Raw genomic sequence first — 110357 nt, forward strand, 5'->3', positions numbered from 1 at the left:
CCAAGAGCCGGTCTGTCGCGCAGAAAATGGCGGAGGACGGCCATATCCGCGTCAATGGGCGCCGGATCGAGCGGTCCCATGCGCCAGTGCGGGCAGGCGACCTGGTCACCTTTCCCCACCCCGCCGGGGTGCGCGTGGTGCGCGTGGTGCAGCTTCCCGGACGGCGCGGCCCCGCGCCCGAGGCGCAGTCCTGCTATGAGGAACTGAAGCTGGGGCATTGAAGGGACAATAATATCCTCATTGACCTTCGCCAGCGCCGCGCATAGCAGGGGCGCGATTTCCGCCACTCAAGAGTGCCTGACAATGACCTATGTCGTGACCGACAACTGCATCCGCTGCAAATATATGGATTGCGTCGAGGTCTGTCCCGTGGACTGTTTCTACGAGGGCGAGAACATGCTGGTCATCAATCCCAGCGAATGCATCGACTGCGGCGTGTGCGAACCGGAATGCCCGGCCGAAGCGATCCTGCCCGATACCGAAAGCGGCCTTGAAAGCTGGCTGGAGCTGAACGCCAAATATTCCGCCGAATGGCCGAACATCACGGTGAAGGGCGACGCGCCCGCCGATGCCGACGAAATGAGCGGGGTCGAGAACAAGCTGGAGAAGTTCTTCTCCCCCAATCCCGGCGCCGGCGACTGACGCCCCGCCGTTTTTCAGGACATGGCCACCGGATATTGTGTCCGGGGGTGGCAATTTTGTTACGAATCTGCTAAATAGGCTCGTGACGGCGGGCTTGGTCGCGCCCGCTCAGGAGAAATAGTCTCATGTCCTAATGGCGGCGCCGCGGTCTTCCCGGCATGTTTTGACTCGCATGTGCTTCGCGGTGACCCGTCTCCCCCGTTGATTGGAAAGGTTTCAAATGGCTGCCAAGGCGCTGTCCTTTGACGTCGGTGATTATGTCGTCTACCCCAAGCATGGCGTGGGCCGTGTGGTCGAACTGCAAAAAGAGCAGATCGCCGGCATGGACCTGGAGTTGTACGTGCTTCGTTTCGAAAAGGAGCGCATGACGCTCCGCGTGCCCACCAACAAGGCCGAAGGCGTGGGAATGCGCAAGCTGTCCTCCAACAAGACGCTGGAGGAAGCGATGGAAACCCTGAAGGGCAAGCCCAAGGTGAAGCGCACCATGTGGTCGCGCCGCGCGCAGGAATATGAAGCGAAGATCAATTCGGGCGACCTGGTGTCGATTGCCGAAGTGACCCGCGACCTGTTCCGCGCCGACGACCAGCCCGAGCAGAGCTATTCGGAGCGCCAGATCTTCGAAGCGGCCTCCAGCCGCCTCGCCCGCGAACTGGCCGCGATGGAAGAGACGGACGAGCCGAGCGCGCTGACCAAGATCCTGCGCATCCTCAACGAAGCCGCGCCCAAGCACGTCAAGGTCGAAGGCTGAAGAATTTCACGGCCGAGCCGTCAACGGCAGGCCGGACAGGGAAAAGGGCGTCCTTCGGGGCGCCCTTTTTTGTGCGGCATGGTCGGATAGGGATCGGATGAGCGGCGCTTTCCGCCGACTTCACTGCTCCTTCGGGCGCGCGGCATCGGTGGCGGCGCTGCCGACGTCGCTTGCCGCCTGCCCCACCTGCCGGGCGGCGTCCTCGACGGCGTTGTTCTTTCGGGATTCGCTCCCGATCAGGAACATGGCGGCGATCGCGATCACGACGACCAGCAGCAACAGGGCGAGCAGCGTCGGGCCGCCGCCCCGCTTTTCCACGACGGTCACCCGCGCCGGTTCTTCCTGTCTATCCGCCATCGCGCACCCTCCTTGCCTGTTCGGGCAGATCAATGCGCGGGGGAGCGGTGAGGTTCCCCGTCAGAAGTCGAGTTCGGCGCGCCAGCCCAATATGTTGACGCCATAGTTCGACCGGCTCCCCGCCAGGATCGCGGCGTCGGTATAGTCGATATGCGCATAGTTGATGTTGAAGCGCAGATATTCGATCGGGGTCCAGACCAGCGCCGCGATATAGGCCTTTTGCGTGCCGCCCACGATGTCGCGGTCGTTCATGTCCAGATGATCGTAGCGCAGCGCGACCTGCCACGCGCCCAGCCCGCCACTGCCGTTGCCGACCGGATTGGCGGGCTTCACGCCGCCGAAAATGCCGTTCTTGTAGCCGCGCGTTTCGCCGGTCAGGACATAGCCCACCTCGCCATAGCCGCCGAAGAAGGTCGGATCGGCCAGCCCCGGCCGCCGGACGCGCAGCCAGTGCCCCTCGCCCGCCCACCAGAGCGGCCCGCGGCTTCCCGCCAGTTCGAGGCCGTAATGATTCTCGCCGGTGGCGGCGATGTCGCCGCTGTTCAGGAAATAGCTGTTGACCGTATGGAGGAACGGGCGCTGGCGGTATTTGACCGGATTTTCGGACAGCCGCTGAAGATCGCGCCAATGGCCAGACACGCCGAAATGCAACTGGGTCTTGCCGAATTTGGGGGCAAGCACGATGCGTCCGTCGAAACCGTAGCTGTTGTTTTCGTCCCCGCCATTGGGGCCGTCATTGGCGTTGACCAGAGAATCGATGCTGTCGGAGAAGATCCCCGCCTGCGCCAGAACGATGCCGGACTTATATTGCACCGCAAGGCCCAGGCGCCGTTCGAAGCCGAAGGCGTCGGTGAAGGCGGCACGCTCCATCACCGATCCGCTGGTGTCGCCGATCAGTTCGTCGAGCGACTGGAACTGGTTCTGATTGCCCAGCGTGACCAGCCATTTGCCGCGCTCATAGCTGATATAGGTATCGACGGCATCGATCTTGTTGTCGGAAAGCTCGACCTCCAGCTTGTAGCCGAAACCGCCGCCAAGCTGCCCTTCCCCGCCCAGGCGCAGGCGGCGCAGTTCGTTGGAATAGCCCTTCGCCCGGTCATCGACGCTGCCCGGCGCCTTGAGCAGGCCGGCGTCATACTGGATGCGGCCCTTCGCCTTGAAGCTGGCGCCGCCCTTGCTGAAGACGGGGCTGCCTTTCCAGCTGATGGCCGTGCCGGAATCGGACTGGGAAGGCGCAGCCTGCGCCATTTGCGCGGGAGACTGGCTTGCGGAGGCGGGGGCGGCCTGCCCCTGCCCCTGCCCCTGCGCCGCCGTGGCCGCTACGCCGTCGAGACGCGATTCCAGTTGCTGCACCTGCGCCTTGAGAGCGGCGATCTGCGCCCGCAGTTCGGCGGCTTCCGACGTGCTGATGGCCTGCGCCGCCGCCGGCCATGGCGCGGCGGCCAGCGCCAGAGCCGTGCCGATCCGAAGTGAAATCTTGCCGTTCATCTCAGTCCCTCTGTAGAGTGTCGATGCGGATATGAAGTTTCTGTTTCATTTCCATGCACAATATGTGTCACTTCCATGACAGTCGCGGCAGCCGGGCTTTTGCGTCTCTCCGCACCATCATGGTTGCGCGGGCGCGCGTGGCGGCTAGAGTTTCGTCTGCCCATGTCGTTCATGCCCCGCCTCTTCCCACCCGCCGCCCGGATCGCGCCTCTGGCCGGCATCCTGTCCGCCGCCGCCCTCCTCGCCGGTTGTTCTGACCAGAGCAGCGGGCCGGTGACGGTCAGCGTAGTCGGCGTTCGAGACGATTTGGCGAAACCGCTGGAACAATTGCCCGGTCCGGCCGCGAAGCTGATGCTGGAGGCGACCGCGCAGGGGCTGGTGGCGTTCGACGCGGGAGGAGAGATTCTGCCCGCCCTGGCCCAGCGGTGGATCGTGCAGGACGACGGAAAAAGCTATATCTTCCGCCTGCGCCGCGCCTTCTGGCCCGATGGCGAGCGGGTGATGGCGAAGGAGGTCGCGCGGCTTCTGTCGGCCCGCATCGACAGCTTGCGGCGGATGGACAGGAACGGCCCGCTGGACGCGGTGGAGGCCGTCGTGCCGATGACCGGCGAGGTCGTGGAGATCCGCCTGGCCGCGCCCCGGCCCTTCGTCCTGCAAATGCTGGCCCAGCCGCAAATGGCGATCCTGTCGAGCGCGGGCGGCACCGGCCCCTATCGCAGCGGGAAATGGGGCAAGGCGTTGCTGCTGAAGCCGGTGGACAAGACGGAGGATGCCGACGAAGCCGAAGTCGCCGTCCCCCCATGGCAGAACCGGATCTTGCGGGCCGAACGGGCGGCGCTCGCCATCGTGCGTTTCCGCGCGGGGCTGGCGGATCTGATGCTGGGCGGGCGCTATGCCGACCTGCCGCTGCTGGTGCCTTCGGGGGTGGATCGGGATGCGGTGCGGGTCGATCCGGTGCAGGGGCTGCTGGGCCTGGCCATCACCGGCGATGGCGCCCTGCTGGACGACGGCGGCGTTCGGCGCGCCATCAACATGAGCATAGACCGCAGCCAGCTGCCGACGATGTTCCCCCTGGCCGGATGGTCGACGAGCGAGCAATTGCTGCCCGGCCAGTTCGAATTGCCCGCCCCGGCCGCGCCGCCCGAATGGTCCGCGCTGACGATCGGGGAACGGCGGACGCAGGGGCGCGCGGCGGTGGACCGCTGGCGCGCGGCGCATGGCGACCCTCCCATGCTCCGCGTCGCGCTGCCCGATGGCTCGGGATCGACGATGCTGTTCGCTCTGGTGGCGCAGGGATTGCGCGCCATCGGGCTTTCGGCGGAAAGAGTTTCGGTGCAGCAGGATGCGGACCTGCGCCTGATCGACGAGGTGGCGGCCTATGACAGCGCGCTCTGGTATCTGGGGCGCGTCGGCTGTGCGCGGGGCGTGCATTGCAACAGGGAGGCCGAGGCCATGCTGCAATCGGCCAGCCTCGCTACCACGGCGGAGGAGCGCGCCGACCGGATCGCGCAGGCCGTGGCGCTGACGCAGGCGCATGACGGCTATGTCCCGCTGGGCGCGCCCTTGCGCTGGTCGCTGGTGGGGCGGCGGATGACGGGTTTCATGCCCTCGCCCCGCGCACGGCACCCGTTGAATCATCTGTTCCGCGCCACCAACTAGGGCGGACGAGGAGAATGGCTTGATGGCGATACCGCAGGATCAATTCGACCGCATCGTGCGCGACCTGCCCGGAATGGGCCGCGATCCTGCTTCGATCCGCCGCCGGATCGAAGCGATGGAGGCGCTGCTGGAGGGGCTGTTCGTCATCCCCGGCACGAAGCGGCGGGTGGGACTGGACAGCCTTGTCGGCCTGGTTCCCGTCGTGGGCGACCTCGCCACCGCCGCCATGGGCGCATGGATCGTCTGGGAAGCGCGCAATCTGGGCATGTCGAAATGGCAGCTGACGCGCATGGCCGCCAATATCGGTTTCGATACGCTGATCGGCGCGATTCCCTTCGCAGGGGACGTGTTCGATTTCTTCTACAAGTCGAATACGAAGAATCTGCGGATCATCCGGCGGCATCTGGACCGGCATCACCCTTCGACGGCGATCATCGACGGATAGGATCAATCGCCCTTGCCGGGCACCTGCGCATGGGGGTCGAGGTCGAGGATCAGGCCGGGCTTGCGCGCAGGCACGAGCGGCGAGGCGGAAGGCCGGGGCATGGCCGGGCCGGGTTCGATGCGGAGAAGCGCACCGCTTTTCGCGCCGGTCTTGCCAACGGGGCAGCGCGCATAGTCCAGCGCCTTGTCCATGCAGACCCAGACCTCCGACAGCCAGTTGCCGCGCGTCGTCCTGACCCGGATCATCTCGGGCCGCAACCGGGGATTGGCGCGGACGAAAGCGTCCGTGAACTGCCCCACGGTCAGGGTATCGCGTCGCGCCAGCGCCGTCATGTCGGGAAAGCGCATCGACTGGTAGAAGGCGCGGGCGAGATCGAAATAAAGCTCCGGCCTGCTCGCCATGCAGCTGCCGTGCTTGGCCCATTCATGCTGGAGAAGCTGGACCGAGGGCGTCATGCAGAGATTCTGGCGGATGACCTCTCGCGGCAGCAGGTCGGCCTTGCGGCAGAAACGGGGCCATGCGGCGCCCGGTCCGTCCGGCCACAGGCCATGGAGGATGAAGCCGAATCGGCCATGGCGGCCCTTGCACTGGAAGGCGCTGTCGCCGCCCCGCGCGGTCGAGCAATATTGCGGCGACCATGACAAGGCGAGCGTATAGCCGCCGATCGGCATGATCCGGCCCGTCTCGCCCCTGTCCGGCAGCACCATGCGCGGGCGCGGCAGTTGCGCGGGCAGGCTGCACTGGACCGCCTGCGCCAGCGCGGCGGCGGGCGCCGTCAGCGCGAGCAGCGCCAGCGCCGCCCTAAGCATAGGCGAAGTCGAGGCCGATGTCGGCGGCCGGAGCGGACTGGGTGAGGCGACCGACGCTGATATAGGTGACGCCGGTTTCCGCCTTCGCCCGGATGGTGTCGAGCGTGACCCCCCCCGACGCTTCGGTAGGCACGCGGCCGCCCACCAGCGTGACGGCTCCGCGCAGGGTGGGCGGGTCCATATTGTCGAGCAGCAGATGCGTGGCTCCGGCGGCGAGCGCGGGTTCGATCTGGTCCACGCGGTCGACCTCCACGATGATGCGCTCGATCCCGGCGGAAGCGGCACGGCGGACGGCTTCCTCCACCGATCCGGCGACGGCGACGTGATTGTCCTTGATCATCGCCGCGTCCCACAGGCCCATGCGATGATTGGTCGCGCCGCCCATGCGGGTCGCGTATTTTTCAAGGACGCGCAGGCCCGGAATGGTCTTGCGCGTGTCGAGCAGCGTCGCGCCGGTGCCCATGATCCGGTCCACATAGGCGCGGGTCATGGTGGCGATGCCGGTGAGGTGCTGGACCGTGTTGAGCGCGGACCGCTCCGCCGTCAGCATGGCGCGGGCCTTGCCCTTCATCCGCAGGATGTCGGTTCCGGCCGGAACGCGGTCGCCGTCCTGGGCCAGGAACATGATCTCCACATCGGGGTCGAGATGGCGGAAGAAGGCGGCGGCGATGGGCAGGCCCGCCAGCGTCACCGGATCGCGGCTGTCCATCACGCCCTCGAACAGCGCGTCGGCGGGGATGACGGCCTCGCTGGTGACATCGCGGGAGTCGGGGCCGAGATCCTCGGCAAGGGTCGAGCGGACGAAGGCGTCGAGGTCGAAGCCGGGCAGGGTGAAGTCGCTCGTCATTTTGTCTCTCCCCCGATTTCGCGCCTCAGGAAAGCGTGGAGCAAGGCCGCGCGCACGGCGTCCTCCGCATGGTCCGCGCCGACCGAATGGCCGCCTTCGCGATATTCGTGATAATAGACAGGATTGCCATAATCCTTGAGCTTCGCGGCCATCTTGCGGGCGTGACCGGGGTGGACGCGGTCGTCCTTGGTCGACAGGTAGAAGAAGGCGGGCGGATATTTCACGCCCTTGCGGACATTCTGATAAGGCGACCATCCAGCCATGAAGGCCCAGTCCTGCGGCTTGTCGGGATCGCCATATTCATCGATCCACGACGCGCCCGCCGACAGGTGGGAATAGCGCTTCATATCCTCCAGCGGGGAACCTGCGATCACCGCGCCATAAAGGTCGGGGCGCTGCGTCATCGCCGCGCCGACCAGCACGCCGCCATTGGAACGGCCGGAAATGGCGATGCGGCCCTTTTCGCTGACGCCGGTCTTCATCAGGTCTTCGGCCACGGCGGTGAGGTCGTCGAAAGCGTTCTGCCGCTTTTCGCGCAGAGCCGCCGCATGCCATGCGGGGCCATATTCGCCGCCACCCCGGATATTGGCGAGGACATAGGCGTTGCCATCCTCCACCCAGAAGAGGCCGAGCGGCCCGGCCCGATAAGGCTCGGTGGTGAGATAGGTCGGCGTCTGCGCGGCGCGGAAACCGCCATAGGCGTGGATCAGCGCCGGGACCGGACCCGCCACGCCCTTCTTCCGGGCGAGGAAATAGGGGATGCGGGTGCCGTCCTTCGATATGGCGAAACGCTGTTCGACGGTGAACCGGCTGGCGTCGAAGCGCGGGGCGAGCTGCTGGACGGTGCGCGCGGGGCCTTCGGGACCGGCCGCCATCAGGCTGGGCGGGGTGAGCATCCCTTCGACCGACGCGAAGATCATGTCGCGCTTGTCCGCCGCGCCGACGAGATGGACGGTCGCCTTGTCGGCGAGCGGGACGGCACGGCGGGTCCACGCGCCGGTCGCCGGATCGCGGGTGAGCGCGAGCAGCGCGCCGGACACATCGTCCAGTTGCTTGACCCAGAGGATATGGTCGGTGGCGCGGACATCCTCGATGACGGCGCGGGCGGTCGGTTCCAGCACGGTTTCGGGCGCGCCCGCCTTCCCCGCCGCCACGTCCGCCAGCGGCCATGCGACCAGGGAACCGGCGGGAATGTCGCCCAGCGGATCGTTCAGGAAAACGATCATCCGCCCACCGATCACCGCGCGCAGTTCGGCACTTTCGGGCACGGGCGTCCTGACGAGGCGGCCGCCCTCCCCCTCCAGCCACAGTTCGGCAGTGTAGAAGCTGAGCGCGCGGTTGAGGAAGGTCCAGCGCCTGTCGCCATCCTGTTCGACGCGGGGAGCGAGCGTCATGTCGCCGACCGCCCCTTCCTTGACGATCGTCGCAGAGGCGAGCGGCGTACCGCGCTGCCAGCGCTTGACGATGCGCGGATAACCCGATGCGGTGAGGCTGCCCGCGCCATAATCGGTGGCCACCAGCAGCGTATCCTTGTCCACCCAGGCGACGTCGCTCTTGGCTTCGGGGACGGTGAAGCCGCCGCTCACGAACCGGCCGGTGGCAAGGTCGAACTCGCGCACCACGTCCGCGTCGGTGCCGCCGGGGCTGAGCGATATGAGGCAGCGGGTGTAATCGGGGGCAAGGCAGTCGGCTTCGTGCCAGACCCAGCTCTTGCCCTCCGCCTTGCCGAGCGCGTCCACGTCGATCACGGTCTTCCAGACCGGCTTGCCCGCGAGGTAGGAGGCAAGATCGGTCGAGCGCCAGAGGCCGCGCGGGTTCTTCGCATCGCGCCAGAGGTTCATGACGCGATCGCCCAGCACCTGATCGGGCAGCGCGATCTGGCTTTCGTCGTCGAGGATCGCGCGGGCGCGGGCGCGGTCCCGTTCGAAGGCAGGATCGGCGCGCAGCAGGCGGTCGGTGTCCGCATTCCACCTTTCGACCTGCGCTATGGCCCTGGGGCCTTCGATGTCCTCCAGCCAGAGATAGGGGTCGGCGGGCGCGGCGGCGATCAGGGCGGGCGAAAGAAGCGCGGCGAGCGTCAGGGCGCTCGAACGAAGCATGACAGGCAGCTTTTTCATGGACCGAGGCGATAAGCGATCCCGCCGCGTCGCGCCAGTATGCAGCATCGCTAAAGCAGCGATCCGACCATCCGGGCGATATTCTCCGCGATCTTGCGCGGGAAGGGACGGGCGCGCCATGCGACGCGCTCGATCTCGTCGCTATGGGTCAGCCATTCGCGCTGCACGGCTTCCACCGCCGCGACCGATGGCGGGTCGAACAGGAGGAGGCTGGCTTCCTCGTTCAACTGGAAGGAGCGCAGGTCCACATTGCTGGAGCCGATGAGCGCAAGGCGGCCGTCGATGCTGACCGTCTTGGCGTGGAGCAGATAGCGGCGATAGGCGTGGATATGGATGCCCGCCGCCAGCAGCTCCGAATAATAGGAGCTTTGCGCGAGCCGCACGAGCCACTGGTCCACCGCCGCCGACACGATGACGTCGATGCGCACGCCGCGCAGCACCGCCGTCCGCATCGCGTCGACCAGATCGTCGTCGGGAATGAAATAGGGCGTGACGAGGATCACATGGCTGCGCGCCTGGTGCAATTGCCAGACCAGCAGCGTCTTGAACCCTTCCAGCGGATATTCCGCCCCGCTGGGAAGAAGCTGCGCCACGGCCTGTCCGGCGGGCAGCGGCACGGCGACGGGCGCGGACGGCAGGGCATGGGTTTCCAGATACCAGTCGGCGCGGACGATCGCCTCCATTTCCGCCACCACCGGGCCGGTCACGCGGGCGACCAGTTCGCGGTTGACGATACCGGGCTTGAAATTCTTCGCGACAAGATTCTGCGACCCGACATAGCCGATCATGCCGTCGATCACGAAAAGCTTGCGATGGTTGCGCATGTCGCGCCGGGTGCGCCCACGCAGCCAGCGGAAGGGCAGCGCCTCGCGATATTCGACGCCCGCCGCCTCCAGCATCGCCAGCGTGCCGCGCCGCCATGGGCGCGAACCCACGGGATCGAACATCACCTGCACCGCGACGCCCCGCGCGACGGCCCGGCCCATCGCATCGGCGAGGCGCTGGCCCACGGCATCGTTGGCGAGGATGTAGACGAGGATGCGCACATGGCTGCGCGCGCCGTCTATGTCGGCGATCAGCCGGTCGATAGCGGCGTCATAATCGGAGATCAGGTCGACCGCATTGCCGGTGGCCGCGGGCATCCTGCCCAGCGATGCGGTCAGGGCGACGATGGCGTCCTGCCGCGGATCGGGCGGCGGGGCGTGGGCGGCAAGGCGGGAGCCGAGGATATGGAACCAGCCGTCCAGTTCCGCGAACCGCTCCCGCCGCCATTCGGGGAAACGCGGGGAGCCGATGGCGAGGAACAGCAGCAGGCCCGGCACCGGCAGGAAGAAGATCAGCAGCAGCCATGCCCGCGTCGCGGCGGGCGAGCGGCGGAAGGGGATGGCCACCAGCGCGCCGATGCGGATCGCCCATTCCAGGACATAGAAGGCGATCCCCCATTCATTGTCGGGAACGCCGAACATGATCTCCCCTCCCCGGCCAGCCTAGCGCGCGCCGAGGTCGCCCTGCCCCACCGTGCCGCTCGCCATTTCGAGCATCCGGTCGAGGCTCCTCTTCGCGGCGAGCCGCAGGTCCTCGTCCATTTCGATGCGCGGCTGAAGGTCGCGCAGGGCGAGATAGAGCTTTTCCAGCGTGTTGAGCGCCATATAGGGACAGATGTTGCAGTTGCAGTTGCCGTCGGCGCCGGGCGCGCCGATGAAATTCTTGTGCGGCATCGCCTTCTGCATCTGGTAGATGATGTGCGGCTCGGTGGCGACGATCAGCGTGTCGCCTTCCATATGCTTTGCATAATCGAGGATTCCGCTGGTCGAGCCGATATAGTCGGCCAGATCGACGATATGCCCCGGACATTCCGGATGGGCCACGACCGGCGCGCCGGGATGTTGCAGTTTCAGCTTCGCCAGCTCGGTCTCGCTGAACGCCTCATGCACGATGCACACGCCCGGCCACAACAGCATGTCGCGCCCCAGCTTGCGCTTGAGATAGCCGCCCAGATGCTTGTCGGGGCCAAAGATGATCTTCTGATCCTTGGGCAACTGCGCGACGATCTTCTCCGCCGAGGAGGAGGTGACGATGATGTCGCTGAGCGCCTTCACCTCCGTCGAGCAATTGATGTAGCTGAGCGCGATATGGTCGGGATGCGCCTCGCGAAACGCCTTGTACTGGGCGGGAGGGCAGCTGTCCTCCAGCGAGCAGCCCGCATCCATGTCCGGCAGGACCACGATCTTTTCCGGCGACAGGATCTTCGCGGTTTCCGCCATGAAGCGCACGCCGCAAAAGGCGATGACGTCCGCGTCCGTCTCCGCGGCGCGGCGCGACAGTTCCAGGGAGTCGCCGACGAAATCGGACAGTTCCTGGATTTCGGGCTTCTGATAATAATGGCCGAGGATGACGGCGTTCCGCTCCTTGCGCAGCCGGTCGATTTCCGCACGCAGATCCACGCCCTGCGGGATTCCGGTGATCGCGTTCATTGCTCCAAACTCCTCAACTACCCTTGCGACCGCCCCCTAGCGGGCCTGCCCTTTGTTGGCCAGCACCTCATTGATCGGGGTGGTCACGTCCCATTGCTCCTTGCTCGTGCCTGCCCTTTCCGGCGGGAAAGTCACGATCACCCGGGCATCACCATAGCCCATCACGCCCAGCGGCGCACCCAGCAGCTTGCCCAGCGCGGCGCGGCCATAATCGCGGGCCTGCGCCATGCGTTCGGGCGAACGCGCTTCCTTTTCCGCCCGGCCCTGCGCATGGGCGGAGGTGCGGCGGCTGAGTTCCTCCGCCGCCTGCCGCGTGACGAACATGCCCGACGTGCGGACCAGCGTGCGGGCGGCTTCGTCGACATTGGGCCGCGCGGGCTTCACGTCCGGCGCGTTGACGATCAGGGTGCGGGTCTTTTCGTTCCACTCCAGGTCGCCGGGGCCGATCCGGCTCACGTCGACGAAATAATCGACGGAGAAGGGCATCTTCACCACCTGATCCGACTTCAGCCAGCCGAAGCCGCGCACGTCCTGCGCCGTGCTCTGGACCGTACCGGACAGTTCGGACACCTTGAGGCTGCTCGCGCCGGCGAACCGCTCCGCGATGAGCTTCGTGACGGCGGACCCGTCCTCCTCCACCGTCACCACATAGTCGCGATTGTAACGCTGCCAACCGGTGAGCATGGCGCCGGCAGCGATCAGCACCAGCAGCGCGACGGCCGCGGGCGCGCCATAGCGTTTCAGCAAAGCCGCCATCGCCCGTCATCCAGCGGAGCGGCGATGCCGCGCTGGTCCAGATCGATGAGATGGGCCAGGACCGACCGCCCCGCCGCGCCGTGCAGGCGGGAATCGACACCCTTGTACATTTCCGCGACCATGGCGGGGATCGGGGAGACGCCGTTGCGTTCGAGGAAGCGGAGAATCTGCCCCTCCCGCTGCTTGCGATGCCCCATCATGCCGCGCACGAGGCGCTGGGGATTTTCCACCGGATCGCCATGCGCCGGATAATAAACGGCGTCATCCCGGTCGAGCAGGCGCTGCATGGAGCGCATATAATCCGTCATGTCGCCATCGGGCGGCGAGATGACGCTGGTCGACCAGCCCATGACATGATCGCCGGTGAACAGCGCCTTTTCCTCCAGCAGCGCAAAGCAGAGATGGTTGGAGGTGTGGCCGGGCGTGGCGACGGCTTCGAGCGTCCAGCCTTCTCCCGCCACCCGATCGCCATCGGACAATATGCGGTCGGGGCGGTAGGAGGCGTCGAAGGCGGCGTCTGCGCGCGGGCCATCATCCTCCATGGCGAGCGGCGCGCAACCGACGATCGGCGCGCCGACGATCTGCGAGAGCGGAGCCGCCGCCGGGCTGTGATCGCGATGGGTGTGGGTGCACAGGATCGCGCGGACGGGGCGCCCCTCCAGCGCCGCGACCACCGCCGCGACATGCGCTGGCTCGTCCGGGCCGGGATCTATCACCGCCACGTCGCTCTGGCCCACGACATAGGTCTGCGTGCCCGTATAGGTGAAAGGCGACGGGTTGGGCGCCAATATGCGCCCCACCCGCGCAGACAGCGTCATGCGGATGCCGGTCGGCATATCGGCCGGATCGATCGGGGCGTTCATGCTTCCCATGTGCCCATTTCGCGGACTTTTTCAAGGGCGCGGGGAAGGGATTCCGTTTCGGCGATGCGTAGCCTAGAATGGCGGCATGACCGCATCCTCCGCCCCGATCGAAGACTGGCGTCGTCATCTGGCGCTCGACCGGCGACGGTCGGCGCATACGGTGCGCGCCTATATGGCGACGGCGGAGCGGCTGGTCGCCTTTCTGGAGGAGCATCGCGGCGAAGCGGTGACGCGGGCGATGCTGGCGCGGCTGGATCAGGCGGACGTGCGGGCCTTCCTGACGATGCGGCGGATGGACGGCATAGGCAACCTGTCCGCCGCGCGGGAATTGTCGGCGGTGCGGGGCTTCCTCCAATTCGCGGGGGGCGAGGAAGGGCGCGTGCCCGCCCTGAAGGGGCCGCGGGTGAAGCGCGGGCTGCCGCGGCCGATTTCCCCGGACGAAGCGGTGGCTCTGGCCGAAGACATCGCGGAAACGGCGCGGGACGGGTGGATCGGCGCGCGCGACTGGGCGGTGCTGATGCTGCTTTACGGCGCGGGGCTGCGCATCGGCGAGGCGACGGGACTGACCGGCGACGTGCTGCCGCTCGGCGACACGCTGCGCGTCACGGGCAAGCGGAACAAGACGCGCATAGTGCCGCTGCTGCCGCAGGTAAGACAGGCCATCGAGCAATATGTCACCCTTTGCCCCTATGCCCCGGCGCGGGGCGAGCCGCTGTTCCGGGGCGCGCGGGGCGGGCCGCTTTCCCCCGCTCTCATCCGGCGGGCGGTGCAGGGCGCGCGCGGGAGGCTGGGCCTGCCGGAGCGCACGACACCCCATGCGCTACGGCACAGCTTCGCCACGCATCTGCTGGGCCGGGGCGCAGACCTGCGCTCGTTACAGGAATTGCTGGGCCATGCCAGCCTGTCCTCGACGCAGGTCTATACGCAGGTCGATGCGGCGCATCTGCTGGACGTTTATCGGAATGCCCATCCGCGCGCTTAATTTGACATGGATCAATGACAAGGGCCGCAGGCACGGCAAGCTGAATCCTTTTTCAGCGGAAGGAACGAGCCGATGACCAGCGCCCCGCCGCCAACCCCCTATGAGCATATCGGCAGCGAACCCGTCGTGCGCGCGATTGTCGACCATTTCTACGACCTGCTGGAAACCGATCCCAACTTTGCCGGTCTGCGGGCGCTTCATGCGGCGGACCTTGGTCCTGTCCGTCACGGACTGACGCGTTTCCTGGTGGGTTGGCTGGGCGGGCCGCGCGACTGGTTCGAGCGCGGCACATGCGTGATGTCGCTGCATCGCGCCTTTCCGATCACGCCGGCCCTCGCGGATCAATGGTCGCTCGCCATGGCCTGCGCCATCGCGGCGCAGGAGAAGATGGATCGGGCCATGGGCGACGCGATGGCGGAGGCGCTCGGCCATATGGCGGGCGGCATGGTCAATGCCGCCCTTGAGGATAGCGAGGCCAGCTGACCGGCGAGAACATGCAAGACATCAAAAGGCCATAATTTGTCTTCAGCCTCGGCGCCGATCCATGGGTGATCGGAGAAAAACGCGATGGTTTTTCATCTCATTCTCGCGCTGCAAGGCACCGGTTCGGTCGATGCGCCGGCCATTCCGCCTGATTTCGACCTTCAGCATGTCAAAGCATCGGAAGACAGCGCCATCATCGTGACCGGCCGCCGGACCAGCCAGAGGATAGAGCGCGCGCCCGTTAGCGAAGAGCCGCCGCTGGGCCGCGCGGAGGTCGGCCTGTTCGGCAAGGCGCGCGCCGATGTGCATGTGGAAAGTCACAGCCTGGCGGGCGGCGCGATTTCCAACCGCGTGATGGTGGGCATCAAGATGCCCTTCTGACCGCCGTCAGCCGCGCGGCTTCCAGGTGGCGAGACGCCAGAGATAGAGGATGATCGCGCCGATCACGCAGGCAGTGGCCGCCGGTCCCACATATTTGTCGATGTCGCGGAAATTCTGGCCCAGCACATATCCGGCATAGGCCAGGACGATGTTCCAGATCAGCGCGCCGCCGGTGGTCCAGAGCAGGAATTTCACATGCCCCATGCGAAACAGCCCCGCAGGCAGGGAGATCATCGTGCGGAAGGCGGGCATGAAGCGGAAGATGAAGACGACGATCTGGCCGTATTTGCCGAACAGGCGGTCGAGCGCCTCCACATCCTTCCATTCCAGCGTCGCCCAGCGGCCATAGCGGTCCACCAGCGGCTTCAATCGCCCGAATCCGAGAATATGGCCGACCAGATACCAGAAATAATTGCCGACCGTGGTGCCGATGGTGCCCGCGAGCAGCAGCCACTCCATCTCCATCCGCCCCTGCCCGACACGGATGCCGCCGATCCCCATGATGAGTTCGGACGGCACGGGCGGAAAGACATTCTCCAGCACCATCAGCAGAAAAATGCCCCAATAACCGCCCGCATCGATCAGGCGCAGGACGAAATCGGTCATGCCTTGAAACGCCGTTCCGTCATGCCGCCGCCCGCGCGGCAAGGCGCGCGTCGATCGCGTCCCAGATCATGCCGCCCGTGTCGGTGCCGTTGAAGGCGTCGATGGAGACGATGCCCGTGGGCGATGTCACGTTGATCTCCGTCAGCCATTCCCCGCCGATCACGTCGATGCCTACGAACAGCAGCCCCCGGCGCTTCAGTTCCGGGCCGAGCGCGGCGCAGATTTCCTCTTCCTTCCCGGTAAGCTGCGTCTTCGCCGCCGATCCGCCGACCGCGAGATTGGATCGGATCTCGCCCGCGCCGGGAATGCGGTTGACCGCGCCCGCCACTTCGCCATCGACCAGGACGATGCGCTTGTCGCCCTTCGCGACGCCGGGGATGAAAGCCTGGACCATGAAGGGTTCGACCCATGAGGATTTGAACAGTTCCACCAGCGCCGACAGATTCGCGCCCGACTGCCCGACATGAAAGACGGCGTTGCCCGCATTGCCGTAGAGCGGCTTCACCACGATCTCGCCATGCCGGGCGAGGAAGCTCCTCACCTCCTCCAGGTCGCGGGTAATCATGGTGGGCGGCATGAAGCGCGCATAGTCGAGCACGAACAGCTTTTCCGGCGCATCGCGAACGGCGGCGGGATCGTTCACCACCAGCGTTTCGGCCTGCACCCGTTCCAGCAGATGCGTGGCGGTGATGTAGGAAAGGTCGAAGGGCGGGTCCTGCCGCATCAGCACCACGTCCACGTCGCGGCCAAGGTCCAGCATTTCCGGTTCGCCGAAGATGAAGTGATCGCCCGCGACCTTCTGCACGCGCACGGGACGCGCCTTCGCCAGCACGCGGCCTTCGCGATAGGTGAGGTCGGGCGCGAGATAATGGTAGAGCCTGTGTCCCCGCTCCCGCGCGGCGAGCATGATGTGGAAGGTCGAGTCCCCTTCGATATTGATCCCTTCCATCGGGTCCATCTGCACGGCGACGGTGAGCGGGTTCAACTGGGTCATGTTCGTCCTTCTCGTTGCGTGCGGCGGGGAGCGCGGTCAGCCCCCATGCCAGACATTCGCCAGATGGCGCGGCGGACGCCCCGGCGCAAGGAGCATCACGTCGATTCGCATGTCGTCTCCGGGTTTCGCATGGTCGTGGAACAGGATTTCCGCCGCCGCCGCGACGCGGGACAGGCGGCGCTCGTCGATGGCGAGGTCGAGATCGGCGTCGGTGGCACGGGCCTTCACCTCGACGAAGGCGATCATGGTCCCGCGTCTGGCGACAAGGTCCACCTCGCCCGCGGGCGTCCGCGCTCGGCGGGCCAGGATTTGCCAGCCCTTGAGGCGCAGCCACCATGCGGCGATGCGCTCCGCCTGCCGTCCGCGCTTTTCGGCCGCCTGTTTCCTCACCCCTTGAGTTCCATCGCGCGGGCGTAGAGGGCGCGGCGGTCGAGGCCGAGCTTCTTCGCCACCTCCCCCGCCGCCTTGGAAACGGGAAGGCGCGCCATGGCGTCGAGCAGGGCGGCGTCGGCATCTTCCCCGCTGGCGGGCGGCGCTTCGCCGGGCGGACCGACGATGACGACGATCTCGCCCCTGGGCGGCGCGTCGGCATAGCGGGCGGAGAGTTGCGTGAGGGTGCCGGTCGCGGTTTCCTCGAAAGCCTTGCTGATCTCGCGGCTGACGGCGGCTTCCCGGTCGCCCAGCCCCTCCGCCATGGCGGCAAGGCTGTCGGACAGGCGCGGGCCGCTTTCGTAGAAGATGAGCGTGGCGCGCAGGGCGACGACTTCGGCCAGCGCATCGGCACGCGCCTTCGCCTTGGCGGGGAGGAAGCCCATGAAGAGGAAGCGGTCAGTCGGCAGGCCCGACAGCGTGAGCGCCGCTATCGCCGCACTGGGTCCGGGCAGCGTCGTGATCCGCCGTCCCGCCGCGCGCGCATCGCGCACCAGCTTGTAGCCGGGGTCGGAGATGAGCGGCGTCCCCGCGTCCGACAGCAGCGCGACCGATTCGCCCGCCATACGCTCGATCAGGCGGGCGCGGACGCCCTCCGCGCTATGGTCGTGATAGGGGATCATCGGCCGTTCCGACCCCGCATGGCGCAGCAGGCGCGCGCTGACCCGTGTATCCTCCACGGCGATCACATCGGCGCGGCGCAATATCTCCGCCGCGCGCGGCGTCAGGTCTCCAAGGTTGCCGATGGGACCGGCCACGATATAAAGACCGGGTTCAAGCCCCGAATGTTGAGTTTCCATAAGGACATCAAATGACAGAGACGGATGCCCCCCGGCAAGCGGACATATGGACCGCCACGAAGCGCGGCGCGCGCATTCTCTTCGCGGCCGGCACGCTGTTGCTCGCCGCCTGTCAGTCCATCGTGCCCAAGGGGCAGCAGCCCGCCCCTCCGCCGCCGCCGACCGGGCCGGACGTGACGCAGGGCCTGCCCACCGATACGGAGCGGCATCGCGTCGCCCTGCTGGTGCCGATGAGCGGCACCAATGCCGGGGTCGGCCAGTCCATCGCCAATGCGACCACGCTGGCGCTGCTGGATACGAAGGCCGACAAGCTGCGCATCACCACCTATGACACCAATCTCGGCGCGGCGGCGGCGGTCAACAAGGCGCTGGCCGATGGCAACCGCCTGATCCTGGGGCCGCTGCTGGCGGACGATGCGCGGGTGATCGGTCCCATCGCCGCGCGGGCCAACGTACCCGTCATCAGCTTTTCCAACGATGTGAGCGTCGCGGGCAAGGGCACCTATATTCTGGGCTACAACCCCAACCAGTCGATCGAGCGGGTGATCGGCTTCGCGCGGGAAAAGGGCCTGTCGCGCTTTGCCGGGCTGGTGCCCAAGGGCGTCTATGGCGAGCGCGCGGGGACGGCGATGCTGCGGGCGGTCGAACAGGCGGGCGGCAATGTCGTGGCGCTGGAAACCTTCGACCGTTCGGCCGGGTCGATCACGGCGGCGGTCAAGAAATTGCAGGCATCGTCCAGCTATGACGCGCTGCTGATCGCCGACAGCGGGCGCGTGGCGCTCCAGATCGCGCCGGTGGTGCGGAAGAATGGCGGGGCCAATGCGCGGCTGCTGGGGACGGAACTGTGGAACACCGACAATGCGCTGGCGTCCAGCCCGGTGCTGCGCGGGGCATGGTTCGCCAGCGTGTCGGACGGCCTCTATCGCCAGCTCGCCACCAAATATCGGGCGCGCTACGGCAATGCGCCATTCCGACTGTCGGCGCTGGGCTATGACGCGGTGCTGCTGACGGTGCGGATCGCGCGCGACTGGAAGGTCGGGACGCCGTTCCCCGCGGGACGGCTGCGCGATTCGGGCGGTTTCGCCGGGATCGACGGCGCATTCCGCTTCAACCGCGACGGCGTGGCGGAAAGGGCGCTGCAGGTATCCGAGGTGGGCGCGGGCGCCTTCACCGTCGTCGATGCCGCGCCGCGCAGCTTCGCCGACTGAAGCGGTCAGACGCGGTTGAGCGGCAGGATCACCGGCCGCCCGGCTTCCTCCCCGATCCAGGCGTCGATGCCATAGACGCGGGCGAGATGAGCCCGCGTCAGCACCTGCATCGGCGGGCCGTCCGCCACGACTTCGCCCCGGTTCATCAGGACCAGCCGGTCGCAATAGCGCGCCGCCATGCCAAGGTCGTGCAGGACGGTCACGATCAGCGCGCCCGATCGGGCCTCCGCGCTCAGCAGCGCCATGACGTCGATCTGATGCCCCGGGTCGAGGGCGGCAAGCGGCTCGTCCGCGACCAGCGCGGGAGCGCCCACCGCCAACGCGCGGGCCAACAGGACGCGGGCCCGCTCCCCGCCCGACAGTTCCGTCGCGATGCGGCCCTTCAGATGCAGCACATCCGCTCGGGTCAAAGCCGCGTCGACCATTTCCTCGTCGGCGGGCGTGAGCCGTGACAGGGGCCCCAGATGCGGCAGGCGGCCCAGCGCAACCAGCCGCTCGACCGCCAGAGGCCAGTGCAGCGTCTGGCCCTGCGGCAGATAGGCGAGATGCTTTGCGATGTCGCGCCGGGACAGGGCGGCGACATCCCGGCCGTCGATCGAGACCCGCCCGGCGCTCAGCGGCACAAGCCCCAGCATCGCGCGGATCATGGATGATTTTCCCGCGCCATTGGGACCGATGATGCCGACCAGCTGGCCGGGGTCGAAGCCTAGCGTGACGCCCTGCACCGCGGCATGGCGGCCGAGGCGCACACCCATTTCCTCGATCCGGATCGTCACCATAGCCGCCGCTCCCGCATCAGGTGGACAAGGAAGACCGGCACGCCCAGCATGGCGGTGAGTACGCCCAGCTTCAGTTCATTGGTCGTGGGGATCAGCCGCACGCCGATGTCGGCGAAGGTCAGCAGCGCCGCACCGCCCAGCATGGACGGAAGCAGGATGGCGGAGGGCGAACGGTCCGTCAGCGGGCGGACCAGATGCGGCACGATCAGGCCGATGAAGCCGATCGAGCCCGACACCGCCACCGCGCCGCCGACCCCGATCGCGACGCCCAGCATCAACCGCAGCCGCGCCCATTTGAGGTCGACGCCCAGCGCCTGCGCGCCATCCTCGCCCAAGGTGAGCGCGTCGAGCGTCCGTCCGTCGGCGATCAGCAGCGCCGCGCCGGCGAGCACGCAGGGCAGCGCCGTCAACACATGGGCATAGCTGCGATTCTCAAGGCTCCCCATCAGCCAGCTCATGATCTCCATCGCCGCGAAGGGGTTGGGCGACAGGTTGAGCGACAGGCTGATCCCCGCCCCCGCCAGCGTGGCGATGGCGATGCCCGCGAGGATCAGCGTCAGCGGGCTTTCCGATGGCCCGGCCAGCAGGAAAAGCCCGCCGATGGCGATCATCCCGGTCAGGATGGCGAGCAGCGGCAGGGCGAGCACATGCATCTGCGCCAACCCGAAATAGAGCGCGTAGACCGCCCCCAGCGCCGCCGCGTTGGACGCGCCCAGCACGGACGGTTCGGCCAGCGGATTGCGGAGATAGCCTTGCAGCGCCGCCCCCGCGAGGCCGAGCATCCCGCCGACCAGCAGGCCCAGAATCATGCGCGGCACGCGCAGGTCGATCAGGATCGCGCGGGCGACTTCGTCTCCGCCGCCCGTCATCACCGCCCACAGGCGCGGCAGCGAAATCGGCACGGCCCCCAACATGACCGAGCCGCCGGCCGCCAGCACGATCAGCAGGACGAGCGTGGGGAGCAACAAGGGATGACGACGGCGCGCATGCATCATGACTTGCGCCTCCGCCGCGCTTTGCTAGTGCCATGGACATGCATGGGATGAAATTGCTGGCAGCGGCCGCCGCGCTGGGCCTGATCGGCGCGGCCCCGCCCGCCGAAAAACCGCGCAGGATCGTGTCGCTGAACGTCTGCGCCGATCAATATCTGCTGGCGCTGGCCGATCCGGGCCAGATCGTCGCGCTCAGCAGGAACGCCCGCAATGCGGAACTTTCGGCGGCTGCGGCCAAGGCCCGCTCCTTCCGCAGCCTGCGCCGGCCGTCCGAAGAGGTGATGGCGCTCCGGCCCGACCTGCTGCTGGGCTTTCCGCTGGGCGATAGCGTCGCGGGCGCGCCGCCGGGGCGCTGGAACGTGCTGGGCCTGGAAACGGCGGACAGTTACGGGTCGGTGATCGACCAGATCCGGCGGACAGCCAGGGCCGTGGGCCATCCCGAACGCGGCGAGGCGCTCATTGCGCGCATGAACCGCGACCTTGCCGCCCTGCCCCGGCCCAGGCGCGGCGGCGTTGCCGCCTATTATCAAAGGCGCGGCTATATGACGGGCACCGGCACGCTGGTCGACGACCTGATGCGGCGCGCGGGCCTCACCAACCTCGCCGCGAAGCTGGGGAAGCCCGCTCTGGCGCAGATTCCGCTGGAACAGATGATCGCCGCCCGTCCCGACTGGCTGATCGTCGAAAGCGGCAGCGAACGCGTGGTCGATCAGGGGACGGAGATGCTGAATCATCCGGTCCTGAAGGACATTCCCCGCATTCGGGTGCCGCAGGCGTGGACGGTCTGCGGCGGCCCGGCCTATGTGCTGGCCGCGCGCAGCATCGTGGCGCAGGTCAACGCCGCGCCGGACCGCCCATAGGGGACGGGCGCTCACGCCCGCCCCTTTGCCGCGCGATCAGAAGCGGACACGCACGCCGCCATAGGCCGACCGGCCATAGACCCCATAGCCATAGGCCGTCGCATATTCCTCATTCGACAGATTGTCGATGCGGCCGTAGATTTCCAGATTCTCCGTGACCGGCAGGGACGCGCGCAGGCCGACAACGGCATAGCCGTCCAGACGGCGCGTGTTGGCGGCATCGTCGAAAATGTCGCCCATCATCGTCACCGTCGCGCCGGTGCTGAGGCCGAAAGGCCAGACATAATCCGCCGACACGCTGACCGCATTGGCGGCACGGCGCGGCAGGCGATTGCCTTCATTGGCCGTCCCCTCCGAACGATTGCGTGCGTCGATATAGCTATAGGCGGCCGTGAACGTCAGCGCCTCCACGGGCCGCAGCGTCAGGCTGGCTTCCACCCCCTTCGCGCGGGCGCGGGCGATGTTGTAATAGACATAGGTCGGCGGGAAGCCGTCGATCTGGTTACGCGTATCGCGGCGGAAAGCCGTGACCGACAGCATCGCCCGCCCGTTATCCAGGCTCTGGTCGAAACCGATGTCATAGCTTTTCGAGCGTTCGGGACGCAGGTCGGCATTGCCCACCCACCTATCGTAAAGCTGATAGAGCGAGGGCGCCTTGAACCCTTCGCCATAGCTGACGCGGAAATTGGTCGCGCCATGGTTGGGCGTGTAATTGGCGTTCGCGCCAAAGGTCGTCGCGCCGCCGAACTGGTTGTGGTCGCCATGGCGCAGGCCGCCGGTGACGGAAAGCCCCTCGGCCGGCTGCACGATGGCGAGGGCATAGACGCTGTCGATGTTCGCCTTGGCGCTGGCCGTGCTGCCAAAGCCGTAAAAGTCATAGTCGGGCCGCTCATGCTCATAGCCGAAGACCAGCTTCGCCCGATCGACGGGCGCATAGACGCCCTGATATTCGAAGCGCAGGTTGGTGCCCGAATAGCCGTAGGAGGCGTCCGCGCCCCGCGCGGGATAATAGTCCCGGTCATGGCGGAACCAGGTGACCGCCGCCCGGTTGGTCAGCTTGCCGTCCAGCAGCGACAGGTTGAGCCCGGCATAGCCGACATATTGGTCCGACTTGGTGATGTCGGGGCTATCGGCCGGTGTTCCGAAGAAGCTGTCATAATCGAGGTCGGCGTGGATATAATAGCCGCGCAGGTCGAGGCTGAGCGCGTCGGAAAAGCTGAGCTTCAGCTTCGCATTGGCGGTGATGTTCTTGTAGCCGTCCTTCTCCGTCGCGCCGAAGGAACGCGCGGCGGCCGAGATGCCGTCGGTGCGGAAATAGGCGACGCCCACGCCGCCCGACGCGATCCCGCTGGTGCCGGACACATCCGCTTTCGCGTTCAGCGTGTCGCTATAGCCGTAATCGACCGACGCATTGGCGGCATAGCCTTCGGCGGGCGTCCCTGTCATCACATTGACCACGCCGCCGATCGCCTGGCTGCCATGGACGACCGAGTTGGAGCCGCGCAGCACTTCGATCCGGCGGATATTGCCGACCAGCAGGTTGCCGAAGTTGAAACTGTCGGCATCGCCGCTGGGGTCGTTCACCTTGACGCCGTCGATCAGCACCAGCGTCTGCGACGATTCCGCGCCGCGCAGCGACACGCCCGTGACCGTGCCGATCGTGCCGTTGCGGTTGAAGCGGACGCCGGGCGTCGTCGCCAGCAGGTCGGTCACTTCGACCGCCTGCCGGGTGCGGATGGTGTCGGCGTCGATCACCGTGATCGCCTGACCCACCTGATCGCGCGGCTGTTCGATGCCCGATGCGGTGACGACGATGTCGTCATCCTGCGCCAGCGCCGGCGTGGCCGCCAGCAGCGCCACGAGCGACAATCCCGATTTCATCATTGTGTCTCTTCCCTGAGCGTTTGTGAACTTCAGGACCGGGGACTCCGCCTGCGCGGCCGATGCGCGCGGCAGGTCAACGCCCGTCCCCGCCACGCGCACCGATGCGGCCCCGGCCGCCTGGCAGCGTCGCTCACGGAAGAAACCGTGCCATGGCCGATCCCTGGGCCAGGGCAAGAGCGACCAGACGCTGGCAGGTCTCCTGGCTCGCGGGTCGTCACTGCGATGCGCCAGCCTTCCCGGACGGATGTCCAGTGGCCGGTCCCCTTCCCGCCCCTTTCGCAGGAAGGAGGGACCCATACGCATCGCGCTCACCGCTTACAGTTGCAGGGACAGCAGCGGAATAGGAGGAGAAAACCTCCGCACCGCATTCCCTTTTCAGCCCCGTGGGGCACCAGCGCGATCATGCCGGCGCGCTGGAAGCGCCCCGGACGCCGCTGCCCATAGGACAAGCGGAAGGCCATGCCAAGCGGATCGATTTCAAGGGGAAGGAAATGGCGGATTGGGGAGCGAGAGCAGGCTGTCCGCTCCCGACATGCATCATGCGCCTGCATAAGCGGGAGCATGTCAGCCGGCCACCCTTCATTGTAACAAATTATTGCTATGCGCCCGATCCCTTGCGCCGCAGCCTTCCTCTCCCGATATGGTTCCTGCGGGCCGGGCCCCTCTGGCGGCTGGACATGTCCAGCCGTGATGTCGGACCGCATCGAGTGTGCTCGGTGCAGGTTCGGGGGATTGCAGCCCCCCCTCCAATCCCACCGAAACCACGCCGGGCCGCTCGATCCTTAACTATTCTGGTCTGACCATTTTTGAAGGATGGAGTTTTAACGCCGTGAATAATCCCGTTCGCATGCCGGGCTATGGTGCCAGCCAGACGGCGCAGGTCGATGCCGGCCTGCGCGCGCATATGCTGGGCGTTTTCCGCAATATGGGCATCGGCCTGGTCATCACCGGGCTGGTCGCCGCCTTCATCGGCAATACGCCTGCCCTGGCCGCCGCGATCTTCGGCACGCCGCTCAAATGGGTGGCGATCTTCGCGCCGCTGGCTTTCGTCTTCTTCTTCAGCTTCCGCATCGAAAAGATGACGACCGCGGGCGCGCGCATGGCCTTCTGGGCCTTTTCCGCCGTCATGGGCGTGTCCCTGGCCAGCGTGTTCCTGATCTTCACCGGCGGCAGCATCGCGCAGGCCTTCTTCTCCGCCGCGGTGATGTTCCTCGCCATGGCGCTGTGGGGCTATACGACGCAGCGCGACCTCACGAAGATGGGCTCGTTCCTCATCATGGGCCTGATCGGCATCATCGTCGCCAGCCTCATCAACCTGTTCATCGGGTCTTCGGCGATGGCGATGGTGGTTTCGATCCTGGGCGTAGTGATCTTCACCGGCCTCACCGCCTGGGACACGCAGCGCATCAAGTCGGAATATTTCCACTATGCGGGCCATGAAGTCGCGGAAAAGATGCAGGTCATGGGCGCGCTGTCGCTCTATCTGAACTTCGTCAACCTGTTCCAGATGCTGCTGCACCTGACCGGCGAGCGGGAATAGGCGGATGCGCGACGCGCAGGCCGTTTCGGCCATGCTCTGCCCGGTCTGTCATGTCGGATTGGCGATGACGGACCGGCAGGGGGTGGAGATCGACTATTGCCCGCAATGCCGCGGCGTGTGGCTGGACCGGGGCGAACTGGACAAGATCATCGAACGATCCGCGCGGGAGACCGCGCCCGCCGCGCCGGTGAGCCAGCCCAGCTACCGGCCGGACCGGGACTATCGCGGCGACGGGCGGCCTTATCAGAAGAAGCGGCGGAAGAGCTTTCTGGAAGAGTTGTTCGATTGACAAAAAGGCCGGTCGCGATGACCGGCCTTTTTCCTGTTCCACGGCCCTGCGCTTCTCCGGCCGCAAGGCGGGTCAAGGCGTTTCGGTCGGCACCGCCTTGGGCGGGATCACTTCTTCCTTGGCGCTCAGCACGGTGGCGGGCGGGCCTTTCTCGATAGCGGCGGCAAGCTGGCCCACGCCCGCGCAATCGGCGCGGCAGAGCTTTTGCGCCTGCGTCAGATTTTCCTTCGCCTTGGCGATCGCGCCCTTTTCCACCATCGCTTCGCCCTGACCGACCAGCGCGCCGATATCGGCGGGGTCCAGCAACAACGCTTCGTTATAAAGGCGGATGGCCTTGCCCTGAAGTCCTTGCGCGCGCGCCACCTGCGCCAGTTCGATATAGGCGCCGCGGTTGCGTGGATCGACCGCCAGCGCGCTTTCCAGCGCGTCGTTCGCGCCTTCCAGATTGCCGGCCTTGCGCGCCGCTTCGCCCGCATGCTGCCATTCGATCGAGCGCGGGTCGATCTGCGCGTCCGGACGCTGGGTCAGTCCCGCGCTGGATACGGTGGTCAGCATAACGGCAAGGGCAATCGAGGCAGGGGTGAAACGCATCAATGTCTCCAGCCATGTTTCAGGCGTTGATTCCGGCCAAGTGTCGCCATTTTGCGGGCGCTTGTCCATTGTCTCTTTCACGGGCGGCGGCGCAGCCGGGCGAAAGTGAAACCGTCCGTCCCGTCATGCCCCGGCGTCAGCAGCCAGCCCGGACCATGGGCGCGGCCAAGCGGCAGGGCGAAGGTGTCCGCGATCCAGCCGTCATGCCTTTGCAGGAACGATTCCACCTGATCCCGCCCCTCTCTGTCCGTCAGTGCACAGGTGGCATAGACCAGCGCGCCGCCCGACGCCAGCAGCGGCGCGGCGAAATCGAGGATGCGGGCTTGTTCCTGTACCAGCCGGTCGAGCCGCGCCTGCGTCAGCCGCCAGCGCGCTTCGGGATTGCGCCGCCACGTGCCGGTGCCGGAACAGGGCGCGTCGACCAGCACGACGTCGGCCCGGCCATGCAGGCTTTCCAGCGCGCGCGCCTCATGCCCCTGATCCAGCAAGAGCGTCTGGATGAACGTCGCCCCGGCCCGTTCGGCGCGGGGGGACAGGCGGCCCAGGCGGGAACGGATGGTATCGGCGGCGATCAGCACACCCTCTCCCTGCATCGCGGCGGCGAGCGCCAGCGTCTTGCCGCCTGCTCCGGCGCACAGGTCCATGACGGTCTGGCCCGGCTTCGCCTCGCAAACGGCGGCGATCAACTGGCTGCCGGCATCCTGCACTTCGACGAGGCCCTGCTGCCACAGCCCACTCTTTTCGACGGGCGCGCCTTCGGGCAGGCGCAGCGCGTCGGGCACGCCAGGGATCGGCGCGGCATCGGGCAGGAGCGGGACGACCTGCTCTACCGCCGCTTTGAGACGGTTGACCCGCAGATCGACCGGGGCGCGGCCCAGCAAGGCGTCTTGCTCGACCGGCCCGGCCAGCAAGGGGACTATCCAGCCGGGGATGATGCCCGGCGCAGCAGCAGCTTCGCCCGGTTGGACAGGCGCGGGGCCATGGGCCGATCCGTCGAACAGGTGGGCGATCTCCGGATGCTCACAGGCAAGGCCGAGCATGGCGGCGCGGCCGCTTTCCGGGCGGTCGGCGGCGCGGCGGATCGCGTCGTAAACATGGTCGCGCACCGCCCGGCGGTCGCGCGACCCGGCATAGCGCCGTTCCTTGAAATAACGGGCGATCAGCGTGTCCGCCGCCGGGCCGCCATCGCGCGCGGAAGCGATGACGGCGTCGAGCAGTTCGATCGCGGCCTGTACACGGGCGGAGGGCGTCACCGTTCGCCTCCGTTCGGATCGGGACCATGACCGTCGCTCATCATGACAAGCCCTTCCCCCGCTCCCTTTCGCAAGCGGCGATCAACGCGTGGGATAATTGGGCGCTTCCCGCGTGATGGTGACGTCATGGACATGGCTTTCCGACAGGCCCGCATTGGTGATCTGCACGAAGCGGGCGCGCTCCTGCAAATCCTTGATCGTGCGGCTGCCGGTATAGCCCATCGCCGCCTTCACGCCGCCGACAAGCTGGTGGATCACATCCTTGGCCGGGCCCTTGAACGGCACCTGGCCCTCAATGCCTTCGGGGACCAGCTTCATCTGGTCCTTGATGTCCGCCTGGAAATAGCGGTCGGCGCTCCCGCGCGCCATCGCGCCGACGCTGCCCATGCCGCGATAGCTCTTATAGGCTCGGCCCTGATAGAGGAAGGTTTCGCCCGGCGCTTCCGCCGTGCCCGCCAGCAGCGATCCCACCATGACGCAGCCCGCGCCCGCCGCCAGCGCCTTGGCCACGTCGCCGGAGGTACGCAGGCCGCCATCGGCGATGACCGGCACGCCATGCTGGGCGGCGGCTTCGGCGGAATCCATGATCGCGGTCAACTGCGGTACGCCGACGCCCGCGACGACCCGGGTGGTGCAAATGGAGCCGGGACCGATGCCGACCTTGACGCAATCCGCGCCCGCGCCGATCAGCGCGCGGGTCGCTTCGGCGGTGGCGACATTGCCCGCGACGACCTGGACATGGTTGGACATTTTCTTGACCGCCTCGACCGCGACCGCGACCTGCTTGCTGTGGCCATGGGCGGTGTCGATGACGATGAGGTCGCATTCCGCGTCAATCAGCGCCTCGGTGCGCTCCAGCCCCTTGTCGCCCACCGTGGTCGCGGCGGCTACACGCAGGCGGCCGGATGCATCCTTGGTCGCCTGCGGATAAGTAACGGCCTTTTCGATATCCTTGACGGTGATGAGGCCCACGCAGCGATAGGCGTCGTCCACCACCAGCAGCTTTTCGATCCGGCGCTGGTGGAGCAGGCGCATCGCTTCATCCTGACCGACGCCCGCCTTTACCGTGGCGAGATTGTCCCTGGTCATCAGTTCGCTGACGGGCTGGGACGGGTTCTCCGCGAAACGGGTATCGCGGTGTGTGAGGATGCCGACCAGCTTGCCGGAGGCCTCGACCACAGGGATGCCGCTGATCCTGTTGCGCTCCATCAGCGTCTGTGCGTCGGCCAGCGTGGCATCGGGGGTAATGGTGATCGGATTCACCACCATGCCGCTTTCGAAGCGCTTGACCGCGCGGACGGCGGCGGCCTGTTCCTCGATCGACAGGTTGCGGTGCAGCACGCCGATGCCGCCCAGCTGCGCCATGACGATCGCCATGTCCGCCTCCGTCACCGTATCCATGGCCGACGACAGGATCGGGATGTTCAGCCTTATCTCGCGCGTGACCTGCGTGCTGGTATCGGCCTGGCTGGGCAACACGTCGGATTCGGCGGGCTGGAGAAGCACGTCGTCGAAGGTGAGGCCGAGGCGGATGTCCATGTGAAGTGCCACTTTCTGCTGCGGGACCGGCGGCTGGTCCCTCTGGGGAATCGTGGCGGCCCATGTAACCATTTCCCCCCGAAACGGCCAGACCCTCCCGCATATTTTATTGCGCGGCGCGGCAATGGCGGCTTTGAGTGGATTGGCGACAGTCCGCTTTCCTCATTCCGTTCGCCCTGAGCGAAGTCGAAGGGCACGGCCGACCGTGGGGAGGCCCCTTCGCCCGCTCAGTGGAGAGCTCAGCCCGAACGGAGATTGGATGTCCGCTCTTGCCCGGGAAACCGCCATCGCAGGACTGTGGGTTTACAATCTACATAATAGCCAAAAAGAAAGGCGCGGAAAACTCCCGCGCCTCCTTTCCATTCATCCTTTGGCGATCAAGCCCCCGCGGGCGAAGGATCGCCGAACGGCCCCTTGCGCTTGCGCGTCTTGGGGATGGAGGAACCCGCCGCCGGAATCACCGAAGGCTTGATCGTCGTGCCGTCGTCGCGGGTGATCTCTCCCTTGTCGAGCAGCGTCTTGATCTCCTCGCCGGACAGCGTCTCATATTCCAGCATCGCGTTGGCGAGCAGGTGCAACTGGTCTTCATGACCTTTCAGCACGTCCTGCGCCCTTGCATAGCCCTGCTCCACAAGGCCGCGGATTTCCTTGTCGATCAGCTTTGCCGTCTCGTCCGACATGTGGACGCGCTGGCTCTGCGAATAGCCGAGGAAGGTTTCGCCCTGCTGCTCTTCATATTGCAGCGGCCCCAGCTTGTCGGACATGCCCCATTGGGTGACCATGTCGCGGGCGAGCTTGGTCGCATACTGGATGTCGCCCGAAGCGCCCGACGATACCTTGTCGTAGCCGAAGATGATCTCCTCGGCGACGCGGCCGCCCATGGCGACGGCCATGTTCGCATGCATCTTGTCGCGGTGATAGCTGTAGCTGTCCCGTTCCGGCAGGCGCATCACCATGCCCAGCGCACGGCCGCGCGGAATGATCGTCGCCTTGTGGATCGGGTCGGACGCCGGCTCATGGACCGCGACGATGGCATGGCCCGCCTCATGATAGGCGGTCATCTTCTTCTCGTCCTCGGTCATGACCATGGAGCGGCGCTCGCTGCCCATCATGACCTTGTCCTTGGCAGCCTCGAACTCGTCCATGGCGACCAGGCGCTTGCCCCGGCGCGCAGCCATCAAAGCGGCTTCGTTGACGAGGTTGGCGAGGTCCGCGCCGGAAAAGCCCGGCGTGCCGCGCGCGATGACGCGCGGATTGACGTCAGGCGCCAGCGGCACCTTCTTCATATGGACGGCCAGGATCTTCTCGCGTCCCTCAATGTCGGGACGCGGCACCACGACCTGCCGGTCGAAGCGGCCCGGCCGCAGCAGCGCGGGATCGAGCACATCAGGGCGGTTGGTGGCCGCGACGATGATGATGCCCTCGTTCGATTCGAAGCCGTCCATCTCGACCAGAAGCTGGTTCAGCGTCTGCTCGCGCTCGTCATTGCCGTTGCCAAGGCCCGCGCCGCGATGGCGGCCGACCGCGTCGATCTCGTCGATGAAGACGATGCAAGGCGCGTTCTTCTTCGCCTGCTCGAACATGTCGCGCACGCGGGATGCGCCGACGCCGACGAACATCTCGACGAAATCGGAACCCGAGATGGTGAAGAAGGGCACACCCGCCTCCCCCGCGATCGCGCGGGCGAGCAGCGTCTTGCCGGTGCCGGGCGAACCGACCAGCAGGGCGCCCTTGGGAATCTTGCCGCCCAGACGCGCGAACTTGCTGGGGTCTTTCAGGAATTCGACGATTTCCTGCAATTCCTCGCGCGCTTCGTCGATGCCCGCGACGTCATCGAAGGTCACCTTGCCATGCTTTTCGGTGAGCAGCTTGGCCTTGGACTTGCCGAAACCCATCGCGCCGCCCGCGCCGCCGCCTTTCTGCATCTGGCGCAGCACGAAGAAAGCGATGCCCAGGATCAGCAGGAACGGCAGCGACTGGTAGATCAGGATCATCCAGAAGCTGGGTGTTTCCTCCGGCTGGCCGGAATATTTGACGTTATAGTCGTCCAGCAGACCGGTAAGGCCCGGATCGTTGACCGGAACGGTGCTGAATTTCTGGCCGCTCGACAAAGTGCCGGAAATGCGGTCGGGCGCGATGGCGACATCCTTCACCTGTCCTTCCTGCACCTTGGAACGGAATTCGGAATAGGCGATGCCCGTGCCCGCGCTCGTCGCCGTGCGGCTGTCGAACATGGAGACGAAAAGCAGCAGGGCGATGATCACCCCCGCCCAAATCATGGCGCTCTTGATCCAGGGATTGCCCTGCGGGTCTTTATCGTCGTTCATCGCTACTCACTTTCCCCTCGCAAGATAGGGCGCGCGGGCAGAATCGCAAGCGTGTCAGCTTCCCGCGATCAGCGTCAGCGCAATATAGGACAGCACCAGCGCGACACCCGCCGATACGCCGCACAGCAGATAGCCGACATAAAGCAGCAAGGGCGGATGCGGGCGCGCCAGCTTGCGGTTGCGCTGCGCCGCCGAAAGGATGACGCTGGCCAGCAGGCCATAGGTCAGCGCCGCAAATTCCATCATATTTCCGATATCCTTGCCATGAATGGGGCCGGATTAACCATGATGGCCGTTAAGAAAAGGTCATTGCGCCGCAACAAAGCGACGAAATGTGGAAGGGATGGGCCGATCCGTGGAACCTTTCCTGTTTATCGGCGTGGAGGAGCGGGGATCAGCCTCCATTCCCGCCCGCCGACCAGCAGCCAATCGCCCAGACTGGCCTTCCGGCCCATGGCGGCGGCGGCGATGGCCCGGTCAAGCGAATCGCCGCGCGGCGGAAGCGCATCCGGCGCGGCCTGCGCCAGCATCCGAAGCACGAGGCGCCGCAGCAGCTCACGCGGCAGGTCTGTTTCCTCCAGCCGCCAGCCGTCCTCTGCCTCCCGCCGGACATGGCGGTCCGCCAGCGCGTCGACGGTCCAGTTCAGGGCCTGCTCCGCCTCTCCCAAAGCCGCCGCGCTGCGCGCCGCCGCCTGCGGATCGAGCCAGTCCGCCTTCGCCAGGGCCGCGCGCATCCGGGACCGGTCGAAGCGCGGATCGGCATTGGACGGGTCCACCACATGCGGCAATCCCTCCGCGTCGGCCAGTGCCTGAAGCACGCTTTTCCGCACGCCCAGCAGCGGGCGCAGCACATGAGCCATGCGCGGCCTGACGCCCGTCAGCCCGCCAAGGCCCGCGCCCCGGTTGAGCCGCATCAGCATGGTTTCAAGCTGATCGTCGGCGTGATGCGCGGTGAAGAGCCAGTCCAGCCCTCTTTCGATGCGCCATGCCTCCAGCAGCGCATAACGCTGGGCGCGGCCCCAATCGTGCAGATTGCCGGCCCTGGGCGTGTCGGGATGCAGGATGGCATGGGGAATCCCCCGCGCCGCGCACCATTCCCCCACCATCGCCGCTTCCCCGGCCGATTCCGGGCGCAAGCCGTGATCGACCGTGGCCGCTTCCACGCGCCCCGGAAAAGCGCGGGCCGACAGATGCAGCAAGGCCATGCTGTCCGGCCCGCCCGATACGGCGACCCCGAAGCGGGCCCGGTCGATATCCACGCCCTGTCCCCTGACGGCCTCGCGCAGATGCGCCTCCAGCGCGGTTGCGTCCATCGCGGGGCCTGTCATGCCGCTCAGCTACATTTGGCTTTGGTCCGGCCTTTTTCCATCATGGCGCGCTGGCCGGACGACAAGCTCGCGCCATAGACCTGCTCCAGTTCGGCGTAGACCTTGCAGGCGTCGGCCGGCTTCTTGAGCTGGATCAGCGCCTCGCCCAGATAGGCCAGGCTGTCGGCGGCGCGATCCCCGCGCGGACGCTTCTGGTAATTCTCGTAGAGAGCGACCGAGGCCAGAGCGGGCTTGCCATCGTCCAGATAGGCGCGGCCCAGCAGGTTCTGCGCGCGGCTGGCGACGGAACTGTCGCCATATTTGTCCACGGTGGCTTTCAGTTGCGCCTGCGCCTCCGGATAGAATTTCGCGTCCCACAGGCGGAAGCCATAGGTATAGGCGTCGTTCGCGGCGTCCCCCGTATCGGGCCGTTCGATGGCGGCGACGGCGGTCTTGCGCGCCTCGCTCGCCCCGGCGGCGGCAGGTGCGGCAGGCTTGGGAGCCGATGCCGTTCCGGCGGTTAAGGGCGCGGCGGTCGTGGGCCGCACCGCGGGAGCGGACACAGGGGAGCCGCTCGCCTGTTCGGCCTTATATTTGTTGAAGGCGTCCTCAAGCTGCCGGAGCTTGTAATTATTCTCCTCCACCTGCCCGGTGATGGAGGCGAGTTGCGATTCCAGCGCCCCGACGCGCGCGGTCAGGTCCGCGATCGGCGCGGAAGACGGGCTGCCGGGCGGCGGCGTGGTGGTGGCGGGACGGCTGATCTCCGGCTCGACCGGCGTTCCGGCGGGGAACACCTTCCGCTGGACGGCGCGCAGTTCCTTTTCGATGCGGTCGACCCGCGTGTCGAGCGATAGGGTCTGGGCGGCCGCCGGCACGGCCAGAAGCATGGATGCCGACGCCCCCAAAGCCAGTGCGGAGGTCGCAAAAAAGGCGTTACGCATGATTATCCCCGACTAAATCCTTCGCCTTAACCATAAGGCGATATTCCGCGCCGTAAAGCGGACTTTCATCGACCGGACCGCTCGTCCCGCAAGGTCACTCGACATTCAGGAGATGACGGAGCCGAAACGGGTGATTTTCGGGCATCGGAGCGCGACAGGCCCATGGTCCATGAACGCCGAAGCCCGGATAGTCCCGCTTTGCAGGCACGCCAGAACCGAGTGTCGATCGGTGCTAGGGGGCAGCGGGCGTTTCCCCGGACGCGGGCGCGGCGGGGGCTGGCGTTGCGGCCGGGGCATCGCCATTCCCTTGCACGGACGGCCCCACGCCAAGGGGACGTTGCCGCGGCGCGGCCGTCGCGCCCCGCGTGGGAACGGCGGGCGGCACGGCGCGCGCGAGCAGCGCTTCCGCATTGACGGGCACGTCGGAGATCGTGCGGTCTGCCGCGCCCAGGGGCGGGACCGCCTTGCCCCCCACCGTCACGTCCAGCGCCTGCGGTCGGCCGGTCAGGATCATCGGATTGCGGGCTTCGGTTGGCAGGGTGAAGCTCTCACCCTTCTTCATCAGCCCGTCCTTCAGACGCTCGCCCGTCTCGTCATAGATGCGCAGCCATACATCGTCATTGGCGGTGAAGACCACGGTTTGATTGACCGGCGCGGCGGGGGCGCCTTGGGCCGGGCCCTGCTGCGCGACGGGCGCGGCTTCCTCCTGCTGGGCGATTTCCTCGGTCGTGGGCGGCGTCAGCAATTGCGAGCGCCACAGCGCGAACCCCGCCACCAGCACGATGGCGATGACCGCCGCCGTCCAGGCCAGCGTGCGCGACGGCACGCGCGCGGGATCGGCCGGCTCGAACATTTCATAGCGGTTCGCGCCCAGGTCGGAATTATGAACGCCCTCGCGCACCTGGGCGGCGATCGCCACTTCGTCCACATTCACCGCCCGGGCATAGGCGCGGGCGAAACCCACGGCATAGGGGATGCCGGGCAACGCGGTATAATCGTCCTTTTCCACAGCTTCCAGCTGTCGTTGCGCGATGCGCGTGCGGGCCGCCACATCCTGTATCGTCAGGCCCAGCGCCTCCCGCGCGGCCCGCAGCTTAGCGCCGGGCGTTGCGGGTGGGCTTTCCTGCGCGTCGACCGCGCCGGTTTCGATTTCCGGTTCTTCTGCCATGCTGCTCCGCGACCCCTTGATGGTCGGTCTTGTCTCATTGCGGGACAGGGATTGTCAACGCCGTGACGAACGCTTCAACTCAGTTCGACGCCCTCGTCCGCCGCCCATCGGGAAAGGCTGCTGCGAATATCGACCACGCCGCTATCCAGCAGGTCACGCATGAAGGACTGCAACGCCGTCACGTCGACGGAGCGGATCATCGCCTTCACCGGCCCGACTGACGCCGGAGTGATCGAGAGGCGCCGCACGCCCAGCCCGATCAGCGCCATCGCCTCCAGCGTGCGCCCGCCCATTTCGCCGCAGACCCCGACCGGCACCTTGTGGACCTCGCAGGCCCGCACCACGCGGTCGAGGAAACGGACGATGGCGATGCTCAGCCAGTCATAGCGTTCCGCCAGCCGGGGATGCGCCCGGTCCGCCGCGAACAGGAACTGCGTCAGGTCATTGGTGCCGATGGACAGGAAATCGAGGCGCGGCAAAAGGATGTCGAGCACCTCGGCCAGGGCGGGCACCTCCAGCATCGCGCCATATTTGACGGCGATCGGCACTTTCTTGCGCTGCTTCACCAGCCATTCGCGCTGATGTTCGACCAGGGTGCGGGCCTGTTCATATTCCCACGGTTCCGACACCATCGGGAACATGATGTGCAGCACCTTGCCCGCCGCCGCCTCCAGCAAGGCGCGGGCCTGCGCCTTCATCAGCCCGTCGCGGTCCAGCGCCAGCCGCAGCGCGCGCCAGCCCATCGCCGGATTGTCCTCCAGCTCCTCGCCGTCCCGCTGCATATAGGGCAGCGCCTTGTCCCCGCCGATGTCGACGGTGCGGAAGATGACGGGCCGGTCGCCCGCCGCGTCCAGCACGTCCTTGTAGAGCCGCTGCTGCTTTTCCCGCTGCGGCAGGGTCGCGGAGACGAGGAACTGGAACTCCGTGCGAAACAGGCCGATGCCGTCCGCGCCCACCATGTCGAGCGCCTGCGCGTCGTCGCGCAGCCCCGCATTGACCATCAGCTCGACCCGCGCGCCGTCCTTCGTGACGGAGGGCAGGTCGCGCATGGCGGCGAATTCGGCGCGGCGCTTCTGCGTGACGTGCAGCTTGTTCTCGAACGCCTCGTCCATGTCGGCGGTCGGGCGGATCAGCAGCGAATTGGCCGCCACGTCCATCAGCAGCAGGTCGCCTTCGTTCACCTGGTGCCGGATGTTGCGCACCCGGCCCAGCACCGGCACGCCCATGGCGCGGGCGACGATGGTGACATGGGCGGTCAGCGATCCTTCCTCCAGGATCACGCCCTTCAAGCGCCGCCGGTCATATTCCAGAAGCTCGGCCGGACCCAGATTGCGCGCGATCAGGATCGCGTCCTGCCGCAGCCCCAGTTGCGCCGCGGTTCCCAACTGCCCCGACACGATCCGGAGCAGCCGGTTGGACAGATCCTCCAGGTCGTGCATCCGGTCCTGCAACAGCGGATCGTCGATCTGGCGCATCCGCATCCGGGTGCGCTGCTGCACCCTTTCGATGGCGGCTTCGGCGGTGAGGCCGCTGTCGATGGCCTCGTTGATCCGCCTGATCCAGCCTTCGTCATAAGCGAACATCTTGTAGGTTTCGAGAACCTCCTGATGCTCGCCTTCCATGCCGAAATCGATCGCGCCGGTCATGCGGTCGACCTGCTCGCGCATTTTCGTGAAGGCGGAGATGAGCCGCTGCCGCTCGGCCTCCACATCCTCCGCCATGGTATGTTCGATATGGACGCGCGGCTGGTGGAACACCGCATGGCCGCGCGCCATCCCCAAAACGAGTTGCAGGCCGTGGAGGACGACGGTGCCCGTCTCCTGCTCGCGCTGGTCGACCGGGCCGTCATCGGCGAGTTCCGCATTGGCGATCAGTTCGGACAGCACCATGGCGACGGTCTGGAGCGCCTCTATCTCCACCTCTTCATAGCGGCGCGGTTCGACATGCTGGACGCAGAGCACGCCGATGGCCCGCTCGCGCCGGACGATGGGCACGCCCGCGAAGCTGTGGAACAACTCCTCGCCGGTTTCGGGGCGATAGGCATAGTCGGGATGCGACGCCGCCTCGTCCAGGTTCAGCGTCTCGACATTGGTGGCGATGAGGCCGACCAGCCCCTCTCCCATCGCCATGCGGGTGACATGGACCGCGTCCTGTTTCAGCCCCCGCGTGGCGAACAGTTCCAGCACCCCCTCACGCACCAGATAGATGGAGCAGACCTCGCTCGACAGCGACTGGCCGATGATGTCGACCACCTTGTTGAGCTTCGCCTGCGCGCTCGACCGCGCCGCCATGACCTCCTGCAAGCTGGTGAGGATCAGGCGGGCGGCGGCGGCGGGCGTGCTGGGCATGTCTCCTGCGCTATCAGATCAGCAGCCCGCCTCCAATGCGATTTCGCATCGAAACCGATAAAGCCGGGACAGCTGCATCAGGCGCTGGCGGCGGAGGTTTCGCACAGCGCCTTGAACTGATCCGCCATCTGGTCCCAGCCGGGATGGAAGCCCATTTCCTCATGCCGCTTGAGCGATTCCGCGTCCCAATGGCGCGCCGTGGCGGTGAAGCACGTGCCCTCCCCCTCGTCGGCGAAGGTCCAGATCACGGTCATGAAGGGCTTTTGCGGCACCCAGCCCGCGGCATAGGCATCGGTGGTCACGACGCGCTCCTGCGGCACCACTTCCAGGAATATGCCCTCCAAAGGACCGCTATCCGCGCCATCGGGGCCGTGCATGCGGACGGCGCTGCGGCCGCCGGGACGCATATCTTCCTCGATCACCTCGGCCCGCCAGGGTTTCGGGCAGAACCATTCATCCTTGAGGTCGGTCCACACCTTCCATGCAATGGCGCGCGGTGTGTTCACGAGCCGCGTCACCGACAGTTCATATGCCGTGCCGCTCATGCCGGCTCTCCTGCGAAAGCGGCCTTCAGCGCCGCGATGTCCAGCTTCCCCATCGTCATCAGCGCAGCCATCATGCGGCCGATCGCTTCCTTGTCGTCGCTCTTTTGCAGGGCGATGATCTCGTCCGGCGCCAATTGCCATGACAAGCCATATCGGTCCTTGAGCCAGCCGCATGGCCCCGGCTGGCCGCCGTCCGCCGTCAGCGCGTCGAACCAGCGGTCGATCTCCGCCTGATCCTTGCAGGCGACGGACAGGGAGACGGCTTCATTGAAGGTGAAATGCGGTCCGCCGTTCAACGCCTGATAGCTTTCGCCGAACAGGGTGAATTCCACCATCAGCACGTCACCCTCCCGAAAAGGCGACGGCGATCCGGTTCCGGGCGGATAATGGCTGATCCCGTCCACCGATCCGCCGAACAGGGAGGTATAGAATCGCGCCGCTTCCTCGGCCTGCCCGTCGAACCACAGGCATGGGGATATTTTCGACATGATCGCTCTCCTTCAGCCCGCGCGCTTCCCGGCGAGGGCGAACATCGCGCCCTGCGGGTCGGTCGCCTGAATGATCCATGCGCCGCCGGGCACCTCCATCGGGCCGTTAAGGACGGTTCCGCCGCCCGCCTTCACCTTGCTCATCGCCTCGTCGATGTCCTTCACCGCGAAATAGAACAGCCAGAGCGGTTCCGGCATCACCGGCGGCTTCTTCATCATGCCGCCCGACATGCTGTTGAAATCCGTGCCGCCGGACATGGAGAAAAGCTGGTAGCTGCCCATCTCGCCCATATCCATGACCTCGCCCTTCCCCCATCCGAACCGGGACGTATAGAAAGCGAGGTCGGCCTCGAAATCGCCGGAATAAAGCTCATGCCAGCAGACATGGCCCATGGTCATGGGCGAAGGCGCGTCCATCCCTTCCGGACTGGCCCCCTTGAGCAGCAGGAAGGTCGCGCCGCCCGGATCGGCCATCACCGCAAAGCGTCCGACGCCCGGAATGTCATCCGGGGCGCGCTGCACCTTGGCGCCGGCGTCGGCAAGGCGCTTGGCATCGGCGTCGACATCCGCCGATCCGATATAGCCGCCCCACCACGGCTCCATGCCGCAATCCTTCGCCTCCGCCGGGATCGCCATGATCCCGCCCATGGGACCTGCGTTGCCGGAAATGACATGATAGGGCTGCTCGGTCCGCTCGCCGCCGAAGGCCTGCGCGCTCCAGCCGACCACCTCGCCGTAAAAGGCAAGCGCGGCCTGCGGGTCACTGGTCATCAATTCATACCAGAAGAACTGGCCTTTGAGATCGGTCATCGTCCGTCTCCCGACAGAGGGGGATGGTTCAGGCGCGCTCGTCCAGCAGCACCGAAAAACCGCCATAGATCATGCGCTGGCCGGAAAAGGGGATGTCCAGTCCTTCGGGCGGCTTCATCCGCTCGTCGGCCATCACCTTCGCCATGCCCGCGTCGCGCACGTCCTTCGAAGGCCATTCGATCCAGGAAAAGACGACTTCCTCGCCCTCCTCCGCGATGACGGCGGTGCGGAAGTCGTTGACCTTGCCGTCCTTGATGTCGTCGCCCCAGCATTCTACCACGCGGGTCGCGCCATGTTCCAGGAAGACGGGCGCGGCCGTCTCCGCCATCGCCTTGTAACCCTGCTTCTTGCCCTTGGGCACGGGGATCACGAAACCGTCCATATAGCTCATCGTCTCTCTCCTTATCCTTCCTCGGTCCGACGGGTCAGGCCGTGGCGGGTTCGTCCTGCCCGGCCGCCATCGCTGCATCCATGTCCATCCACGCCACTTCCCAGATATGGCCGTCCAGGTCCGCGAAACTGCGGCCGTACATGAAGCCATGATCCTGTTTCGGATTGGGCTCCGTACCGCCCGCCGCCAGCGCCTTTTCCGCCGTGTCATCGACATCGGCGCGGCTCGCTTCGCTCAGCGCCAGCAGCACCTGCGCGGTTTCATGGGCGTTCGGAATCCTGCGCGGGGTGAAGCCGCCGAAGCGCTCATGCGTCAGCAGCATGACATTGATCGTGTCGGAAAAGCGCATCATCTGGGCGCTATCGTCGGCGAAATCCTTATCCCGGACCGCGCCCACCGCCTCGTAGAAGGCGATCGAAGCCGGCAGATCCCTCACCGGCAGGTTCACGAAGATCATCTTCGGAGCAGGGGCATTCGGCATGGCGTATCTCCTTGGGTTTATCGGGTCCGGCCCGCATCCTTGCCTTCAGCGAATCACCGGCTTGAACTTTGTGCACTCGGCGATTATTTTATTCAACAGTTAAGTTATAAAAAATAACTATTGGATCTTAAAAGTGAAGAAACGAGCCTATCAGGACGGATGCGCGGTGGCCCATGCGCTCGACATCATCGGGGATCGCTGGGCCATGCCGATTATGCGGGAATTGATGCTGGGGCCGAAGCGATTCACAGACCTTCGCGCCAGCCTGCCCGGAATCAGCGCCAATGTGCTGACGCAGCGGCTGGAGGAACTGGAGGCGGCCAGCATCCTCGTCCGCCGTCGCCTTCCTCCCCCCGCCGCCAGCCAGATCTACGAGCTGACCGACTGGGGCCGCGAGTCGGAAATATTGTTCCAGGTGCTCGGCCGCTGGGCCTGCCGCTCGCCCACGATGCAGCCGGGCCAACCGATGAGCAACGTATCGGTCATCCTGTCGATGCGCACGATGATCGACCGCGGCCGGATCGGCGACATGAGCGCCGTCATCGGCATGCGCTTTGGCGAGGAGGAGTTTCGCGGCACCCTCAAGGACGGCGATTTCACCATCGAGCGCGGCGAAGCGGACGGCGCGGACGCGATCTTTTCCGGTGACCAGAATGCGCTGGTCGCCGTCCTCTATGGCGGGCTGCGGTTCGACGACGTGGCGGGCGTGCTGACGGTCGAGGGCGACCGGGGGCTGGCGGAACGCTTCGTGCGGCTGTTCCCCCTGCCGCCCAGGGCCCCCTCCACCGTCACGCCGGAGACGACAGCTTCATGAGCAGCAGGCCGCCCAGGATCAGCGCGGCGGCCAGCAGCCGCATCGCCGACGCCCCTTCGCCCAGAAAGGCGATCCCTGCCAGGAAGGCGCCCACCGCGCCGATCCCGGTCCAGATCGTATAGGCCGTGCCCAGCGGCAGGCTCTTCATCGACAGCGACAACAGCGCAAAGCTGCCCAGCATCGCGACAAAGGTTACGATGGTCGGCGCCAGACGCGAAAAGCCGTGTGACTGCTTCATGGAAAAAGCCCAGACGATTTCCAGCAGACCGGCAGCCATCAGATAAATCCAGGCCATGACGGCCCTCCTTTCGCAAAGAGAGCCGGGCCGTCCCGGACTTGGACCCGCGTCAGGCGGGGGAGGACGTGGCCTCGCTTGCCACCCAGATAGGCCCGGCGCTCCGGAACGGCAAGGTCAGGGTCGGGCGGCGGGCGGCAGGGTCGGCACGACCGTCACCGGAGGCGTCGCGGCCGGGGATGCCGGGACAGGCTGCGGCACGGTTGGCAGGCTTGGCACGGCACGCTGCACCGGCACCTCGCCGGGCGGCACCGGCGGCGGCGGGAGCGGCGTGGGCGACACCACCACCGTCACGCTCGCGCCGAAACGCGCCTGCCATTCCGCCAGCCGGCGGAGGTAATCGGCATAGGCCTCGTAGAAATCCTGAAACGGCTTTTCCAGCGCCGCCAATGCCTCGGGCGCATAGCCCAGCAGGGAAGCGGACGGCATGGACAGCATCTTCGCCCCGACCTCTATCGCCGCCTTGCAGAAAGTCGGCTGCACTGGCGGCAGGGAGAAGAAATTATAGACGACCGTGTTGAGCTGCTCGCGCCGGGCAATGCCGGTGGCGCCATATTCGAACTTGTAATTGCGGTCGACGGCGGCGTTCGCCTCTCCCAGCACCGCCTTGTGGACGTGAAGCATCCGATTATATTGCGCGCGCGCCAGATCGCCCGGACCATGGCAGGAAAGCGCCGCGACGTTGAGCGCCATGCGAACATGCCAGAGCGCGGTATTGGACGTGACGCCGCGATTGGGGGTCAACCGTTTGCCGTCCGGGCCGACATCGGGAATGCTCATATTCTCCACCGCGCCCATGGGGGGCACGGGCCGGATCGTCTCGATCACCGGAGGCGGCGCGACCGCCGGTTTCTTCGGTGTGGAACAGCCTGCGATCAGCGTCAGCGCCGTGATGGACGCCACCGTGCAGAAGCGACGAAATACGGTACGCGGCGGCACCCAAATCCCCTTTATGATCTTTATCCAGCCACAGAAACTCATGCCAAAAGCCAGGGTTCCTGACGACCGGCACGGACTCGCCTCATCCAGAAAGGGATTCGGTTCGTCGGGTTTCGGTGCGGCAGCGGCGATGGGCGCGATATTCAGTTGTCGCGGCAGCGGGTTTCGGCCAGTTGCCGAAGGTCCTCTGCGCGGGGGTTATGGCTATGCCGACGGACTGACAAACACCCAAAACCACTTTCCCGAAAGCCGGCCTCAAGCCGCCCGCCGCTCCAGCGCCGATGCGGCCTCGTCCATCAATTGCGCGATGATGGCGGCCACGGGTTCCTCTTTCGTCACCATGCCGACCGACTGCCCTGCCATCAGCGATCCGCCCTCGACATCGCCGTCGATCACGGCGCGGCGGAGGGCGCCCGCCCAATAATGTTCGATCTGCAACTGCGCTTCACCCATGTCGACCGCGCCGCTGTCCAGCAGATTGGCGACTTCCCGCTGCTTGGCGGTAAAGGCCTCCGTGCCCGCATTCTTGAGCGCGCGGACCGGGATCACCGGCAGGCGCGGGTCGATCTGGACGCTCGCGATGGCGTCGCGGGCGGACGCGCGGAAGAACGCTTTCTTGAATGCGGGGTGGGCGATACTCTCCGTCGCGCAGGCGAAGCGGGTGCCAAGCTGCACGCCCGACGCGCCCATCTCCAGATAGGCGGCGATCGCCTCGCCGCGGCCGATGCCTCCGGCGACGAACACCGGCACCAGGCTTGCCATTTCCGGCAGGATTTCCTGCGCCAGCACGCTGGTCGCGACCGGGCCGATATGGCCGCCCGCCTCCATGCCCTCGACTACCAGCGCATCGACGCCCGAACGGACCAGCTTCTTCGCCAGCGCCAGCGCCGGAGCGAAGCAGAGCAGCTTCGCGCCCTTCGCCTTGATCGCCTCGATGCTGCCCTTGGGCGGCAGCCCCCCCGCCAGCACCACATGGCCGACATCATGTTTCGAGCAGACCTCGATCAGTTCGAAAAGCTGCGGGTGCATGGTGATGAGGTTCACGCCGAAGGGCTTCTCCGTCAGCGCCTTCGTCGCCGCAATCTCCTTGTCGAGCAGGTCGGGCGTCATCGCCCCGCAGGCGATCACGCCGAAACCGCCCGCATTGGAGATGGCCGACACCAGATGGCGTTCCGACACCCAACTCATCGCCCCGCACAGGATCGCGGTCTCGCAGCCCAGAAATTCGGTGCCGCGAGCCATCAGGGAAGCGAGTTTGGCGTTGGTCATCATTCCATCCATCGAATCAAAAAGCCCCTCCCGAAGCTGGAAGGGGTCAGGGCAGCAGCGGCCCGAAGGCCGCCGCCCGCTTTTCTTCTGTGAAGCCGCGAAACCCCGCGGTCAAGCCGCCGGCGCATCCAGACCATAGGCCGTGTGCAGCACGCGCACCGCCAGTTCCGTCTCGTCCTCGTCGATCAGGACCGAAACCTTGATCTCGCTGGTCGAGATGGCGAGGATATTGATGCCGCGGTCGGCCAGCGCCTGGAACATGGTGCTGGCGACGCCCGCATGGCTCTTCATGCCGACGCCCACGACGCTGATCTTCGCGACCTTCGTGTCGGGGATGATGCGGTTGAAGCCGATGGTTTCCTTCTGGCTCTCCAGCACGTCCAGCGCCCGCGCCAGATCGGCGCCCGGCACGGTGAAGGTCACGTCCGTCTCGCCCTTGTCGCGGCCGACATTCTGGATGATCATGTCGACGTTGATCGCCGCGTCGGCCAGCGGCCCGAAGATATGCGCGACGGCGCCCGGACGGTCGGGCACGCGGGTGACGGTGATCTTCGCCTCATTCTTGTCATGGGCGATGCCGGTGATGAGCTGACGTTCCATCTTGTTTTCCTTGAGCTTGGCCTCCAGTTCCTCGTCGCTCACGATCAGCGTGCCGGGGAGGTCGGTCTGGGTGGGATCATCGAAGGAGGAAAGCACCTGCACGACCACGCCTTCCTTCATGGCAAGGCCGACCGAGCGGGTCTGGAGCACCTTGGCCCCGACCGAGGCCAGTTCCAGCATTTCCTCATAGGTGACGAGATCGAGCTTGCGTGCCCGCGCCACGATGCGGGGATCGGTCGTGTAGACGCCATCCACGTCGGTATAGATGTCGCAGCGGTCCGCCTTCACCGCCGCCGCCACCGCGACCGCCGACGTGTCCGACCCGCCGCGTCCCAATGTCGAGACGCGCCCATCCTCCATCATGCCCTGGAAACCGGGGATCACCGCGACCGTGCCGGATTGCATCGACGCCAGCAGGTCGGCGGTATCGATCTCCCCGATGCGCGCCTTGGCATGGGCTTCGTTGGTGCGGATCGGAAGCTGCCAGCCGAGCCAGCTGCGCGCATCCACGCCCATGGCTTTCAGCGTCATGGCGAGCAAGCCGCTCGTCACCTGCTCCCCGCTGGCGACCACCACGTCATATTCCGCCGGATCATAGAGCGCGGAGGCTTCCTTGCAGAAGCCGACCAGCCGGTCCGTCTCGCCCGCCATGGCGGAAACGACGACGGCGACCTCATTGCCCTGCTCGACCACATGCTTGACGCGCGCGGCCACGTTGCGAATCCGCTCCATCCCCGCCATGGAGGTGCCGCCGAATTTCATCACGATGCGCGCCATTTGCTTGTCGAGCCTGCCTGCTGGTAAGAAAGAAAATGTCCCAAAAGGGCGGAAACGGCGCTCCTCTTAGCAGCGGATACGGATATGGCAAGCAACGCAAGCGCAACAACCGGCGGAACCATCGACCCGAAGGAGGCCGCGCATTTCGGCGCGATGGCGGCAGACTGGTGGAATCCGGACGGCAGCAGCGCCATGCTGCACAAGCTCAATCCTGTGCGGCTGCGCTATATCCGCCAGGCGATCGACCGGCACTGGCCGGGAAAGGGGCGCTCTTTTCAGCCGCTTGAAGGCAAGCGCGTCCTCGACGTGGGCTGCGGCGCCGGCCTGCTGGCCGAGCCGCTGGCGCGCATGGGCGCGGCGGTGACGGCGCTCGACGCGGCAGAGGAGAATATCGCGGCGGCCAGGGCCCACGCCGAACCGCAGGCGCTTGCCATCGACTATCGCGCGACTCCGGTGGAACAATTGGCGGAGGCCGGATTCGATCTCGTCACCTCGATGGAGGTGATCGAGCATGTGGCCGATCCCGCCGCCTTCGTGGCCGCACTGGCGGGCAAGCTGGCGCAGGACGGGCTGATGATCCTCTCGACGCCCAACCGCACCCCCCTCTCCCGCCTCGCCATGATCACCATCGGCGAGAGCGTCGGCGGCATTCCCAAAGGGACGCATGACTGGAACCGCTTCCTGACGCCCGAGGAACTGACGGCATTGCTGAGCGATGCGGGGCTGGAGGTGATCGATTCAAGCGGCCTCAGCTTCGATCCGCGCAGGGGTTTCGCGCTGACGGCCAACAAGGCCATCAACTATCTGCTGACCGTGCGGCGGCGGTAAAAACAGCCGCGAAGATATCCGCCCCCTTACATGCCCACCGCATCCGCTCGGGCGATCAGTGCCCTGGCTTCCTCCACATGCATGGATTCGACCATGCGCCCCTCGAAGCGCTCCGCGCCGCCCGTCGCCGCTTCGATCAGGCGGCGGGCATCGGCGACGGCCTGCGCATCGGGTCCGAAGACCTGATTGGCGACCGGCACCTGGCTGGGATGGATCAACGTCTTGCCGTCGAAGCCCAGCCTATGCCCGGCCATGCATTCCGCCTCGAACCCCGCTTCGTCGTCCAGCCGGTTGAACACGCCGTCGAACACAGCGATGCCGGCGGCACGCGCGGCCAAGATCACCGCCTGCAACGACAGGGTCAGCCCCTCGCGGTCCGCCGAAGCGGGGATGCCGATGTCCTGCCGCAAGTCGTTGGTGCCCATGAACAGCGCTGCCGTCCCCTCGCCCGCCGCGATCTGGGGCACGGCCAGTACGCCCCTGGCGCTTTCGATCATCGCGATGACGGGCTTTTGCGTGACGCTGAACACGTCCTTGACCTGTTTGGTGCTTTCGACCTTGGGCAGCACGACATAATCGGCGGCCGACTGCTTGGCGGCGATCATTTCGGCGCCGTGCCACGGCGTGCCTTCCACATTGATCCGCAATGCGGTCAGCCGACGCCCGAACCCTTCCGCCAGGGCTTCCAGAGCGCCAGCGCGGGCTTCTTCCTTCCTGTCGTCCGGCACGGCGTCCTCCAGGTCGAGGATCACCAGATCGCAGGGCAGAGTGCGGACCTTGGCGATGGCGCGAGCGTTGGAAGCGGGCAGGAACAGCAGCGAACGGGCATGACGAAGCAGCATGACGGCAATCGACTCCTTGGAAGAACGGTTCTGGCATCGGGTTTAGCCGGATTGGCTTCCCCCGTTAATCTTTTCGCGCCATAGTCAGGTCCTGTCCATTTCGGGGGAGGACCCATGGTGACGACATTCGCGCTGACGGTGACCTTGCTGGTGCTGTTCTATCTGGCCGCCAGCATCAAGGTGGTGCGGCAGGGTTATCAATATACGATCGAGCGCTTCGGCCGCTTCACCGAGGTCGCCCGCCCCGGCCTCAATTTCTACCCCGCTTTCTTCTACGCGGTCGGCCGCAAGATCAACATGATGGAGCAGGTCGTCGACATTCCGGGGCAGGAGATCATCACCAAGGACAACGCGATGGTGTCGGTCGACGGCGTGGTGTTCTTCCAGGTGCTGGACGCGGCCAAGGCCGCTTATGAGGTGTCCGAACTCTATGTCGCGATCATGCAGCTTGCGACCACCAACCTGCGTACTGTCATGGGATCGATGGACCTGGACGAAACCCTGTCCAAGCGCGACGAGATCAATGCGCGGCTGCTGTCCGTGGTCGATCATGCGACCAATGCCTGGGGGATCAAGATCACCCGCGTGGAACTGAAGGACATCCGACCGCCCGCCGACATCGTCAACGCCATGGGCCGCCAGATGAAGGCCGAGCGCGAGAAGCGCGCCCTGATCCTTGAATCGGAAGGGTTGCGCGCTTCCGAAATCCTGCGGGCCGAGGGACAGAAGCAGAGCCAGATCCTGGAAGCGGAGGGCCGCCGGGAGGCCGCTTTCCGCGACGCCGAAGCCCGCGAGCGCGAGGCGGAGGCGGAAGCCAAGGCGACGCAGATGGTGTCCGAAGCCATCGCGTCCGGCAACGCGCAGGCGATCAACTATTTCATCGCCCAGAAATATGTGGAAGCCGTCGGCCAGTTCGCGACGTCACCCAACGCCAAGACGATCCTGTTCCCGGTGGAGGCGACCCAGTTGATCGGGACCTTGGGCGGCATCGGCGAGCTGGCGCGCGATGCGCTGGGCGGAGACAGGGCCTCGCCGCCTTCCCCGCCTCCCCCCGCCGCGCCGCGCCGCGGGCCGTTCGGATAAGGGAGCGGACCGATGGACATGCTGGCCATGCTGGAGGATCATTGGTGGTGGCTGATCTTCGCTGCGCTGCTGGGCATAGGCGAGGTTCTGTTGCCCGGCGTATTCCTGATCTGGATCGCGATCGCGGCGGCGGTCACGGGACTGGCGGCGCTGGCGCTGCCGATCGGCCTGCCCTTGCAATTCCTGATCTTCGCCCTGCTCTGCCTGATCGCCGTATGGGGCGGGCGAAAATGGTATGCGGCCAATCCGGTGTCGTCGGAAGACCCGCTGCTGAACGACCGCACCGCCCGTCTGATCGGGGAAGTGGTGACCGTGGTCGAGGCCATCGACAATGGACGCGGGCGCGTGAAGGTGGGAGACGGCGCATGGTCCTGCCACGGCCCCGACGCCCCGGTCGGGACGCGGGTGCGGATCGTCGGCGCGGAGGCTTCGGTGCTGCGGGTGGAGCCGGTCTGATCCTTCGCGGGATCGTCGAGCCCGCTCAGCCGTCGATCAGGTCCAGATAGGCGACCACATCATTGTCGGTGGCAAGGAACAGGCCGTCCTGCACATCGGCCGGCTGCGCCCCGGCGATACGAAGGGCTTCGTCAAGCGGGCCGTAGAACAGAGTCGTGGCCGCCCCGCCCTCCTGCGCGTCGCTCAGATGATAGAGGCGGACGGTGGCGGTATCATAGGTCGTTCGCATGGGAGCGATTATCCGCCCGCAACGGTCCGCTGGCAAGCGGTCAGCGGCGGTCGGACTGCTTGATACCGCTCGCCAGCTTGTTGGCGCCGATCTTCACCGCATCGTCGGTGAAATTGGCAACGAAGCTGCTGTTGCGTTGAAGGCCCGGCACGAAGGAGGCGCTGTTGTTCGCGATGGAGAGGCCCGAACTGTCATGCTCGCGGCCTTCGGGCGCGACGGTGATGAAGGCGCTGTAATTGTCCTTGTCCTTGCCCTGCACCATTTCATTGCCGCTGATCGTGCCGCTCGCGCCGTTGGAGAGGTCGATCATATAGTTGGTGAGGTGTCCCGCGCTATCGTCGAAGCTGTTGTTGGTGATCGTGACGCGCGGCGTGCGGGTCTTGAGATAATGGCCGCCATCGCCCTGGTCGAACCGGGAGCGGGTGACCGTCAGGCTGCCATAGCGGCCGATATAGACCCCATGCGCGCAGTCCAGATCCCGGTCGCAGCGACCCAGATGGCGGAATGTCGACTTGTCGATGGTGACGCTGTTGCCCGGCCCGTCGCCGGACAGGATGCCCTGCTCGCTATTGCGGAACAGGCTGTTGGTGACGGTGAGATTGCCGTTTTCCAGCCGGATGCCCGAGCCATTGCCGTCCGGCACGCGCAGATTCTGGAAGACGATGCCGTCCACCTTGCTCGCGCTGCCGCGCAGGACGAGTGCCGCCTTGCCCTCGCAGGTCACGCCGTCGAGGATGACCGTGCCGGGCGTCGCGGCGGTGAAGGTGACGTCGCCGCCTTCCTGCACCGCACACTGGCGATAGGTGCCGGGCGCGATCACCACGGTGCCCTTGGCATTGCCGATCGCATTCACGGCCTGCGCGAGCGAACTGAATGTCTGGCCGGTTTCCGCGACGGTGAAGGGTGCGGGCGAAACTTGCGCCAGGGCAGTCGCGGCAACGGCGGCCGAGACGAGGACGGTGGTGGAAAGGATACGCATGGCCGCAGAATAGGCGCTGGCGGGTAAGGGGCCAATGCAGGGACGTGGTTAACGGATTCCTGCCCCGTTATGGGACGATCACGCCAAAACGTCTTAACGGGCCGGAGGGAGGTCCCGTGCGGAACCCGATGGCCGCAAGGACGTTTCCCTTCCGAAACCATTGAAGGAAGGGAAAAATTCATGGCTCGCCTCTTTTGGAGCGGCGTTGGCGCGTTATGGGCGGCGATGGCACTGCCGGTTTCCCCGGCGGTGGCGCAAGCCGATTTCACCGGCGCGGGGCAGACCACGGAACTGGATTGCGGCGGCGATTCGGCCTCCATCACCGGCGCCAGCAATCAGGTGCATATTTCGGGCAGTTGCCGCCTGCTCACCATCGAGGGCGCGGACAACCGCATCCATGTCTCCATGGCGAAGGGCGGCGTCATCCGCCTGACCGGGGCGAGCAACGAAATCCACTGGTCCACCCCGGACGGCAGCAGGCCCCGTATCCAGATCACCGGCGCGGACAACCGGATCAGCCAGATGAAGTGAACGCAGGCTGCGGCTCTCAATCCAGATTGGGCCGCAGCCACCTTTCCGCCGTTTCGACATCCACGCCACGCCGTTCCGCATAATCCTCCAGCTGGTCGCGGCCGATGCGGGCGACGCCGAAATATTCCGCCTGCGGATGGCCGAAATAAAAGCCGCTGACCGCCGCCGTCGGCAGCATCGCGAAACTGTCGGTCAGCGAAATGCCGGTCGCATGATGCGCGTCGAGCATGTCGAACAGCAGCGGCTTCAGGCTATGTTCCGGACAGGCCGGATAGCCGGGCGCGGGCCGTATGCCGCGATATTGCTCCTTGATCAGCGCCTCGTTGGTGAGCTGCTCGCCCTCCGCATAGCCCCAGAGCGCGGTGCGGACATAGTGGTGCAGCCGTTCGGCAAAGGCTTCGGCAAGGCGATCCGCCAGCGCCTTCAGCAATATGTCGGAATAATCGTCGATCGCCGCCTTGAAGCGCGCCAGATGCGGTTCGATGCCGTGGATCGACACGGCGAAACCGCCGATCCAGTCGCCGTCCGGGCTGATGAAGTCGGCAAGGCACATATTGGCCCGCCCTTCCCGCTTCGCGATCTGCTGGCGGAGCATGGGCAGGCGGACATGCTTTTCATCCTCGACATGAACGACGATGTCGTCGCCCTCGCGCGCGCAGGGCCACAGCCCCGCCACGCCCCGCGCGGTCAGCCATCTCTCGTCGATGATCCGCTCCAGCATCTTCTGCGCGTCGCTGAACAGGCTGGTGGCGCTTTCGCCGACGATCTCATCCTGCAGGATCGCCGGATAGACGCCCGCCAGTTCCCAGGCGCGGAAGAAGGGCGTCCAGTCGATATAGTCGCGCAGATCCTTCAGATCCCAGTCCGGAAAGCTGTGGACGCCCGGCAGGCGCGGCCGGGGCGGCTTCAGCGCCTCATCGATCTCGAAAGCGTTGGCGCGCGCGTCGTCCAGCGGCAACAGGGCGCTTTGCCCCTTGTTCGCGCGGGCGACGCGGACATGCTCATAATCATCCTTGGTCCGCTGGACGAAATCCGTCTTTTGCGTTTCGGACACGAGCGCGGTCGCCACGCCCACAGCACGGCTGGCGTCGAGCACATGGACCACCGGCCCTTCGAAGGCCGGGTCGATGCGAAGCGCCGTATGCACGCGCGAAGTGGTGGCCCCGCCGATCAGCAGCGGCATGGTCATCTGCGCGCGCTGCATTTCAGCGGCGACCGTCACCATCTCGTCCAGCGACGGGGTGATGAGGCCGCTGAGGCCGATCATGTCGGCGTCATTCTCATTGGCGGCTTTCAATATGTCCTGCCACGGCACCATGACGCCCAGGTCGATCACCTCGAAGCCGTTGCACTGAAGCACCACGCCGACGATATTCTTGCCGATGTCGTGCACGTCGCCCTTGACGGTGGCCATGACGACCCGGCCCTTGCCCTTGGCGCCCGGCTCCTTCTGCGCCTCGATGAAGGGGAGCAGATGGGCGACGGCCTTCTTCATGACGCGGGCGGACTTGACGACCTGCGGCAGGAACATCTTGCCCGCGCCGAACAGGTCGCCGACCACGTTCATGCCGTCCATCAGCGGTCCTTCGATCACCTCGATGGGTTTCGCGGCGGCGAGGCGGGCTTCCTCCGTATCCTCGACCACATACATGTCGATGCCCTTGACCAGCGCATGTTCGAGCCGCTTGGCGACGGGCCAGCCGCGCCATTCCTCGGCCGCCTTGTCCACCTCCCCGCCCTTGCCCCGGAATTTCTCGGCGAGTTCGACCAGCCGCTCGGTCGGCGTGACCTCCGGATCGCGCTGGGGGCGGTTCAGGATCACATCCTCGCAGGCTTCGCGCAGTTCCGGGTCGATGGCGTCATAGACGTCGAGCTGCCCCGCATTGACGATGCCCATGTCCATGCCCGCCGGAATGGCATGATACAGGAAGATGGAGTGCATCGCCCGCCGCACCGGCTCATTGCCGCGGAAGGAGAAGCTGAGGTTCGAAAGCCCGCCGGAGATATGCACATGCGGGCAGCGCGCCTTGATCTCCTTGCATGCCTCGATGAAGTCGACGCCGTAATTATTATGCTCCTCGATTCCCGTCGCGACCGCGAAGACATTGGGATCGAAGATGATGTCCTCCGGCGGAAATCCAATGCCTATCAGCAGCTTGTAGGCACGCTCGCAGATTTCGACCTTGCGCTCTTTCGTGTCCGCCTGCCCCGTCTCGTCGAAGGCCATGACGACGACCGCCGCGCCATAGGCCATGACCTTTCGCGCATGGGCGAGGAAGGCTTCCTCCCCCTCCTTCATGCTGATCGAATTGACGATGGGCTTGCCGGACACGCATTTGAGGCCCGCCTCGATCACTTCCCATTTGGAGCTGTCGATCATCACCGGCACGCGGCTGATGTCCGGCTCGGACGTCATGAGCTTGAGGAAGGTCGTCATCGCCTCCACGGCGTCGAGCAGCCCCTCGTCCATGTTGACGTCCACCACCTGCGCGCCATTTTCGACCTGATCGCGCGCGATGTCGATGGCGGCGGCATAGTCGCCCGCCATGATGAGCTTCTTGAACTTCGCGGAGCCGGTGACGTTGGTGCGCTCGCCGATGTTGACGAAATTGGTGGCGGAGGGTTTCTCAGTCATTTTCTCAAAAAAGTCCGTTCGCTTCGAGCGAAGTCGAGAAGCAGTGGCGCGCCCGTGTCTCGACTTCGCTCGACACGAACGGAGGTGGGATCAGGCCGCGATGTGCATCGGCTCAAGGCCCGCCAGCCGGGTCACGACCGGCAATTCCGGCACCCGGCGCGGCTTGTGGCCCGCAAGCGCCTTGGCCACCGCCGCGATATGCGCGGGCGTGGTGCCGCAGCAGCCGCCGACCATGTTCACCAGCCCCTCATCGACCCATTGCCGGATGAGGCTGGCCGTGGTCTCCGGCAATTCGTCATATTGCCCCAACTCATTGGGCAGGCCCGCATTGGGATAGGCAAGGATCAGCGTATCGGCGTTCTTGGCGAGTTCGCTCAGATAAGGCCGCAGCAGATCCGCTCCGAAGGCGCAGTTCACGCCAATGGTGAGCGGCTTCAGATGCCGCAGCGAATACCAGAAGGCGTTGATCGTATGCCCCGACAGGTTGCGTCCGGACATATCCGTGATGGTGAAGCTCAGCATCAGCGGCACCGGACGGCCTGCCGCCGCCTCCGCCTCGCGCGCGGCCATGCCCGCCGCCTTGGCATTGAGCGTGTCGAAGCAGGTCTCCACCAGCAGGAAATCGACGCCACCCTCGATCAGCGCGTCGCATTGCTCGCGATAATCGGCCTTGAGCGTGTCGTAATCCACCTCGCGATAGGCGGGATCATTGACGTCCGGCGAGATCGAGAGGGTCTTGTTCGTCGGCCCGATGGACCCGGCGACGAAGCGCGGGCGCCCGTCCTTCGCGGTCGCCGCGTCACAGGCTTTTCGCGCCAGTTTCGCGGCGGCGATGTTGATGTCCCGCACCAGATGCTCGCAGCCATAGTCGGCCATCGCGATCTTCGTGGAGGAGAAGGTGTTGGTCTCCACCATATCCGCGCCCGCCTCCAGATAGGCAGCGTGGATGCCCTCCACGATGTCCGGCCGCGTCAGGCAGAGCAGGTCGTTATTGCCCTTCTGGTCCTTCACCAGATCCAGATCGCCGCGATAATCGGCCTCCGTCAGCCCATGCTTCTGGATCGACGTGCCGTATCCGCCGTCGAACACCATGATCTTTTCCGCCGCGATGGCGCGGAACTGTTCTTCGGCGGTCATGCCCTTTTCTCCGGTCGCAGGCCCAGCAGATGACAGATGGCGTAGCTCAACTCGGCCCGATTGAGCGTATAGAAGTGGAAGTCGCGCACCCCACCCGCATAGAGCTTGCGGCACAATTCCGCCGCCAGCGTCGCGGACACCAGTTGCCGCGCGCCGGGATGGGTATCCAGCCCCTCGAACAACCGGCCCATCCAGGTGGGGACGTTGGTGTTGCACATGGCCGACATGCGCTGGACTGCCGCGAAATTGCTGACGGGCATGATGCCGGGGATGATATCCGCGCCGATCCCCGCCGCCGCGACGGTATCGCGGAAACGGAAGAAGCTGTCCGGCTCGAAGAAGAATTGCGTGATTGCGCGGGTCGCCCCCGCGTCCAGCTTGCGCTTCAGATTGTCGATATCGCTCTTAGCGCTCACCGCTTCGGGATGGGTTTCGGGATAGGCTGCGACGGAAATCTCGAAGGGGTGACGCTTCACCAGCCCTTCGACCAGTTCGGCCGCGCCCTGATAGCCGTCGGCATGCGGCTCGAACCGCTTGCCCGCTTCGGGCGGATCGCCGCGCAATGCGACGATGTGACGCACCCCCGCGTCCCAATAGGCATCGGCGACTTCGGCGATCTCATCCTTGCTCGCGGCGACGCAGGTGAGGTGCGCGGCTGCGGCCAGCGGCGTTTCCCTCGCGATCCGCGCAACGGTATTGTGCGTGCGTTCCCGCGTCGACCCGCCCGCCCCATAGGTGACGGAAACGAACTTAGGGCCAAGCGGCGTCAACGTCTCAATCGCCGACCAAAGCTGTTCCTCCATCTTCTCCGTCTTGGGCGGGAAGAATTCGAAGCTGACGTTGAGATCGCCCGCCAGATCGGCATAGAGTGGCGCGTCCAGCGCGCGCCGCGCCTCTTCGACGGAAGGGAAATGGAGGGTCATGCGGAAATGCGTCCTTCGATGGGCAGGACGCGCGCGCCACGGCGGCGGCCCAGCCAGAGTTGCACGGTGAGTTCCTGTCCGGGCAGGCTCTCCACCCGTTCCAGGTCAAGGCCCGCCCGCGCAAACCAGTGTTCGATCTGCTCGTCGGAAAAGCCCAGGCGCGCATGCTGGTCGCGCAACCGCAGTTCCTCGCGCTCATGCGCGGCGAAATCGGCGATCAGCACCCGGCCCTGCGCGGCGGCGACGCGGGCAGCTTCGGCGATCACCGCTTCGGGGGCCTGCGCATAATGCAGCACCTGATGCAGCACGATCGTATCGGCGCTGCCGCTTTCCATCGGCACATTACCGAAATCGCCCAGCACCAGCGCATATTTGTCGCCCGCATCTTCCGGCAGCTTGGCGCGGGCGAGGCGGAGCATGTCGGGACTGCGGTCGAGCGCCGTCACCTGCTGCGCATCGGGTCCGAAAAGCTCGATCATGCGGCCGGTGCCAGTGCCGATGTCGAGAAGATGGCCGATAGGCTCCTGCCCGAGCAGCGCCGTCATCGCCGCCTCCACATCCGCCTCCGCCACATGAAGGGACCGGATCGCATCCCATTCCTCGGCATGTTCGGCGAAATAGGCTTCGGCGGCGCGCGACCGGTCGGCCCGCACGGCGGCAAGGCGGGTCAGGTCCGCCTGCTGCCATAGAAATTCGGCTTGCGACGGCACGATCTGATCGAACAACGTCCAGTAGGGGGCCAGTTCCGCCTCCTTGCCCAGCCGCAGGAACACCCAGTTCCCTTCCTTGCGCCGCTCGACAAGGCCCGCTTCGGCGAGGATTCGGACATGGCGCGATACACGCGGCTGGCTCTGACCCACCACTTGGGCGATTTCGCCCACCGCCAGCTCCATCGCGCGCAAAAGATGGATGATCCGTAAGCGCGTCGGATCGCCAACGGCACGGAAAATGTCGAGTGCAGCGCTCATGACATGGTTATATAAAGAAAACTTTATATACGTCAATGACGCTCTTTACCGGCGCATTTTGCGTAAAATCGCCCAAATAAGGCCCTTAACCCACATGAAGAGGATTGCCTTACAACGGCCAAGGCATTACGAATCGCCGCGCAGACGCAATGGGGGGTGAGCTTTTCTCCGAGATGGTCTGCACGGTTTTTTGTTCTCAGAGAGGGGTTTAGCCCATGACCAAGTCGATTGCTCTTTCGCTCGTTCTCGCCGCGTCGCTCGGCCTTGCCGCCTGCTCGGGCGGTGCGGAAAATGCCGCTAACGACGCCGCGAACGCCGCGGATAACGCATCGAACGCCGCCGACAACGCGATGAACGCTGCGCTGAACGCCGCCGACAATGCGTCGAACGCTGCCGACAACGCTGCCAATGCTGCCCACAACGCGGCTTCGAACGCGCTCTAATTCCGTTTTCGGGCAAGTTTTCGAAAAGGGCCGCGCCAGAATGGAGCGGCCCTTTTCTTATGCGCGAGGAGAATGGAGATGATCCGCATTCTTGCTGGCATGATGGCGCTGACCTGGCTTGGCGCCTGCGGATCGGCGTCAGGAGATGGCGTGGGCGGCGTCAGCGCGAGCGAGGCCAGCGCTCTCAACGATGCGGCGGCGATGCTGGACGCGCGGTCCGGAGAGACGCGCAACGAGAAGGCAGGACTCAATCCGGCCGCGATGACCGCCTTGCGCGCGGATCGGAACCGGACCGAGCCGGCCGCCGACAACGCGACTGACGCCAAGCGCCCCTAAGGCTCTCCACGCTTACCGGACTCACCCATAATTCCAACAGAAGGCCGAAGGACCGGCCGCTGCGCCCCGCCATCGCGGGGGCAAGGTGCAAGCCAATCGTCCGCCGGGCTCAAGCCGCTATGTCGTAGGGGCGGATTTCCCCGGCCAGATAGAGATTGCGTGCCTTGGACCGGCTGAGCTTGCCGGAGCTGGTGCGCGGCAATGTGCGCGGTGGCACCAGTTCGACCACGCAGTTCATGCCGGTGATGGCGCGGACCCGTTCGCGGATCTGGTCGCGCAGACGCGAGCGCTCCTCATTGTCGGAGGTACGGCAATGCACCAATACAGCGGGCGCTTCCTCGCCACCGGACGTCGTGATCGCGAAGGCGGCGATGTCGCCCTGCTTGAAGCCGGGAAGCTGTTCCACCGCCCATTCGATGTCCTGCGGCCAGTGGTTCTTGCCGTTGATGATAATCATGTCCTTGGCGCGGCCGACGATATAGAGATAGCCGTCGCTGAGATACCCCATGTCGCCGGTGTCGAGCCAGCCGTCCACCATGCAGGCGTCGGTGGCTTCCTGATCGCGGAAATAGCCGACCATCAGCGATGGCCCGGTGGTCCACACCTTGCCGATCTGGCGCTCGTTCAGTACGGCACCGTCCTCGTCGCGGATTTCCACGATCATGTCGCGCGCGGGCCTGCCGCAATTGACGATGGAACGGAAACGCTGCGGACGACCCTCCGTCGCGTCGCCGCCAGACAGATCGGTTTCCTCGACCAGTTCGACGATGATGCCTTCGCCCGGGGGCATGATGGTCACGGCCAGCGTCGCTTCGGCAAGACCGTAGCTGGGCAGGAACGCCTTGGGGCTGAAGCCCGCGTCGGCGAAGGCGTCGACGAAGCTCTGCATCACATCGGGGCGGATCATGTCCGCGCCGTTCCCGGCCAGCCGCCAGCGCGACAGGTCGAAGCGGTCGGCGGCCTTGGTCTGGCTCGACATGCGGCGCGCGCAGATGTCATAGCCGAAGGTCGGCGAATAGCTGATCGACGTGCCTTCATTGCGGCTGATGAGGTCCAGCCACGCCAGCGGACGGCGGGCGAAATCCTCGGTCTTCATATAGTCGGTCGACACCTGGTTGGCGACGACCGACAGGAAGCAGCCGACCAGGCCCATGTCGTGATACCAGGGCAGCCAGCTGATGCAGCGGTCGCTTTCTGCCAGTTCCATGCCGTGGCTATGCGCCGCGAGATTGCTCAGCAGCGCGTGATGCGTCACCGCGACGCCATGGGGGAAACGGGTCGAACCGCTCGAATATTGGAGGTAGCAGATTTCCTCGCCCTTCGCCCGCGGCAGGTCGCAGGAAATGGCATCGCGCGAGAGGAAATCCTCGAAGGCGATGCTTTCGACCGAACGCTGCCGCCCGGCCTCTCCCGCCATCTCTTCCAACTCCCTGGGGAAGAGGAAGAGCATGGGGTCGCAACTCGTCAACTGGACGTTCAATTGGTCGATATAGCTTTCCTTGCCCCCGAAGCTGGTCGGCAGCGGCAGCGGCACCGGCCATGCGCCTGCATAGACGATGCCGAAGAAAAGCTGCGCGAAATCCGCGCCTGTCTCCGCCACCAGCGCCACGCGGTCCTGCGGCTTCACGCCATGGGCGATCAGGCGGTGGGCGCAGGCGACGGCGTCTTCGCGCAATGCGCTGAACGGATAGGGCCGCGCCAGATTGCCGCGCGCGTCGTGGAAATTCATGCCGCGCCTGCCCCGCGCCGCATAGTCCAGCGCCTCGCCCAGCGTCTCGAAATCCGAGAAGCGGCGGGGCAGATCATCGGTCGTCGGCGTCGGTGCCATCATGCTTTGCGAGCCCGTCATATTGGTGTCACCCAATGTCATATTTGTCATATCCGGCCGTCCGCTATCAGCTTTGGCGCGATGTTGCACCGGATAGTTTCATCTCAGCCTGTGCTTCTAGCGCATAAGGCGCGGTAAAATTCCGGCCCGACTGTGGCATAAAGATGGCGCATGTCGCATGATGCCGGCCGCATGACCGGCAAACGCCCCCGACCACCGCTCGATGAAGACGCCTTGCGCGAGATGGCGCTGCGCTATGTCGGCCGTTTCGCTACCAGCCGGGCGAAGCTGCTCGACTATCTGCGGCGCAAGATCGGGGAAGGGGGCTGGGGTGGCGCGCAGCCCGCCGATCCGCAGGCGCTGGTCGATCGGCTGGCCGCATTGGGCTATGTCGATGACAGCGGTTATGCGGTGATGAAAAGCGCTGCCCTCGCGCGGCGCGGCTATGGCGCGAGGCGGGTTGACGAAAGCCTGCGCGCGGCGGGCATAGCGCAGGCCGACCGGACGGAGGCGGACGCCCGGACGGAGGCGGAGGGCTGGGACGCCGCCGAACGCTTTGCCCGGCGCAAGCGCATCGGCCCTTTCGCGGCGGAACGGCCCGATCCGAAGCTGCGCGAGAAATGGATGGCAACCTTCCTGCGCGCGGGCCATCGCCATGCGCTCGCCCGCCGCTGGGTGGACGCGCCGCCCGGAGAGCCGCCGGAACGGGATGAAGGTTAATCCCCTCCCCCTGCCGATCCATTCGCGTTACACGGGGATATGCGCCGCCCATTCCTCCTTGCCGCCCTGCTGCTGGCTGCCTGCTCGTCCCACGCCGTTCCCAAGGCAGGAAACGGAAGTGAAGCCGCTGCATCGAAAAGCCCCCTCCTCCCCCTCGTCATCCGCACCGCCAAGGGCGAACGACGCTTCGACGTGGAGGTCGCGCTGACGCCACAGGATCAGGCACAGGGCCTTATGTTCCGCAAGTCGCTGGCGCCGGACTCCGGGATGCTGTTCCCCATGGACCCGCCGCGCACCGCGAGCTTCTGGATGAAGGACACGCTGATCCCGCTGGACATGCTGTTCATCCATACGGACGGCACCATCGCCTTCATTCAGGCAAACGCGCAGCCTTATTCGCGCGAGCCGGTGTCGGCGGGCGTCCCGGTCGCCGCCGTGCTGGAGCTGGCGGGCGGACGCGCGGCGGAATTGGGTATCAGCGAAGGGGATCGCGTCCACTGGGGCCATTGCGCCGCGCCCGGCACGCGCCCGGATGAGGCTTGGGACCGCTTGAATTTCTGTCCCGCTTCCTGACCGGAAACCGCACAAGCGCCTTGCCAAGCAGCCGCCCCAGCGGCTAAGCGCAGCCCATGGGAATCCTTGGCAAGATCTTCACCTGGTGGAACGGCGCCACCATCGGCACCTCGCTCTTCACGGCCCGCAAGGGGACGAAGGTCGGTGAGGACCATCAGGGCAATGTCTATTATGAAGGCGGCACCGACGTGCATGGCCGCGCCCGCCGCTGGGTGATCTACAACGGCAATAACGATGCGAGCCGGGTGCCTTCCGAATGGCATGGCTGGCTGCATCATTCCATCGAAGGCGCGCCGGAAAGCTTCCTGCCGCCGCCGCGCATCTGGGAACGCGACTTCACGCCCAACGCGACCGGCACCGTCAACGCCTATCGCCCGTCCGGCGCGCTGGAAAAGGGCGGCCATCGCCAGAAGGCGACCGGCGATTATGAGGCGTGGAGCCCCGAAGCATCATGACCCCTCGCCCGGCGGGGGGCATCCTGCCGATCCTGACCACTGCGCCCCTGCTGGCCTGCGCCCTGATGCTGGCCGGATGCGGCCGCGGCGACATGCCCGCCGCCAACCAGTCCGGGCCGGTCAAGATCGAGAACAGCCCAATCCGCGGCGGCGATGTGTCCGCCCTGCCCGGCACGCCCATGGCGGAGCGGGTCGCGGTGGTGGGCCTGCTCAACAAGCGCAACGGCCTGACCCGCGATCTTCAGATGAAGCCGGGCGAGGCGCTGCGCGTGGGTGACGCCATCGTTCGGCTGCAAGCCTGCGAGAAGACCGCGCCCTGGGAGAATGTGCAGGAGACCGGGGCCTTCGTTCAGCTTGACGTGCGGAGCAGCGCGGACGGCAAGTGGCGGCGCGCCTTTTCCGGCTGGCTGTTCCGCGAGCGGCCCGACCGCAATGTGGTGCAGCACCCGGTCTATGACGTCTGGGTCAAAAGCTGCGCGATGGAATGGCCGGAAACGGGGCCGGAAACGGTCAAGGCCGGCGCAAAGGGCGAACCTTCCGCTCCCGCGCCTCGCGCGCCGGACAATGGATCGAACGCCAGTTCCGCTGCCGCGCCCGAACCGGCGGACAGCACGGCGCGCCCTGCGCCGAACGGCACGTCGGCGACCGCTTCGCCCAACAATTGAAGATAGTCGGGCTGGCTGATTTCCACCGCGCCCAATGAGCGCAGATGGTTTGTCATGAACTGGCAGTCGAGCAGCGTGAAGCCGCCGAATCGCAGCCGCGCCACCAGCCAGGCCAGCGCGACCTTCGACGCGTCGGTGCGGCGGGACACCATGCTCTCGCCGAAGAAGGCGCGGCCCAGCGCCACGCCATAGAGGCCGCCGACCAGTTCCTCCCCTTCCCACAATTCGACCGAATGGGCGAAGCGCAGGTCGTGGAGATGGCGATAGGCCTGCTCGATGGGGCCGTTGATCCATGTCGTCGGGCGGTCCTCGGCGGCCTCGGCGCAAAGGGCCACGATGGCGGGAAAGGCGCGGTTGGCGGTGACGCGGAACCGCTCGCTGCGGATGGTCTTGGCGAGCGAGCGCGACAGGTGGAAGGCGCGGAGCGGCAGGATCGCCCGCCTCTTCGGTTCGACCCAGTAAATGTCCTGCGCGTGGCGGTCGTCCGACATGGGGAAGACGCCAAGGGCATAGGCCTGCAACAACAGCAAGGGATCGATCGTCATTGCCCCCGGATTAGCAGAGCTTGGGGCGAAACCATGAACGAAATAGCGAAGGGAAAGGGTTTTTCGGCCAGGATAGGAGATGTGGAAATGGGATATCAGCATAAGGTATTGATATATGATGGTTTATGGAAAATTTCCGCTTTCCGCCTTCCTGCTGGCGATGATGGCCGCTCCCGTCTCCGCGCGGGGTGAGGCGGCTGTCCCTCCCGCGACGGCGCAGGACGAGGCGGCGGCGTGGACGGGGCATTATTATTTGCAGGGCGTGATGGAGACGGGATCGGAAATGCTGCTGCGGCCCGACGGGCGGTTCCAATGGTATCTGGTGGTGGGATCGCTCGACCTGTTCGCGGAGGGGCGGTGGGAGGCCCGGGACGGCTCCGTCGTCCTGACGTCCGAGCCGAGCGAGGACGTGCCCAAGCCGGCGTTCGGGACGATGGTGCTGCGGCAGGAGGAAGGGCGGCTGATTCCCGGCGAGAAGTTGGGCGGCGCTTATGTGCGGCCGGAGCGGGATGGCGATCAAGGGCGATAATGCGGGATGTGAGGTGCAGAGAAGCCTTCGACTTCGCCCAGGCGCGCCCCCTTCGACAAGCGCAGGGCGAACGGAGGTGGGTGTCTGGTATCTCACTCGAAAATGGAAGGGCCATGTTCCCGCGAAGGCAGGGAGCCGGATCGAACGGCGGAACCATGCTCCCGCCTTCGCAAGGAGCATGGTAGGTGAGGAAAGCAAACCACCCCCAAAGCCCCCTCTTGGCGCGCCGGGGCGCAGACGCCATAGTCGCGCGATGAAGAACCTTCGCCTCGCGGCATTGCCGCTGCTGCTCGCCGCCGCCCTGCCCTTTTCGCCGGCGCGGGCCGAGTCCGATCCCCATGCGGCGCGGATCGCCCGGATACTCAAGACAACGCCGCTGATCGACGGGCATAATGACTGGCCGGAAGCCCTGGCCGACAAGGCGGGCGACGGGCGCTGGTCGATGGACCTCAACCGGCTCGATCCCCAAATCTATCATACCGACATCGAAAGGCTGCGCGCGGGCGGGATCGGGGGGCAGTTCTGGTCCGTCTGGGTGTCGGCGGAAAAGCCGGGGCTGCAACAGGTGAAGGACACGCTGGAGCAGATCGAGTTCGTCCACAGCCTCGCGCGGCGCTATCCGGGACAGTTCCGGATCGTCTCCACGGCGGCGGAGGTGCGCGCGGCGCACAAGGCGGGACGGATCGCCTCCCTGATCGGGGTCGAGGGCGGCGGCCAGATCGACGGGAGCCTGGCGGTGCTGCGCGCCTATCGCGACCTGGGGGCGAGCTATCTGACGCTCACCCATTCGAAGACGATCGAATGGGCGGACAGCGCGACGGACGATCCGAAGCATGACGGCCTCACCCCCTTCGGCGAGGCGGTGGTGCGGGAACTCAACCGGCTGGGGATGCTGGCCGACCTCAGCCATGTGAGCGAGGCGACGATGCGGGACGCGCTGCGGGCGAGCCGCGCGCCGGTGATCTTCTCCCACTCCAATGCGCGGGCGCTGTGCGATACGCCGCGCAACGTGTCGGACGCGGTGCTGGCGGAGGTGGCGAGGAATGGCGGCGTGGTGATGGTGAACTTCGCCGCGCAATATGTGTCGGAAGCGCGGCGCGTGTGGAACGCGGATCGCGCCGCCGAGATCGCGCGCAACAATGCGCCGCCCTTCGGCGGGCTGCATGTCGGCGATCCCGAAGCGGCGAAGCGGGCGCTGGCGGCGTGGGAGAAGGCGCATCCCGAGCCGGTGACGACCATCGGGCAGGTCGCCGATCATGTCGAGCATATCGCCCGGGTGGCGGGCGTCGATCATGTGGGGATCGGCAGCGACTTCGACGGGGTGGGCGCCCTGCCGCAGGGACTGGGCGGGGTGGACCGCTACCCGGCGCTGCTGGCGGAACTGATGCGGCGGGGATGGAGCGACGGGGACATCGCGAAACTCGCGGGCGGCAATGTGCTGCGGGTGATGGCGGCGGCGGAGAAGGTCGCGACGGAGTTGAAGGGGGAGCCGGAGGGGAACGGGCCGGAGGGGAACGGGACGGCGGAAGGGATGGATCGGGGGAGGAAGTGAGAAGAAGGGCGGTTTGCGGCCCTTCCGATTTGTGGCAATGCCGTGGGATGGCGGGCGGGCGAACGCTCCCCCCCCTGGGTGCGCGATCGATCGCGCGGGCTCTTGAAAAAAGGAAACGCAGGGTGACGGGAAACAGTTGGGAACGGGTGCCGATAGATCCGCAGAGCGTCGACGCGCCACTTTCCCAATCCGCCATCTTCCTCGTGCTGCGCGTCGCGGACGGCCCGGATGCCCTCGCCACGGTCTGCTCCGTGCTGGGCGGATTGGACGATCTGGTCAAGACGGTCGGCTTTCGCGACCTGTCCGCCCGGCTTTCCTGCATCGCGGGCATCGGCAGCGACCTGTGGGACCGCCTCCATCCGGGTGGCAAGCCGCGCGAACTGAAGCCCTTCGCGCCGATCAAGGGGACGGCGCATGACGCGCCGTCGACGCCGGGCGACCTGCTGTTCCACATCCGGGCCGAACGCGCGGACCTGTGTTTCGAGTTCGAGCGCCTTTTGCTGGCGGCGCTCGATACGGCCGTGGAGATGATCGACGAGGTGACGGGGTTCCGCTATTTCGACGCCCGCGACCTGCTGGGTTTCGTCGACGGAACCGCCAACCCGGCCGGTCCCGACCTGTCCGCCTCCGCGCTGGTCGGCGATGAGGACGGGGATTTCGCGGGCGGCAGCTATATCGTTGTCCAGAAATATCTGCACGACATGGCGGCATGGGGGCGCGTGCCTACCCCCTTGCAGGAAGAGATCATCGGCCGGACGAAGATCGACAATGTCGAGATCGACGACGATGCCGCCCCGCGCAAGTCGCACAAATCGCTGGCGACCATCGTCGACGAACAAGGCGTGGAGCATGACATACTGCGCGACAACATGCCCTTCGGCCGCGCCGGCCATGGCGAGTTCGGAACCTATTTCATCGGCTATTCCCGCTATTTGTGGGTGATCGAGAAGATGCTGGAGCGGATGTATGTCGGCGATCCGGCCGGGGCCTATGACCGGCTGCTCGATTTTTCGACGCCGCGGACCGGCACGACATTCTTCGCCCCGCCCCGCCCCATGCTGGAGGCCATAGCGCAGGGCACGGCAGGCGCCCCGGCCGCCGGCTGACGACCCGCGCCTCATTCGGATCGGCGTGGATTTCCCGCCCCGGAAGAGCGCCCGGCGAAGGCATGGCTGCCGGCCTGTTCGTGGACCGGCTTGCCCTGGCCCGCGCCGCCTTCGATGCGGAGCGGGCGGGAGCGGCATCCCCTGGGAAAAAGGCCGCGGCTTCCTTCGAAGCCACGGCCTTTTTTCACGCTAGCTCATGCCGCCCGGAAGCGGCCTGATCTTATGCGGCTTCCAGTTCGTCCGCGTCGGCGTTCTGGACCGGGCCGGAATCCTGCCCCTTGGCGTCGATGTCGCGGTCCACCAGTTCGATGATCGCGATCGGCGCGGCGTCCGACGCGCGGATGCCGGCCTTGATGACGCGGGTGTAGCCGCCGTTGCGGTCCTTGTAGCGCTCGGCCAGGACTTCGAACAGCTTGGTGAGCTGCGCGTCGTCCTGAAGACGGGCATGGGCCAGACGGCGGTTCGACAGGCCGCCCTTCTTGGCGAGGGTGATCAGCTTTTCGACGTAGGGACGCAGTTCCTTCGCCTTGGGCGTGGTCGTCAGGATCTGCTCATGCTTGATGAGCGAGGCCGCGAGGTTGCGGAGCAGCGAGTTGCGATGCCCGGCGCTGCGCTGCAGCTTGCGATGACCGACCTTGTGACGCATGTCTTCTTCCTTCGTTCGTTAAGGGGCCGTTTCAGGTACCCCAGACCAGGCGACCGTTGAGGTCGTCGCCCATCCACCTTCTTCCGTTCGGTTCCAGCCAGTCGTTCCCGACTTCGCTCGAACCGAACGGGGATCGGGTTCAGCCCAGCAGCTCCTGTTCGAGCTTCTTGGCCATTTCCTCGATATTTTCCGGCGGCCAGCCGGGGATGTCCATGCCCAGGCGCAGGCCCATGGACGACAGCACTTCCTTGATCTCGTTCAGCGACTTGCGGCCGAAATTGGGGGTGCGCAGCATCTCGGCCTCGGTCTTCTGGACCAGATCGCCGATATAGATGATGTTGTCGTTCTTGAGGCAGTTGGCCGAGCGGACCGACAGTTCCAGTTCGTCCACCTTCTTGAGGAGGTAGCGGTTGATCTGGTTCGCGTCGCTTTCGCCCTCGCCCGACGAGGAAGCGGCAGAGCCGGCAGCCGGAGCGGCGGCGGGCAGCGCGTCCTCGAAATGGACGAAGAGCTGGAGCTGGTCCTGAAGGATGCGGGCGGCATAGGCCACCGCGTCCTCGGGCGTCACCGTGCCGTCGGTTTCGAGCGTCAGCGACAGCTTGTCATAGTCCAGTTCCTGGCCGACGCGGGTGTTGTCCACCTTGTAGGCGACCTGGCGGACGGGCGAATAGAGCGCGTCGACCGGGATCAGGCCGATCGGTGCATCGGCCGGGCGGTTGGCGACGGCGGGGACATAGCCCTTGCCGACGTCGGCGGTCAGTTCCATGTTCAGCGTCGCGCCCTGATCGAGATGGCAGATCACCAGATCGGGGTTCATCACTTCGATGTCGCCCACGACCGCGATGTCGCCCGCCTTCACTTCGGCCGGGCCGGTGGCGGAAAGCTGGAGCCGCTTGGGACCGTCGCCTTCCATCTTCAGCGCGATCTGCTTCACGTTCAGGACGATGTCCGTCACGTCTTCGCGCACGCCCGCGAGCGAGGAAAATTCGTGCAGGACATTCTCGATCTTGATCGAAGTGACCGCCGCGCCCTGGAGCGAGGAGAGAAGAACCCGCCGCAGCGCGTTGCCGAGCGTCAGACCGAAGCCGCGCTCCAGCGGTTCGGCGACGAAGGTCGCCTTGCGCTTGCCGTCACCGGAGGTCTTGATCTCCAGCGCGTTGGGCTTCTTCAATTCCTGCCAGTTCTTCATGTTGACAGTCATGTAATTCCCCTGGGGATGAGGCCGAAACGCTGGTCCTGGACCCAATCAGGACGTTACGGCCGATGCAAATGGGCAAGCGGGCAGCGCGTCCGCCGCCCGCCGGTAACCGTCGCGCGCTGTTAGACGCGGCGGCGCTTGGACGGACGGACGCCGTTGTGCGGGATCGGCGTGACGTCACGGATGGAGGTGATGTGGAAGCCCACGGCCTGCAACGCGCGCAGAGCCGATTCGCGGCCCGAACCGGGGCCCTTCACTTCGACTTCGAGGGTGCGCACGCCATGTTCGGCGGCCTTGCGGCCCGCATCCTCGGCGCAGACCTGCGCGGCGTAAGGGGTCGACTTGCGGCTGCCCTTGAAGCCCATCATGCCGGCCGAGGACCAGGAAATCGCATTGCCCTGCGCGTCGGTGATGGTGACCATGGTGTTGTTGAAGCTGGCGTTGACGTGCGCCACGCCCGCCGAGATGTTCTTGCGCTCGCGCCGTTTGATGCGCTGGGGTTCGCGTGCCATTTTTTGCTCTTCCTACGAAAATCTGTTGACCTAGGCTGTGCCCAAGGAGGGCTGCCTCCGGCGGAGTAAGGCTGAAAACAGTCCCCCGGACTGTTTTCCGGGCGCCTTACTTCTTCTTGCCGGCGATCGGCTTCGCCTTGCCCTTGCGGGTGCGCGCATTGGTGTGCGTGCGCTGGCCGCGGACCGGCAGGCCCTTGCGATGACGCAGGCCGCGATAGCAGGCGAGGTCCATCAGGCGCTTGATGTTCATCGCCGTGTCGCGGCGCAGGTCGCCTTCCACCGTATAGTCGGCGTCGATGGCTTCGCGGATCTGGAGGACTTCGGCGTCCGTCAGGTCCTGAACGCGGCGGCTGTGGTCGATGCCCAGCTTGGTGGCGATGTCGACGGCGGTCTTGCGGCCGATGCCGTGGATGTAGGTGAGCGCGATGATCACGCGCTTGTTGGTCGGGATGTTGACACCCGCAATACGTGCCATGGTAATCTGTTCTCCTGCTCCACGGGGCGGTTGGCGCCGTCCCATCTCAAAGCGTCCGGGCCGGAAGCTCCTCTGGCCGAGGAGCGATGGCCATGTTACACCCCGAGACGCAAAAAAGACGGCCAGTGCTTCTGCACTGCCGCTCACCAGCGTGTCGGGATGCGCGCGCTCTAGCGAGTCGGTCCGGAACTGTCAACATCGACCCGTCGCGGCGGGCGCGATGTTCAGCCTTCCGACAGCCTGCCGCCGGTAGGGAACGGCATATCGCAACGGAAGGTCCGGGACATGAAGACGAGACGGTGGATGATGGGATCGCTGGCCCTTCTGGCGCTGGTCGGGGCGAGCCTGTCCCCGGCCGAGGCGCGGCCGCGCTATGGTCATGGCGGCTGGAACCAGGGAGGATGGAATCAGGGAGGATGGGGCCATGGCGGCTGGGGCGGCGACCGCTGGCGGCACCGGCGCGGCAATGGCTTCGGCGTGGGCGACGCGATCGGCGTGGCGGCCCTGATCGGCGCGGTGGCGGTCGTGGCGTCCTCCATGTCCAAGGACAGGAAGGCCGCAAGCGCTTCCGGACCCGGCGCGGGACGCGCCCATGACGGCGACTATGATGACGACGGCGCGCCGCCCGCCGACGGCACGGATTATGGCGCGGACCGGCGGAACGGGGATTTTTCCGACATTGCCGATGCCAGCGGGGCCGATGCCAGCGGGGCCGACGCCGACCGGCAGGACGACTCGCAGATGTCCGACGCCTGCGCGGTCGCCGCGCGGGACGAAGCGCAGGCGCAGGGCGGCTATGCCGAGGTGCGCCATATGGACGCGCCCCGCGCCACGAGCGTGGGCTATAATATCGACGGCGATGTCGAGACGCGCGCGAGCTGGAGCGCGAGCGGCGGCACGACGCGCCGCTTCACCTGCGCGATGCGGGACGGGCGCGTGGCGGAAGTGTATCTGAGCCGGGACGTGGCGAGCCGCTAGGACGGATCGGGTTTCTTTTCGACATACGCTTGCCTTTGCATCTGTCCTTCAAGCCGGTTCGTGCTCCTGCGAAGGCAGGAGCACGGCGCTTAAAGCCGACTCCACGATCGCCATTCCCTTTTGCCAGCCGCATGATTTAAGAAGCGATCATGCGGCGCTATGATTTTCCCCGGCATCTGTTGGCGATGGGCCTCGCGGCGCTGGCGGGGTTCATCGACGCGCTGGGCTTCCTGAAGCTGGGCGGGCTGTTCGTGTCCTTCATGAGCGGCAATTCGACGCGGCTGGCGGTCGGCCTTGCCAGCGGGACCAGCGTGGCGCTGGCCGCGGCGGGGCTGATCGCGGCGTTCGTCGGCGGGGTCATGATCGGCGCGTTGCTGGCGCGGACGGCGGGGCGATGGCGCAAGCAGGCAGTGCTGGGGCTGGTCACGCTGTTGCTGGGGATCGGCGGGATGCTGACGGCCATGGGCCATGCGGGCGACGGCCTGACGCTGCTGATGGCGGCGGCGATGGGCGCGGTGAACAATGTGTTCCAGCGCAATGGCGAGGTGAGCATCGGCGTCACCTATATGACCGGCGCGCTGGTGAAGCTGGGCCAGGCGCTGGCGACGGCCCTGGGCGGAGGCGCGCCTTTCGGCTGGCTGCCCTATCTGCTGCTGTGGCTGGGGCTGGTGTCGGGCGCGGTCGCGGGCGCCGCGCTGTTTCCGGTCATGGACCTGGCCGCGCTGTGGATCGCCTGCGCCTTTTGCGCGCTGCTGCTGGGATGGAGCCTGCGGATGGGGCCGCTGCCCGCCGCTTCGCCCTTGGCTTGAAGCCTCGTTCGGCCTAGGAGCCGTCCGCCATGTCCCTCGTTCCCGCTTCCCGCCGCAATGCCGCCATCGCCTTCATCCTGGTGACGGCGCTGCTCGACGTGATGTCCATGGGCATCGTCATCCCGGTATTGCCGCAACTGATCGAGACGCTGACCGGATCGACCAGCGAGGCGAGCCTGTGGAACGGCGTGTTCGTGGCGCTGTGGGCGGCGATGCAGTTCCTCTGCTCGCCGGTGATCGGGTCGCTTTCCGACCGGTTCGGGCGGCGGCCGGTGATCCTGATTTCCGTCGCGGGGCTGGCGATCGACTATGTGCTGATGGCCCTGGCACCGGACCTGTGGTGGCTGGCGCTGGGGCGGATATTGGCGGGCGTCACCTCTTCCAGCTTCACCTCCACCTTCGCCTATATGGCGGACATCACGCCGCCCGGCGAACGCGCGCGGGGATATGGCCTGATCGGCGCGGCGTTCAGCGCCGGCTTCGTCGCGGGGCCGCTGGTCGGCGGCGTGCTGGGCGAAGTGTCGCTGCGCGCGCCCTTCTGGGCGGCGGCGGTTTTGTCGGCCATGGCGTTTCTTTACGGGCTGTTCGTGCTGCCTGAATCGCTGCCCGCAGAAAAGCGCATGGCCTTTTCGTGGAAGCGCGCCAATCCGTTCGGGGCGCTCAAGCTGCTGCGGTCGCACAGGGAATTGTCGAGCCTCGCCATCGTCAACTTCCTGCTCTATTTCGCGCATCACCTCTTTTCAGCGGTGTTCGTGCTCTATGCCGGCGACCGCTATGGCTGGAGCGCGTGGCAGGTGGGGACGCTGCTGGCGCTGGTCGGCCTGCTCGACATGGGCGTGCAGGGGATGCTGGTCGGGCCGGTGGTGAAGCGGCTGGGCGACAGCAGGACCATGGTGACCGGCCTCGCCTTCGGGGCGGTGGGCATCCTGGCCATGGGGCTGGCGAGCAACGGCTGGCTGTTCATCGCGGCGATGTTCCCCAATGCGCTCTGGGGCCTTGCCATGCCGACCATCCAGTCGCTGATGACGCAGCGCGTGTCGGAAAATGAGCAGGGGCAGTTGCAGGGCGCGAACAATAGCGTCGGGGCCATTGCGGGCATCGCCTCGCCGCTCTTCTTCGGCTGGGTCTATTCGGTGTCGATCGGGCCGCAGCCCGCCTTGCCCTTCATCGGCAGCGCCTTCGTGATCGGGGCGGCGGTGCTGGGCGGCGCGGCGGTGATGGGATGGCTGGCGGGGCGCAACGCCGACGCGCCTTCGCTGGACAAGGGCGGCATAGCGCACTAACCGCGCGGCATCCCATTTCTCCGGTCACGCAAAGGCGATTCGATGACGCTGCCCCTTCAGGATTCCATCCTTATCGTGGACTTCGGCAGCCAGGTGACGCAGCTGATCGCGCGGCGCGTGCGCGAGGCGGGCGTCTATTCGGAGATCGCGCCCTTCAATAGCGCCGCCGAGGCGTTCGAGCGGCTGAAGCCCAAGGGGATCATCCTGTCGGGCGGCCCCTCCTCCGTGATGTGGGAAGACAGCCCGCGCGCGCCGCAGCATTTCTTCGACGCGGGGATTCCGATCCTGGGCATCTGCTATGGCCAGCAGACGATGATGCAGCAGATGGGCGGCACCGTCGAAGGCGGCGAGAGCGGCGAGTTCGGCCGCGCCTTCATCGAGGTGAAGAAGGGCTGCGCGCTGTTCGACGGGCTGTGGAGCGAGGGCGAAAAGCATCAGGTGTGGATGAGCCATGGCGACAAGGTGACGCGCCTCGCGCCCGGTTTCGAGGTCGTGGCGGTGAGCGAGGGCGCGCCCTATGCCATCACCGCGAACGAGGAAAAGCGCTTCTACGCGACGCAATTCCATCCGGAGGTCGTGCATACGCCCGACGGCGCGAAGCTACTCGCCAATTTCGTGCGCCATGTCTGCGGCCTGGCGGGCGACTGGACCATGGCCGAGTTCCGCGCGACCAAGATCGCGGACATCCGCGCGCAGGTGGGCGAAGGCCGGGTGATTTGCGGCCTGTCGGGCGGCGTCGACAGCGCGGTCGCGGCCGTGCTGATCCATGAGGCGATCGGGGATCAGTTGACCTGCGTCTTCGTCGACCACGGTCTGATGCGGCTGGGCGAGGCGGAGCAGGTCGTGAGCCTCTTCCGCGAGCATTATGGCATCAAACTGGTCCATGTGAACGCGGAGGAGCGGTTCCTGAACGGCCTTGCGGGCCTGACCGACCCCGAAAAGAAGCGCAAGTTCATCGGCGGCGAGTTCATCGCCCTGTTCGAGGAAGAGGCGAAGGCGGTCGGCGGCGCCGACTTCCTGGCGCAGGGGACGCTCTATCCCGACGTGATCGAATCGGTGTCCTTCACCGGCGGGCCTTCGGTCACGATCAAGAGCCACCACAATGTCGGCGGCCTGCCCGAACGGATGAACATGAAGCTGGTCGAGCCGCTGCGCGAACTGTTCAAGGACGAAGTGCGCGTACTAGGCCGGGAACTGGGCCTGCCGGAGATTTTCGTGGGCCGCCACCCCTTCCCCGGCCCCGGCCTTGCCATCCGCATCCCCGGCGAAGTCAGCAAGGAACGCTGCGACATATTGCGCAAGGCCGATGCCATCTATCTGGAGGAAATCCGCAATGCGGGCCTCTATGACGCGATCTGGCAGGCTTTCGCGGTGCTCCTCCCCGTGCGGACGGTGGGCGTGATGGGCGACCACCGCACCTATGACTCGGTGTGCGCGCTGCGGGCCGTGACGTCGACCGACGGCATGACGGCGGACATCTATCCCTTCGACGCCGCGTTCCTCAGCCGCGTGGCGACGCGGATCATCAATGAGGTCAAGGGCATCAACCGGGTCGTCTACGACTATACCAGCAAGCCGCCCGGCACCATCGAGTGGGAATAATTTTTGCCCTTCCGGGCGTGTCCGAAATCACGCTATAATACGACATAAGCAAATGAAAATACTGAAAAAATCTCTCCGAGACTTTCAGCATCTATCGCCGGGTTAGCCTCCCGCTTGACGGTATGGCCGGCGGTATGGCGCGTCTTGTCTCAACCGAAAAACGCATATACCGTCAGGGGTAAGAGAGCTTCGGACGGTATATTTTTTGGCCTAAGCAACTGTAAGTGCTAAATAAAATCCTGTCAGGTGGCGCAATTTTGGCCTGACGGTATAATTGGTTGCTCTCCTTCATTTTTTGACGGGACTGGAGGGTGCAGATGCTGACCGACACCGCTATCAAGGCACTGAAACCAAAAGATAAATTATACAAGATTGTGGATCGTGACGGTATGTACGTCGTGATCCAACCTTCGGGTTCAATCGTGTTCCGCTTGGACTACCGGCTCAACGGCCGTCGGGAGACCTTGACGTTGGGTCGTTATGGCCCGGCGGGGCTGTCTCTGGCCCGGGCGCGTGAGAAGCTGATTGATGCCAAGCGCGCCATTTCCGAGGGTCGCTCGCCGGCGCAGGAAAAGCAGCGCGAGAAGCGGAGGATCAAGGAAGCCAAGAGCTTCGGCCAGTTCGGTGAACGCTGGCTTCAGGAAGCGAGGATGGCGGACAGTACACGCGCGATGCGGCGGTCGATCTTCGAGCGCGACATCCTCCCGGCGTTTCGCAATCGACTGCTAACCGAGATCCTGCCAGAGGATCTGCGCGGGTTGTGCGCGAAGGTAAAGGAACGCGGGGCACCGGCAACAGCGGTCCACGTCAGAGACATTGTGAAGTTGGTGTTCGCCTTCGCCATCCTGCACGGGGAGAAGGTCGCCAACCCGGCCGACGAGGTTGGCCCATCGTCGATCGCGACCTTCGTGCCGAAGGACAGGTCGCTATCTCCCGCGGAGATACGCATCATGCTCGGACAGCTTGAGCATGTCCCGACGCTGCCGACGATCCGTCTCGGGATAAGGCTGATTCTGCTCTCGATGGTGCGAAAGAGCGAATTGCAGGATGCAGTCTGGGACGAGGTCGATTTTGAGAACGCCGTCTGGTCGATCCCCAAGGAGCGAATGAAGCGCTCGAAGGCGCACAACGTCTATCTATCGCAGCAAATGCTCGACATCTTCATCGCTCTCAAGACCTGCGCCGGAAACTCGAAATACGTCCTGCCGTCGCGCTACGACGCTGACGCGCCGATGTCGCGGGCCACGTTCAATCGGGTCACGACGGCAGTGGTGGTGCGGGCCAAGAGGGAAGGAATGCCGCTAGAGTCCTTTACGGTTCACGATCTCCGACGCACCGGCTCGACTCTGCTGAACGAACTGGGCTTTAACAGCGACTGGATCGAGAAGTGCTTGGCGCACGAGGATGGACGATCCTCACGGGGCATCTACAATAAGGCGGAATATGAGCATCAGCGCCGGCACATGATCCAGGAATGGTCCAATATCGTGGACGCTTGGGTCGTGGGGGAGAAATACACGCCGACCCTTTATCCGCCGACAATGGACCTGCTTACGCCCGAGCCGGATGTTTGATGGGGCGGGTCTTGCGAAGCTGGACATCGGGCATGGGTGCGCGTTTCACGGTTTTCGCGCGTGAGGCGCGGCGGCGCTCCTCGAGCCAGGCTTCGACTTCGGCGAGGTCCCAGACCACGCAGCGAGGCGTAAGATAGAAGCGCTGCGGAAATTCACCGCGCTGCTCCATGTCGTAGATGGTCGTGTCGGCCAACGGGACGATTTGCCGAAGCTCATGGCGCCGGATGGTCCGTGTCACGGCGAGAGGTTCTTGTGATTTCATCAGAGGCCTCCGTCAGCCATTGGGTTCGACGGATAGAAGTCGATAGACGACGTTGAAAGAAAGCCCGGATTGAGGGGCGTAGAACAGTATCGCGCTCTGGCGTGCATATCGGATAAGGCGCGGCCATCGCCGCGCCCAGCCAGACCTCCAATCGGTTCATTTGGATGATCGGCGATACCGGCCCTTCCGGCGTGAGCCGACGTAGCATATGAGACCAGCCACCTTGAGCGCGGCGATGTCCCGACGCGCGGTTTTCAGGCTAACCGCCCACATTGCCACAATATCCCGTGCGTCACTTCGACCTGCCGCGACTCGGTCGAGAAACCAGTGCTGCCGCTCGTTGAGTTCGGCCCGATCAGGGACATTTATAGGGTCGCGTTCAGGGACACGTTCAGGGACATTTTTCCGCCCGCCCGTTGCCGATCGTCCCCCTGCGGCTTCCCCGGCGGCATAGGCTTCGCGCGCTCTGACCAGGGAAATGCGATCCACTGGCCCGGTCAGCGGGATGGCTGCCGGCCCATCAATCAGGCCGAGAACGAAGGCCCTGATGACTGGGGACGAGACCACCAGCCGCAGGAAATAGACGCTGTCTGGCCCGTGCTGGCCTGAGAGCCAGTGCTTGACGGTTCGCTCGCTTGCGTCCGTCTGGCGCATGAGCTGCTTAGGGTCAGGACCCATTGATATGAGCGTCGCGATCTGATTCAGGCTCCGCGAGGAGACCGGGATGAGCGACCTGTTTTGACTAACGGATGAGCAGATGGAGCGGCTGCGGCCGTTCTTTCCGAAGAGCCATGGCAAGCCTCGAGTGGATGACCGGCGGGTGCTGAGCGGCATCGTGTTCGTCAACCGCAACGGGCTGCGCTGGCGCGATGCTCCTGGCGCGTACGGGCCGCACAAGATGCTGTACAACCGCTGGAAGCGCTGGGGTGAGGCAGGCGTGTTCACGCGCATCATGGAAGGTCTGGCTGCGGTGGGCGCCGAACCCAAAACGGTGATGATCGACGCGACCTACCTGAAGGCGCACCGCACGGCATCGAGCCTGCGGGTAAAAAGGGGGATCTCGGCCGCCTGATCGGACGCACGAAAGGCGGCATGAACGCCAAGCTCCATGCCGTCGCCGACGCGAACGGTCGCCCCTTGAGCTTCTTCATGACCGCCGGTCAGGTCAGCGACTACACCGGTGCGGCCGCGCTGCTGGACGACCTGCCAAAAGCGCAGTGGCTGCTCGGCGACCGCGGCTACGACGCCGACTGGTTCAGGGACGCTCTTCAGGCCAAGGGCATCCAGCCTTGCATCCCAGGCCGCAGGTCGCGCAACGGGCCCGTCCGGTACGATAAGCGCCGCTATCGGCGCGGCAGCCGCATCGAGATCATGTTCGGCCGCCTCAAAGACTGGCGCCGCGTCGCCACCCGCTACGATCGCTGCCCTACGGCCTTCTTCTCCGCCATCGCCCTCGCTGCCACCGTCATCTTCTGGCTGTGATCAACGAGTCCTGACCCTATGTTGGGAACCTATATATCTAACTGATATTATATGGTAAATATCCTGTATCTGTAGGTATGTGCAGGAGTGGGCATGTCGCCTCATCTGTTCTGGCTGTCGGATGAAGCCTGGGCGGCGATTGAGCCGCATCTTCCACGCGGCAAGGCGGGCAAGCCGCGTGTCGATGATCGGACGGTGATTTCCGGTATCTTGCATGTGCTCAAGACCGGGTGCCGGTGGCGCGATGTTCCGGCAGCTTATGGACCGCCGACCACGATTTACAATCGTTTCAATCGCTGGTCGCAGCGCCGCATCTGGCAGCGCCTGTTCGAGAAGGTTGCGGCGTCAGGGCCGGTACCAAAGGAACTGTCGATCGACAGCAGCCATGTCAAAGCGCACCGTTCGGCAGCGGGCTCAAAAAGGGGGAATATGAAGAAGCGATTGGGCGCTCGCGCGGCGGAAGGACGTGCAAGATCCATTGCCTGGCCGACGATCGCGGCAGACCGGTCGCCATCACCCTGACGCCAGGCAATATCGCCGACATCAGCATCGCTATCCCGCTGCTCGGGTCGGTGGCACCGCCAAAACGCTTGCTCGCCGACAAGGCCTATGACGCCGACAGCCTGCGTAAATGGCTCGCGGCAAGGCAGGGCAAGGCCGTCATCCCGTCGACGGCCGCACGCCGGACACCATATCCTCTCGATCGGCGTATCTATCGCCGGAGAAATGTCATCGAGCGTCTCTTCGGGCGCCTCAAAAACTGGCGGCGCATCGCTACCAGATACGATCGACACGCACACAACTATCTCGCCGCCATCGCTCTCGTCGCTGCCGTCACCGAGTGGGCCAAATGAGTCCCCAACCTAGGGAATGTTGTTAACTGCTTCATTCTGCCTGTCCATTCTATGTCGTCGCATACCTATCCCATTATGAACTTGCCGCACCTTGGTGACGACGGGCGTTTGCGTCATCAGGCAAGGCGGCTGTCGTGGCGCCATGATTTAAAGATGCGCGTTGAAACGGGGCACGACGTAGGTGCCAAGCTCCTCGACCACCTCGGGGGCGGGGCGGCGGCCATATTTGAGGTTGAGGATGATGTGATCGACGCCAATCGTTTCCAGCGTTTCCAGAAGCGTCAGCAGATGGTCGCGTCCCAGCCTGAAGCCCAGGTGGATCGGTGACGGGGGCGTGGCCGGATGTGCGTCGAGATCGATATAGAGCGACTGAAAAAACGGCTTGTAGGTCTCGCCGACCTGCGCCTTGACCGACTCCCGCCAATTCTGCACGAACAGTTGCTGTGCCTGGGGCGGCCGCGGGTAAGTCATCCATCCGCTGCTCTCCCGCGCGATCCAGTCCAGGGATTGGCGGCTGTTCCCCGTCACGAAGAAGGGGATTTCGTTCGTGGTAGGCTTCGGGATCAGGTCGGCGCCTGCCAGCAGGCCACGGCTCCACTGTAAAGGCTCGAAGCTGGTGCTCTGCACTCGGCGGATGATGTCGAGATTTTCACGGAAGACGTCGCCCCGCTGGTCCGGGTCCACGCCGAAGGCGGGAAATTCCACTGGGCGATCGCCTGTGGCGACTCCCAGGAGCAGGCGACCATCACTCAGCCGGTCTACGCTCGCGGCGGCTTTGGCCGTATGAAGCGGATGGCGCAGCGGGATCGCGATCGATGCGGTCCCGAGTGCGATCCTTGAGGTCCGGGCAGCGATGAAGCCGAGATAGACCCACGGATCGAAGACCTGTCCCACGTCGCCGAAACTCGGATCGCGCAAGGGTACGTCCCGGAACCAGAGCGTGGAGAAGCCAAGCTCTTCCGCGCAATTGGCCAGCTCGACCTGGCTGAGCATGGCCGGAGCATCGCCCTGGAACGCCTCAATAGGGAAGAATAGCCCTAGGCTAAGGTGGCCAGCCTTGAAGGTGTAGCGGAACCCGCGATGCTGTTGGTAGGGGATAGTATTGGGCTGATACATCTTTATTTCCTTGATGGTTAGCTTCTCCGGCACGCGCATCGTCAAATCAGGGCTTCAAGGTTTTCTAGGTAGGTCGAGATGTTTTCGCCATGGCGCTTGTAATAGGTCCAGGGACCGACACGCTTTGATGTGACCAGTCGGGCGCGCTGCAACGACGCCAGATACAGGGACACCGTCGACTGGGAGAGGCCGACCCGTTCCTGGATGGCGCTCACGCAAACACCGACCTGTTCGGGATCGACTTCCTGCCCCGGAAAATTCTCGCGAGGGTTCTTCAACCAGCCGAGGATTGCGAGGCGGGTCGGGTTATCCAGAGCCTTCAGGGTATCGCTGACGTTCGTATTCATCGGTACGCGCCATCTTGTTCCCGGCGGCCGCAGGCGGAAGCGCGAGCCGCGTCCAGAGGTCCGGACGCGGCTCGCAAGCTCACGACTGGTAGGTGCGATAGTCGGTGTAGCCCTTGTCGGTGCCGCCATACATGGTTGCCGGATCTACCGGGGTCAGCGGCCAGTTGTTGGCGATGCGCTTGGGCAGATCAGGGTTCGCGATGAAGGGACGGCCGAATGCAATCAGGTCGCCCCAGCCAGACTCGATCACCCGCACGCCGCGCTCTGCGGTATATTTTCCGGCATAGAGCACCCTGCCGCTAAAATTCTTCCGCACATCCTCGCGAAATGTCTCAGGCAGTTCAGGCGCATTGTCCCAGTCAGCTTCGGCGAGCGAGACGTAGGCGATCCCGATGTCTTCGAGAACCTTGATGGCTTCGATATAGGTCGCGTGGGGATCGTCCTCGACGAGGCCGAGATAGACGCGATCCTCTTGGGTGGTCGCGAACAACGGCGCAAATCGCACCCCTACCCGATCCTTGCCGACGACATCTGCGACCGCCTGCGTCACTTCACGCAGGAACCTCAGGCGGTTCTCCAGGGAACCGCCATATTCGTCGTCGCGCCGGTTGGTGTGGGCGGATATGAACTGGTTCACCAGATAGCCGTTCGCGCAGTGGATCTCGACGCCATCGAAACCGGCTTCGAGCGCATTGCGTGCCGCCTGCGCATAGAGCTGCACCAGCTCCTTGACCTCTGCGGTGGTCAGCGCGCGAGGAATTGACGGCTCTGCCAATGCGCCCTCACCGGGGCCAGTTTCAATGAACACCTTGACGGCGTTCGCGGCGATCGCCGACGGCGCGACAGGCGCTGCTCCCCCCGGTTGCAGCGAGGTATGGGAAACGCGGCCTACATGCCAAAGCTGGAGGAAAATAATCCCGCCTTCGGCATGCACTGTGTCGGTCACCTTCCGCCATCCCGCGATCTGTTCCGGGCTGTGGATGCCCGGCGTCCAGGCATAGCCCTGGCCGCGAGGCTCGATCTGCGTACCTTCGGCCACCATGAACCCGGCGCCGGTGCGCTGACGGTAATAGGCGGCCATGAGGTCGTTGGGGATATTTCCCGGCTGCGAGCTGCGCGAACGCGTGAGCGGCGGGAGGACGATCCGATTGCGCAGGGTGTACGGACCTAATCCAACGCTGTCGAAAAGAACCGAGTTCTTCATTTCATTACTCCTAAATATCGCGATTTATAGATGTGCAAGGCAAGAAGATTCTTACAACCACTGGATTTCAGTACAGTCCGAAGGGCGCCTCGTTGAGGCTCACAATGATGTTCTTCTTCTGGCTGTAGGCGTCCAGCATGGACTTGTGGGTCTCACGGCCGATGCCCGACTTCTTGTAGCCGCCGAACGGGGCATGCGCCGGAAGTTCATGATAGGTGTTGACCCACATGCGGCCCGTCTCTACCGCGCGCGCCACCCGGATCGCCCGGTTGATGTCCTGGGTCCAGACGCCGCCGGCCAGGCCATAGTCCGACGCATTGGCCTGCGCGATGACCTCATCCTCGTCCTTGAACGGCAGCACGACGACCACCGGGCCAAATATCTCCTCCTGGGCGACGCGCATGTCGTTGCGGACATCGACGATGATCGTCGGCTGGATGAAGAAACCGGCGTCATAGCCGCTGCCGGTCAGACGGTTGCCGCCGGTCAGGATGCGCGCGCCTTCTTCGGTGGCGAGCTTGATATAGCCCATGATGCGGTCGGTCTGGGTCTGGCTGACCTGCGCGCCCATCTGGGTGTTCTCATCAAGCGGATCGCCGACGCGGACCTTCTCGAACCGCTCCTTCAGTTCATCGACGAAGCGATCATAGATCGATTCATGGACGAACAGCCGGGCGCCGGACTCGCAGACCTCACCCTGGTTCCAGAGGATGCCCAGGGCGGCAGCCTCCACCGCGCGATCCCAATTGGCATCGGGGAAGACGATGTTGGCGGACTTGCCGCCCAATTCGAGCGTCGCGGGGATGAGCTTTTTAGCGGCGGCTTCCGCCACAATCCCACCGACGCGGGTCGAGCCGGTGAAGGCCAGCTTGGCGACCTGAGGATGGTCGAGGATCGCTTGCCCGGCCACGGCACCAGTGCCCGAGACAATGTTGACCACGCCGGCCGGCAGCACCTGGGCGAAGATCTTGGCGAGTTCGAGGATCGTGACCGGCGTCATCTCGGACGGCTTGATGACCACCGTGTTGCCCGTCGCGATCGCCGGCGCGATCTTCCAGGCCGCCATCAACAGGGGGAAGTTCCAGGGAATGACCTGCCCGACGACGCCGATCGGTTCGTTGATCGTCAGACTCATCGTCTGCTCATCGATCATCGCCACTTCGTCCGAATGGCTGCGGATCACGCCGGCGAAATAGCGGAAATGGTCGATCGCGAGCGACACGTCGAGCCGGGCTTCGCGGACGGGCTTGCCGACATCCATGCTCTCGAGAACGACGAAGCGTTCGGCATCGGCCTCGAACAGATCGGCGATCTTGAGGAGCGCATTCGCTCGATCGGTCACCGAGGTCTTGCGCCAGGTCTGGAAGGCGCGGGCAGCGGCCTGGACGGCGCGATCGACATCGGCGGCCGTGCCGTTCGGGGTGCGCGTCAGATAGGCGCCATTGGCGGGATTGATACTCTCGATCGTCTCGCCACTTTCGCCATCGACCCATTGGTTGTCGATGAAATGACCATAGCTATCATCGGGAGCGTAGGTCGCTGCGGTTTTGTTCAGCATCAGCACTGTGCATCTCCTTTGGCGCGGAAGTGGTGCTGACAAAGTAGAGTTATATCGAGAAATGTCAAATCGCGATGTCGCGATGTTGCGATGTTGCGATGCAGGGTCTGTTGAGAGCCTCGCCGTACTCAGAAGTCCGGGTATGCATCTGAATATCATAGGCAAATTATCCTCCCGACCGACCGTCCAGCATTCTTGTCCCGAGCGACAAGCCTTCAGTGCCCCCTCAATCATTGCCACGTTCGAAGATCGGGGCAGCCGACCGCGGAGGGCCGCCATGTCGTCGGATCGGGACGCAATGCGTTGCTGCGAGGGAATGACCCTGACTTTCATTGCCTGGGTCGTGTTTTGAAATGAGACTTCAAGCCGGCTACCCGGTGTCGTTCCGACCCACCAGACAGACGCCTTGCCATGGCGTCAGTGCGGCTTGCCGCACGGCCTGCGCAAAATCCGCGTAGCTGGGCGAGGATCGCAGGAAATCTGATTCATCACTCTGTGCGGGCCAGCGGGCGATATGGCCGGTGCGTGGCCCCTCGGGATCGAAGCGCGGAGGCGGCACCAGATACGCCCATCCCTAGGCGTGCTCACGCTCCTCCAGGTGATCGCGCAACAGGGCGTGGGTACGGCCGCGCGGAAGGGTGACCGGCGGAAAGGATGGAGATTGCCAGAAGCGGCGGCCGTCCGGCAATCGCACCGTGCCGGCCCCACCGACGATGACGACCTGGATCGAAAGCTCCTGCCCAAGGTCCGCCACGGACTTCATGATACGCTCGTGGAAATCGAGAACCGCACTCGGCTCAATTTTGCCACGCAGGCGCACGGCATTGACGATGATCGTGCAGCCCTCGACAGCGGCAGTAATCGAACGGGATCATCGATGTCGACTGGCGCGACGCGAATATGTCCATTAGTCGCCTTCAACGCGGTCATTCGGCAAAGCCAGAAACCGAAACGCTTGCCACTCCAGCACCCTGGCGGCATCAGAGCCCGGATGGCTAGTGAGATATTGCAATATTGCAAAATATAATTATATAAACGAACATGAGCATCGATATCAGTGAAGCACTCAAGGCCTTGGACAATCCCGCCCGGCTCGCAATCCTGGCGAAGCTCAAGGACCCGCGAAAAAGTTACCCTGAACAGGACGTTGATCCTGAGCAGGTTGGCGTCTGCGTGAGCATCATTCAGGAACAGGCTGGCCTGTCCCAGTCCACCGTTTCTCTGTACCTGACCGCTTTGCAGCGCGCCAAGCTGGTGACCTCGCAGCGCATCGGACCCTGGACCTATTACAAGCGCCACGAGGAGAATATCGCGGCCCTCCTGAAGGAACTGCGCGACCTGATCTGAGCGGCGCGCTCCGGCGCCGCTCCATCCCCATCCGATCAGTTCCGATCGATCTCAACGACCAGACGCCCGCGCACCTTTCCCGCGAGAGTGTCGGCTCCGGCCGCGATGGTATCTTCCAGACGGATGGTCGAGGTGATCCCGGCAAGTTTGCCGCGATCGAGGTCGGTCGCAAGGCGTGCCCAGGCTTCAACGCGACGCGGCTTCGGGCACATGACGGAATCGATGCCGAGCAGCGAGACACCGCGCAGGATGAAGGGCGCCACCGAGGCAGGGAGATCCATCCCCTGCGCGAGGCCGCATGCGGTGACGGCACCGCCATATCTGGTCATCGACAGGACATTGGCCAGAGTATGCGATCCCACACAATCGACGCCGGCGATCCAGCGCTCTTTGCCCAGTGGCGGCCCGGCGCCAGAGAGTTCGTTGCGATCGATGATCTCGGTCGCGCCGAGGCTTTTGAGATAGTCCGCCTCTTTGGCCCGGCCCGTCGACGCGATGACGTGCCATCCAGCCTTGGCGAGCAGGGCAATCGCGACCGAGCCGACGCCACCAGCCGCACCTGTGACGACGACAGGCCCGTCAGTCGGCTTCAGTCCATGCTTCTCAAGGGCAAGCACGCTGAGTTTGACGTCCTCCCTGTTTTTTCATCCATGTTGAGTGAGAGTTTTCCGGCCCTTTGAAGCCTACGGGCAAGGAGCTGGGACATGAAGAAGTCGAGGTACACGGAAGAGCAGCTCGCGTTTGCGCTGAAGCAGGCGGAGACGGGCACGCCTGTGGCAGAGGTCATCCGCCGGATGGGCTTGTCGGAGCAGACGTTCTATTGCTGGAAGAAGGTGTATGGCGGGCTGGGCGTCGGCGAGCTGCGGCGGGTGAAACAGCTCGAGGACGAGAATCGCAAGCTCAAGCAGCTCGTCGCGGACCTGAGCCTGGACAAGCATATCCTGCAGGATGTCCTGGCAAAAAAGCTCTGACGCCTGGGCAGCGGCGCGAGATCGTCGCGCACGTCCAGGCGTCCCACGGCGTCAGCGAGCGGCGCAGCTGCCTCGCGCTCGGCGTCGACCGCTCGTCGGTGCGATACGTGTCGCACAAGCCGGACCAGGCGCCGCTGCGGCTGCGCATCCATGATCTGGCGGCAGCACGGGTGCGCTATGGCTATTTCCGGATCTACATCCTGTTGCGCCGGGAGGGCTGGCTGGTGAACCACAAGCGGATCTACCGGCTGTATCGGGAGGATGGATTGAGCCTTCGGCTCAAGCGCTCCCGGCGCAACGTCAGCGCGGCGAACCGCAAACGCCAGCCTGCGGCCTCGGCGCCCAACGAGATGTGGTCGATGGACTTCGTCTCGGATGCGCTGTTCGACGGGCGGCGCTTGCGGGCGCTGACGGTGGTCGACGCGTTCACCCGCGAGGCGCTGGCGATCGACGTCGATCAGGGCATCAAGGGCGAGCAGGTGGTCGCGGCGGTGACGCGCATCGTGTCCGTGCGTGGTACGCCGAAGACCATTCGGGTCGACAACGGTCCGGAGTTCATCTCGAAGGCGCTCGACCGGTGGGCGTATGAGAACGGTGTCACGCTGGACTTCTCGCGGCCGGGTAAGCCGACCGACAACGCCTCCGTCGAGAGCTTCAACGGCCGGCTGCGCGACGAGTGCCTGAACAGCCACTGGTTCCTGTCGCTGGCGGACGCTCGTGCCAAGATCGAGGCTTGGCGACGGGACTATAACTAGAGCCGTCCTCACACGGCGCTTGGCTGGCTGACGCCAGCCGAATATGCTGCATCCGCCGGGGTTAACCCCGGCGGATGCGGGCCGGAAACTCGCATCATGCCGGATGAGAAACCGGGGGACCGTCAAATCGCAAAGCCAATTCCGGCCGTCGAACCTGTCACGAGCGCCGTCTTGCCGGAAGGGTCGATATTCATGCGCTATCTCCAGGGATGGTCTTTAACGGTCTGGGGATTGCGTAACGTCAGGCCTGCACGGCGAGTTGCGCCCGCACGGCGTCGGCCAGCGGTGTCGTCGGACGTCCGATCAGCTTCGAGAGCTGGTGGCCGTCATCGAACAGCGCACCGTTCGAGGCATCGACGTCCCATGTCGCAAGTCCCTCGGCGAAGCCCTCGGGCAGGCCCACCTGCTTCAGGATCGCAGCGTATTCGGCCTGCGGCAGATCGCGGTACGGGATGTTGCGACCGGTTTGGCGCGAGATCTCGGCGGCAAGGTCGGCGAGCGTCACCGCGTCGTCACCGGCCAGCTCATAGGTCTTGCCCTCATGGCCGTCGCTGGTCAGCACGATGGCTGCGGCTTGGGCATAATCGGCGCGGGTCGCGAGCGACAGGCGTCCCTCGCCAGCGCTGCCGACGAGCGCGCCATTCTCCAGGGTTGCGGGAATCGAGCCGGTGTAGTTCTCGGTGTACCAGCCATTGCGCAGGAGGGTCGTCGGGATACCGGAGGACGCCAGCAGCGCTTCGGTCGCACGGTGCTCCTCGCCTAGGCTGATCGGCGATCGGTCGGCGTGCAGCAGGCTGGTGTAGACGATACGCTTGATGCCCGCCGTCTTGGCGGCCTCGATGACGTTGCGGTGCTGTGCCTCGCGCTGCCCGACCTCGCTCGACGAGATCAAGAGCAACGTGTCGATCCCGGCCAGTGCCGGAGCGAGCGTCTCAGGCTGCGCGTAATCGAACGCGCGTGCCTCGACACCCAGGTCGCTGGCCTTTTCGGGCGAGCGCACCAGCGCCACGATCGGCTCGCCGGTCGACTTGCGCTTCAGGCTTGCGATGACGAGGCGGCCAAGCTGTCCGGTCGCGCCGGTGACGGCGATGGTCACGACAATTCTCCTTCAGTGACGCGGTGAGATCAGTTGAAACGGAAACCCGAGATCGCGGTCGACAGCACTTCCTCGGCATAGACCCGGGCGCCTTCGCCTTCGGCCGCGCCGGCCGCGACCATCAGGGGCAGCAGATGCTCCTCCTTGGCCGGGGGATGCGCGAACCGCGCCGAGGGCGCATCGGCCCATTGCGTAAGACGCTCGGCCCGCTGTGGGCCGTCCAGCTCCATGCTTTCGGCCAGCCACTGGTCGAACGCCTGCGAGCCGGGCGTCGAGCGCGGATCGCCATAGGCGCGCATGTTATGGAAGCTCATGCCCGAACCTAGGATCAGCACGCCCTCCTTCCGCAGCGGCGCGAGGGCGCGCCCGGCAGCGACATGGAGGGCCGGGTTCAGGCCCCGCTCGACGGACATCTCGATCAGCGGAATGTCGGCATCCGGAAAGGCCACCTTGAGGGGCACGAACACGCCGTGATCCAGGCCCCGTTTCGCGTCGACAGACGAGGGGATGCCCGCATCCTTGAGCAAAGCCGCGGCACGGGCTGCGAGCGCGGGCGAGCCTGGTACGTCGTAGCGCAGCTGATAGGTATGGGGCGGGAAGTTGTAATAGTCGTAGATCAGCTCGGGCCGTTCGGCGCCGGTCAAGGCAAAGCCGTCCGTCTCCCAATGTCCCGAGACGACGAGGATAGCCTTGGGCTTCTCGGCAAGCGAGTTCGGCAGGCTGCGCAGGAACGCTTCCATACCGCTCCACACGCCGCGCGGATCGTCCATAAAGAAGCAGGGGCCGCCGCCATGCGGGATGAAGTAGGTAGGCTGGACGCTCATGGTCATACACTCCGGTGCAGGCGCCACGGAAGCCGCCTGGATCATTGTTCGATCTGTTGACGGGATATGTGCCCACTATCGCGCAATGATAATCTGCCACGTAGAAGGATCAGCTTCAACTACGGGTAGGAAATCATGGCGGATCGGTTGACGGGTATGGACGTGTTCGTAAAGGCGATCAGGCTCGGTGGCATCTCTGCTGCCGCACGCGATCTGCAAATGTCGCCGGCGATGGCGGCCAAGCACCTAGACGCCCTCGAAGCGCGGCTCGGCACCACGCTGGTCCAGCGCTCGACGCGTCGGCTGTCGCTGACCGAGGCAGGCACCGACTATTTCGAAAAGGCCGAACGTATCCTGATGGAGATCCGAGAAGCCGAGGCGGAGGCATCGTCGCGGTCGATCACCGCCCAGGGACTGCTGCGCGTCAGTGCGCCCGCCACCTTCGGCGTTCTGCACCTTGCCTCACTCATCCCTGCTTTCTCCGCACGTCATCCCGAGGTGACGATCGAACTGGGCTTCAACGATCGTTACGTCGACCTGCTGGAAGAGCGTTGGGATGTCGCCGTACGGATCGGGCGCCTCGCCAACAGTGCGCTTGTTGCCCGCAAGCTCGTGGCGATGCGCGTCGTGTTGTGTGCCGCCCCCTCTTATTTGGCGAGGCGGGGAACGCCAACCCGCCTGGCCGATCTCGGCGATCACGATTGTCTGGGCCACACCAACGCGTCGCTTGTAGGAACGACATCGTGGGCGTTCGGCAAAGACGGGACGATCAAGGTGCCGATCTCAGGATCGACGTGTTCCGACAATGGCGAGGCCTTGGTTCGCGCTGCCATTGCGGGCCAAGGGCTGGTCTATGGGCCACGCTTTATTGCGGCAGAGGCGCTTCGCGCCGGCCAGTTGAGCGAGCTTGAGCTGGACGAGCCGCCTATGATGCTGGGAGCGGCATATGCCATCACACACCCGACGCGTCGCCCCGCCGCCAAGACGCGGGCGTGGATTGACTTCTTAGCCGAAGCACTCCCCGCTCTTGGCACCGATTGGTGAGATGCCGAGCTAGCAGACGTCCAGAGTTTTCACCCGAGGACCGCGTCTGCTATCTCGAAACATCACGGTCTTTTACGATTGTAGATATCAGTGACCCAGCGAAAGCGACGCCCACAACCGCACATGGCTGGCATCGATAACGCCGAGGCTTGGTCCCTTTCAGTTGGTGCAGCGGGGGCCGCGGGCGCGGCGGACGTTGAGTGAGCGTGAACCTCATCACTGCCAACCCTCGATGACGATCTTGCCGCGTGCGGTAGTGCTCTCAAGCGCCTGGTGCGCGCGCTTGAGGTTCACGGCGTTGATGGGGGAGAACCGTTCGGTGAGGGTGGTGCGCACCTCGCCGGCGTCCACGAGGCTGGCGATGGCCGACAGGATCTGACCCTGCGTTTCCATATCAGCAGTCTCGAACATGGACCGGGTGAACATAAACTCCCAGTGGGTCGACACCGACTTGCGTTTGAACGGTACGACATCGAGCGTCTTGGGGTCGTCGATGAGCGCAAAACGTCCCTGAGGGGCGATCAGCTCGGCGATCTGCTCGATGTGCTCGTCGGTGTGCGTGGCCGAGAAGATGAAAGCCGGCGCGCCGATGCCCAAATCCGCCACTTGCCGAGCCAGCGGCTGGCGATGATCGATGACGTGGTGCGCACCGAGCTCACCCACCCAGGCCTGCGTTTCAGGGCGCGAGGCCGTCGCAATGACGATCAGCTCGGGTACTTGGCGAGCAAGCTGGATTGCCATCGAGCCTACCCCGCCGGCACCCCCGACAATCAACAACGCATGTGCTGCACCGGCTACAGGAGTACGCACGGACAATCGCTCGAAGAGGGCCTCCCACGCGGTGATCGCCGTCAGCGGCAACGCCGCTGCCTCTGCCCAATCGAGGCTGGCCGGCTTCTTCCCGACAATGCGCTCGTCGACCAAGTGCAACTCGGCGTTGGTCCCATCGCGGCCAATGCTGCCCGCGTAGAACACCTCGTCGCCCGGTTCGAAGCCGCGCACTTCAGGGCCAACAGCGCGAACGACACCGGCGGCATCCCAACCCAGGACACGCCAATCACCGTGGATCGAACCCGAGCCAGCGCGAACCTTCGTGTCAACCGGGTTTACCGAGACAGCCTTGACCTCGACGAGGAGATCACGGCCGGTAGCGTTGGGATCGGGAAGTTCGATATCGACGAGAGCTTCCGTGCGATCGATCGTTCCGGGTTGCTGGTAGCCGATTGCGCGCATGATAAATCCTATTGTCAGGGGCTGTATAGCGAACTTTGTCGCGTACGGGATACGCACAAGCGACATCGCGGTTCGACATCGTCCTCAGGCTGGCGACGGCGTGATTGCCGCTGCCGTCTTCCCCGTGAGGTCGGTGATGATCGCGCCGATCAGCGCCCGTAACCAACGGTGGGCGGGATCGTGGCGGTAACGGACGTGCCAGGCCATCTCGACGGGAAAGCTGCCGAGGTCGACCGGAGCCGGCAGGATCTTCAGCCGGGGGTCGTGCATCAGCCGCCTGCAGATGAGCGAGGGCAGGGTGGCGCAGTAGTCGGTCACCGCTACCATCTCGGCTGCCGCGAAGAAGTTGGTCACGGAGATCGCGACGTCGCGCTTCAGCTGCTGCTGCGCCAGCGCCTGAAACAAACCGGCGCGCATCCGTCCGGGCGGCACGATGTTGACATGCTTCATCGTCTCGAACTGCTCGCGCGTCATGGCATCGCCGATGGCCGGATGATCGGCGCGGACCGCGCAAGCGAGGCCTTCATCCATCAGGTGCTGGACGACGAGGTTATCGGGCGGATCGACGATGCGGCCCAGCACGAGCGCCGTCGTGCCCGACACGACGCCTGTTTCCGCAAGATCGTTGCCGAAGGGGGTCAGGCGGAGCTTGATGCCGGGCGCGACCTTCTCCAGGCGCGCCACGATAGCGGGGACGAGGACGAACTCGACATAGCCGTTTGGCGCGATCGTGAAGAGCCGTTCGGCCTGTACCGGGTCGAAGGCCTGCTGACCGAGGACCGCATTGTCGAGCTGCGCAAGTGCCTCGGCGATCAGCGGTGAGAGTTCAAGCGCGATCGGGGTCGGCTGGATGCCGTAGCGCTCGCGGACGAACAGCTGGTCCTGAAGCATCTGTCGCAGACGCAACAAGGCGTTAGAGAGGGCGGGCTGCGTCATGCCCATGCGCTCGGCAGCCCGCGTGACGCTGCGCTCCTCCATCAACGCGACGAAGATCGGCAGCAGGTTCAGATCGTAGCGCATGCAGTCATCCTGTCAGACGTATATCTGACATTAGAAAGATAAACTTCTAGAATATATCAACGAGGCCCATTTCCCATCCATCGGCGACGGGCGCCGCGAACATGGAGGTTCAGATGAGCAAGGGTCAGGTTCTCGTTCTTGGATCGAACGCGACACAGCTCGGTCTGCGTAGCGGCAGTACCGCAACGGTCGGTCAGTATCTCAACGAGACGGCAGTCCCCGCGCTGGCACTGCTCGACGCCGGCTATGATATTGTTCTCGCTACGCCCAACGGGACCAAGCCGCACATCGACGCCGGCTCCGACACGAAGGACCACTTCGGCGGTGATGAGGCGGCATACCAGCGCGCCAAGGACTTCTTCGCCAGCCACCCGGCCATGAACGACGTCCGCACGCTGAAATCGGTCGTCGACGAGGGTCTGGACGGCTTCGTTGGCGTGTTCGTGCCGGGAGGTCACGCGCCCATCGTCGATCTGATGCAGGACCGCGATGCGGGCACGATCCTCCGTCACTTCCACGCGGCGGCCAAGCCGACCGCGCTCCTCTGCCACGGACCGGTGGTCGTTGTCGCCGCGCTCGACGATGCTCCGGCCTTCCGCAAGGCGCTGGAGGAAGGCGATGACGCTGGGGCGGCCGACCTGGCGCGAGACTGGATCTACTCAGGCTACCGCATGACAGTCTTTTCGGCGAGCGAGGAAAAGATCGCCGAGGAGCAAGTGCTGAAGGGCGAACTCTACTTCGACATGGAAAAGGCGCTGCGGTCGGCCGGTGGCGACGTCTCTGTCACCGACAAGAACTTCGCTTCGAATGTCGTCGTGGACCGGGAACTGATCACGGGTCAGAATCCCGCGTCGGACCGGGCCATGGCCGACGCGTTGATCGAAGCCCTCGATCGCGCCGCTGCGTGAGTACCAGGATGACGGGCGGGGCGCTTAGGATGCGCCCCGCTTCGGATATAACCAGGACAGGGTATGGTGCCATGACCGCCAACGTGAAGATCGTCGCCGTCCTAACCGCCCGTGCGGATACCGTCGACCGCCTGCGCGCTCTGCTTGACGCCATGCTAAAGCCAAGCCGTGCCGAACCGGGCAATTTGCGCTACGATCTCTGGCAGGACCAGAGCGATCCGAATCGTTTCGTGCTCGACGAGCTGTACGCGGACGCGGATGCAGTCGCCGCCCACCGTGCAACGCCCCACTTCCAGAACTACCTCTCTCAGATCGGCGATCTGTCCGAGCGCGCCGCGTTTGTCCTCAACCCCGTCTCGTCAACCTGAGGATGGTGCCAATGGGCAAGCCTGAAGAATGGGTGGGTACGGCACGGCTTGTAAAGGCGTTCGACACAGACGTGTTGCGGATGATCGGCCTGTTGGCACCTGCGCTTCGCCTGGGCCTTATGGGCCTCGTTCATCCACGCGGCTACCGCTGGCGCGGGGCCGCGACCCAGCGAAAAATCAACATCTGAAGTGAAGGAAACACAGTCATGACCAAAGGTATCGAAGGCAAGGTCGTTCTCATTACCGGCGGCAGCACCGGTATCGGCGCGGAAACCGCGCGTCTTCTCGCGGAACGCGGCGCCAAGGTGGCCATCGCCGCGCGGCGCAAGGACAGGCTCGACGAGGTCGTCGCGGACATCGCCGCAAACGGTGGCACGGCACGTAGCTACGCGCTGGACGTGACCGACAAATCGGCGGTCCAGTCCGTGGTCGCCGCAATCATTGCCGACTTCGGCCGCCTCGACGTGCTGATCAACAACGCCGGGCTGATGCCGATCCGTCCGATGGCCGAGGTCAACACCGACGAGTGGGACCAGATGATCGACGTCAATCTGAAGGGTACGCTCTACGGCATCGCGGCGGCCCTTCCCGGTTTTCTCGAACAGGGCAGCGGTCACATCATCAACTTGAGCTCGGTTGCAGGCATCAAGGTCTTCGCACCGGGCGGCACGGTCTACTCCGGCACCAAGTTCGCCGTCAGCGCGATCAGCGAGGGCTTGCGCCACGAGGTGGGGGAAAAGGTCCGGGTCACGTCAATCGAGCCTGGAGCTGTCGAGAGCGATCTGAAGTTCACGACCTCTGGCACGGCTGCCGAGACGGTGCTGGACTTCTACAAGCAGGCCATTCCGGCGGCATCGGTGGCGCGTGCTATCGCGTTCGCTGTCGAACAACCTGATGACGTCGACGTCAACGCGATCGTCATCCGGCCGACCGCACAGGAGTTCTGATTTCGACGAGGAGGCGGGGCCGCGTGTGCTCCGCCTCACGGGGAACGTACCGGCCTGCTAGACCGTTACTTTGACGAATAATATCTGTCCGTTTCACTTGAGGAGTCGATTATGCCCAAACTTGCCCTGTATGTACCACTGAAGGCCAAGCCCGGAAAAGAGCGCGATGTCGCCGATTTCCTGACCTCGGCATTGCCGCTCGTTCAAGCTGAGCCGGGCACTCTGACCTGGTATGCGATCGAGGAAGGTCCCGGTGCGTACGCGATCTTCGATACGTTCGACACAGAGGAGGATCGGCAGGCCCATCTTGACGGCAAGGTTGCTGCCGCACTGATGGACAAGGCAGAAGAACTGTTTTCTGAACCGCCGCAGATTCACAAGTTCACCCTGCTGGCCGCGAAATAGCCGAGCGGTCGGCACCCTAGCGCGTTGCTCTCATCGCGCGCGTGGGGGGGGGCCGGGCGCGGCGGCGTGCGTTGAGCGGCTTTCCCCGAACCGGCCACGGAGATACTCCATGCGCACCACCCAGACGCTCGACCTGAACGCGCGGACGATCATCGATGCGGGGATCGCGGAGGCCGAGCGGATCGGCAACCCGATGAACATCGCGGTGGTGGACGCGGGCGGCTGCCTCCTAGCGTTCGCGCGGATGGACGATGCATGGCGCGGCAGCGTCGACATCGCGATCGGCAAGGCGTGGACGGCGCGCGCGTTCGACGTCGAGACCAAGGCGCTGGCGAAGCTCGCCCAGCCGGGCGCCGACTTCTACGGCATCCATGCCTCCAACGACGGCAAGGTGATGATCTTCGCCGGGGGCGTGCCGATAAAGGAGGGCGAGACGGTGATCGGCGCGGTGGGCGTGTCGGGCGGCACCGGCAAGCAAGACCAGGGCGTGGCCGAGGCGGCGGCGCAGGCGTTCGCGCGCGGCTGAGCCTTGGAGCGCGGTGCCGGGCGCGGCGGTGCCCGCTTAGTCGACGGCGGTTCAGTCGACGCGGTTCAGTCGACGGCGGCGGGCGCGCCTCGCGCGCGGCGCGGGTCGCCTCCGTTTAGAGCGTTATTCGGCCATTCTGGCCCAGTCATTCAGAAAACCGCCGTGAATCGATCCTAGGATGGCCATACGGAAAGGAACCTCTCAGCTAGCAGAAGGTTCCGAAAACTGAGATCACTTGGAAGGGCGCGATGTCCTCCGCCGCTGCGACGGACCGGGATCATCAGCAAGCTCTCGATTTGATGACGCGTTGAGAAGAGCTGCGAAAGGAAAAATCGTGAAAGCTGTCGTGTACAACGGGCCCAAAGATGTTTCTGTCAATACCATCGATGATCCCAAGATCGAAAAGCAGACCGATGTTATCATCCGGCTGACCACGACCAATATCTGCGGGTCGGACCTTCACATGTATGAGGGCCGTACCAGCTTCGAGAAGGGCAGGGTCTTCGGTCACGAAAACCTTGGCGAGGTCATCGAAGTCGGCGCTGCCGTAGATCGTATCAAGAAGGGCGATCGCGTGTGCATGCCGTTCAATGTCGGTTGCGGTTTCTGCGAAAATTGCGAACGCGGTTTGACGGGTTTCTGCCTCACGACCAACCCTGGAACCGCCGGCGCAGCGTATGGCTTTGCCGAGATGGGTCCGTGGCAAGGTGGTCAGGCCGAGTTGATGCGCGTTCCTTATGCGGACTTCAATTGTCTGAAGTTGCCTGAGGACGCTGAGGAGAAGGAGGATGACTATGTCATGCTCTCCGACATCTTCCCCACCGGTTGGCATGGCGTCGAACTGTCGGGTTTCCTGCCTGGCGAAAGCATCGCGATCTACGGCGCCGGTCCGGTCGGTTTGATGGCCGCGCACTCAGCCGAAATCCGCAGTGCCTCTCAGATCTTCGTGGTCGATTCTCACGATGACCGCCTGAAACTGGCCGAGGCGATGGGCGCTATTCCGATCGACATGCGCAAGGGCGATCCCGCCCAGCAGATCCTTGACGCGACCGGCGGCCTCGGGACCGACCGGGGGGTCGAGGCGGTCGGGTATCAGTGTTGCGACCGCCACGGCAAGGAGCGCAGCAATTACACGATGAACTGCCTCGTCAAAAGCACGAAGGCCACCGGCGGAATCGGCGTCGTCGGCGTGTTCATTCCGGAAGACCCGAACGCGCCCGACGATCTCCAGAAGGAAGGCAAGATGGCTTTCGACTTCGGCAACTTCTGGTTCAAGGGCCAGAAGATCGGCACCGGCCAGTGCAATGTAAAGCACTATAACCGGCGACTGATGAAGCTTATCGAGCAAGACCGGGCCAATCCTGCCCAAATCATCTCGCACCGACTGCCGCTCGATCAGGCACCAGACGCCTACAAGCATTTCGACGAGCGCGATGCTGGCTGGACGAAGGTCGTGCTCAAGCCGGGCACCTGACCTTGGCCTTCGACGGAATAGGAAATAAATCATGACTTTGGAAGGCAAATCGATTGCCATTCTGATCGCACCCCGCGGGACGGAAGAACCAGAATTCTCGAAGCCCAAGCGAGCTGTCGAGGACGCTGGTGGCAAAGTGACCGTGGTCAGTTTTGAACCTGGCAAGGCTCGCACAGTCAATGGCGATCTCGACGAGGGCGGCAGCTATACTATCGACAAGACGTTTTCCGAGGTGAAAGCCGACGATTTCGACGGACTTGTTGTGCCCGGAGGGACTGTCGGTGCTGACAAGCTGCGCGGCAGCGACGAGGCAATCGGTTTCATCCGGGCGTTCTTCGATCAGAAAAAACCTGTCGCGGCTATATGCCATGCACCCTGGACATTGATCGAGGCGGGCGTGCTCAAGGGTCGCACCTTGACGTCCTACCCGACGCTGAAGGTCGATATCGAGAACGCCGGCGGTGCATGGACCAATGAGGAAGTCGTGGTCGACAACGGCCTTGTTACCAGCCGCGATCCCAATGATTTGCCCGCCTTCTGTGCCAAACTCGTCGAGGAAATCGCAGCAGGGAATTAAGACGGGGCGTTTCGACGAACCATGTGAGGGCCCTCTTCCTGGAGAAGGTCCGCACAAAGCAAGCGTGGCGGATGGCCAGCGATTGGCCGTCCGCCACGCTGAGGATCAGCGTGCAATAGGCACCCCCTTCGTGGGGTGATCGGCGTGCAAAAAGGACCCCTTCATCCCGGGGATTTAGTCGGCCGACTGGTTTTGATCAGTTGGCGAGAACGGGATGTTGATCGTGGAGACAGTGGTTCGGATTCGGCGTGAGCATGCAGGGGGGAAGGCGATCAAGGCGATCGCGCGCGACCTTCGTTTGTCGCGGAAGGTAGTCCGCAAGGCGATCCGGTCGCCGGAGGCGGCGTTCAACTATCAGCGCAAAGTCCAGCCGCTGCCGCGGATCGGTCCTTATCAGGATCGTCTCGATGCGCTGCTTGAGGAGAACGAGGGGCGCGGCCGCCGCGATCGGCTACGGATGACGCGTATCCATGACCTGCTGGTGCGCGAGGGGTTCGATGGATCCTATGATGCGGTGCGCCGCTATGCGGCGCGCTGGCGTGCTGCGCGGCGGAAGGATGCTGGCGAAGGCGCACCGGCGTTCATCCCGATGACCTTCCAGCCGGGTGAGGCCTACCAGTTCGACTGGAGCCACGAGGATGTGGAGATCGCCGGCAAGCCGATGCGGGTGAAGGTGGCGCATATGCGTCTCTGCGACTCGCGCGCACCCTATGTCCGGGCCTATCCGCGCGAGGGCCAGGAGATGCTGTTCGATGCCCATGCCCGGGCGTTCGCGTTCTTCGGCGGTGTGCCGCGACGCGGTATCTACGATAATATGAAGACGGCGGTGACGGCCGTGTTCACCGGCAAGGAGCGTGTGTTCAACCGCCGCTTCCTGATCATGACCGATCATTACATGGTCGAGCCGACCGCCTGCTCGCCGGCGGCGGGATGGGAGAAGGGCCAGGTCGAGCAGCAGGTCCAGACGATCCGAGGCCGCTTCTTCCAGCCGCGACTCCGGTTCGCCAGCCTGGCCGAGCTCAACGGGTGGCTGGAGGCCGAGTGCCGGCGCTGGGCCGAGCATCATGCCCATCCCGAACGCGGGGATATTACCGTCGCCGAGGCGCTGGATATGGAGCGACCGGCCCTGCAGCCGATCCTGGCACCGTTCGACGGCTTCCATGAGAGCGAGCATGCCGTCACCGGCACCTGCCTCATCAGCTTCGATCGCAACCGCTACTCGGTCATGTCGACGGCCGCACGCCGGACCGTTCAGGTGCGCTCCTATGCCGATCGCATCGTCATACGCTGCGGCGATGCGATCGTCGGGGAGCATGAGCGCCACTTCGGTCGGAACCGCACGATATACGATCCCTGGCATTATCTGCCGGTCCTCGCGCACAAGCCCGGCGCGCTGCGTAACGGCGCACCGTTCCAGGACTGGGATCTGCCGCCCGCCCTGCACCGATTACGGCGAAGGCTCGGCACCGGGGACGAGGCCGATCGCAGGTTCGTGCGGGTCCTCTCGGCGGTGCTCACCGATGGCCTGGAGCCGGTAGAGGCTGCCGTGCGCGAAGCGTTGGCGAACGGAACGGCCAGCGACGAGCTGATCCTCAACATCCTCTCCCGGCGCCGCGAGCCGGCGACACCCCACAGCATCGTCACTTCGGAAGACCGGATGCTGCAGCATCCTCCGCTCGCCGACTGTGCCCGCTATGATCTGCTGCGAGGCTATGATGCAGCGGCATGATATGATCGACACGATGCGCGGCCTCGGACTCAAGGGCATGGCGGCGGCGTTCGACGAGGCGGTCACCACCGGCCTCCAGCGCAAGCGCACCACCATGGAGATACTGACCGACCTGCTCCGTGCTGAGGCGACCCACCGGGATGCAGCCTCCATCCGCTATCGGATGACGGCTGCGAGGCTGCCCGTGGTGAAGGACCTGGAGCGGTTCAGCTTCGAGGGCACACCGATCAATGAGGAGATGATCCGCTCCCTTCACGATGGCTCCTTCCTCCCGCCTCGCCGCAATATCGTGCTGGTCGGCGGCACGGGGACAGGCAAGACCCACCTCGCCATCGCGATCACCGCCAATGTCGTGCGAAGGGGCGCTCGCGCCCGCTACTTCAACACCGTCGATCTGGTGACACGCCTCGAAGAGGAGACCCGGATCGGCAAAGGCGGGACCCTGGCGGCGCAGCTGTCGCGGCTCGATCTGATCGTGCTCGACGAGCTTGGATATCTGCCGTTCGCACGCTCGGGAGGGCAGTTGCTGTTCCACCTCATCAGCAAGCTTTATGAGCGCACCAGCGTCATCATCACCACCAACCTTGCCTTCGGCGAGTGGCCTACCGTCTTCGGGGATCCCAAGATGACTACGGCGCTGCTCGACCGCGTCACCCACCACTGCGATATCATCGAGACGGGCAACGACAGCTGGCGCTTCAAAAACCGCAGCTGACCGCTACCTTCGGCGCCTTCAAAAATCTATCTTGCGCTGCGCGCGCCTCCGGTCGGGCTACGCCCGCCCTCCGCCGCACGCAGCGCAAGGCCATCTTCAACAAACCAACATCATATCCGAAAAAGGGGGTCCCTCTTCGACGCCGATCGGGGGTCCCTTTTGAACGCCGTTTGACAGGTGTTGGAAGCCCGGAGGAGGGCATTGCGTGATGTCGAAAGGGCATCACGCCGGTTCGCAAACCTCTCAACGGTGAGCCGGTCTCAGGAGTTGCCGATAGCCGGTGTGTGTCATCCAGCGGGCGCGTTCGAGGTGGCTGTCATGGATGCGGCGGCAGCGTTCGGGTTCACGGGCGGGATCGAGGTCGAACAGCACCCGCACGGCTTCCTCCCAATGCGCGCCGTCAGCAGCCGCATCCAGCAAGCGCATGTATAGTTTGGCGTGCGACTTGTCGTAATCGGTGAGATCTTGCCCCGATGGCGCTAGGTCCTGGAATGGTGCGGTCATGGTGCAGACTCGGCGAATATGCGGTGCCTGTCTATTATCCATGTTTGATCCGAAATGGAGGCAGTGCGAATGATGAGGAACCTGGCTGCCCACAGGTCAGCGTAAGCCTGTAGATCGGTTCGGCTTGTTTCCGCGATCATCGACCAGCAGCACTCCTTGCCCTCGGTCGGTCGACAGGAAGACGATGCCGGCAGCTTCCAAGGCCCTGCGTGCCTGATCGCGCGTCGTCTCGTACACATCGAGCCCGCTTTCGGATTCGAGGCGCTTGAGCGCGGTCAGCGATAGGCGGGCCTTGTCAGCGAGCGTCTCCTGTGTCCAACCCAGCAACGCGCGTGCGGCCCGTGATTGTCGGGCGGTGATCATGCATGATCACCTCCCATCGCAACCGGCGCGCGCTCCAGAACTACGGCTATTTTAGTCGTATTGGCCCGTTTCTGCCAGCTCAAAGAGGTTGCCGAAGGGCCGTGTCGTGCTGGCGCCGATTTGCTGTTTCGGTCAATCGAGGCGTTGTCGTCAGTGAAACGAAGGTTCTGCGGGCTGGCTTTTGCAGTAAAGCTGGAAGAGTGCGCCTTCGGTGTGACCCAACTATTTGGGGCACGCGTCTGCGATCGGGTGCGATTTGAGCAGGAAGGCGGCCCCGACCTTTCGGCCGGGGCCTCGTGAAGCCGCCTCAGTCTGCGCGGCGGCCGTTGGGGCGGGACCAGATCAGCGAGTAACCTTCGCCGTCTTCGTCATCGAAGAGGTTGGCGTAGATCGGAGCGTTGAAGCTCGGATCGTCGAGCTTGAGGCCCAGATAGTCGCGGCCCTCGTTGGAGCGCTTGGACCAGGCGGCGCCGATCTCGGCGCGGCCGACCAGGACCCGGTGGCTGGGGGCGTTCTCGCCGCTGGCGCGCAGGTCGGGGACGATGCGCACGCCCTTGGCCTGGACGCTGAGGGTGACGATTTCGCCGCCGAATTCGTTCGAGCCGGTCTTCTTGAAGGTGCCGATGGTCGCCATTGTAAGTCTCCGTTTTCCGTTTCGAGCCCGCACCATTGCGGCCTCGATGGCGATCGACCGGACGGAGGCGAGCGACGACACATCGCTTGCGACCGCAGCAAAGCGGAGGATGGCGCAGGCGCGACTTTGTTGTTTCGCGAGGAATGACGGCGCAGCCGGCAGGGGAAGAAAGTCGGGGCCAGCCGTTGTGGCTTAGGCGCTCGAGGCAAAGCCGTCCTTCGGCCAGATCAGGCCATTGAAGAGGCTGTTTTGGTGCGGGTGCTGGACGGATCGACGGCGGAGACGGCGGCGACCTTCGCATTCGCCCGGGAAGTCCGATCGGCGATCACAGGCGTAGACCTCCCTCGAACAGACCTGCGCTGCGCATTTCGCCATTCCGCCAGCTCTGACGGAACGCCTCGACGCTGAGGATCTGCCGGCCACGACGTCGTTGCCGCGCCGATGCGCTCCATCGTTCCGTGACAGGTGGGCGCAGCCGATCCTTCGCGATGCCGCTTCCCCATCGGGCGACCAGATGGCGTGGGGGACAAAGGCATGTGCCGCTGGATCCCGCCGCGATGGGCGCTGCGGGTTTAGGCGTGGGACACATGCTCGGCAGATGGGCCGGAGGCCGCCATTCCAGTGATGCGCACGAAGGCGACGATGCCGACCGCGATCGCTCCGATGACCGAGAACACGGTCTGCCATGTCTCCGACGGCATGGTGTGCTTCACGATGCCATGGGTGGCATGGAACCCGGCGACGACGGCCGGGGCGACGAAGGCTGCGGCGATGAGCAGGCGTGCCCAGGTCGGACGGACGGTGGCGAGCAGGAATTGGCCGATGCCGAAGGTCAGGCCGGCGGCGACAAAGCCGACGACAATCGCGCCGAGCCAGCCCGCGCCGGTGCCGTAGGCCCATGTGCCGGCAGACACGCCCGCGAAGAACGGAAGAGCGAACACCGCAAGCGTGAAAAGGAGCCAGCAGAGGAAGCCGATGGCGGCGATGCTGAGGAGAATGCCGATGAAGATCATGGTGGTGTCTTTCGTCAAATGTCAGACGGACGCGCCACCACCACCACCACCACGGCGCACGTGCGAGATTAGCAGAATTCGAGCCACGGGGGGAGCAGAAGCGTGAAGCGTCCGCCGACTGCGCGACCCGGTTCGCCTCAGGAGGCGAAGGGGTCAATTTCGCCGACGATGGCGTTTTCATCGCCATCATATTCCGACGCCGGGGTGACGGAGAGCGTGCCGTCTCCGGCGCGATAGATGACGATGGCTGCCATCAGGGTTGTAGCGAGGCTGAAGGCGAAGGCGTGAGCGGTTTGGAAGGGCATCGACCTGGCTCCTGTTTGAGCGGAGGTCCATCCCCCGCTGACAGGCGCCCGAAGAGTTCGGCCGGTGGCCGCAATCACCGTGCAGGCGAAGCCGGAGCGGCGGCACGCTATGCGTAGTCCGACCCTTTACGGGTTGATGGCGTCAGGCCATCGGCTGAACCCAAGGATCAGCGTCTTGAAGCGGGGGTGGTCGTCCGATCAGGAGACCGGGTTGTCTGCATGCAGCGAGGACTGTTGCTGCCGGCTCGGCTGACCTCACCTGCGCTGCCGGTGGCCGGATGTCAGCGCCCGGCCTTCCAGGGATCGATGACCGTGACATTCGCGGCCTCGAATGCGCTGTTGTCGCGCGTGGCGACGGCAAAACCCTTGGCGGCTGCGATCGCCGCGATGTAGCCGTCGGGAGTAGGGAAGCCTTTGCCGGCCGCCCGGGCTTTGACGGCGAGATCCGCATAGCGGCGCGCAGCATCGACATCGAACGGGAGGATGCGGTCTGCGAACAGTTCCATCACCCCATCCAGGGCTTCGGTGAGACGCTCCTTGCGCTTGCCCTCGGGGAGCGCGCCGATGCCGAACATCAGCTCGGCGATGGTGACGCTGGAGAGAAAGAGCGTTTCCGCTACCTGCTCGTCGAGCCATGCGCGCACGGCCTCGTCGGGAGCGGGCTTCATCACCTCCGATACGACATTGGTATCGAGGAGGATCATTCGAAGCTCATCGGCTTGGCGGGCGCCATGTCACGAGCCGGGTCGAGGGCCTCGACATCCTCATTGGTCAAGCCGAGGCGGCGGCTGCGTTCCGCGAGCGCCGTGCCGAGCCGGAGGCGCGTATCGGGACGAACAGCCATTTCGAGGATGTCGCGCATTTCCGCTTCGGCGCTGCGGCCGTGCTGCGCCGCCCGCACCTTGAGGGCGCGGTGCGTCGCGTCGGACAGATTCCTGATCGTAACTGCGGGCATGATAGCGCCTCCTGCAAGTTTGACAGCGATGATAGCATCATATGAGAATTGCTATCATTTTTCAAGGCAGCTGGTCCTGGCGGCGCTCACGCGCCGCCCGAGCCGAAGCGATAGACCGGGATGCCCATCTTGCGGGCCTTATCGGCCAGGTTGTCCTGAATGCCCGTGCCGGGGAAGATCACGACCCCGATCGGCACGACGCTGAGCATCTGGTCGTTGCGTTTGAAAGGTGCCGCCTTGGCGTGCCTGGTCCAGTCGGGCTTGAAGGCGACCTGCGGCACCTTGCGGCTATCGGCCCAGCGCGAAGCGATCTTTTCGGCGCCTTTCGGCGAGCCGCCGTGCAACAGCACCATGTCCGGGTGCTTGGCATGGATCTGATCGAGCTTGGCCCAGATATGCTTATGGTCGGCGGTGTCGCCACCCGAGAAGGCGATCTTCGGCCCGGCTGGCACGAGCACCTCGCTATCTGCGCGCCTCCTGGCGGCGAGGAAATCGCGGCTGTCGATCAGCGACGCGGTGAGGTGGCGATGGTTGACCCGCGATCCGGTGCGTTGCGACCAGGGTGAGCCGGTGGCGACGCGATAGCGCTCGGCGGCAGCCTCGCGGAAGGTTTCCATGCCGTCGCGGCGGTCGATCAGGTTCATGCCGATGTCGATGAGGCGCTCGAGCTGGAGGGATTTCACCTCGGAGCCGTCCTGTTCGCGCTGAAGCTGCTTTTGCGCTTGCTCGTTGTCGTCGAGCTTCTGTTCGATCCGGTCCACCGCGCGGTGGAAGATGTTGACGGTCGACCAGAGCAGATCGGGGAGATCGAAATCGAGGCTCGTGTCCGTGATCGTGGCGACGAGGGCGTCGAATATGTCGGCGACGGCGCCTTCGATGGTGCGGTCTTCCGGTGGCGGGCGTTGGTCGAGTTCGTCTTCGGAAGGACGATAGCCGTGGAGTTGCAAGTCCTGGATCAGCTGGTCGGTCGGGGATGATTCGTGGTGCGGTTCGTAGTCGTCGTGCTCGCTCATGGAATGCTCCGTCGGATTGGACCGCGACCGTCGCGGCCTTCATGGCGACGAAGCCGTCGGGCGGGACAGACCTGCACCCGGAGCGCAGCGAAGGGCCGAAGCGTCAGCGTAGGATGGCGAAGGCAGGCGATTTTGTTTCGCGATGGAAAGGCGCGGGTTCGGGGTCCCCAGGCGGCTTGCCGCATGGGGTGGGCCTGGGCCGCCGGAAAATCGTCGGCCGCAGCCATTGCCTTGTCCGGCCCGGCTGACGGCCGATCGCCCTCTCGAAGGCCGAGGCGCGGTCCTCTTTCCGTCGCTGCGCATCCACTCGGACATGACCGCTGCGCGCAGCCCTTCAGCCCTTTCCGGCTACGCTGCCCGGGTAATGAAGCGGGCAACGTCCTCCGGTGCGAGTTGCACCCGGATACCAGCGCGGAGCGCATCAATGCCGAGACGCTGGAGATCCTCGTTGAAGTCCCCGAGCGCCGGCGACAATGGAATGGCCTCGATGCCCTCGGCGTTCGTGCGTTCGATCAGCACGTCGCGCGCGCCGTCACCGGCTGGATCGTCATCGCGGACGATATAGAGCCGCCGCAGAGTCGATGGGAACAGGATGGCCGCCAGATGCGCCGCCGAGAGCGCCGGGGCCATGGCCATTTCGGGCAAGACCTGCCGGAGCGACAGCATGGTCTCGATACCTTCGCCTGCCGCCATCACGCTGCCGGGCACACCGAGGCGGACGGCCGCCCCAAGCAGATCGCCCATTGCCTTGCGCGGAGTGTCGATCGGCGCCTTGTCCGAGCCGTCGGGCGCGAGCCAGGTGCGGTGTGCGCCGGTGATCTTGCCATTGAGGTCGGTCACGGCGGCGACCATGGCGGGCCAGGTCTCGGTCGGGCCATCGTCGGGTCTGTAATAGCAGCGCGGATGGAAGCGCAGGCTGCCGGTTCCGTGCAGAAGCGTAATGCCGCGTCGGCGCAGATACGTCTCCACGACAGTGCCTGCGATCGGCTGCGACATCGCGAACAGTCGCCGTGCGGCCTCGGCCGATCCCGAAGGAGCCGGGGCAACGCCGCGCCTTGGCGCCGCGGGTTCCGGTTCGGGGTGCGGCAGGCTGAGAAAGCTGCGGGCCTCATCGGTGACATCGGGAAAGTCGGTGAGGCCGAGCGATTCACGGATGAGGTCGAGAAGATCGCCATGTTCGCCGGTGGCGGCGTCGGTCCATTTGCCCGCGCGGCCCTTGGGGCTGTCCTTCAGCCGGACGAACATCGAGCGGCCCTTGGTGTTGCGGACATCGCCAACCTGCCAATAGTTGCCTTGGCGCTGCCCATTCGAAAGATAGTGGCGGCAAACCGCCTCGGCCTGCCGGCCGAGACGGTGCGCCAGATCGGAAGCGTCCTGCCGTGCCATCACGCCGCCTCGCGCTCGCTGATGCGCTCGATGGCGTAGGTGTCGAGCAGCTTGCCGAGGACGGCGGGACCGGAGGCGCCGACCGGCACGAAGAAGCGCAGCTTCCACGAAATGATCTCGCTGAAGAGACCGTAGGCGCGCAGGCGATCCCGCATTGTGTCGCTGAACCCCGACAACTCGATGCGGTTCGCGCCCATGACGCGCGCGCGGCGAAGCTGGAGCCCGTCAGCCAGGTCGAGGATGGTGCGGCCGTCCACCAACGCCGCATAGGCGTCGTCGCTGCTGAGATTGGTGGTTCCGGTCGAGGCGGCGTTGGCGGCCCAGGCGGGCGAAACCCGCCGTCCGATGATGCGTTCGCCATCATCGGTCTGAAGCCGATAGACGCGCGTCGACTCGTTGGGCAGGCGCTTCCACACGGGCAGTAGCAAACCGCTGACCATGTGGATCGTACCGTCGGTGAACGCGGGCACCTCGTCGACCTCGCGCTGCCAGACGGCGGCGAAGGTGTCGCGCTCGGCCTCCTGCCAATGGCTGTCCGCCATCATGTCGAGGGTCGCATGATGCTGTTCCATCGGCCGGATCAGCCGGACGCGGCGCTCGATCTCGCCATCGTCGAGCATGATGGACGGCGCGGATAGCTGAACAGCGGCGCGGCCCGAGCGCACGTTGACGAGCAGCCTGGCCTGCGGATCGTCGAGCCAGCCGAGCGCCGCATCGAGTGTGGTCGGCCGATTCCGGCGACGTTCCGTGATTGTAAGCAGCCGCGTCTGCGCAGCTGTCGCTGGGTGCGTGTAGATGGTCGTGCGTTCGGTGACGACGAAGCTCTCCGCCGTCAGTGTCTCCAGCCCGACATCATAGACGCCGCTGGCGATGGCTCCCGCCACCTTGGCGTCGAGCAGTTGCTCGAAGGCGGTGAAGAGGATGCCCTGAAGCTCGATGGTGAGCGCCAGCAGGCGGTTCAGGAATGTGGTGATCGGTGGCAAGTCGTCCTTGATGCCATTGTCGTCCATCAGCTTCAGACCAGTCGCGGCCTCGAAACGCCCCAGCGAGCACCCCTCGACCTTGCCGCGGACGATCAGGAGGTAGAGCTGGCGCAGCGCATCGCGGGCGTAGCTCGATTCCAGATTATCCTCGGGCCGGAACAGGCCCTGACCGCCGGTCTGGCGCTGACCGCGCGTGATCGCACCCAGCGTGTCGAGCCGCCGTGCGATCGTGGACAGGAAGCGCTTTTCGGCCCTCACGTTCGTGGCGATCGGGCGGAACAGCGGCGGCTGCGCCTGATTGGTGCGATTGGTGCGGCCCAGGCCCTGGATGGCGGCGTCGGCCTTCCATCCGGGCTCCAGGAGGTAGTGGACACGCAGGCGCTGGTTCTTCGCCGACAGCTCGGCGTGATAGCTGCGGCCGGTGCCGCCGGCGTCGCTGAACACGAGGATGCGCTTCAGGTCGTCCATGAAGGCCGCCGTTTCCGCGAGGTTGGCGGAGGGCGCCCGGTTCTCCACGGCGCAACGCTCGCCCTTGCGGACGATGCGCCGCGAGCGGCCGGTCACCTCGGAGACCATATCTGTGCCGAAGCGCTGTACGATCTGGTCGAGCGCCCCCGGAACGGGAGGCAAAGACGCAAGACGCTCGATCAACTCGTCACGGCGCGCGACAGCTTCGCGGCTCTCGACGGGGTGGCCGTCGCGATAGACCGGGCGCGAGGACAGATTGCCCTCGCCATCCGTGAACGGCTCGTAGAGCTGGACCGGGAAGGAATGGGCCAGATAGTCCAGAACATATTCGCGCGGCGTGATGTCGACGCGAATATCGTTCCATTCCTCGGTTGGGACTTCCGCCAGCCGGCGCTCCATCAGCGCTTCGCCGGTCGAGACGATCTGGACGACAGCGGCGTGGCCATCATCCAGGTCACGTTCGATGGACCGGATCAGCGTGGGCGTTTTCATCGACGTGAGCAGATGGCCGAAGAAACGCTGCTTGGCGGACTCGAAGGCCGAGCGGGCGGCGGACTTGGCCTGGCGGTTCAGTGTGGCTCCCCCGCTATCTGGGTTGCCGGTGATGTTGGCCGCCTGCATCGCGGCGTCGAGATGATTGTGGATGACGGCGAAGGCGCTGGCGTAGGCATCGTAGATACGCCGCTGCTCGTCGGTCAGGGCGTGCTCGATCAGCTCATATTCGACGCCATCGTAGGAGAGCGAGCGGGCGGTATAGAGGCCCAGCGCACGCAGATCGCGGGCGAGCACTTCCATGGCCGCGACACCGCCGTCCTCGATCGCCTCGACAAATTCAGCGCGGGTGGCGAAGGGGAAATCCTCACCGCCCCACAGGCCGAGCCGCTGGGCATAGGCGAGATTGTGGACGGTGGTCGCGCCGGTAGCCGACACATAGACGACGCGCGCGTTGGCCAGGGCGTGCTGAAGCCGAAGGCCCGCGCGTCCCTGCTGTGAGGCGGCAACGTCGCCGCGTTCTCCCTTGCCGCCTGCGGCATTAGCCATGGCGTGGCTCTCGTCGAAAATGATCACTCCATCGAAATCGGAGCCTAACCATTCGACGATCTGTCGGACGCGGGAAACCTTCTCACCACGGTCGTCGGACCGTAGCGTGGCATAGGTTGCAAACAGGACGCCTTCCGACAGCGTGATCGGCCGCCCTTGCGGGAAGCGCGACAGCGGCGTGACCAGCAGACGCTCCATGCCGAGCGCAGACCAGTCGCGCTGCGCATCCTCGATCAGCTTGTCGGATTTGGAGATCCAGACCGCCTTGCGGCGACCGCGCAGCCAATTGTCGAGGACGATGCCGGCAGATTGACGTCCTTTGCCGGCCCCGGTGCCGTCGCCGAGCATGAAGCCGCGCCGGAAGCGCACGGCGTTTTCGGCATCGGGCTTGGCCGCCCGCACGAGATCACAGGTCGCATCGACGGTCCAGGAGCCGGTGAGGAAGTCCGAATGGGCTTCGCCGGCATAGATGACGGTTTCGAGCTGGGCGTCCGACAGGAGATCGGTGATGTTCGCGGGCAGCATCGGCCGATAGGCGGGCTTGGGCGGTGCAACGCTCGCCATGGCCGCCGACTGCACGAGCTTGGTGGGGTGCGCCTGAGAACTGGCAATACGGATTGACTGCAATCCGTATTCTTCATAGATCGCGTCCGTGAGATGGGCGCTTTCCGGCGGCGTCCAGTCCATCGTGTCGTAGGCGAGTTCAACGCCCTGCGGGTCCATGGTGGAGCGTGCGGCCGGACGCTCCGTGGCGGTGCGCGCGAGATAACCCCGCACGGTGCGGGGCGCCGAACCCGACACGGGCGGCGCGATGTCGGGCAGTGCGACCGGCAGGCGCGGTGGAATCTGCGCTTCGATCCATGCGAGCAGCGTAGCGACGTCGGGCGCAAGGCCGGCGGAACCAGGGAACGCTGCCGGGTCTTCGGCCGGCAGCTTGTCGATGACGGTGAGCCGCGTTTCGATGCTCGTGCCATGCTTGGCATAGACCGAGCCGTGGATCGCCGCGGTGAAGACGACGCGGCCACGCTCCTGAAGCCGAACGAAGGTGTCGCGCCAGGCCGGTTGCTCGGGGCCGAAGTTCGCGCCGGTGATCGTCACCAGACGCCCACCATCGGCAAGCCGCGCCAGGGCCGAAGCAGCATGACGCGCAGCGGCGTCGGCGACCCGACCGGAGACGTTCGCCATCACCGAGAAGGGCGGATTCATCACGATGACGGAAGGGACGGCGCACGCCGGAAGGTGGTCGTCGATCTGGGCGGCGTCACACCGCGTGACGGCAAGGACTGGAAAGAGCTGGCCAAGTAGATCGGCGCGGGTTTCCGCCAGTTCGTTGACGAGCAGCGAGCCGCCGCTGATCTCGGCGAGGATGGCGAGAATACCAGTGCCTGCCGACGGCTCCAGCGCGATGTCGTGCGGTGTGATCGCGGCGGCCGCGATAGCGGCGAGGCCGAGCGGGACTGGCGTCGAGAATTGCTGAAGCGCCTGGGCTTCCTCGGAGCGACGGGTGTGCGTCGGCAGAAGGCCGGTGATTTTCGACAGGGCAGAAAGCCGTGCAGCCGGAGTGCCGGCTTTACGGAAAAGCGCACGTCCGTATTTGCGCAGGAACAGGACGGTCGCGCCTTCACAGGCTTCGTAGGCCGTCTTCCAGTCCCAGGCCCCGCTCGTGTCGGAAGCCTCGAAGGCCGTTTGCATGGCGATGCGGAGATTGGCGTTGTCGATCCGCTGGCCGCGTTCGAGCAGGGTGAGAAGCTGATGGGCGGCGGCGATGATGGCGGACGCGCGGGCAACGGGCGCAGCCGGACCGGCTACGGGGGACATGATGTTCATGGATCGGAACCTCGGAAGAGCGGGAACGGGAAGCCCGGACGGCGCTCTCTCTCGACCGCACGGACTCAAACACGTCCCGGCTGCCCTCTCACTCTCGAACACGTCGCTGCCAACATGAAAAAAGCGCCTCGGCCGAGCAGCAGAGGCGCTTTGAGGGGGTCAGGCCCAATGTCCGTCGGTGATCTCGCGGGCGACGAGCCTGCGCGCCTTGCGGATCAGGTCATCGCCGCTGGTGTCGATGTGCCCGAAGAACCGGGCGCGCGCGCCGTTCGCGGTCCAATCGGCATAGGCGCAATATTCGCGAGCCTCGGCCCGGAAGGCCCGCATGTCGCTGGCCCAATGGGGCTTGGGTTCCACGACGACGGTGATGCCGTCTCTGGTTTCCAGCCAGGGAAGCGAGCGCTCTGCGGGCGGTCGCTCACGATCGGCGGCGAAGATGGCGTCGATGTCCATCATGGCGCTTCTCCGGGCGTGCCCGGATGGATGAAGCCGCCAGGATCGCCTGGGTCGGGCGGCAGGTAGGCGTCATAGGGATTGCCGTCGGCGAGGTGGCCGAAGGGCGTGAAGACGAAATCACCATCGTCTCGTCCCACCGCGCAGATGACGTAACGCGGAGCGCCGGTCACGGCATCAAGGCATTCCATGAGCGCAAGGTTGCCGTCACCGGCAGCGCGCAGCAGCGTCTGAAAATTGCTCCGGGCATAGGAAGGGATGCTCATAGCGGGCCTCCCTCGTTGGAGAGGGTCTGGTCGAGCCAGCCATCGGTGTAGATCCAGTCCACGGTCTCTCCGGTGGCGAGATCGAGAACATGCGCGCCGCCGCCGAAGCCGTCGAGCCGGGGCTTCGAGCAGGTGTTGGCATATTGGAAACCCCAGCGACCGGTCAGACCGAACTCTGCGGCGCAGCGCTTCACGAACTGGATCAGGCGCTCGGGATCGCCGGTGACGTCGTCGTGCATCCAGAGCTGCGTGCCGCCATGCTCGGGCTGGATCGAGAGGAGGAAGCCCTCGGAAGGCGGTTCTTCCGATGCGCTGGCCTCGGAGAGGCGGTTGTAGAGGTCGAGCGCGCGGGCGGCGTTCTCGGGCGTGCCGACATCGAGCAGGCACGAGAAATGGGTGAAATAGTCGGCCATGAAAGGCTCCTGAAACGAGAATGCCCGGCCCGCACGGCACAGCCGTTCAGGCTGTCGAGCGTGGGACCGGGCGGTGTGGAAGATCGGGGTGAGATGCGCGGGACGAACGGCGCCGCCCCGCGCGATCCGCGCTATTCGGCGGCGACGGCGTGCTGGATTTCATCCTCGTCGGTGTCTTCGTCCTCGCCGTCCTCGGTGAGGAAGTCCGGCAAGGTGGTGTCTTCGCCGGTATCGGCCTGATCGCTGGACTCAAGCTGATCGCCATCGATGGACGCCAGGCGCAGCGGTTCGGGCAGCCAGCCGCTGTCGGCCAGAAGGCGCTCGGCTTCCTTGGCCATGTCGCCCTTCTTCATGTGGTCGATGAGCTGCGCGGCCCGCTCTCCGGCGCCTTCACGCACGGCTTCGAGAATGCGGGGCTTGGTCACGCGGCCGAGATAGTTGCCGACCGTGGGCTTCCAGCCTGCGGCCACCATGTCCATGTCCGTAGCCCGCGCGAGCCGGTCGGCCTGCGCCAGACGCACGTCGAGGCCATGCTGGCTGACGCCCGAGCCGGAATAGGGGTTCGGACGCTCGAACAGCGCATTGACGCCGTAGCTGACGCAAAGCGCCAGCAGCTCCAGGCGCGTGCCGTCATCGAGATCGGTCAGCCAGGCCCAGAGCGCCTGATCGTCAGCGGGGATGTGATCCCCCCAGCGTTCGTGGCGTTCGTTGACCGCCTGCGCCGATGGGCTGTCCTTCAATTCCTCGGACTGGGCCGAGAAGAAGATGTGGCGGACATTGGCCTCGAGGCAACCGGACGGGTTGGTGTGGATGAAGGTGTCGCTCAGAAGCTTGTGCAGCAACATGGTCATGGCGACGTGCGGATGTTCCGCCAGCGCGTTGCGCAGCGCCAGGGTGCGATGGGCGGTCAACTCGATCACGAGACGCTCGGGCAACGGCTTGATGCCGTCTTCCTCATCATCCTCGGGCTCGGCGGGCTTGCCGCCGATGGTGATGACCGCGCGTTGGACGGCCGGCGTATCGGGCTGGTCGCCCCCGGACGCCTCGCCGTCGGGCTCGGCCTGGGGCTCATCCTCGGCGCGGACATAACCGCGGTCGATCGACAGCGAGCCGTCGGCGTCGAGGCTGACGAAGGCGCCGGCGATTGCGATGTCGGCCTGATCGTAGCTGACGGGGCGGTTCTCGAAGGCCTCCAGGGCCTGCTCGATCTCGCCGAGACGTTGATCGATCACGTCGGGTAGCTCGTCGGCCTCGGAATATTCCGCTTCGATCCGGTCATATTCCTCGCGCAGCGCTTCGTGGGTCGCACGCTCCTCGTCGGTCAGATCGACCGCAACGCCGGCGAGTTCACGCAGGCCGTGGTCGTGGCCATAGGGGAAGCTCACCGCGACCTCGATCCACTTCCAGCCTTCCTCGGCGATCTGATCGGCGGTGGCTTTCAGCTTCTCCGCCACCATACGGTCGAGCAGGACGGGGTCTTGCAGCCAACCGCCGTCGTCGGATTGGAACAGATCGCGCAGTACGATGCCGCCTGCGGCCTCGTAGGCATCGACACCGACGAAAATGGCCCGCTTGTCCGAGGCGCGAACCGCGGTCTCGGTCAGCATCCGCCGGATCTGATAGGGCTCCTTCTGCCAGCTATCCTTGATCGCGTCCCAGACCTGTTCCTGACGGGCATGGTCGGGGCTGACGGTGAAGGCCATGAGCTGTTCGAGCGTCATGCCGTCATCGGCATAGATTTCGAGCAGGGTCGGCGAGACGGAGGTGAGGCGCAGGCGCTGCTTTACCACGGTGACGCTGACGAAGAAGGCGGCGGCGATGGCCTCCTCGGTCATGCCCTTGTCGCGCATGGCCTGAAAGGCGCGGAACTGGTCGAGCGGATGGAGCGGTGCGCGTTCCATGTTCTCGACCAGCGACACTTCGTCGACGAGGATGTCGCTGTTGGCGTCGCCGATGACGCAGGGCACCGTCGCCGTCTTGGCCAAACGCTTCTGCTTCACGAGCAGTTCGAGTGCGCGATAGCGGCGACCGCCGGCAGGCACTTCGAACATTCCGGTCTCCGCGCCATCGGCGTCGAGGACGGGACGGACATGGAGGCTCTGGATGAGGCCGCGCCGGGCGATGGACTCGGCCATTTCCTCGATCGAGACGCCGGCCTTGACGCGGCGGACGTTGGACTGGCTCAGCACCAGCTTGTTGAAAGGGATGTCGCGCGCCGACGACAGGGTGATCTTCTGGATGGCACTCGCCATGATCTTTACTCCGCGACGGGCGGCCGGGAGACTCTCTCTCGACCTCCAACCCGTCACGAAGCGAAGCGCCGCCCTCTCACTCTAAGCAGGGCAGCGCCGCAGAAGCGGAAAGGCGTGAAGCCGGAGACCTGCTTTCCCGCCTTTCCGGTATTCATATTCGATCACGCCGCCTGCCGTTCGTCGCCGGCCATGGTGTCGTCCGGGCCGAGATCGGCGTCGGGCAGGAAGCCGAGCAGCCAATCGGCCGCCTTGCTCGCCTGGGAGGCGGCGCGGACGATGGCGCGATTGTCCTCGCGCAGCACCTCCATCCAGGCGCCGATATAGTCGGCATGGCGGACGGTGGGCACGATGCCGAGAGACGCGCAGCAGAAGGCCGCGTTGATCTCGGCCACCAGCTCCTCGAAGGCGTATTTCTTCGTGCCGAAGCCGCCGGTCAGGTCGCGACCGAGCCGGGAGGCATGGCCGCTGGCGTGCCCGAGTTCGTGCAGGGCCGTGCGGTGCCAGTTGATCGGCTCGAAATAGGCCTGCGGCGACGGCACCTGCACATAGTCGTGCGCCGGCACATAGAAGGCGCGATCGCCGCCGATGCGGAAATCGATGCCCGTCGCTTCGATCAGAGCCTCGACGCGCGGCTCGATGAGGCCAGGCGGCGGCGGTGGAGCGATGGCGGCGATGTTGTCCGGCAGGCCGTCGCATTGCGCGGCGTTGAAGACGGTGAAGCGCTTGAGGAAGGGAATCGCGGCGGCGTCCTCGCCGGTCTCGTGGGCTCGGCGCTTCTCGTCCTCCGGCGTGAAGCGGTCGGCATAGACGACGGTCGTGCCGTGCTCGCCCTTGCGGACATTGCCGCCCAGCGACAGCGCCTGGCGGAAGGTGAGCCAACTCTGGCCGGGGAAGCCGTGCTGGATCACCGCCCCCCAGAGGATGAGCACGTTGATGCCGGAATAGTGCCGTCCGGTCGCAGCGT

119 protein-coding genes, 2 pseudogenes and 1 riboswitch (2 of these 122 running past the window's edge) are annotated in these 110357 nt (G+C 65.2%); of the genes and pseudogenes, 46 read left to right on the plus strand and 75 right to left on the minus strand.

The genetic code is table 11. The features are described 5' to 3' along the window. The 3 genes from SCLO_RS08210 to SCLO_RS08220 all read left to right on the plus strand — a co-directional run. A protein-coding gene (locus SCLO_RS08210) for an RNA-binding S4 domain-containing protein (RefSeq protein WP_066516625.1) crosses the window boundary here: on the plus strand, positions 1 to 221 show its 3' portion. It extends 76 nt beyond the left edge of the window; the window shows 221 of its 297 coding nt (coding positions 77-297); the start codon falls outside the window, past its left edge; its stop codon occupies positions 219 to 221. A gap of 82 nt (positions 222 to 303) precedes the next feature. Next, on the plus strand, positions 304 to 642 hold the full coding sequence (gene fdxA / locus SCLO_RS08215; RefSeq protein ID WP_066516628.1) for a ferredoxin FdxA: 339 nt from the start codon (positions 304 to 306) through the stop codon (positions 640 to 642). Positions 643 to 862: 220 nt separating this feature from the next. Next, positions 863 to 1390 (plus strand): CarD family transcriptional regulator, encoded by a 528-nt coding sequence (locus SCLO_RS08220; protein ID WP_066516629.1) that lies wholly within the window; start codon positions 863 to 865, stop codon positions 1388 to 1390. A gap of 120 nt (positions 1391 to 1510) precedes the next feature. Here SCLO_RS08220 and SCLO_RS08225 read toward each other — a convergent pair whose 3' ends face one another. Next, positions 1511 to 1747 carry a hypothetical protein gene (locus tag SCLO_RS08225; protein ID WP_066516630.1) on the minus strand — a complete coding sequence of 79 codons (237 nt, stop codon included), beginning with the start codon at positions 1745 to 1747 and terminating at the stop codon, positions 1511 to 1513. 60 nt (positions 1748 to 1807) lie between these two features. Then, positions 1808 to 3235, minus strand: a complete 1428-nt coding sequence (locus SCLO_RS08230) for an OprO/OprP family phosphate-selective porin (RefSeq protein WP_066516631.1) — start codon at positions 3233 to 3235, stop codon at positions 1808 to 1810. A gap of 171 nt (positions 3236 to 3406) precedes the next feature. Here SCLO_RS08230 and SCLO_RS08235 point away from each other — a divergent pair, with 171 nt between their 5' ends. Both SCLO_RS08235 and SCLO_RS08240 read left to right on the plus strand, forming a co-directional pair. Next, positions 3407 to 4894 (plus strand): ABC transporter substrate-binding protein, encoded by a 1488-nt coding sequence (locus SCLO_RS08235; protein WP_407695318.1) that lies wholly within the window; start codon positions 3407 to 3409, stop codon positions 4892 to 4894. A gap of 22 nt (positions 4895 to 4916) precedes the next feature. Further along, a complete protein-coding gene (locus tag SCLO_RS08240; protein WP_066516636.1) occupies positions 4917 to 5339 on the plus strand; it encodes a DUF4112 domain-containing protein in 423 nt (140 codons plus the stop codon). 2 nt (positions 5340 to 5341) lie between these two features. Here the strand turns inward: SCLO_RS08240 and SCLO_RS08245 are convergent, their stop codons facing one another. Genes SCLO_RS08245 through SCLO_RS08275 form a run of 7 tightly spaced genes read right to left on the minus strand, consistent with a single transcriptional unit; the run spans position 5342 to position 13205 of the window. After that, the gene (locus SCLO_RS08245; protein ID WP_066516637.1) at positions 5342 to 6148 is read right to left on the minus strand and encodes a ribonuclease T2 family protein; all 807 of its coding nucleotides are present in this window, start codon (positions 6146 to 6148) and stop codon (positions 5342 to 5344) included. Next, complete coding sequence (nadC, locus tag SCLO_RS08250; RefSeq protein ID WP_066516638.1) at positions 6141 to 6995, minus strand: carboxylating nicotinate-nucleotide diphosphorylase; 855 nt, start codon at positions 6993 to 6995, stop codon at positions 6141 to 6143. Before nadC ends, SCLO_RS08245 begins: the two co-directional genes overlap by 8 nt. Next, on the minus strand, positions 6992 to 9112 hold the full coding sequence (locus SCLO_RS08255; RefSeq protein ID WP_083949063.1) for a prolyl oligopeptidase family serine peptidase: 2121 nt from the start codon (positions 9110 to 9112) through the stop codon (positions 6992 to 6994). Before SCLO_RS08255 ends, nadC begins: the two co-directional genes overlap by 4 nt. 50 nt (positions 9113 to 9162) lie before the next feature. Continuing rightward, positions 9163 to 10578: a cardiolipin synthase gene (gene cls, locus SCLO_RS08260; protein WP_066516640.1), complete on the minus strand. Its 1416-nt coding sequence runs from the start codon at positions 10576 to 10578 to the stop codon at positions 9163 to 9165. Positions 10579 to 10599: 21 nt separating this feature from the next. Next, entirely contained in the window at positions 10600 to 11586 is a 987-nt protein-coding gene (gene nadA, locus SCLO_RS08265; RefSeq protein WP_066516641.1) for a quinolinate synthase NadA, read from the minus strand. Between the two features lie 36 nt (positions 11587 to 11622). Then, positions 11623 to 12342, minus strand: coding sequence for a DUF4230 domain-containing protein (locus SCLO_RS08270; RefSeq protein ID WP_066516644.1), 720 nt, complete (start codon positions 12340 to 12342; stop codon positions 11623 to 11625). Beyond that, positions 12327 to 13205, minus strand: a complete 879-nt coding sequence (locus SCLO_RS08275; protein WP_066516744.1) for an MBL fold metallo-hydrolase — start codon at positions 13203 to 13205, stop codon at positions 12327 to 12329. The genes SCLO_RS08270 and SCLO_RS08275 overlap by 16 nt, the downstream gene beginning before the upstream one ends. 85 nt (positions 13206 to 13290) lie before the next feature. On the opposite strand from SCLO_RS08275, the gene SCLO_RS08280 reads away from it, so the two are divergent. The 3 genes from SCLO_RS08280 (at position 13291) to SCLO_RS08290 (ending at position 15051) form a co-directional block, all read left to right on the plus strand. Further along, positions 13291 to 14187 (plus strand): tyrosine recombinase XerC, encoded by an 897-nt coding sequence (locus SCLO_RS08280; RefSeq protein WP_066516645.1) that lies wholly within the window; start codon positions 13291 to 13293, stop codon positions 14185 to 14187. Positions 14188 to 14259: 72 nt separating this feature from the next. After that, positions 14260 to 14670 carry a group II truncated hemoglobin gene (locus tag SCLO_RS08285; protein ID WP_066516647.1) on the plus strand — a complete coding sequence of 137 codons (411 nt, stop codon included), beginning with the start codon at positions 14260 to 14262 and terminating at the stop codon, positions 14668 to 14670. Positions 14671 to 14754: 84 nt separating this feature from the next. Further along, positions 14755 to 15051: a hypothetical protein gene (locus SCLO_RS08290; protein WP_066516649.1), complete on the plus strand. Its 297-nt coding sequence runs from the start codon at positions 14755 to 14757 to the stop codon at positions 15049 to 15051. Between the two features lie 6 nt (positions 15052 to 15057). Here SCLO_RS08290 and SCLO_RS08295 read toward each other — a convergent pair whose 3' ends face one another. The 4 genes from SCLO_RS08295 to rsmI are packed head-to-tail and all read right to left on the minus strand — an operon-like array spanning position 15058 to position 17880. Then, on the minus strand, positions 15058 to 15657 hold the full coding sequence (locus SCLO_RS08295; protein ID WP_066516746.1) for a DedA family protein: 600 nt from the start codon (positions 15655 to 15657) through the stop codon (positions 15058 to 15060). Between the two features lie 19 nt (positions 15658 to 15676). Further along, positions 15677 to 16651 (minus strand): glutathione synthase, encoded by a 975-nt coding sequence (gene gshB / locus SCLO_RS08300; protein WP_066516651.1) that lies wholly within the window; start codon positions 16649 to 16651, stop codon positions 15677 to 15679. 36 nt (positions 16652 to 16687) lie between these two features. Beyond that, positions 16688 to 17041 carry a YraN family protein gene (locus tag SCLO_RS08305; protein ID WP_066516652.1) on the minus strand — a complete coding sequence of 118 codons (354 nt, stop codon included), beginning with the start codon at positions 17039 to 17041 and terminating at the stop codon, positions 16688 to 16690. Then, the gene (gene rsmI, locus SCLO_RS08310) at positions 17038 to 17880 is read right to left on the minus strand and encodes a 16S rRNA (cytidine(1402)-2'-O)-methyltransferase (protein WP_066516654.1); all 843 of its coding nucleotides are present in this window, start codon (positions 17878 to 17880) and stop codon (positions 17038 to 17040) included. Before rsmI ends, SCLO_RS08305 begins: the two co-directional genes overlap by 4 nt. Before the next feature lie 11 nt (positions 17881 to 17891). Between rsmI and SCLO_RS08315 the strand changes: the two genes are divergently transcribed. After that, positions 17892 to 19088, plus strand: coding sequence for a penicillin-binding protein activator (locus SCLO_RS08315; RefSeq protein WP_066516656.1), 1197 nt, complete (start codon positions 17892 to 17894; stop codon positions 19086 to 19088). Between the two features lie 5 nt (positions 19089 to 19093). On the opposite strand, the gene SCLO_RS08320 is transcribed toward SCLO_RS08315, so the two are convergent. Next, the gene (locus tag SCLO_RS08320; RefSeq protein WP_066516659.1) at positions 19094 to 19867 is read right to left on the minus strand and encodes an ABC transporter ATP-binding protein; all 774 of its coding nucleotides are present in this window, start codon (positions 19865 to 19867) and stop codon (positions 19094 to 19096) included. Then, a complete protein-coding gene (locus SCLO_RS08325; RefSeq protein ID WP_407695319.1) occupies positions 19861 to 20862 on the minus strand; it encodes a FecCD family ABC transporter permease in 1002 nt (333 codons plus the stop codon). Before SCLO_RS08325 ends, SCLO_RS08320 begins: the two co-directional genes overlap by 7 nt. A gap of 47 nt (positions 20863 to 20909) precedes the next feature. Between SCLO_RS08325 and SCLO_RS08330 the strand changes: the two genes are divergently transcribed. Next, positions 20910 to 21719, plus strand: a complete 810-nt coding sequence (locus tag SCLO_RS08330; RefSeq protein WP_407695320.1) for an ABC transporter substrate-binding protein — start codon at positions 20910 to 20912, stop codon at positions 21717 to 21719. A 36-nt stretch (positions 21720 to 21755) separates the two neighbouring features. On the opposite strand, the gene SCLO_RS08335 is transcribed toward SCLO_RS08330, so the two are convergent. Continuing rightward, positions 21756 to 23603 carry a TonB-dependent receptor plug domain-containing protein gene (locus tag SCLO_RS08335; protein WP_066516660.1) on the minus strand — a complete coding sequence of 616 codons (1848 nt, stop codon included), beginning with the start codon at positions 23601 to 23603 and terminating at the stop codon, positions 21756 to 21758. A gap of 172 nt (positions 23604 to 23775) precedes the next feature. Then, positions 23776 to 24009, minus strand: a riboswitch (cobalamin riboswitch). Positions 24010 to 24450: 441 nt separating this feature from the next. On the opposite strand from SCLO_RS08335, the gene SCLO_RS08340 reads away from it, so the two are divergent. Together SCLO_RS08340 and SCLO_RS08345 are read left to right on the plus strand one after the other, a co-directional pair. Beyond that, complete coding sequence (locus tag SCLO_RS08340; protein ID WP_066516662.1) at positions 24451 to 25143, plus strand: Bax inhibitor-1/YccA family protein; 693 nt, start codon at positions 24451 to 24453, stop codon at positions 25141 to 25143. Positions 25144 to 25147: 4 nt separating this feature from the next. Further along, positions 25148 to 25432: a TFIIB-type zinc ribbon-containing protein gene (locus tag SCLO_RS08345; RefSeq protein WP_066516664.1), complete on the plus strand. Its 285-nt coding sequence runs from the start codon at positions 25148 to 25150 to the stop codon at positions 25430 to 25432. 72 nt (positions 25433 to 25504) lie between these two features. Here SCLO_RS08345 and SCLO_RS08350 read toward each other — a convergent pair whose 3' ends face one another. The 14 genes from SCLO_RS08350 to SCLO_RS08415 form a co-directional block, all read right to left on the minus strand. Next, a complete protein-coding gene (locus SCLO_RS08350; protein WP_066516751.1) occupies positions 25505 to 26023 on the minus strand; it encodes a tetratricopeptide repeat protein in 519 nt (172 codons plus the stop codon). Positions 26024 to 26100: 77 nt separating this feature from the next. Next, positions 26101 to 27276 carry an RsmB/NOP family class I SAM-dependent RNA methyltransferase gene (locus tag SCLO_RS08355; protein WP_066516666.1) on the minus strand — a complete coding sequence of 392 codons (1176 nt, stop codon included), beginning with the start codon at positions 27274 to 27276 and terminating at the stop codon, positions 26101 to 26103. An 81-nt stretch (positions 27277 to 27357) separates the two neighbouring features. Further along, complete coding sequence (gene guaB / locus SCLO_RS08360) at positions 27358 to 28815, minus strand: IMP dehydrogenase (RefSeq protein ID WP_066516668.1); 1458 nt, start codon at positions 28813 to 28815, stop codon at positions 27358 to 27360. 377 nt (positions 28816 to 29192) lie between these two features. Continuing rightward, positions 29193 to 31142, minus strand: a complete 1950-nt coding sequence (gene ftsH, locus SCLO_RS08365) for an ATP-dependent zinc metalloprotease FtsH (RefSeq protein ID WP_066516671.1) — start codon at positions 31140 to 31142, stop codon at positions 29193 to 29195. A gap of 54 nt (positions 31143 to 31196) precedes the next feature. After that, positions 31197 to 31388 carry a hypothetical protein gene (locus SCLO_RS08370; RefSeq protein WP_066516673.1) on the minus strand — a complete coding sequence of 64 codons (192 nt, stop codon included), beginning with the start codon at positions 31386 to 31388 and terminating at the stop codon, positions 31197 to 31199. 125 nt (positions 31389 to 31513) lie between these two features. Next, positions 31514 to 32470 carry a tRNA lysidine(34) synthetase TilS gene (gene tilS, locus SCLO_RS08375; RefSeq protein ID WP_231923391.1) on the minus strand — a complete coding sequence of 319 codons (957 nt, stop codon included), beginning with the start codon at positions 32468 to 32470 and terminating at the stop codon, positions 31514 to 31516. 5 nt (positions 32471 to 32475) lie between these two features. Then, the gene (locus SCLO_RS08380; protein ID WP_066516676.1) at positions 32476 to 33390 is read right to left on the minus strand and encodes a hypothetical protein; all 915 of its coding nucleotides are present in this window, start codon (positions 33388 to 33390) and stop codon (positions 32476 to 32478) included. Between the two features lie 232 nt (positions 33391 to 33622). Continuing rightward, complete coding sequence (locus tag SCLO_RS08385; RefSeq protein ID WP_066516678.1) at positions 33623 to 34558, minus strand: helix-turn-helix domain-containing protein; 936 nt, start codon at positions 34556 to 34558, stop codon at positions 33623 to 33625. Positions 34559 to 34632: 74 nt separating this feature from the next. Beyond that, a complete protein-coding gene (ptsP, locus tag SCLO_RS08390) occupies positions 34633 to 36906 on the minus strand; it encodes a phosphoenolpyruvate--protein phosphotransferase (RefSeq protein WP_066516679.1) in 2274 nt (757 codons plus the stop codon). A 77-nt stretch (positions 36907 to 36983) separates the two neighbouring features. Next, positions 36984 to 37451 (minus strand): SRPBCC family protein, encoded by a 468-nt coding sequence (locus SCLO_RS08395; protein ID WP_066516680.1) that lies wholly within the window; start codon positions 37449 to 37451, stop codon positions 36984 to 36986. Continuing rightward, the gene (locus tag SCLO_RS08400; protein WP_066516681.1) at positions 37448 to 37939 is read right to left on the minus strand and encodes a VOC family protein; all 492 of its coding nucleotides are present in this window, start codon (positions 37937 to 37939) and stop codon (positions 37448 to 37450) included. The genes SCLO_RS08395 and SCLO_RS08400 overlap by 4 nt, the downstream gene beginning before the upstream one ends. Positions 37940 to 37951: 12 nt before the next feature. Beyond that, a complete protein-coding gene (locus SCLO_RS08405; RefSeq protein WP_066516684.1) occupies positions 37952 to 38749 on the minus strand; it encodes a VOC family protein in 798 nt (265 codons plus the stop codon). A gap of 28 nt (positions 38750 to 38777) precedes the next feature. Further along, entirely contained in the window at positions 38778 to 39140 is a 363-nt protein-coding gene (locus tag SCLO_RS08410; RefSeq protein ID WP_066516686.1) for a DUF1428 domain-containing protein, read from the minus strand. 34 nt (positions 39141 to 39174) lie between these two features. Next, the gene (locus SCLO_RS08415; RefSeq protein WP_066516687.1) at positions 39175 to 39621 is read right to left on the minus strand and encodes a VOC family protein; all 447 of its coding nucleotides are present in this window, start codon (positions 39619 to 39621) and stop codon (positions 39175 to 39177) included. A gap of 133 nt (positions 39622 to 39754) precedes the next feature. On the opposite strand from SCLO_RS08415, the gene SCLO_RS08420 reads away from it, so the two are divergent. Then, positions 39755 to 40435, plus strand: coding sequence for a winged helix-turn-helix transcriptional regulator (locus SCLO_RS08420; protein WP_231923392.1), 681 nt, complete (start codon positions 39755 to 39757; stop codon positions 40433 to 40435). Here the strand turns inward: SCLO_RS08420 and SCLO_RS08425 are convergent. The 4 genes from SCLO_RS08425 to SCLO_RS08440 all read right to left on the minus strand — a co-directional run bounded on the left by SCLO_RS08425 (position 40410) and on the right by SCLO_RS08440 (position 44315). Next, complete coding sequence (locus SCLO_RS08425) at positions 40410 to 40730, minus strand: DMT family transporter (RefSeq protein ID WP_066516691.1); 321 nt, start codon at positions 40728 to 40730, stop codon at positions 40410 to 40412. The genes SCLO_RS08420 and SCLO_RS08425 overlap by 26 nt on opposite strands. A 117-nt stretch (positions 40731 to 40847) precedes the next feature. Beyond that, a complete protein-coding gene (locus SCLO_RS08430; RefSeq protein ID WP_231923393.1) occupies positions 40848 to 41669 on the minus strand; it encodes a hypothetical protein in 822 nt (273 codons plus the stop codon). Positions 41670 to 41924: 255 nt separating this feature from the next. Further along, positions 41925 to 42938: an NAD(P)H-dependent flavin oxidoreductase gene (locus tag SCLO_RS08435; protein WP_066516752.1), complete on the minus strand. Its 1014-nt coding sequence runs from the start codon at positions 42936 to 42938 to the stop codon at positions 41925 to 41927. A 111-nt stretch (positions 42939 to 43049) separates the two neighbouring features. After that, positions 43050 to 44315 carry an aspartate kinase gene (locus SCLO_RS08440; RefSeq protein WP_066516693.1) on the minus strand — a complete coding sequence of 422 codons (1266 nt, stop codon included), beginning with the start codon at positions 44313 to 44315 and terminating at the stop codon, positions 43050 to 43052. Between the two features lie 84 nt (positions 44316 to 44399). Between SCLO_RS08440 and ubiG the strand changes: the two genes are divergently transcribed. Next, positions 44400 to 45143, plus strand: a complete 744-nt coding sequence (gene ubiG, locus SCLO_RS08445; RefSeq protein ID WP_066516694.1) for a bifunctional 2-polyprenyl-6-hydroxyphenol methylase/3-demethylubiquinol 3-O-methyltransferase UbiG — start codon at positions 44400 to 44402, stop codon at positions 45141 to 45143. Positions 45144 to 45169: 26 nt separating this feature from the next. On the opposite strand, the gene SCLO_RS08450 is transcribed toward ubiG, so the two are convergent. Then, entirely contained in the window at positions 45170 to 45985 is an 816-nt protein-coding gene (locus SCLO_RS08450) for an HpcH/HpaI aldolase/citrate lyase family protein (RefSeq protein WP_066516696.1), read from the minus strand. Positions 45986 to 46099: 114 nt separating this feature from the next. Between SCLO_RS08450 and SCLO_RS08455 the strand changes: the two genes are divergently transcribed. After that, positions 46100 to 47068 (plus strand): SPFH domain-containing protein, encoded by a 969-nt coding sequence (locus tag SCLO_RS08455; protein WP_066516697.1) that lies wholly within the window; start codon positions 46100 to 46102, stop codon positions 47066 to 47068. 12 nt (positions 47069 to 47080) lie between these two features. Beyond that, the gene (locus tag SCLO_RS08460; RefSeq protein WP_066516698.1) at positions 47081 to 47524 is read left to right on the plus strand and encodes an NfeD family protein; all 444 of its coding nucleotides are present in this window, start codon (positions 47081 to 47083) and stop codon (positions 47522 to 47524) included. A 25-nt stretch (positions 47525 to 47549) separates the two neighbouring features. Here the strand turns inward: SCLO_RS08460 and SCLO_RS08465 are convergent, their stop codons facing one another. Both SCLO_RS08465 and SCLO_RS08470 read right to left on the minus strand, forming a co-directional pair. Then, a complete protein-coding gene (locus SCLO_RS08465; RefSeq protein WP_066516699.1) occupies positions 47550 to 47753 on the minus strand; it encodes a hypothetical protein in 204 nt (67 codons plus the stop codon). A 40-nt stretch (positions 47754 to 47793) separates the two neighbouring features. Beyond that, entirely contained in the window at positions 47794 to 48732 is a 939-nt protein-coding gene (locus tag SCLO_RS08470; RefSeq protein WP_066516701.1) for a right-handed parallel beta-helix repeat-containing protein, read from the minus strand. A 180-nt stretch (positions 48733 to 48912) separates the two neighbouring features. Here SCLO_RS08470 and SCLO_RS08475 point away from each other — a divergent pair, with 180 nt between their 5' ends. Further along, positions 48913 to 49263, plus strand: coding sequence for a DUF3060 domain-containing protein (locus tag SCLO_RS08475; protein ID WP_066516702.1), 351 nt, complete (start codon positions 48913 to 48915; stop codon positions 49261 to 49263). Positions 49264 to 49279: 16 nt separating this feature from the next. Here SCLO_RS08475 and metH read toward each other — a convergent pair whose 3' ends face one another. The 5 genes from metH to SCLO_RS08495 form a co-directional block, all read right to left on the minus strand. Continuing rightward, on the minus strand, positions 49280 to 51898 hold the full coding sequence (gene metH / locus SCLO_RS08480; RefSeq protein ID WP_066516703.1) for a methionine synthase: 2619 nt from the start codon (positions 51896 to 51898) through the stop codon (positions 49280 to 49282). Between the two features lie 90 nt (positions 51899 to 51988). Continuing rightward, positions 51989 to 53035 carry a homocysteine S-methyltransferase family protein gene (locus SCLO_RS08485; protein ID WP_066516704.1) on the minus strand — a complete coding sequence of 349 codons (1047 nt, stop codon included), beginning with the start codon at positions 53033 to 53035 and terminating at the stop codon, positions 51989 to 51991. Next, complete coding sequence (gene metF / locus SCLO_RS08490; protein WP_407695328.1) at positions 53032 to 53916, minus strand: methylenetetrahydrofolate reductase; 885 nt, start codon at positions 53914 to 53916, stop codon at positions 53032 to 53034. The genes SCLO_RS08485 and metF overlap by 4 nt, the downstream gene beginning before the upstream one ends. Beyond that, positions 53810 to 54067: a hypothetical protein gene (locus SCLO_RS24390; protein WP_407695321.1), complete on the minus strand. Its 258-nt coding sequence runs from the start codon at positions 54065 to 54067 to the stop codon at positions 53810 to 53812. The genes metF and SCLO_RS24390 overlap by 107 nt, the downstream gene beginning before the upstream one ends. Then, positions 53955 to 54926, minus strand: coding sequence for an ArsR/SmtB family transcription factor (locus SCLO_RS08495; protein WP_066516707.1), 972 nt, complete (start codon positions 54924 to 54926; stop codon positions 53955 to 53957). Before SCLO_RS08495 ends, SCLO_RS24390 begins: the two co-directional genes overlap by 113 nt. Before the next feature lie 215 nt (positions 54927 to 55141). Between SCLO_RS08495 and SCLO_RS08500 the strand changes: the two genes are divergently transcribed. Continuing rightward, positions 55142 to 55369, plus strand: a complete 228-nt coding sequence (locus SCLO_RS08500) for a circumsporozoite protein (RefSeq protein WP_066516708.1) — start codon at positions 55142 to 55144, stop codon at positions 55367 to 55369. Positions 55370 to 55447: 78 nt separating this feature from the next. After that, on the plus strand, positions 55448 to 55705 hold the full coding sequence (locus SCLO_RS08505; protein WP_066516754.1) for a hypothetical protein: 258 nt from the start codon (positions 55448 to 55450) through the stop codon (positions 55703 to 55705). Positions 55706 to 55814: 109 nt separating this feature from the next. On the opposite strand, the gene SCLO_RS08510 is transcribed toward SCLO_RS08505, so the two are convergent. Beyond that, the gene (locus SCLO_RS08510; protein WP_066516755.1) at positions 55815 to 57575 is read right to left on the minus strand and encodes a fatty acyl-AMP ligase; all 1761 of its coding nucleotides are present in this window, start codon (positions 57573 to 57575) and stop codon (positions 55815 to 55817) included. 150 nt (positions 57576 to 57725) lie between these two features. Between SCLO_RS08510 and SCLO_RS08515 the strand changes: the two genes are divergently transcribed. From SCLO_RS08515 to SCLO_RS23835, 4 genes and pseudogenes are all read left to right on the plus strand, one after another. Next, positions 57726 to 58253, plus strand: coding sequence for a regulatory protein RecX (locus tag SCLO_RS08515; RefSeq protein WP_066516756.1), 528 nt, complete (start codon positions 57726 to 57728; stop codon positions 58251 to 58253). A gap of 39 nt (positions 58254 to 58292) precedes the next feature. Beyond that, a complete protein-coding gene (locus SCLO_RS08520; protein ID WP_066516709.1) occupies positions 58293 to 58826 on the plus strand; it encodes a DUF192 domain-containing protein in 534 nt (177 codons plus the stop codon). 56 nt (positions 58827 to 58882) lie between these two features. After that, complete coding sequence (locus tag SCLO_RS08525) at positions 58883 to 59281, plus strand: NADH:ubiquinone oxidoreductase subunit NDUFA12 (RefSeq protein ID WP_066516713.1); 399 nt, start codon at positions 58883 to 58885, stop codon at positions 59279 to 59281. A gap of 245 nt (positions 59282 to 59526) precedes the next feature. Then, positions 59527 to 59697, plus strand: a pseudogene (locus SCLO_RS23835) (DUF2155 domain-containing protein); the annotation flags it as partial. A gap of 35 nt (positions 59698 to 59732) precedes the next feature. Here SCLO_RS23835 and aat read toward each other — a convergent pair. Continuing rightward, the gene (aat, locus tag SCLO_RS08535) at positions 59733 to 60491 is read right to left on the minus strand and encodes a leucyl/phenylalanyl-tRNA--protein transferase (protein WP_066516718.1); all 759 of its coding nucleotides are present in this window, start codon (positions 60489 to 60491) and stop codon (positions 59733 to 59735) included. Positions 60492 to 60606: 115 nt separating this feature from the next. On the opposite strand from aat, the gene SCLO_RS08540 reads away from it, so the two are divergent. From SCLO_RS08540 to SCLO_RS08550, 3 genes are all read left to right on the plus strand, one after another. Then, positions 60607 to 61020 carry a hypothetical protein gene (locus SCLO_RS08540; RefSeq protein ID WP_231923394.1) on the plus strand — a complete coding sequence of 138 codons (414 nt, stop codon included), beginning with the start codon at positions 60607 to 60609 and terminating at the stop codon, positions 61018 to 61020. Positions 61021 to 61273: 253 nt separating this feature from the next. Then, positions 61274 to 62572: a dipeptidase gene (locus tag SCLO_RS08545; RefSeq protein WP_066516719.1), complete on the plus strand. Its 1299-nt coding sequence runs from the start codon at positions 61274 to 61276 to the stop codon at positions 62570 to 62572. 122 nt (positions 62573 to 62694) lie between these two features. Further along, entirely contained in the window at positions 62695 to 63678 is a 984-nt protein-coding gene (locus SCLO_RS08550) for a Dyp-type peroxidase (RefSeq protein ID WP_066516720.1), read from the plus strand. A gap of 220 nt (positions 63679 to 63898) precedes the next feature. Here the strand turns inward: SCLO_RS08550 and rplQ are convergent, their stop codons facing one another. The 4 genes from rplQ to rpsM all read right to left on the minus strand — a co-directional run bounded on the left by rplQ (position 63899) and on the right by rpsM (position 66509). Further along, a complete protein-coding gene (gene rplQ / locus SCLO_RS08555; RefSeq protein WP_066516722.1) occupies positions 63899 to 64324 on the minus strand; it encodes a 50S ribosomal protein L17 in 426 nt (141 codons plus the stop codon). A 139-nt stretch (positions 64325 to 64463) separates the two neighbouring features. After that, entirely contained in the window at positions 64464 to 65525 is a 1062-nt protein-coding gene (locus SCLO_RS08560) for a DNA-directed RNA polymerase subunit alpha (RefSeq protein WP_066516724.1), read from the minus strand. A gap of 119 nt (positions 65526 to 65644) precedes the next feature. Continuing rightward, positions 65645 to 66034: a 30S ribosomal protein S11 gene (gene rpsK / locus SCLO_RS08565; RefSeq protein ID WP_004208752.1), complete on the minus strand. Its 390-nt coding sequence runs from the start codon at positions 66032 to 66034 to the stop codon at positions 65645 to 65647. Between the two features lie 106 nt (positions 66035 to 66140). Continuing rightward, positions 66141 to 66509, minus strand: a complete 369-nt coding sequence (gene rpsM, locus SCLO_RS08570; RefSeq protein ID WP_066516725.1) for a 30S ribosomal protein S13 — start codon at positions 66507 to 66509, stop codon at positions 66141 to 66143. A 285-nt stretch (positions 66510 to 66794) separates the two neighbouring features. On the opposite strand from rpsM, the gene SCLO_RS08575 reads away from it, so the two are divergent. The 5 genes from SCLO_RS08575 (at position 66795) to SCLO_RS08595 (ending at position 72755) form a co-directional block, all read left to right on the plus strand. After that, the gene (locus SCLO_RS08575) at positions 66795 to 67487 is read left to right on the plus strand and encodes a hypothetical protein (protein WP_066516728.1); all 693 of its coding nucleotides are present in this window, start codon (positions 66795 to 66797) and stop codon (positions 67485 to 67487) included. Positions 67488 to 67636: 149 nt separating this feature from the next. Beyond that, on the plus strand, positions 67637 to 68296 hold the full coding sequence (locus SCLO_RS08580; protein ID WP_083949061.1) for a YoaK family protein: 660 nt from the start codon (positions 67637 to 67639) through the stop codon (positions 68294 to 68296). Between the two features lie 29 nt (positions 68297 to 68325). Next, on the plus strand, positions 68326 to 69579 hold the full coding sequence (locus tag SCLO_RS08585; protein ID WP_066516731.1) for a TCR/Tet family MFS transporter: 1254 nt from the start codon (positions 68326 to 68328) through the stop codon (positions 69577 to 69579). Positions 69580 to 69621: 42 nt separating this feature from the next. Continuing rightward, complete coding sequence (gene guaA, locus SCLO_RS08590; RefSeq protein WP_066516733.1) at positions 69622 to 71181, plus strand: glutamine-hydrolyzing GMP synthase; 1560 nt, start codon at positions 69622 to 69624, stop codon at positions 71179 to 71181. 317 nt (positions 71182 to 71498) lie between these two features. Next, positions 71499 to 72755, plus strand: coding sequence for a tyrosine-type recombinase/integrase (locus tag SCLO_RS08595; protein ID WP_066516735.1), 1257 nt, complete (start codon positions 71499 to 71501; stop codon positions 72753 to 72755). Here the strand turns inward: SCLO_RS08595 and SCLO_RS08600 are convergent. Beyond that, entirely contained in the window at positions 72733 to 72948 is a 216-nt protein-coding gene (locus SCLO_RS08600) for a helix-turn-helix transcriptional regulator (RefSeq protein WP_231923395.1), read from the minus strand. The genes SCLO_RS08595 and SCLO_RS08600 overlap by 23 nt on opposite strands. A 225-nt stretch (positions 72949 to 73173) precedes the next feature. After that, positions 73174 to 73671, minus strand: a complete 498-nt coding sequence (locus tag SCLO_RS08605) for a Fic family protein (RefSeq protein ID WP_083949064.1) — start codon at positions 73669 to 73671, stop codon at positions 73174 to 73176. A 103-nt stretch (positions 73672 to 73774) separates the two neighbouring features. Between SCLO_RS08605 and SCLO_RS08610 the strand changes: the two genes are divergently transcribed. Both SCLO_RS08610 and SCLO_RS08615 read left to right on the plus strand, forming a co-directional pair. Further along, positions 73775 to 74499, plus strand: a protein-coding gene (locus SCLO_RS08610) for an IS5 family transposase (protein ID WP_407695322.1) whose coding sequence is annotated in 2 segments (ribosomal slippage) — positions 73775 to 74075 and positions 74075 to 74499 — 726 coding nt in all. Because the reading frame shifts where the segments join, the coding sequence is not laid out codon by codon here. 93 nt (positions 74500 to 74592) lie between these two features. Next, positions 74593 to 75353, plus strand: a protein-coding gene (locus SCLO_RS08615) for an IS5 family transposase (protein ID WP_096362111.1) whose coding sequence is annotated in 2 segments (ribosomal slippage) — positions 74593 to 74920 and positions 74920 to 75353 — 762 coding nt in all. Because the reading frame shifts where the segments join, the coding sequence is not laid out codon by codon here. A 147-nt stretch (positions 75354 to 75500) separates the two neighbouring features. On the opposite strand, the gene SCLO_RS08620 is transcribed toward SCLO_RS08615, so the two are convergent. From SCLO_RS08620 to SCLO_RS22885, 5 genes are all read right to left on the minus strand, one after another. Further along, the gene (locus tag SCLO_RS08620) at positions 75501 to 76508 is read right to left on the minus strand and encodes an LLM class oxidoreductase (RefSeq protein ID WP_003606532.1); all 1008 of its coding nucleotides are present in this window, start codon (positions 76506 to 76508) and stop codon (positions 75501 to 75503) included. Positions 76509 to 76510: 2 nt separating this feature from the next. Further along, positions 76511 to 76816, minus strand: a complete 306-nt coding sequence (locus SCLO_RS08625; protein ID WP_066521487.1) for an ArsR/SmtB family transcription factor — start codon at positions 76814 to 76816, stop codon at positions 76511 to 76513. Positions 76817 to 76895: 79 nt separating this feature from the next. Further along, complete coding sequence (locus tag SCLO_RS08630) at positions 76896 to 78020, minus strand: alkene reductase (protein ID WP_066521480.1); 1125 nt, start codon at positions 78018 to 78020, stop codon at positions 76896 to 76898. A 67-nt stretch (positions 78021 to 78087) separates the two neighbouring features. After that, positions 78088 to 79578, minus strand: coding sequence for an aldehyde dehydrogenase family protein (locus SCLO_RS08635; RefSeq protein WP_066521477.1), 1491 nt, complete (start codon positions 79576 to 79578; stop codon positions 78088 to 78090). 574 nt (positions 79579 to 80152) lie between these two features. Then, entirely contained in the window at positions 80153 to 80341 is a 189-nt protein-coding gene (locus SCLO_RS22885) for a hypothetical protein (protein WP_123905467.1), read from the minus strand. Between the two features lie 278 nt (positions 80342 to 80619). On the opposite strand from SCLO_RS22885, the gene SCLO_RS08645 reads away from it, so the two are divergent. Next, on the plus strand, positions 80620 to 80925 hold the full coding sequence (locus SCLO_RS08645) for an ArsR/SmtB family transcription factor (RefSeq protein WP_003607199.1): 306 nt from the start codon (positions 80620 to 80622) through the stop codon (positions 80923 to 80925). A 35-nt stretch (positions 80926 to 80960) separates the two neighbouring features. On the opposite strand, the gene SCLO_RS08650 is transcribed toward SCLO_RS08645, so the two are convergent. Continuing rightward, on the minus strand, positions 80961 to 81542 hold the full coding sequence (locus tag SCLO_RS08650) for a zinc-binding dehydrogenase (RefSeq protein ID WP_197705132.1): 582 nt from the start codon (positions 81540 to 81542) through the stop codon (positions 80961 to 80963). Between the two features lie 87 nt (positions 81543 to 81629). Between SCLO_RS08650 and SCLO_RS08655 the strand changes: the two are divergent. Continuing rightward, positions 81630 to 82720: pseudogene (locus SCLO_RS08655) on the plus strand (IS3 family transposase); the annotation flags it as partial. Between the two features lie 172 nt (positions 82721 to 82892). Here the strand turns inward: SCLO_RS08655 and SCLO_RS08660 are convergent. Both SCLO_RS08660 and SCLO_RS08665 read right to left on the minus strand, forming a co-directional pair. Next, a complete protein-coding gene (locus SCLO_RS08660) occupies positions 82893 to 83747 on the minus strand; it encodes an SDR family oxidoreductase (protein ID WP_066521474.1) in 855 nt (284 codons plus the stop codon). Between the two features lie 29 nt (positions 83748 to 83776). Next, complete coding sequence (locus tag SCLO_RS08665; RefSeq protein ID WP_174521994.1) at positions 83777 to 84577, minus strand: DODA-type extradiol aromatic ring-opening family dioxygenase; 801 nt, start codon at positions 84575 to 84577, stop codon at positions 83777 to 83779. Positions 84578 to 84706: 129 nt separating this feature from the next. Between SCLO_RS08665 and SCLO_RS08670 the strand changes: the two genes are divergently transcribed. Continuing rightward, a complete protein-coding gene (locus SCLO_RS08670; protein ID WP_066521472.1) occupies positions 84707 to 85615 on the plus strand; it encodes a LysR family transcriptional regulator in 909 nt (302 codons plus the stop codon). A gap of 216 nt (positions 85616 to 85831) precedes the next feature. Here SCLO_RS08670 and SCLO_RS08675 read toward each other — a convergent pair whose 3' ends face one another. Continuing rightward, positions 85832 to 86848 carry a zinc-binding alcohol dehydrogenase family protein gene (locus SCLO_RS08675; protein ID WP_066521496.1) on the minus strand — a complete coding sequence of 339 codons (1017 nt, stop codon included), beginning with the start codon at positions 86846 to 86848 and terminating at the stop codon, positions 85832 to 85834. A gap of 84 nt (positions 86849 to 86932) precedes the next feature. Next, on the minus strand, positions 86933 to 87868 hold the full coding sequence (locus tag SCLO_RS08680) for a LysR substrate-binding domain-containing protein (protein WP_066521470.1): 936 nt from the start codon (positions 87866 to 87868) through the stop codon (positions 86933 to 86935). 113 nt (positions 87869 to 87981) lie between these two features. Here SCLO_RS08680 and SCLO_RS08685 point away from each other — a divergent pair, with 113 nt between their 5' ends. From SCLO_RS08685 to istB, 10 genes are all read left to right on the plus strand, one after another. Further along, positions 87982 to 88776 carry a type 1 glutamine amidotransferase domain-containing protein gene (locus tag SCLO_RS08685; protein ID WP_066521467.1) on the plus strand — a complete coding sequence of 265 codons (795 nt, stop codon included), beginning with the start codon at positions 87982 to 87984 and terminating at the stop codon, positions 88774 to 88776. Positions 88777 to 88847: 71 nt separating this feature from the next. Further along, positions 88848 to 89144, plus strand: a complete 297-nt coding sequence (locus tag SCLO_RS08690) for a putative quinol monooxygenase (RefSeq protein ID WP_066521495.1) — start codon at positions 88848 to 88850, stop codon at positions 89142 to 89144. A gap of 11 nt (positions 89145 to 89155) precedes the next feature. After that, positions 89156 to 89332: a hypothetical protein gene (locus tag SCLO_RS23300; protein ID WP_157080336.1), complete on the plus strand. Its 177-nt coding sequence runs from the start codon at positions 89156 to 89158 to the stop codon at positions 89330 to 89332. Positions 89333 to 89350: 18 nt separating this feature from the next. Beyond that, entirely contained in the window at positions 89351 to 90091 is a 741-nt protein-coding gene (locus SCLO_RS08695; RefSeq protein ID WP_047820976.1) for an SDR family oxidoreductase, read from the plus strand. A gap of 111 nt (positions 90092 to 90202) precedes the next feature. After that, a complete protein-coding gene (locus SCLO_RS08700) occupies positions 90203 to 90496 on the plus strand; it encodes a putative quinol monooxygenase (protein WP_009823882.1) in 294 nt (97 codons plus the stop codon). Positions 90497 to 90605: 109 nt separating this feature from the next. Further along, the gene (locus SCLO_RS08705; RefSeq protein WP_066521464.1) at positions 90606 to 91022 is read left to right on the plus strand and encodes a GlcG/HbpS family heme-binding protein; all 417 of its coding nucleotides are present in this window, start codon (positions 90606 to 90608) and stop codon (positions 91020 to 91022) included. A 334-nt stretch (positions 91023 to 91356) separates the two neighbouring features. Further along, positions 91357 to 92496, plus strand: a complete 1140-nt coding sequence (locus SCLO_RS08710) for a glutathione-independent formaldehyde dehydrogenase (RefSeq protein WP_066521462.1) — start codon at positions 91357 to 91359, stop codon at positions 92494 to 92496. A 31-nt stretch (positions 92497 to 92527) separates the two neighbouring features. Continuing rightward, complete coding sequence (locus SCLO_RS08715; RefSeq protein WP_066521459.1) at positions 92528 to 93073, plus strand: type 1 glutamine amidotransferase domain-containing protein; 546 nt, start codon at positions 92528 to 92530, stop codon at positions 93071 to 93073. Positions 93074 to 93287: 214 nt separating this feature from the next. Next, positions 93288 to 94802 (plus strand): IS21 family transposase, encoded by a 1515-nt coding sequence (gene istA, locus SCLO_RS08720; RefSeq protein WP_096362065.1) that lies wholly within the window; start codon positions 93288 to 93290, stop codon positions 94800 to 94802. Next, positions 94789 to 95517: an IS21-like element helper ATPase IstB gene (gene istB / locus SCLO_RS08725; RefSeq protein ID WP_096362194.1), complete on the plus strand. Its 729-nt coding sequence runs from the start codon at positions 94789 to 94791 to the stop codon at positions 95515 to 95517. The genes istA and istB overlap by 14 nt, the downstream gene beginning before the upstream one ends. A gap of 243 nt (positions 95518 to 95760) precedes the next feature. On the opposite strand, the gene SCLO_RS08730 is transcribed toward istB, so the two are convergent. From SCLO_RS08730 to SCLO_RS08800, 15 genes are all read right to left on the minus strand, one after another. Further along, positions 95761 to 96021, minus strand: a complete 261-nt coding sequence (locus SCLO_RS08730; protein ID WP_066522504.1) for a DNA -binding domain-containing protein — start codon at positions 96019 to 96021, stop codon at positions 95761 to 95763. 96 nt (positions 96022 to 96117) lie between these two features. After that, the gene (locus tag SCLO_RS08735; RefSeq protein ID WP_045811379.1) at positions 96118 to 96384 is read right to left on the minus strand and encodes a helix-turn-helix domain-containing protein; all 267 of its coding nucleotides are present in this window, start codon (positions 96382 to 96384) and stop codon (positions 96118 to 96120) included. Between the two features lie 307 nt (positions 96385 to 96691). Continuing rightward, complete coding sequence (locus SCLO_RS08740; protein WP_041535876.1) at positions 96692 to 97018, minus strand: DUF736 domain-containing protein; 327 nt, start codon at positions 97016 to 97018, stop codon at positions 96692 to 96694. Positions 97019 to 97590: 572 nt separating this feature from the next. Then, positions 97591 to 98031, minus strand: a complete 441-nt coding sequence (locus tag SCLO_RS08750) for a hypothetical protein (RefSeq protein ID WP_066522441.1) — start codon at positions 98029 to 98031, stop codon at positions 97591 to 97593. A gap of 137 nt (positions 98032 to 98168) precedes the next feature. After that, complete coding sequence (locus SCLO_RS23310; RefSeq protein WP_169800605.1) at positions 98169 to 98336, minus strand: hypothetical protein; 168 nt, start codon at positions 98334 to 98336, stop codon at positions 98169 to 98171. Positions 98337 to 98617: 281 nt separating this feature from the next. Next, complete coding sequence (locus SCLO_RS08755) at positions 98618 to 99040, minus strand: type II toxin-antitoxin system VapC family toxin (protein ID WP_066522444.1); 423 nt, start codon at positions 99038 to 99040, stop codon at positions 98618 to 98620. Continuing rightward, the gene (locus SCLO_RS08760; RefSeq protein WP_066522447.1) at positions 99037 to 99291 is read right to left on the minus strand and encodes a FitA-like ribbon-helix-helix domain-containing protein; all 255 of its coding nucleotides are present in this window, start codon (positions 99289 to 99291) and stop codon (positions 99037 to 99039) included. Before SCLO_RS08760 ends, SCLO_RS08755 begins: the two co-directional genes overlap by 4 nt. 86 nt (positions 99292 to 99377) lie before the next feature. After that, a complete protein-coding gene (locus SCLO_RS08765) occupies positions 99378 to 100304 on the minus strand; it encodes a DUF2493 domain-containing protein (RefSeq protein ID WP_096362113.1) in 927 nt (308 codons plus the stop codon). A gap of 348 nt (positions 100305 to 100652) precedes the next feature. Continuing rightward, a complete protein-coding gene (locus SCLO_RS08770; protein ID WP_066522394.1) occupies positions 100653 to 101690 on the minus strand; it encodes a DUF7146 domain-containing protein in 1038 nt (345 codons plus the stop codon). After that, on the minus strand, positions 101690 to 106009 hold the full coding sequence (locus SCLO_RS08775) for a strawberry notch family protein (RefSeq protein WP_096362114.1): 4320 nt from the start codon (positions 106007 to 106009) through the stop codon (positions 101690 to 101692). Before SCLO_RS08775 ends, SCLO_RS08770 begins: the two co-directional genes overlap by 1 nt. Before the next feature lie 159 nt (positions 106010 to 106168). Further along, complete coding sequence (locus SCLO_RS08780; RefSeq protein WP_066522337.1) at positions 106169 to 106465, minus strand: hypothetical protein; 297 nt, start codon at positions 106463 to 106465, stop codon at positions 106169 to 106171. Next, complete coding sequence (locus SCLO_RS08785) at positions 106462 to 106728, minus strand: DUF6117 family protein (RefSeq protein WP_066522335.1); 267 nt, start codon at positions 106726 to 106728, stop codon at positions 106462 to 106464. Before SCLO_RS08785 ends, SCLO_RS08780 begins: the two co-directional genes overlap by 4 nt. Next, positions 106725 to 107141 (minus strand): hypothetical protein, encoded by a 417-nt coding sequence (locus tag SCLO_RS08790; protein ID WP_066522333.1) that lies wholly within the window; start codon positions 107139 to 107141, stop codon positions 106725 to 106727. Before SCLO_RS08790 ends, SCLO_RS08785 begins: the two co-directional genes overlap by 4 nt. 131 nt (positions 107142 to 107272) lie before the next feature. Continuing rightward, positions 107273 to 109393, minus strand: coding sequence for a ParB/RepB/Spo0J family partition protein (locus tag SCLO_RS08795; protein WP_066522331.1), 2121 nt, complete (start codon positions 109391 to 109393; stop codon positions 107273 to 107275). Between the two features lie 161 nt (positions 109394 to 109554). Next, positions 109555 to 110357 carry the 3' portion of an ArdC family protein gene (locus SCLO_RS08800; protein WP_066522295.1) on the minus strand. 160 nt of this gene lie beyond the right edge of the window, so only the last 803 of its 963 coding nucleotides appear in the window; its start codon lies off the right edge, out of view; its stop codon occupies positions 109555 to 109557.

Source organism: Sphingobium cloacae, from assembly GCF_002355855.1.
In the GTDB taxonomy this organism is placed as follows: domain Bacteria; phylum Pseudomonadota; class Alphaproteobacteria; order Sphingomonadales; family Sphingomonadaceae; genus Sphingobium; species Sphingobium cloacae.

Coding starts and splice junctions, on each gene's coding strand:
- SCLO_RS08370 (WP_066516673.1), bottom strand. CDS start 31,388: ATGATGGAATTTGCGGCGCTGACCTATGGCCTGCTGGCCAGCGTCATC.
- SCLO_RS08255 (WP_083949063.1), bottom strand. CDS start 9,112: ATGAAAAAGCTGCCTGTCATGCTTCGTTCGAGCGCCCTGACGCTCGCC.
- SCLO_RS08410 (WP_066516686.1), bottom strand. CDS start 39,140: ATGAGCTATATGGACGGTTTCGTGATCCCCGTGCCCAAGGGCAAGAAG.
- SCLO_RS08735 (WP_045811379.1), bottom strand. CDS start 96,384: ATGATCACCGCCCGACAATCACGGGCCGCACGCGCGTTGCTGGGTTGG.
- SCLO_RS08465 (WP_066516699.1), bottom strand. CDS start 47,753: ATGCGAACGACCTATGATACCGCCACCGTCCGCCTCTATCATCTGAGC.
- SCLO_RS08665 (WP_174521994.1), bottom strand. CDS start 84,577: ATGACCATGAGCGTCCAGCCTACCTACTTCATCCCGCATGGCGGCGGC.
- SCLO_RS08320 (WP_066516659.1), bottom strand. CDS start 19,867: ATGGTGACGATCCGGATCGAGGAAATGGGTGTGCGCCTCGGCCGCCAT.
- metH (WP_066516703.1), bottom strand. CDS start 51,898: ATGACTGAGAAACCCTCCGCCACCAATTTCGTCAACATCGGCGAGCGC.
- SCLO_RS08440 (WP_066516693.1), bottom strand. CDS start 44,315: ATGGCGCGCATCGTGATGAAATTCGGCGGCACCTCCATGGCGGGGATG.
- SCLO_RS08515 (WP_066516756.1), top strand. CDS start 57,726: ATGACCGGCAAACGCCCCCGACCACCGCTCGATGAAGACGCCTTGCGC.
- SCLO_RS08630 (WP_066521480.1), bottom strand. CDS start 78,020: ATGAAGAACTCGGTTCTTTTCGACAGCGTTGGATTAGGTCCGTACACC.
- nadC (WP_066516638.1), bottom strand. CDS start 6,995: ATGACGAGCGACTTCACCCTGCCCGGCTTCGACCTCGACGCCTTCGTC.
- fdxA (WP_066516628.1), top strand. CDS start 304: ATGACCTATGTCGTGACCGACAACTGCATCCGCTGCAAATATATGGAT.
- SCLO_RS08755 (WP_066522444.1), bottom strand. CDS start 99,040: ATGATCCTCCTCGATACCAATGTCGTATCGGAGGTGATGAAGCCCGCT.
- SCLO_RS08680 (WP_066521470.1), bottom strand. CDS start 87,868: ATGCGCTACGATCTGAACCTGCTGCCGATCTTCGTCGCGTTGATGGAG.
- SCLO_RS08225 (WP_066516630.1), bottom strand. CDS start 1,747: ATGGCGGATAGACAGGAAGAACCGGCGCGGGTGACCGTCGTGGAAAAG.
- tilS (WP_231923391.1), bottom strand. CDS start 32,470: ATGACAGGCCCCGCGATGGACGCAACCGCGCTGGAGGCGCATCTGCGC.
- SCLO_RS08275 (WP_066516744.1), bottom strand. CDS start 13,205: ATGAACGCCCCGATCGATCCGGCCGATATGCCGACCGGCATCCGCATG.
- SCLO_RS08790 (WP_066522333.1), bottom strand. CDS start 107,141: ATGGCCGACTATTTCACCCATTTCTCGTGCCTGCTCGATGTCGGCACG.
- SCLO_RS08560 (WP_066516724.1), bottom strand. CDS start 65,525: ATGACTGTCAACATGAAGAACTGGCAGGAATTGAAGAAGCCCAACGCG.
- SCLO_RS08545 (WP_066516719.1), top strand. CDS start 61,274: ATGAAGAACCTTCGCCTCGCGGCATTGCCGCTGCTGCTCGCCGCCGCC.
- SCLO_RS08520 (WP_066516709.1), top strand. CDS start 58,293: ATGCGCCGCCCATTCCTCCTTGCCGCCCTGCTGCTGGCTGCCTGCTCG.
- SCLO_RS08280 (WP_066516645.1), top strand. CDS start 13,291: ATGACCGCATCCTCCGCCCCGATCGAAGACTGGCGTCGTCATCTGGCG.
- SCLO_RS08730 (WP_066522504.1), bottom strand. CDS start 96,021: ATGACCGCACCATTCCAGGACCTAGCGCCATCGGGGCAAGATCTCACC.
- SCLO_RS08270 (WP_066516644.1), bottom strand. CDS start 12,342: ATGGCGGCTTTGCTGAAACGCTATGGCGCGCCCGCGGCCGTCGCGCTG.
- SCLO_RS08510 (WP_066516755.1), bottom strand. CDS start 57,575: ATGACATTGGGTGACACCAATATGACGGGCTCGCAAAGCATGATGGCA.
- istB (WP_096362194.1), top strand. CDS start 94,789: ATGCAGCGGCATGATATGATCGACACGATGCGCGGCCTCGGACTCAAG.
- SCLO_RS08380 (WP_066516676.1), bottom strand. CDS start 33,390: ATGCGTAACGCCTTTTTTGCGACCTCCGCACTGGCTTTGGGGGCGTCG.
- cls (WP_066516640.1), bottom strand. CDS start 10,578: ATGTTCGGCGTTCCCGACAATGAATGGGGGATCGCCTTCTATGTCCTG.
- SCLO_RS08315 (WP_066516656.1), top strand. CDS start 17,892: ATGACAGAGACGGATGCCCCCCGGCAAGCGGACATATGGACCGCCACG.
- rsmI (WP_066516654.1), bottom strand. CDS start 17,880: ATGGAAACTCAACATTCGGGGCTTGAACCCGGTCTTTATATCGTGGCC.
- SCLO_RS23310 (WP_169800605.1), bottom strand. CDS start 98,336: ATGCCCTTCCAAACCGCTCACGCCTTCGCCTTCAGCCTCGCTACAACC.
- SCLO_RS08330 (WP_407695320.1), top strand. CDS start 20,910: ATGAAATTGCTGGCAGCGGCCGCCGCGCTGGGCCTGATCGGCGCGGCC.
- SCLO_RS08285 (WP_066516647.1), top strand. CDS start 14,260: ATGACCAGCGCCCCGCCGCCAACCCCCTATGAGCATATCGGCAGCGAA.
- SCLO_RS08595 (WP_066516735.1), top strand. CDS start 71,499: ATGCTGACCGACACCGCTATCAAGGCACTGAAACCAAAAGATAAATTA.
- SCLO_RS08585 (WP_066516731.1), top strand. CDS start 68,326: ATGTCCCTCGTTCCCGCTTCCCGCCGCAATGCCGCCATCGCCTTCATC.
- SCLO_RS08495 (WP_066516707.1), bottom strand. CDS start 54,926: ATGAGCGCTGCACTCGACATTTTCCGTGCCGTTGGCGATCCGACGCGC.
- SCLO_RS08760 (WP_066522447.1), bottom strand. CDS start 99,291: ATGCCCGCAGTTACGATCAGGAATCTGTCCGACGCGACGCACCGCGCC.
- SCLO_RS08475 (WP_066516702.1), top strand. CDS start 48,913: ATGGCTCGCCTCTTTTGGAGCGGCGTTGGCGCGTTATGGGCGGCGATG.
- SCLO_RS08625 (WP_066521487.1), bottom strand. CDS start 76,816: ATGAATACGAACGTCAGCGATACCCTGAAGGCTCTGGATAACCCGACC.
- rpsK (WP_004208752.1), bottom strand. CDS start 66,034: ATGGCACGCGAACCCCAGCGCATCAAACGGCGCGAGCGCAAGAACATC.
- SCLO_RS08695 (WP_047820976.1), top strand. CDS start 89,351: ATGACCAAAGGTATCGAAGGCAAGGTCGTTCTCATTACCGGCGGCAGC.
- SCLO_RS08455 (WP_066516697.1), top strand. CDS start 46,100: ATGGTGACGACATTCGCGCTGACGGTGACCTTGCTGGTGCTGTTCTAT.
- SCLO_RS08450 (WP_066516696.1), bottom strand. CDS start 45,985: ATGCTGCTTCGTCATGCCCGTTCGCTGCTGTTCCTGCCCGCTTCCAAC.
- SCLO_RS08705 (WP_066521464.1), top strand. CDS start 90,606: ATGCGCACCACCCAGACGCTCGACCTGAACGCGCGGACGATCATCGAT.
- SCLO_RS08325 (WP_407695319.1), bottom strand. CDS start 20,862: ATGATGCATGCGCGCCGTCGTCATCCCTTGTTGCTCCCCACGCTCGTC.
- SCLO_RS08770 (WP_066522394.1), bottom strand. CDS start 101,690: ATGGCACGGCAGGACGCTTCCGATCTGGCGCACCGTCTCGGCCGGCAG.
- rplQ (WP_066516722.1), bottom strand. CDS start 64,324: ATGCGTCACAAGGTCGGTCATCGCAAGCTGCAGCGCAGCGCCGGGCAT.
- SCLO_RS08620 (WP_003606532.1), bottom strand. CDS start 76,508: ATGCGCGTGCCGGAGAAGCTAACCATCAAGGAAATAAAGATGTATCAG.
- SCLO_RS08295 (WP_066516746.1), bottom strand. CDS start 15,657: ATGACCGATTTCGTCCTGCGCCTGATCGATGCGGGCGGTTATTGGGGC.
- SCLO_RS08220 (WP_066516629.1), top strand. CDS start 863: ATGGCTGCCAAGGCGCTGTCCTTTGACGTCGGTGATTATGTCGTCTAC.
- SCLO_RS08685 (WP_066521467.1), top strand. CDS start 87,982: ATGAGCAAGGGTCAGGTTCTCGTTCTTGGATCGAACGCGACACAGCTC.
- SCLO_RS08395 (WP_066516680.1), bottom strand. CDS start 37,451: ATGAGCGGCACGGCATATGAACTGTCGGTGACGCGGCTCGTGAACACA.
- SCLO_RS08605 (WP_083949064.1), bottom strand. CDS start 73,671: ATGCGCCAGACGGACGCAAGCGAGCGAACCGTCAAGCACTGGCTCTCA.
- SCLO_RS08405 (WP_066516684.1), bottom strand. CDS start 38,749: ATGACCGATCTCAAAGGCCAGTTCTTCTGGTATGAATTGATGACCAGT.
- SCLO_RS08350 (WP_066516751.1), bottom strand. CDS start 26,023: ATGCGTTTCACCCCTGCCTCGATTGCCCTTGCCGTTATGCTGACCACC.
- SCLO_RS08675 (WP_066521496.1), bottom strand. CDS start 86,848: ATGCGCGCAATCGGCTACCAGCAACCCGGAACGATCGATCGCACGGAA.
- SCLO_RS08580 (WP_083949061.1), top strand. CDS start 67,637: ATGCGGCGCTATGATTTTCCCCGGCATCTGTTGGCGATGGGCCTCGCG.
- SCLO_RS08525 (WP_066516713.1), top strand. CDS start 58,883: ATGGGAATCCTTGGCAAGATCTTCACCTGGTGGAACGGCGCCACCATC.
- SCLO_RS08345 (WP_066516664.1), top strand. CDS start 25,148: ATGCGCGACGCGCAGGCCGTTTCGGCCATGCTCTGCCCGGTCTGTCAT.
- SCLO_RS08690 (WP_066521495.1), top strand. CDS start 88,848: ATGACCGCCAACGTGAAGATCGTCGCCGTCCTAACCGCCCGTGCGGAT.
- SCLO_RS08500 (WP_066516708.1), top strand. CDS start 55,142: ATGACCAAGTCGATTGCTCTTTCGCTCGTTCTCGCCGCGTCGCTCGGC.
- SCLO_RS23300 (WP_157080336.1), top strand. CDS start 89,156: ATGGGCAAGCCTGAAGAATGGGTGGGTACGGCACGGCTTGTAAAGGCG.
- SCLO_RS08235 (WP_407695318.1), top strand. CDS start 3,407: ATGCCCCGCCTCTTCCCACCCGCCGCCCGGATCGCGCCTCTGGCCGGC.
- ftsH (WP_066516671.1), bottom strand. CDS start 31,142: ATGAACGACGATAAAGACCCGCAGGGCAATCCCTGGATCAAGAGCGCC.
- SCLO_RS22885 (WP_123905467.1), bottom strand. CDS start 80,341: ATGAAGTCCGTGGCGGACCTTGGGCAGGAGCTTTCGATCCAGGTCGTC.
- SCLO_RS08795 (WP_066522331.1), bottom strand. CDS start 109,393: ATGGCGAGTGCCATCCAGAAGATCACCCTGTCGTCGGCGCGCGACATC.
- SCLO_RS08290 (WP_066516649.1), top strand. CDS start 14,755: ATGGTTTTTCATCTCATTCTCGCGCTGCAAGGCACCGGTTCGGTCGAT.
- SCLO_RS08775 (WP_096362114.1), bottom strand. CDS start 106,009: ATGAACATCATGTCCCCCGTAGCCGGTCCGGCTGCGCCCGTTGCCCGC.
- SCLO_RS08435 (WP_066516752.1), bottom strand. CDS start 42,938: ATGACCAACGCCAAACTCGCTTCCCTGATGGCTCGCGGCACCGAATTT.
- SCLO_RS08245 (WP_066516637.1), bottom strand. CDS start 6,148: ATGCTTAGGGCGGCGCTGGCGCTGCTCGCGCTGACGGCGCCCGCCGCC.
- rpsM (WP_066516725.1), bottom strand. CDS start 66,509: ATGGCACGTATTGCGGGTGTCAACATCCCGACCAACAAGCGCGTGATC.
- SCLO_RS08400 (WP_066516681.1), bottom strand. CDS start 37,939: ATGTCGAAAATATCCCCATGCCTGTGGTTCGACGGGCAGGCCGAGGAA.
- SCLO_RS08425 (WP_066516691.1), bottom strand. CDS start 40,730: ATGGCCTGGATTTATCTGATGGCTGCCGGTCTGCTGGAAATCGTCTGG.
- guaB (WP_066516668.1), bottom strand. CDS start 28,815: ATGGACATCCGCCTCGGCCTCACCTTCGACGACGTGCTTCTCCAGCCC.
- SCLO_RS08230 (WP_066516631.1), bottom strand. CDS start 3,235: ATGAACGGCAAGATTTCACTTCGGATCGGCACGGCTCTGGCGCTGGCC.
- SCLO_RS08750 (WP_066522441.1), bottom strand. CDS start 98,031: ATGATCTTCATCGGCATTCTCCTCAGCATCGCCGCCATCGGCTTCCTC.
- SCLO_RS08415 (WP_066516687.1), bottom strand. CDS start 39,621: ATGCCGAATGCCCCTGCTCCGAAGATGATCTTCGTGAACCTGCCGGTG.
- ptsP (WP_066516679.1), bottom strand. CDS start 36,906: ATGCCCAGCACGCCCGCCGCCGCCGCCCGCCTGATCCTCACCAGCTTG.
- ubiG (WP_066516694.1), top strand. CDS start 44,400: ATGGCAAGCAACGCAAGCGCAACAACCGGCGGAACCATCGACCCGAAG.
- nadA (WP_066516641.1), bottom strand. CDS start 11,586: ATGAACGCGATCACCGGAATCCCGCAGGGCGTGGATCTGCGTGCGGAA.
- SCLO_RS08340 (WP_066516662.1), top strand. CDS start 24,451: ATGCCGGGCTATGGTGCCAGCCAGACGGCGCAGGTCGATGCCGGCCTG.
- SCLO_RS08670 (WP_066521472.1), top strand. CDS start 84,707: ATGGCGGATCGGTTGACGGGTATGGACGTGTTCGTAAAGGCGATCAGG.
- guaA (WP_066516733.1), top strand. CDS start 69,622: ATGACGCTGCCCCTTCAGGATTCCATCCTTATCGTGGACTTCGGCAGC.
- aat (WP_066516718.1), bottom strand. CDS start 60,491: ATGACGATCGATCCCTTGCTGTTGTTGCAGGCCTATGCCCTTGGCGTC.
- SCLO_RS08765 (WP_096362113.1), bottom strand. CDS start 100,304: ATGAGCGAGCACGACGACTACGAACCGCACCACGAATCATCCCCGACC.
- SCLO_RS08335 (WP_066516660.1), bottom strand. CDS start 23,603: ATGATGAAATCGGGATTGTCGCTCGTGGCGCTGCTGGCGGCCACGCCG.
- SCLO_RS08635 (WP_066521477.1), bottom strand. CDS start 79,578: ATGCTGAACAAAACCGCAGCGACCTACGCTCCCGATGATAGCTATGGT.
- SCLO_RS08700 (WP_009823882.1), top strand. CDS start 90,203: ATGCCCAAACTTGCCCTGTATGTACCACTGAAGGCCAAGCCCGGAAAA.
- SCLO_RS08785 (WP_066522335.1), bottom strand. CDS start 106,728: ATGAGCATCCCTTCCTATGCCCGGAGCAATTTTCAGACGCTGCTGCGC.
- SCLO_RS08505 (WP_066516754.1), top strand. CDS start 55,448: ATGATCCGCATTCTTGCTGGCATGATGGCGCTGACCTGGCTTGGCGCC.
- SCLO_RS08780 (WP_066522337.1), bottom strand. CDS start 106,465: ATGATGGACATCGACGCCATCTTCGCCGCCGATCGTGAGCGACCGCCC.
- SCLO_RS08460 (WP_066516698.1), top strand. CDS start 47,081: ATGGACATGCTGGCCATGCTGGAGGATCATTGGTGGTGGCTGATCTTC.
- istA (WP_096362065.1), top strand. CDS start 93,288: ATGTTGATCGTGGAGACAGTGGTTCGGATTCGGCGTGAGCATGCAGGG.
- SCLO_RS08485 (WP_066516704.1), bottom strand. CDS start 53,035: ATGACCGCCGAAGAACAGTTCCGCGCCATCGCGGCGGAAAAGATCATG.
- SCLO_RS08240 (WP_066516636.1), top strand. CDS start 4,917: ATGGCGATACCGCAGGATCAATTCGACCGCATCGTGCGCGACCTGCCC.
- SCLO_RS08715 (WP_066521459.1), top strand. CDS start 92,528: ATGACTTTGGAAGGCAAATCGATTGCCATTCTGATCGCACCCCGCGGG.
- gshB (WP_066516651.1), bottom strand. CDS start 16,651: ATGACCCAGTTGAACCCGCTCACCGTCGCCGTGCAGATGGACCCGATG.
- SCLO_RS08540 (WP_231923394.1), top strand. CDS start 60,607: ATGATGGTTTATGGAAAATTTCCGCTTTCCGCCTTCCTGCTGGCGATG.
- SCLO_RS08470 (WP_066516701.1), bottom strand. CDS start 48,732: ATGCGTATCCTTTCCACCACCGTCCTCGTCTCGGCCGCCGTTGCCGCG.
- SCLO_RS08645 (WP_003607199.1), top strand. CDS start 80,620: ATGAGCATCGATATCAGTGAAGCACTCAAGGCCTTGGACAATCCCGCC.
- SCLO_RS08740 (WP_041535876.1), bottom strand. CDS start 97,018: ATGGCGACCATCGGCACCTTCAAGAAGACCGGCTCGAACGAATTCGGC.
- SCLO_RS08575 (WP_066516728.1), top strand. CDS start 66,795: ATGAAGACGAGACGGTGGATGATGGGATCGCTGGCCCTTCTGGCGCTG.
- SCLO_RS08385 (WP_066516678.1), bottom strand. CDS start 34,558: ATGGCAGAAGAACCGGAAATCGAAACCGGCGCGGTCGACGCGCAGGAA.